The following is a 97,730-nucleotide window of genomic DNA, read 5'->3' on the forward strand; positions in this document are numbered from 1 at the left end:
CGGCCCGTCCGCCACCCCAACCGTGGCCCCCTCCGCCACCCCGACGCCGTCGCCCGGCCCGTCCGCCACCCCAACCGTGGCCCCCTCCGCCACCCCGACGCCGTCGCCCGGCCCGTCCGCCACCCCAACCGAAACGCCCTCTTCACCAGTGATCATCCTCCCCACCGAGGATGTCGTACCGAGCGCAACCCCCTCGGTGACCGCGATCACCTTGCCCACCGAGGATGTCGTACCGAGCGCAACCCCCTCGGTGACTGCGATCACCTTGCCCACCGAGGATCTCCTACCCACCGAAGAGGCTATCCCAACGATCCTCTTACCTATCACCAATGTCCCGGCAACCTCAACGCCACAGGCAACGCCAACCCTTGCCACAGGATGGCAACCAACCGCCGAAGCGGTGCCAACGTCTAGCACCGGCACAGGCGACCCCAACATCTCGGTCATTTTGCCCCATGCCGGTCTTGCGCACACAAACCCTGGCAGCCCAGGCCTCTATGCTCTGGCGTTGAGTCTGATCGTGATCGGAGGAGTGCTACGGTGGCGGCGCTGATCAACAAACAGCGGCATTTCAGTCTACACCGCACCCTGCTTGCATTGCTGGTTGTGCTGCTGGTCAGCCTGAATCGGCTAGGAGCAACCTCGATCCAGACGATCGTTCACGCATCCACCGCGACTGAAGCCCTAGTCATCACCGTGACCAAAGGGGGTATCCAGCACCTGACCGGGGCAACCTTGCTGGCTGCCGGCCTCGATCCTGCTGTTGATCCGAACCGCCTCTGGCTGCACTACGCCGGGCATATCATCCCGCTAGAAGTAGATGACGGTGGCGACCAGCGCCTTGATCCAACCGATAGCCTCCGCTTCTACGCACCACCACCGGGTGATCGCTGGAATCTCACCGCGCACTACTGGCTCACCGTCGAGGCGACCGCCGGGCCACGCTTCACCTCGCGGAACGTCGCTGAAGGCACGGCCCCTTCACGCACCGACGCACGCGAAACAGGCCGGATCTACACCCCACAACGCTACGACTCGCGCCGCGCCGGCCCTGACAACGACCACTGGTTTAGCGGCGACCTGCGCGCTGAACCGGGACGACCCGATACCATTGTGCTCCCCCTGGGGGCAGCCCTCCCACCGGCCACGGGCCCACTGAGCCTGACCGTCACCGGCCAGAGTTACACTACCGGAGCCTTGCACCTCTATGTTGCCCTTGCTAACCAATCTGCAGTCATCACCTGGACGGGCATAGGCCTGTGGGAACATCAGTTGATGGTAGGGGAGGTGGGAACCAACCACCAGATAGTGCTGGTGTCGCCTGCCAAAAACGCTCCGGTGCTACGAGCAAACTCCCCGCCCCTCTCGTGGGGGAGGGGCAGGGGGTGGGGGGCAAGCGTGGCTCCAGACTGTGGCGGTTTCGCCCTGGAACTTCCCGGCTTAGGCATCGTCTGTGAACCAGGGACAGAAAGTCAAACGCATCAGTTCAATGATCTGGCTCAATCCGACGAAATGCTCCAGGTGAGCCTCAGTGCCACAGAACAACCCGTCGGCACCCTGCTAGACACCATCACCTGGGAGCGTGCAGCACGGCTCGAACTGGCCGAACAGGGCGTCCTCTTTGAGGGCATTGCCGGGAACTGGCGCTATCAACTCACTGGTCTCCCCCCAAACTGGAACCTCTACGACCTAAGCGAACCAGATGCACCGGTGCGGCTTCACCCGGCAGCTACCAGTTTTGTTGACGGCCCAGAGGCCCGAGCCTACCTAGTCACCGGCCCTGGCACCCTGCACGAGCCCACCGTGACCGCATGGCACACAACGACCATCAACGAACCACAAAGCCTCGATGCCCTCTACCTTGCCCCAGAAGCATGGCACGCCACGCTGGAGCCACTGCTCGCGCATCGGCAGGCGCAGGGCTACCGCGCAGCCGTGGCCTCACTCGAAGCGATCTATGATGCCTGGAGCTACGGGGCGGTTGATCCCGAAGCGATCCGGCGTTTTCTCCGCCATGTCACGACAACCTGGCCTGATCCGCCCGCAACGATCATCCTCGTAGGCGATGGCAGCGTTGACCCGCACGACTGGACAAAACGCGGGAGCCTCAATCGCAACATCATTCCACCCTACCTGGCCTACGTTGACCCGTGGCTAGGCGAGGCGGCCTGCGATACATGCTATGGACGCCTTGCCACCGACGACCCACGGGATCAACAAACGCCAACCCTCGCCATTGGGCGGCTACCGGTCAAAAGTGAAGCCGAATTGCAGGCGCTGGTGGGTAAGCTGATCGCATACGATACCGCTCCTGTCGGCGACGGTTGGCGTCAGACCGTTGCGCTGATCGCCGACGACACCGATACCGCTGGCGATTTTGCCGCCGAGTCAGAAGCAATTGCCGAAGCTTTACCTGAACAGCTGCAAGTACGCCGCGTCTACTACGATCCCTCTGGCACCAACGGCTACGCCTCAGCGGTTGAGGCGCGTCAACACACGCTTGCCGCGTTCAACAACGGCGCGAGTCTGCTCGTCTACACTGGGCACAGCCACGCCTGGCAATGGGCCATTACCGACCCGAGTGCCGAATACTCGTGGCTCCTTGGTCTCTACGATCCTGATCAACTCACCAATCATGATCATCTGCCCGTGGTGCTAGCCATGACCTGCCTGAGCAGCGCCTTTGCCACCCCGGCCATGAGCGGCACGAGCGTTGACGAGCGCCTCGTCCTGGCCCGCGGTGGAGCGATTGCCGTCTGGGGGCCGGCTGGCTTTGGGGTCTCGTACGGACACAACCAGTTGCACCAGGGCTTCTTCGAAGCACTCTGGGCAACCCCGGCAAACCAGGCGAACCTCGGAACCCTCACCCTGGCGAGTCTGGGCAACCTCGCAAGCAGCAGCGACCTCAACAGCGGCCCGCTCTTCACCTATCTCCTGCTGGGTGATCCTCTCACACAGGTACGTCTTCATAATGACGAGGCCCCGCGCCATCTTCTCTTCTTACCGCTGGTGAACCGTTGACGCCAACACTTTGCTAACACATTGCTAGCACCCCTACAACATGGCCCTGCTATACTGACAAGCAGGCAGACAGACTTCACAGGTCTTGAAGACCTGTGAAGTCGCAAACGAGTAAGAGGGTTTCTCGCCTCCAGCAAGTCGCATATGAAAGGGTCGCGCAATGAATATGTCATACACATCTTCTGTCCGTCAGTGGGGGCAGTTCGCAGGCATCGGCCTGTTGCTCACTGCGGCTTTGATCATAACACTGGCCGTAATTCTTCCGGCAGCGGCGCTTGGGCTCGCTATTGCAGCCGTAGTTGTCGTAACAAGTCTGGTTGTTCGTCAGATGCAGGTACTCGGGCAGGCCGCTCGGCGGGTTGCCAGTGGCGAACCCGCGTTTGAAGAGCCGGTGCAGCCAACCCTGCGCGTCGAATTGCCGGATGGCGACGTGATGGTCGCTCGTCCTGTGTCCATCCCCCAGAACGATGAGCACACGATGTTGCTTACCCGCAATGGCTATCTGATGGTGAACGGGCGGGGCGAGGTCTTTCATCGGTTGTAGGGCCTTCGCCCTACAATCGATGATCACAAACTTTTCAGTTCATCCGACCCCTTGATCATACTTCTTGCCCCACTATGATGCCAAGCCCCCGTCTACACTAGGGGGCCTCTACATCTGCACAGCCACAAACGCCAACTTCGCTGGCGTTTGTGGCGCAACTCCCTAACGCCGCACGCAGGGCAAATAAACCATAGGCGTCAGCGCGTAAGGCTCGATCTCTGCCGGAACCTCTACTAGCGTGGCTGAAACCCGCTGAGGGCGTTCACGCAGCGGATCATCAAGCCCCAAGAGATACACCGACTGGGCCAGCGCTTCGGTCTGCACGAGGCTCGTCGGGGTGGCAACACTGGTCACCGTGACAAGATAGGAGCCTGGCAGCGCATCGGCCACTGTTTTGAGCAATACGCGGAACCGACCGTCGTCACCAACGGTGATCGTCTCACCGAGCAACTCACCGTTGATCTGCAGCCGTATTGTGTGCCCCACAGGGAAAGACGTGCCCGTCAGCAGAAAGTAGCTGTCAGGCGCACCATCAGAATAGTTGAGCGTCAGGGTTACACCAGGCGCAGGGGTGCTAGTCGGCTGCGCGGTCGGCTGCGCGGTCGGCTGCGCGGTCGGCTGCGCGGTCGGCTGCGCGGTCGGCTGCGCGGTCGGCGTTGGTGTGCCGCCCGGCGAAGGTGGGGTGATACGGATCGTGCTCGCACGCGCCGCCGTAAAGGTCTCCATCGGCGCAGCAATGTCTTGCCATGAACCACTGCCATCAACGCCTTCATAGGTCCAACCCATCGCCCCAGCATAGCAGTTGGCGTAGATCGACTCAAGCAATTGCAAAGGCGCCATCCCTGAACCATCGGCATTCGCCGGAAATTCGCCAATCACGACTGGCTTATCGAAGCCACCCTGTTGCCAGCTTAAACGCATCGGCGAGAACGTCCAGGTATCATCACCATTCGCCCAAGGGTAATAGTGGATCTGATAATAATCGAGGTAGCCATCAGCATCATAAGGCGTCAAAGCGGCATCACTGTACCAGTTGCCCTCGGCCCCCGGAATCGTATCGCTGTTCCACTTCATCGCGGCGGCACCAACCGTAATCAACTGGTTCGAGTTGCGCCGGATGGCCCCCGTAACTTCAGCGATAAACCGCTGCATCTCAGCAAGTGACACCGGGTTGTCAATATTCCAGTGAATCGACCCCGACTCTCGAACTCCCCACTCGGGCTCATTGATAATTTCCCATGTGATCACATTGGGATGGTTCCCAATCGTATAGGACGTGCCAGGGATTGGGTAGCGCAGCATCGGGATGACGGCGTTGTCAATGAAGGCCTGGCGTTTGGTCGCATCAACCACCAGGTCACGCTGATTCTCGATAATTCCATTGGGGCGGGCCAGCATATCGAATGACCAGAGGGTAAAGACAATATAGATGTCATGCTTGGCAGCAAGTTTGATGGCATCGGCCATGCTCGGAAGCGTATCGGCATCAAACCCGGTCGTCATGCCATTGGCAATCTCAGGGGCACCACGGCCATCAGCAAAAATCCACCAGCGCACACTGTTTACCCCCCGTGCTTTCAAGGCAGCAAACATCTGATCGGCACTCTCGGTCGTGTACGTGTGTTGCCACCACTCCTCCACCGTGCCAAAATCAGCGCCGAAGCCCCCATCAAGCCAGGGCACATTCATGCCCGCCAAAAACCAGCGCCCGTCACGCCAGGGAACCAGATGGCTCTGATCAGCCGGACAAGCAGCAGCAGCACGGGCGCTCCGTATGACAGGACTCGCGCCTGGGCTCAGGCTCACGATCAAAAGCACAAGCAGCATGCAACACGACAGGCCGAGCATGACGGTACGGGATGTACCAGAAGGGCTACGGCTCAACATATGCGTACCTCCTCGTTTCAAATATCATAAATGACGTTTTTGTCATTGAGAGACAATAGATCAGGCTTGTTCATCCGTCAAATATGACAATCCTGTAATATATGCAGGGTAGCACGCTGCAATTACGAGCGCATTACCAGTCGCACACCCGCAAGAGCCCTAAGCTCAATCCCTTTCAAAGAAGCTCACACCAAGTCGCTAAGTAGTCTGTAACCTAAGTTTCTTGATATGCCTGCAAGCCTTGTCATGCTGAGTACCAAGTGGCCCACGGGCCAGTGATGCCGCGATAACCTTCTCTTTTTTCCATAATACGAAAAACAAAACCACCAGGTGGATTTTGTAACCCTGATGTAACTAAAACGGTATATAATAGATTTCAACGGGGTTGTGAATGACCCTCATTGATGGTGACAGTTTGTGGAGTAGAGTTGGAAAAGTAGTTGCGGACTCATCGTCGAGGAAAGGATCTGAACGTATGAATCGTGAGCAGCAGATCGCTCAAATTGCCGAGGTTTGGAATTCGCCACGTTTTGCCGGAATTGCACGTGGCTACAGCGCTGAGGAAGTCTATCGTTTACGGGGTTCGGTACAACCCGAGTCAACCCTGGCCCGCATGGGGGCCGAACGCCTCTGGGATCTTTTGCATACCGAGCCCTTTGTCAATACCCTTGGTGCGCTCACCGGTAATCAGGCCGTGCAGCAAGTCAAGGCCGGCCTCAAGGCGATCTATCTGTCAGGGTGGCAGGTTGCCGCTGATGCCAACCTCGCCGGCCAGATGTACCCCGACCAGAGCCTCTATCCCGCTAATAGTGTGCCGATGGTCGTCAAGCGGATCAATCAGGCGCTGCAACGCGCTGACCAGATCCAGCACTCCGAGGGCACCGGCGATACCTACTGGTTCGCACCGATTATTGCCGATGGCGAGGCTGGCTTTGGTGGCCCGCTCAATGTCTTTGAGTTGACCAAGGCGATGATCGAGGCCGGGGCCGCTGGGGTTCACTTCGAAGACCAGCTCGCCTCTGAGAAGAAGTGCGGTCACATGGGCGGCAAGGTGCTCTTGCCTACCCAGCAGGCTGTCCGTAATCTCGTGGCTGCCCGGCTCGCCGCTGATGTGATGGGTGTGTCAACCCTCATTATTGCCCGTACCGATGCCAATGCCGCCAATTTGATCACGAGTGATGTGGATGAGCGCGACCATCCCTTCCTCACCGGCCAGCGCTCCCCTGAAGGCTTTTATTATGTCAATCCAGGCCTCGACCAGGCGATCGCCCGCGGTCTGGCCTATGCTGAATATGCCGATATGGTCTGGTGTGAGACCGCTGAACCGAGTATCGAGGAGGCGCAACGCTTTGCCGATGCGATCCACGCGAAATATCCCGGTAAGCTGCTCGCCTATAACTGCTCGCCAAGCTTCAACTGGAAGAAGAAGCTCAGTGATGCCGATATCGCTCGCTTCCAACGTGCGATTGGCGAGATGGGCTATAAGTTCCAGTTTGTGACCCTCGCTGGCTTCCATAGCCTTAATTACAGCATGTTTACCCTCGCTCACGGCTATAAGGATCGCGGCATGGCTGCGTACTCTGAGTTGCAGCAGGCCGAGTTCGCCGCCGAAGATCAGGGCTATACCGCTACCCGCCATCAGCGCGAAGTCGGGACCGGCTACTTCGATGAGGTGAGCATGGTGATTTCTGGAGGTACCTCCTCCACCACTGCCCTCGCTGGCTCAACCGAGGCCGAGCAGTTCCACTAGGCGCGGAAGAAGCCGCAGCCCTCACAAAGATCTCCGCTGACACACGATGCAAGCAATGCTTGCATCGTGCGTTAGCCGAAATCTGAAAACTATTTCCACATAATGAAATAATGAAAGGACGGATCAATGGCCGATCTGAAATTGCCCGCTGGGATGCAGATCACTGGGCATGTGACACCGGAGTACACTGAGATTCTGACTCCCGAGGCGCTTGAATTGGTTGCCCTGCTCCATCGCCGGTTCAATGGTCGCCGCACGGCGTTGCTTGCCCGACGCGCAACCCGGCAGGCTGACCTCGATGCCGGTAAGTTGCCCGATTTTCTGCCCGAAACGGCTGAGATCCGCGCTGATGACTGGAAGATTGCGCCCTTCCCTGCGCATATCAATGATCGCCGCGTCGAAATTACAGGCCCCGTTGAGCGCAAAATGGTGATCAATGCCCTCAATTCCGGCGCCAAGGTCTTTATGGCCGATTTCGAGGACGCCAATACGCCTAACTGGGATAATCAGGTTCAAGGTCAGATCAATCTCCGCGATGCTCTGCGCCGTACCATTACCTTTACCTCGCCCGAGGGCAAGGCCTATGCGCTAAGTGACAATCCGGCGATCCTCTTTGTCCGCCCCCGCGGTTGGCACCTCAACGAGAAGCATGTCCTCGTTGATGGTGAGGTCGTTTCCGGTGGTATCTTCGATTTTGCCCTCTATTTCTTCCACAATGCCCGCCAGGCGATCGAAATCCAGGGCGGTCCCTATTTCTATCTGCCCAAGCTCGAAAGCCACCTCGAAGCGCGCCTCTGGAATGAGATCTTTCTCGCTGCTCAGGAGTATGTCGGCCTCCCCACAGGTACCATCAAGGCAACCGTGCTGATCGAGACCATCCTCGCCGCCTTCGAGATGGACGAGATCCTCTATGAACTGCGTGAACACTCCGCTGGGCTCAATTGTGGTCGCTGGGATTATATCTTCTCGTGCATTAAGAAGTTCCGGACGAACGCTGATTTCTGCCTCGCCGATCGTGCCCTCGTGACGATGACGACCCACTTTATGCGTTCGTATTCGTTGCTAGCCATCAAGACCTGTCACAACCGGGGTGCCCACGCGATGGGCGGGATGGCCGCCCAGATTCCGATCAAAAATGATCCCGAGGCCAATGAGGCAGCCATGTCCAAGGTGCGCACCGACAAAGAGCGCGAGGCGACCGATGGGCACGATGGAACATGGGTTGCCCACCCAGGGTTGGTGCCCATTGCCCTTGATGCGTTCAACACGGTCATGAAGACACCGCATCAGATTAGCCGCACCCGTGATGATATTGAAGTCACTGCCGCCGATCTGCTCACCTTCCAACCCGAAGCCCCCATCACCGAGCAGGGCCTTCGCCTCAATATCAATGTCGGTATTCAGTACCTCGGTTCGTGGCTGGCTGGCAATGGCTGTGTGCCGGTCTTTAATCTGATGGAAGATGCCGCTACCGCCGAAATTTCGCGGGCGCAGATCTGGCAGTGGATCCGCAGCCCCAAGGGCGTTCTTCAGGATGGGCGCAATGTGACCGTTGAGCTCTTCCGGACGATGTTGCCCGAAGAGTTGGCGAAGATTAAGGAGTTGCTTGGCCCGGCGTATGCCGACGGCAAATATGAAGAGGCTGCCGAACTCTTTGATCTGATTACCACTAGCGACGACTTTGTCGAGTTCCTGACGCTGCCAGCCTATGATCATATTGATTGAGGCATCCTCATGAAGACCGAAAACATGCTCTTGCTGGTCTATAGTTTCACCAGCGCCAGTCGGGCCAAAGCCGTCCGCTCTGTCATCGAAAGCCTCGACCGGCAGATTGGGGAACGAACCGGGCACTTTGCCGTGGTGATGAAGCGTGAGGATGGCTCGATCAGCCTCCGCGAACCTCGCGATTTCGGCGAGGAACTGACCGATTTGACCACATCGCTGGTCGGCGGTCTCGCCTGGTTTGCTTATACGTTCGTTGGTCTGATGGGCACCCAGCCTGCGGCATTTGTCGAACGCGTGACCAGTGAGGCGACCCACCGGATGGTGCGCGAGACGGGTTTTCCCGAGCAGTCACTCTATGAGATCGGGGCGGAACTTGATGCCGGCTCAGCCGCAATTGTTGGTCTGATCCCGGCTGATGAACGCGATGTCCTTGTCGCCGAACTCGAACGACTCGGCGGTAAGCTCTGGGAACATCCGATCCCACCCGCCATTGCCGCCGAATTCCACACCGCTACGTAGCCAAGAATCACCCCGGGGGGCCACTGGCCCCCCGGAAGTATCAAGCCCGGTCGTACGCCCGGACTCAGACACGCATCTGGTGCTCACGACGAGCATGCACCAGGGTGCAGATCGCATGCGCCCCACAACGCGGGCATGTCTCACTCATCAGCACCGGTGCGACGCCACCCTCCGACGCCATCGCACCAAAATCAAGGGCGAGTACGCGCTGCACGGTTACCCCCCTGATCTTCGCCAGTGCATGATCAACCTGTTCCATCAACGGCTTATCGAGCGTCCCCGCTACCGTAATGCCGTCAAGCGCAAGCACCAGTTCAATCACCGCTTGATCAAGCGCACCACACCCTACCGTCGATAGATCAAGGGCAACGCGACGAGCAAGCGCAGCAAAACTCCGAATGGCGGCAAGACTCCACGCGCCACTCGCAATCGACTCCCACGCGACGGCGATCGACCGAAAGGCTTCCACCGAGCGGTAGAGGTCATTAAGCTGAGCCTGACTAAAGCCTCGTTCTTGAGTCGTTGCAGAGGTTATTCTGCGAACTGCCATAATTCGCCTCCACGCTGGGCTTCTGCACTCAGTCAAGCTGTTACGACCGATGTATGCGTTGTCAGCAGCTCGCCAAAGGAACAGGAAAGGTCTCGATAGTTCTGGCAGAAGAACTGTCAGCCCCATTGCAGACAGTCCTTCCACTCATAGCCCTTAGCATACCATGCGGCAAATCCGAGCGCACTACGTAGCAATACGGAATGATGCTCTGTAGCAATGCGGAGATGCCCGACGCACGTTAGCTATCGAGGCTCACGATGCCACGACGCACAGCATAGCGAATGAGGTCAAGTGGGGTATGCAAGCCAAGTTTGCGCATCATGCTGGCACGATGGGTGTCAACGGTACGCACGCCAATCATCAGACGCTCGGCAATTTCGGCGCTGGTCATGCCCTGGGCAGCCAGGTAGAGGATTTCGCGTTCACGGGCAGTCAGCGTTTCATAGAGATCCAGCGTCGTCTCAACCGTCTGTGAGGCATAGGCATCCAGGGCTTTCTCTGACAACGGTGGGCTCAGATACCGACGGCCAGCAGCAGCCTGGTGCAAGGCATAGAGAAAATCATTCGAGAGGGCTTCTTTGAGCACATACGCGGTCACGCCGACCCGTAAGGCCTCACGGACATACGATTCATCAGAATGCATCGAGAGAATGATGATCCGTGTGCCTGATGAGATCTGACGCGCCTGACGGGCGACTTCAAGGCCACTCAACCCCGGCATCATCAGATCAACCACCAGGAGGCTCGGTTGCAGGCGTTCAACAAGAGCAAGCGCCTCGAGGCCATTGCCAGCCTCACCGACCACCGAGCAATCCATTTCATTCTCTAACAAGGCTCGCAAGCCAGCCCGTACGACCGCATGGTCATCGGCAAGCACAATGGTCAACACACCCATCAAAAGCGCTCCTCTGGCGGCGTGAGTGGAATCTCAGCCAGTACCCGAACACCCTCGCCAGGGGTCGATTCAACCGTCAGGTAGCCACCCGCGAGGCGCACTCGTTCTTGCATGCCGATCAGTCCACTTGAGCTATACGCGGTCAAGGCAAGCTCTACATCAAAGCCAACCCCTTCATCCATCACTTGCACCGCCAGGATCGCATCGGTCGCCCAGACTTGCACCAGCGCCCGCGTCACCTTGGCGTGACGAGCCACATTCGTCAGCGCCTCTTGCACAACACGGTACGCGGTGGCCCCGACCGAGGGGGTGATGACCTGTTGATCGAGCCCGGCATGCTGCAATTGCACCTGAATGCCCGTCTGATCACCATAACGTCGGGTAAACCAGACCAGCGCCGGCAAGAGCCCCAGATCATCAAGCATCGCGGGCCGCAGATTCAACGAGAGCGTCCGCACCTGGGTGGTGAGTTGATTCACCTGCCGTTGTACCTGGGCGATCCGTTCGCGCAGCATCTCGACGGGCATGCGATCCGATACCGTCAGCGCAAGGCTCAAGCTGGTCAACATCTGGCCGATCTCATCATGGAGTTCGCGGGCCAGATGAGCGCGCTCGGTCTCTTGCACCGCCACGAGGCGCTCAGAAAGGGCGCGCATCCGTGCCCGGCCACTGGTTACCTCGCCAAAGAGTCGCGCATTTTGCAAGGCAATCGCCGCAGGCATCGCCAGCAACTCGGCCATGTCAACGTGTTCCGGGGTAAAGAAATTGGCTTCGGCCTTATCAAGGCAAAAGACCCCGATCACTGTTTCGCCCGCCAGCAATGGCACGCCAAACCAGTTGCGGATATGCCCAAACCCCGGACGAACCTGCCAGCGGGTTGCATTGGCCGTATCCATCACGAGAAAGCTCCGCCGACGCTCAACAATTGGCTTGAGCACGGGATCAGCCCCAACATCCACCGACAAGCCGATGATGCCTTCAGCCGACCCAAAGCGTTCATAGCCGCGGGCAGCGCGAAAGACGAGCCGATCATCGCCTTCCAGCAAGAGTACCGCCGCACTATCGTACGGAACCAGGCTACTCAGATGCTCAAGCAGGGCGACCATCACATGATCGGCATCGAGACTCCGCGTCAGCGCAAGATTCGCCGAGTGCAGCACTTCGGCGACATGCCGCGCATGGCGTTCCGCCTCAAGCGCCTGGATCAACGCCTCTTCGGTACGGCGACGATCCGTGACATCCCGCGCAATGCCCTCGATCGCGACCGGACGCCCAAGTGTATCGCGGATCAGGCGGTTCCGTTGCTCGGTCCAGACCAGGTTGCCATTGCGGTGCTGCCAGCGCAGCATGACTGGGTGGCCGCTATGGGCACCCGACAAGATGGTCTGTAACAAGAGCCGATCACTCGGATGGACGATCTTGCTGCTCAGATGAGGATCTTGATAATGCTCTTCGGGGGTATAGCCGAGCATCGTGGTTGCGGCGGGGCTGACATACTCGAACCCCGGATCAGGCGTGATCCGGTAGCGGTAGATCATATCAACCGCGTTTTCGGCGAGCAGACGAAAACGCTCTTCACTATTGATCAGTACCGAGGGGGCCTCGCTCTCGGCGGTATGTCTGATTTCCGTTGCCAACAGGCCATATCCAGGCCCGGCCTGCCCATCAAACAAGGGGTAAGCATGCAAGATCCAACGGTGCGAGCGCCCCTGAACCAGGATATCGAACTGGACTTCGCGTTTGCTTACCCCAGACGAGGCTGCCTGGGCGAGCAATTCAAGCACGGCAGGGGCGTGATCCCGAAAGACCTCACTCGCATGGTGCCTGACATACTCCAGTGATGTTAACCCGATCAGTTCGGCCATCAGGCTATTGAGCATCAACACTCGCATCTCGGGATCGAGCAATGCAATGCCCACTGGTGCATCCAATAACAGTGTCCAGAGCATCGGCATCGTCTCGGTCGAGCCACCCTGTGGCAGGTGCGAGTTCATGAGGGTCCCTTCCGTGAAGCTTATGGCTGGACTATAGTATACGATACTCTACGAGCGTACGTACAGTGTATAATACATGTATGACACTCTCGCTTGACTATCTCTGGTGGGCCGAATGCCCATCGCACGAAGAAGGGCTGGCGCTGCTCCGTGCGGTGCTTGCCGCCGAAGGGATCGACGCGGTCATCCGTCTCGTTGAGGTACGCGACGAAGCCGACGCCCAACGCTTGCAGTTCATTGGTTCGCCTACGATTCTGGTCAATGGGCAGGATATTGACCCCCATCCTGTTGCAAGCGGTGCTGCCTCGATCTATGCGCTTACCTGTCGGGCCTACCGACGCGACGATGGGCGCATCGCCCCCTTGCCAACTCGTGAATGGTTGCGCAGCCGCCTGTCTGCGCTCAGTACCTCCTGAGACGATCCATGCGATCTGTATCATCGGGAGCATTGCAAAGGAGCAACAACCATATGAGTCGACTACCAATTGGAGCGAGCGCCATCCCCTTTGAATTGCCTGGGATTGATGGACGCCACTACAGTCTCGAAACGTTCGCCGACCATCAGGTGCTTGGCCTGATCTTTAGCTGCAATCACTGCCCCTATGTGCAAGCCTGGGAAGAACGCATGATCCAGGTGCAGCATGAGTATGCTGAGCATGGGGTGGCGCTGGTCTTGATTAATGCCAATGACCCGCAGAAGTATCCGGTGGATAGTTTCGAGGCAATGCAACAACGGGCACACATGTTCAAGTACCCGTTCCCGTATCTGCATGACCAGCCGCAAACCACCGCACGCGCCTATGGGGCCGAACGCACCCCCGAGGTCTTTCTCTTCAATCAGGCCAGAGAACTTGTCTATCACGGGGCGGTCGACGACCACCGCGAACCCGAGCATGTGCAGCAGCACTATCTGCGCAACGCCATTGAGGCCGTGCTGAAACATCAGCCACCGCCAATCAGTGAAACGCCCGCCGTTGGCTGCACGATTAAGTGGTCAGTTTAGGTGTGGAGTGGCGGGGAGAGGGAGATTCGAACTCCCGAGGGCTTTTTACACCCTACTCGTTTTCGAGACGAGCACGTTCAACCGCTCCGTCATCTCCCCGAGTGTCTGCTGTATTATACGCCGATGTGCGAATGCGTCAAGTGAAGGATGAGTACGATGTCACAGCAACAAGAACGAGGACTCTTCTTACAAGGTGAGGATCTTGGCCGTGCGCTGGTCTTTTCGAGTTTCTGGGGTTCGATCTTTTATCTGCTTGCTTTTGTGAGTCAGTTGCTCGCCTTTCGTCGGCCACCAGCCGAGGTGCAGAGCAAGCCGACACTCACGGGGGCGGGCATCTTTGTGGGTGGCTTTGTTGGGTTGGGCACGCTTGGCATCGCTATCGTATCCCTCCTCAAAGGGAAATCGCCCGCCGAACAGGCCCGTGAGCAGCTTGGCACCGCCGGTGAAGGCGGAAGCAATAGTGTGTTTGGGACGGCCCTCGGGGCAGGTCTCGGCTCGGTTGTGCCCTTCAGTTTTGCTGTCGGCAGCATGCGCCTTGCCGAGCGGATCGCCGGTATACCCGCAGTGGGGCCGCAGGAACATGTCGATTTGCCGCGTGCCGCTGCGGTGAATGCGCTGCTAACGGCCCTGATCGCTGCCGCCGTGACCCGGATTACCGGCTGGGTCGCGCGCGATGCCCGCGCCGCCGAACGGACACGGATGTGACCATCCTGGGCTGGCTGTGACCCCGCCTGGCCAGCCCGCTTGCCTTGATGTTGTTGAGGAGTGACCAATGACCTGGGATCAGGGCCTGCACAAAGGTGTAACTACCCTCGCCGCCGAGCACGGCACCCAAACCGTACGCGAATTGACCTATCTCGAAGCGATCCGCGATGGCTTGCGTTTTGCCCTGCAACACGACCCGTCAGTGGTATTGCTCGGTGAAGATATCGGTGCTTATGGCGGTGCGTTCAAAGTGACCCAGGGCTTGCTTGATGAATTTGGCGCCGACCGGGTCATTGATACGCCGATGGCCGAACTGGCGATGATCTATGCCGCCGTTGGGATGAGTTTCCAGGGTTTTCATCCGGTGGTTGAGATGCAGTTCGCTGATTTTATTTCGACTGGCTTTGATGCAATTGTCCAATTTGCGGCGACAAACCATTATCGCTGGGGGCAGTCTGTCCCGATCACGATCCGCGCCCCTGGTGCGGGTGGCCTGCGGGCCGGCCCCTTCCATTCGCAGAGCAACGAGGCCTGGTTCGTCCACACGCCCGGCCTCAAGGTGGTTGCCCCGGCAACTCCGGCCGATGCGCGTGGCCTCCTGCTCAGCGCGATCCGCGATCCCAATCCGGTGATCTACTATGAAACCAAGTATCTCTATCGTTCGCTAAAGGGTGCCGTGCCCGAAGGCGAGGTGACGATTCCCATCGGCGAGGCGGCACTCCGTCATTCCGGTGAAGAGTTGTCGATCATTACCTATGGGGCCATGGTACACGAAGCAATCGCCGCCGCCACGCACCTCGAGCGTGAAGGCCACAGTATCGAGGTGCTCGATCTTCGTACGCTCAAACCCCTCGATGAAGCAGCGATCCTCGCCACGGCTCGCCGTACCGGCAAAGTGCTCATTGTCCACGAGGCCAACCGTACCTGCGGCGTTGGGGCCGAAGTCGCGGCGTTGATTGCCAATGAAGCCTTTGCCTTCCTCGATGGCCCGGTTAGCCGCCTCGCCGGCCCCGATACCCCCGTCCCCTATAGCCCACCGCTCGAAGACGCCCATCGCCCCGGGGCTAGTGCTATCATCACCGCTGCCCGTGAATTATTGGCCTATTAACATGGGGCGAGTCACAGCCTACCCGGTTGCGCTGGGGTACACGGCACGTGTGCCCCAGCGCAACCTAAAGCGAACGTAACCAGACTGTCACACTCAAGCTCTTGACCAGACCCTTCCTCATATGCTAGCATCACCATAACTGCGAAAAGTACCGTGCCTCGGGGGCCACCATTGTGCGTTATCTGCTTGCCATCCTCTGCCTCGTGAGTCTGCTGGTAAGCCTTGTGGCCCCTGGCAAGGTCGCCGCCCAACCCGGAGATGGCGGTGTCCAGCGTTTCCTTGAAACCCAACCCGGGCCACTCAAGCAACTGCGGGAAAATGGACGTACGGCGGCAACCATCATCGAGAGTGCGGCCTTCTACTATGGCCTGAGCCCGCAAATTCACCTCGCCCTGCTCGAAACAACCGCTGGCTTGCTCAGCCAGACTGATCCCGGCGATGAGGCCTTGCAGTCCCCTTTTGGGCACACCGGGCCTCTGGGCTTTGCGGCGCAGATTGACTGGGCCACCCGCGAGTTGCGGGCCGGCCTTGGCCCCTATAGCCGCCCACCCACCCTGCGTTTTACCGATGGCGTCACGCTGACGCTCACGCTTGACCAATCCCCCGAGGGGGTCGCTGTCCAACGCTTTCTCGCCAATGGACGTACCTCTACTGAATGGCGCACAGCCGTGGAGCGGTTCGGTGAGGTCTTTGCTGCCTATTTTGACAACCAACTGGTTCAGATCGACCCGTCGCGTCCCGCTGGACAGAACCTCCCGGCACCGACCGAGAGCGCACGCTATGGGTTCCTTTTGCAACCCTGGCCTGCCGGAACACCGGTCGAGCATCTCGCCTATTTTGACCATGTCTATCCCACGGTTGATACCGGCTTACCCGGCAATGGCTATGTAGTGAATTATCTGGGGCAGGGGGGCGTGCAGTATGATGGGCACGATGGGCACGATTACCATTTCCCTGATCAGCCCATTGGCACACCAATCCTTGCGGCAGCCGCAGGGATCGCCTATGCGCGTACCCATCGCGGCAATGGGGTCGTCATCCTCCATGACCACGGCTACGAGACGGTCTATTGGCATCTCGACGGCTTTGCCCAGATCTTTGCTGGTCTGATTGATCGCAATATCGGCGTTCCCGTCCAGGCCGGTGCTTTCATTGGGACAAGTGGGCGGAGTGGGTTTGTCCGCGGTACGCCGCACCTGCATTTTGAAGTGCGCCGCTATGGTCGCCAGGTTGACCCCTATGGCTGGTATGGCCCTGGCCCCGATCCTTGCAGTGCGTATGCCGGCTGTCTGCCGAGTGACTGGTTGTGGCATGCTTCGCTCATCGGCACCTACCATTTCACGCCGCCCGATCTCCGCGCTGCCGTGCCACAACCGACGCAGGCGAACGACGCGCAGCAAGGCCCACCGGCAACCGTCACGCTCAATCCTCCCGCTGATCTGCTCTTCGCCGCGACGTTTGATGGTCACATTGTGCAGGAAGTTGGCCGAGGGTTTGCCGCCACCACAGGCACAGCCCAGTTCGAGCAAGGACGGGGGAGCGATCAGGCGCTGCTGCTCAATCGGTTCGAGCTCGATTATCCCACCGAAGGCAACCTGAATCTCGCCCAGGGCACCATGAGCCTCTGGGTCAACGTGCCAGACAGGTACCCTCAGGGCACCATCCCACGGCACTATCTGCTGGCAACGAGTGCCAACCCCGGCGCAGCCCCGGTCTACCCAGGCACCCTGGCCATCCGGCGTGATCAGGTTGGGCCAGAAGGCGAGCCTGCCTGGATCTTCTGGACAACGGCGGACGACGAGGCGAGCCGCGATCTCCTGGCCGCCCCAGATACACTTGCCCCAGGCTGGCACCATCTTGCTATCACCTGGGACGCCGCGACGGGCAGCAAGGCACTCTATCTCGATGGAACGCTTGCGGCGGCCACGACCGGCATCACCCTGCCGAGCCAGGTTGGCTCACGGCTCGACATCGGTCGCTTCACGAGCGGTGGTGGCCCAAGCAATATGATCCTCGGCGAACTACAGATCTTTGACCACGCCATGGAAACTGAGGCGATCGAGCGGATAGCAACGGCGCTGCCTGAAGACCGGACGATGCCCGTCGTGCTCACCGAACGCACAATCCGGCTTGACACCAACGCCCTGTCCGCTGATGGCGGCATCGTCGCCGTGCAACTCGGGCTCAATGACCAGTTGGAAGACCCCCAGCCCTACTATGATGCCTATCGCTGGACGCTCGAAGCCGAACCTGGCCTGCACGAACTCTCGGTACGCTATACCGACCGGCTGAATCGCACGACGATAATCACGCGCACGGTGCTGATCGAAGCCGAAAACCAACATCGTATCTTGATCCCGCTGATCGTGTGGTAGGATACGGTAGCTTTGGCATTGAGGGCAAAAGGAACACCGTGAATATCGCATATCTGCAACGCATTCTGACCAGCCGGGTCTATGATGTCGCCATTGAGACACCTTTGCAGGCCGCACCTCGCCTAGCAACTCGCCTCGGCAATGAGGTCTTTTTCAAACGCGAAGATCTGCAGCCGATCTTCTCGTTCAAACTCCGCGGAGCCTATAATCGCATGGCGCATCTCTCGCCCACCGAGCGCGAGCGGGGCGTCATCACAGCGTCGGCGGGCAACCACGCCCAGGGGGTTGCCTTCTCGGGGCAACATCTCGACGTACGAACGGTCATTGTGATGCCAGTGACGACGCCTGAAATCAAGGTTCAGGCATGTCGCACCCGTGGGGCCGAGGTGGTACTGCACGGCGACAGCTACAGCGATGCCGAAGCGCACGCCTATCTGCTGCAGGCCGAGCTTGGCCTCACCTTTATCCATCCCTACGACGACCCGCTGGTCATTGCCGGGCAGGGCACGATTGGCCTGGAGATCTCGCAGCAGATGCGGGCCGAAAACTATTATGTTTTTGTGCCCATCGGTGGCGGGGGCCTAGCCGCCGGCATCGCGGTCTTTCTCAAGAGCATCAACCCGGCCATTCGCGTAATTGGGGTTGAACCAGACGATGCCGATGCGATGTATCAGAGCCTGCAAGCCGGCACACGGGTGACGCTGAGCCAGGTTGGTATTTTTGTTGACGGTGTCGCCGTACGGCGCGTTGGTGAACACACATTTAAAATCGTGCAAGCCTATGTTGACGAAATTGTGCGCGTCACCACCGACGAAGTCTGTGCCGCCATCAAAGATGTCTTTGACGACACACGGGCAATCCAGGAGCCAGCCGGAGCCCTCGCCGTCGCCGGCATGAAGCGTTATGTCAATGAACGAGGCATCCGCAACGAGCATCTGGTCGCCTTGACGTGCGGGGCCAACATCAATTTCGGGCGCTTGCGCCATGTTGCCGAACGGGCCGAGCTTGGCGAGCAGCGCGAAGCCCTGATTGCAATCACTATCCCTGAGCGTCCGGGCTCTTTCAAGCGTTTCTGCCGTGATCTGGGCAACTACAACATCACCGAATTCAACTACCGCTATGCCCCGCGCACGGATGCCCGCATCTTCGTCGGCATTGAACTGGCGCATCCCGAGCAACGCCTTGCGATCATCGCGCACCTCACCGAGGGGGGCTACGAACTCGTTGACCTGACGAATAACGAACTGGCGATCGTTCACCTGCGCCACATGGTCGGAGGGCGCGCCCCAGAAGCCCTCAACGAACGGCTCTTCAGCTTTGAATTCCCCGAACGGCCCGGTGCCCTCCTTCAGTTTCTCGAAGCACTCGATGCGTCGTGGAACATCAGCCTCTTTCACTATCGCAACCACGGCAGTGCGCACGGGCGCGTACTCGCTGGCATCCAGGTGCCCGACAGCGACCTCGCGCGCTTCCGGGCTTCGCTCGCCCAACTCGGCTACCGCCACGCTGACGAGAGTGAGAATCCGGCCTATCGGGCGTTTCTCACATAAGCCTATGCGCTGGCCCAGGCACGCTCTGCTTGCTTAACCACAACGCCAGCTACGCTGGCGTTGTGGTTAAGCAAGCAAAGTTCCTCATCCAAAGGCCGAGTAGTGACGTTGTGAAAAGATCGTATCCACCGACACCCCACTGTGAATGCGCTGAATCACTTCGGCGAGCATCGTACTTACACTCAGCACCGTCAAACTGGGCCAGCGCTGCTCGGGGGTCAGGGGCAGGGTATCGGTGGTCACCAGTTCGCGGAGACCACTCTGGCGGAGGCGCTGGACGGCGTTGGCGGCAAAGACAGGGTGGACACAGCAGGCATAGATCTCGCTCGCCCCTTCGCGGTTGAGCAGATCAACCACTTCGAGGATCGAGCCGCCCGTCGCGATTTCGTCGTCAACAATGATGCATCGTTTGCCAACCACATCACCAATCAGGTTCATAATCTCGGGTGAGGAGTAATTGCCATTGTTGTCACGACTCGCGAGGTGTTGCACCCGGCGCTTCTCGGCAATCGCCAGCGGCGCACCAATCGCCTCGGCAAAGTTGCGCCCGCGCTTGGCAAAGCCCACATCAGGCGAAACGACAATCACATTGTCCCAACCCTTCTCAGACCAATAGCGCACCAGCAGATGCATCGCCGTCAATTCATCCATCGGGATGTTGAAGAAACCCTGGATCTGCCCGGCGTGCAAGTCAATCGTCAAGACCTGTTGCGCACCCGCAGCCTGGATCATATCGGCGAGCAAGCGCGCCGTAATCGGCACGCGTGGCTGATCCTTCTTATCGGTACGCCCATACGCATAGTACGGAATAACTGCGGTCACGCGCCCGGCTGAAGCACGGCGGCAGGCATCAAGCAGGATCAGCAACTCCATGATCCGGTCACTCAGGTTTGGTGTAGAGAGCGACTGGACGACAAAAACGTCCTTCTCACGCACGCTCTCGTTCAGTTTGGCAAAGATATTCTCGTTACTGAACTTGACAATCGTTGCGTCACCAAGCGGGACGTTTAAGCGATCACAGATCAGTTCAGAGAGCGCACGATTGCCATTCCCTGAAAAGATCCGCATTTCGTCGAAGCGACTCCCCACAGCAAACTCCTTTCAATCACGAGGCAAGACTCGTCAGACGTTCAATCAATTCGGCCCGTTCAATCCGAATCCCAAGGGGTAACGCACTGGCACGGAGGGCTTCCTGGTCTTCACTTGCAATCAACAACATGCTGATCCCAGGGCGTTGCATGAGGGCAGCCAGCATCTGGCTTAACGTCAGCGACACTAGGCGTGGTGAACGGCCAAGGCCATGGGTCTGCGCAAAGACCAGCGCCGAATCAGCACTCTGGAAGGCTACCAGAACTCGGGGGCGCGTTGTCTGAGGGGTTGGCGTCTTGTCACGCTCATGAACCGCAGGATCGCCGGTACGATAGAGATAGAAACGCTGTGTCTGATACCGGGCTTCCTGCAAACGTGTACGAACCATCTCAAGGGTATCCTCGGCAGCCTCGCTGCGATACCCCTCCTGTCGAGCTACGTCAATGAAGAGTGTTTCGCGCATCTTGATCGCTCCTTTTCACGGCAAGGGTACCGGGGTAGGCACCGGCTGAAGCGTTGTCGGACGAGCCGCATTACTCAGCAAGGCCGAGCCAAGCAAACCTAGCTGGACTTCATACGGGGAACCAGCATACTGCGGATGGTACTCCATGCGCACGCGCTCGAAGTATTGTACCCGATAGGCCAGACCATCAGGCATGACCTCATCAAACTCTTCGCTAATCGGCAGACCAAAGGCCAGCAGATCGCCATTCTCTTCCCAGAAGCGTAAAAATCGTCCGCCAACTCCATAGCCAGTCTCAGGAAAGTAGCGCAGATCGGGGCGGCTGACAAAAAACTGCTGCCGGGCAAAGGTACGGCCCTGGGTAAATTCAACGCCAAGCAAGCCCAATTGAACCTCAAAGGGGGTCCCGGTATGTTCAGGCCAATGTTCGAGGCGCGCCCGTTCAAACCACTGGATCTCGCGCCCATTGACCCAAACCGGCCCGGTGAGGGGCAACCCGAGGATGCGCAGGCCACCCAAGCGTTCATACGCCTGCGCAAAGGTCGGACCAGGCACCAACGACGGATCACCCGGCACCCCGAGCGGCGGGATATTGCCGCCTGGATCAAGGTTTCCAGACGGCCAACCCGATGTGCCGCTATCACCAAGCGGCGTAGAACTCAGAATCAATTCACGGGTCGGGATTGCCCCAGGCGAACCAGGTAAGTGCCAGAGCCCCAGGGAACTGTTGAGCAGAGCGAGAATGAGCAAGGCCACAAAGCCAAGCAGGATTAACAAGGGAAGATGCCAGCCGCGCACATCCTGGGGTGGATCGTCAGCATCAATGACCGTCTGAGACGGTTCCAGGCGAATCGTCTCCAGCGCGTCATCACCGGCAACCGAGGGGGTTCCAGCCAAAGCTACGTGATCGACCGGTTGAGTGCGCCCATCTGACGTGGGCGCGACGTTCTCGCTTCCAGCTTGCGCTTGAACGGTCACGACCGCAGCCGCCGCTGGTGGTGGTACGCTCTCAAGCTGCGCGTGGACAGTCTCATCCGCCGCCGCCGCCTCTGCGGGTGGTGCCTCAGGCTCTGGCGGCATGCTGGCGGCAGGTTGTGCAGACGATGAAACAACACCGTGATCAGCGTCTGATGATGGCGCAGCAGCTTGTGGTGCGCCCTGCGCGGCAGCCGACGGGTCAACCCCACCTTTGACAGGCAGCCCATCATCTACAATCGCATGGCCTTCAATTTCATCACCAGAGCGACCGTCGCTCATACGTGCTTTCCTTTAGGCGCGAAAACTCGCACCGTGTACGGTTGGGGAGCTTGCTGTCATTCCTTGCCAACCTGAGCCGCAATCAGGGCAGCTATGTCACGGAGATCAGACGGTGACGCCGCACCAGGGCGCCACGGGGTCAAGACCCGATCGCCACTCCAACGCGGGATAATATGGACATGGTAATGAAACACCACCTGACCGGCGGCACTTCCATTATTTTGTAAAATATTGAAGCCATCGGGCTCAAGGGCAGCCATCAGCGCCCTGGCGACCAGTTGGGTGGTGCGGGTTGTTGCGACCAGCAGATCCGGGGGAAGATCGAGCAAGCTCGGCAGCTCTGGCTTGCAAATAACGAGGGTGTGACCACGTGAGGCCGGATTAATATCCAAAAAAGCAAGCGTCAGGTCATCCTCATACACTTTAGCCGACGGTATTTCGCCACTGACGATTTTTGTAAAAATTGATGTCATCCTGAGCCCTTTCAGCTATGCAACACTGCCCACACTTGCTTCGTGGTCGTGAGCGGGATAACGGCGGCCAAACCATGCGAGCGCCAGAATACCGAGCAAGACACCAAACCAGAGCGTCCCAAAACGGATCAGTAGCGTCGCCGTTGTTGCTGTCGCCACACTCACCCCAACAAGCGCAACCAGCAGACCAACACTTGTCACCTCACTCACCCCAAGCCCACCAGGCAAAAACGAGACCAGCCCAAAGAGGGTGCTGGCCGCAAAAATAAACGTGGCCTGAAGCAAGAGTAACCAGGTACCCTCAACCCCCAGACCCACGAGCACATAGTAAAAGGCAAGGCACTCAAACCCCCACGAGACGACACTGATCAGGGTCGCGATCAGCAACACACGCCAATCAAGCAACTGAATCGTGCTCTCATAGATCGTTGCCAGGCGAGGAGCGATCCGTTCGCCCATGGGCAAACGACCAATGAAGGCAATGAGCCCCAAGGACCAGGTGCGTTGCTGCAAAATCAGGATCCCTACGAGCGTGCCGACCACCAGCAAGGCAAAGACCGGGCGGGCAGGCGGATAGAGCGTCAAACCAAGGCCCATCAGCAAAAGCATCGCCAGCCCATCGGTGAGGCGCTCGGCGAGCACAATCGGGGCCGAACGCGAGACGGCCGTGCCATTGACGCGGCGTAGCAGATACGACTTGAAGACCTCACCAAGCTTGCCGGGGGTGACGGCCATCACCATGCCTGAGGTGAAGATCAGCCCGCTATCAAATGAACTAACCCCATCACCACAGCGCAAGAAACGCAGGTAATATTCCCATTTGGCCCAGCGCAGGAGATAATTCAAGAGGGTGAGCCCAAGAATAAGGGGCATCAGCGCCCACTGAAAACTACCCAGATCGCGGGCGACCTCACGCGCATCGCTAACTAGGCCAATCACGATCATCACCGCAAGGCCGATTAGCAACGATGCAAGCAATTTGCCCTGGAGCGTTTTAAGCGACATGGAGAATATAACCTGCGTGAAACAAGATCCTATGGCGATTATACTCTTCTCATCGCATCTCTGCAATTGAGCTTTGTTCACCCACAGCGTAGCATCCCACCAGGGCACCCGCCAGGGGTGCCCCTACACCGGATTCGGCCCCCGCCCCTGTAGGGGCACCACCCTGGCGGGTGCCCACCAGGGTGGTGCCCCTACACCGGGTTCGGCCCTCACGTGATGCACAGACCCAGAAAAGTGGTAAGATAGCCCCAATTTCTCTGCCTAATGGATGGGAGACCGTAATGGGTTTGATGGATGGTAAACGGGGGCTCATTCTCGGCGTGGCGAACGAGCGTTCAATTGCGTGGGGCATTGCGCAAGCACTTCACCGCGAAGGGGCCGAACTCGGGATTACCTATGTTGGTGAGACCCTGGAAAAGCGGGTGCGCCCTCTTGCCGAGAGCCTGGGGGCACCGCTGATCGAGTCATGCGATGTCAATCGTGATGAAGACATTGAGGCCCTGATGGTCAGGGCGGCCGAGGTGTTTGGCAAGCTTGATTTCTTGATCCACGCGATTGCTTTTGCCAATAAAGAGGAGTTGAGTGGCCCTTATCTCAATACGACGCGGGCCGGTTTCCTCCTGGCGATGGAGGTGAGTGCCTATTCGTTGACGGCACTGGTCAAAGCCGCCGATCCGCTGCTCAATCCGGGGGCTTCGATTATCACCTTGAGCTACCACGGCGCGCAAAAGGTGATGTCCAATTACAATGTGATGGGGGTCGCCAAGGCAGCCCTCGAAGCAAGTGTCCGCTATCTGGCTGCCGACCTCGGGCCGCGTGGCATCAAGGTCAACGCGATTAGCGCAGGCCCCATTCGTACCCTTGCCGCAAGTGGCATCACCGGGTTTCGTCAGTTGCACAAAGCCTTCGCCGAAGTGTCACCAATGCGCCGCCACATCACGATCGAAGAGGTCGGCAATACGGCCCTCTGGCTCTGCAGTGATCTGAGCTCTGCCGTGACCGGCGACATTATTTATGTTGATGGCGGCTTCCACGTGATGGGCGCACCCTCGCAAGAGGATTGAACGACCAGTGCGCCAAGCCAGTTCCCTTGTCATGCCCGCGCACGCGGGCATCCAGCAGTGGTGTTGTGCCCTTGGAGTGCCGGCTTTAGTCGGCTAATGGTCTTCTAGAAATGAATCCGCTAGCCGCACTACTTTTCAAATAAAGACGCGAAGAGACCTCACAGGTCTTGATGATGGCGTCCCAATGCCGACGCGTAGACCTGTGAGGTCTGGCCTTGTCTCGCCTTGCCGATCAAGGATTGCAAGGACGAGACCTCACAGGTCTTCCAGCCCCGATGAGGCCTCGACCAGACCTGTGAGGTCTGGCCGAGACCTCGCCTTGCTGATCAAGGATCACTCCATGGAAGACCTCACAGGTCTTCCAGCCCAGTGACGTCTCGTTCAGACCTGTGAGGTCTCTTTGCCATGCCGACGCGCCGAGAGACCTCACAGGTCTTGATGCTGGCTTCCCAAGGCCAACGCGCAGACCTGTGAGGTCTGCTTTGTCGGCTTCCCGCTCAGCCGACTGAAGCCGGCACTCCAAACGGTCAAGCAAGCATACCCCATGCTGAAACATGCCTTAACGAGGCACTTCGACGCGCGCAAGGATGCGCCCGAGCGCGGTGTCAGGGCTCATGCCTTCGATTTCGGCTTCGGGGCGCAGGATGATGCGGTGGCGATAGACGGGCCGCACCAGTCCTTTGATGTCGTCGGGGGTGACGTAATTGCGCCCTTGCGCAGCAGCATAGGCTTTGGCGGTGAGCAAGAGCGCAATGCTCGCCCGCGTCGAACCACCCATGATCAGATCCGGGCTGCGCCGACTCTCCTGCGTGATGGCACCGATATAGCTGATAATGCCGTCTTCAACCGTGACCGCCCCAATCTCTTCGCGGCACGAGGCAAGATCGCCTGGCGCGATCACCGGCTGGAGATGCGCCGCCTCGAGCCGCCGCGCATCAAAGCCACGATGGTACCGCCGGAGGATCTCTAACTCTTGCTCGCCCGGCGGATAGTCAATCACCAGCTTGAAGAGAAAGCGGTCAAGCTGCGCCTCAGGCAGCGGGTAGGTGCCCTCGTATTCGATCGGGTTCTGCGTGGCAATCACAAAGAAGGGATCTGGCAAGGCCAGTCGTTCACCCTCAATCGTCACCTGACGCTCTTCCATCGCCTCAAGCAACGCACTCTGGGTTTTGGCCGGGGCACGGTTGATCTCGTCGCCGAGCAGCACTTGGGTAAAGACCGGGCCACGACGCAGGCGAAATTGACCGGTCGAAGGCTCGAAAATCTGCGTCCCAATCACATCCGAAGGCATCAAGTCGGGGGTAAACTGCACCCGCTTGTACTCGGCCCGGACGAGCAGAGCCAGCGTTTTCGCCATCAGGGTCTTGGCCGTACCCGGCACACCCTCGATCAAGACATGCCCGCCAGCGAGCAAGGCAACAATCAACAGCGTAAAGGGTTCTTCCTGGCCAACCAGCACTTTGCGAGCTTCAGCACGGACAGCTTCGACCACGGACTGCGTTTTCAAAACGGACTCCTCAATTTGCAGGGAGGGGCACCTTAGGCAAGGATTTAGGAGCTAGAAAATAGGAAAGAGCCGAGCGCATCAGGACGCGATGGAGGCCTCCAAACTGTAAAGTAACCTGAAATCTTGCCTTACGGCCCAATCAGGATCGCGAGCGCGGCGGTCAAGGCGAGCGTCTCACGCGTTGGGCGAAGAAGCGAGCCCGCCCCACTCACCACAGCCCCATCGGTATCACCACCAATCGTCTGGCGCCCAGGCAGATCCTCGCCGCGTATGCCGGCGGCCAGGATGACATCGCGGGCAAGCGCTGCAGCAGCGTTCTGATCGCAAGGATCACCCCTGAGCACCTGCAACGCGAGGGCCACAGCGTAACCAGGTTCGCTACGCGCCGCCAACCAGGCGAGCGTACGGGTCAACTGGGGCCGAAAATCTCCGCTACGTGGCGTATGGCCGGCCAGGACAAAGGCCAGCACCGCCAGCGCCGTCACGACCTCGTCGCCGGCCCAGGCCCCATTGACCTCCTGCGTACGGGCAAGGAAACGCAATGCTGCCTCACGACGCATGGCCGGGCTAAGCGATGGTGCGGGTTGGCCCGCCACCCCAGTTCTGCGCACACCGGCCCGTTGCGCGGTACGGCTCTGCGGCGCATACGACGCCTTCATCTGGGGATACGGTGACGCTGCGAAAGCATCAAACTGGATTGCGCCTGTCAAGCCGCCAAAAGAAGCACCCCCACCCAGCATCGCATCAACGGGTTCAAAGGCTTCACGCCGGGTACCCGCAGGCAGGTGGACAGGTACCAAGACACGCGCCGTAGCGCGGCGACCTTCGGCATCAACTGGTGCCTCTTGCTCGGCGAGAAAGGCCGTATGAGCAGAAAGCAAGCCATACTCTACCGCCAACGCACGCGCCTGCGCCTCGAGCGCAGGGGCCCGCCGTGGGTCGAGCCGGGCCTGGCTCGCGAGGCGAGCCAGGTAAGCGCGTGCCCAGAGGCGCGGCAAGGCCCGCCAGACCCCCGTGCGCTCGGGGGTCGCCGCCGAAAGATCAAGCTCAAGACGCTCACGAAAGAGCCCACGGGGCGTACGCCCGCGCACAGTCACGGTCACTTGCTGTGTGCGTGGACCATAGTAGCGGAGCATCAAGATCAACGGTTGTCCGGCATACAGATCGGGTAACGGATCGGGAAGAAGATCGTCAACCTGGGCACCTCCCCAATCAATGCTCAGATCACAGATCAGGGGCAGAGCCGCGCGGCGCTGAAACCGCTGCACGGCTGGCTCAATCGCCTCACCAGGCACAATATACTCAACACTGCCCCGCCCCACGGATGCCAGTTCATCAAGGAGAAAACGATTGACGGCGCTACCCACGCCAAACGCAAAGATCCGCGCCTCATTGAGCCGACTGGTGAGGCTGCGTAACACCTGATCCTCGTTCCCCACCGCACCATCGGTGAGAAAGACAACGATGCGCAGGCGTAACGGATCACGCGGCTGATCGAGCGCCGCAGTGAGTGCGGCCACAATCTCGGTACCGCCACGCGCCTGGATACTCGCAATGAAGGCATCGGCGGCATCAACCGAAGCCTGGGTAAACGGCAGAGGCACAGGGGCAAGCCGTTCGACATGATCATCAAAGGGAAAAATGTTGAACGTATCACCAGCATTGAGGGCGCGCAAACATGCGCGCAACGCATTGCGCGCCTGCACAATGCTATCTCCCCCCATCGAGCCACTTCGATCAAAGACAAAGAGGACTTCACGGGGCAAGACCTCATGTGTGGCCGGAGCAACCTGGGGTGTCAACATGATCAACGCCGCACCAGGATGCCCAGCCTCACGATAGGCAAAAGCTGCCGCACGGTACTGCTCACCTGCGGGCCGATAGCGGATCACCAGATCGCGATCAGGCACCGCTGTAGCGGCCTGCAAGCTCGCCGTCACCCGGCCACCGGGCTCATGCGTCAGATCAAACTTCGCCCCCTGGGTCTCAACCTCAGCCAGTCGGCCAACATCAAGGCTGATGCGCAGATCGAGCGTATGATCGGCCCCACCTTCAGGCAAAAGCGGCAAGACCCCATCCTGTGGCCGGGCCGGGTGACCCGTCGGCACATAGCGGGGCAAGACGACCGTTGGCATCGCCAGGCTAAACCAACCATCATCAAAAGGCACCTGGCTAAAAAAGACAAGGCAAGCCTCGACAAGCTCACCCGGCTGTAGATTTGCCAGTTCAATCGTAAAGAGATTTGGCCGTTCTTGGGTCACGAGCGCTACATCGCCCCCCCGTGCTGCCGCCGCACGATACGCAGCCTCGGCCTCGGCCCGTTCACGCACCATGCTCCGAATAATGCGCTCACCAATGCGCAACTCAAAGCTGCTCACCGCCGCCTCGGTGGGCAGAGGAAAGACATAGAGTGCATCAAGCGGTGACGCGTGACGATTACGGAAGCGTTGCACCACCTTCGTTTCAGCCAGAGGGCCAACCACCTCAATCATGATCGTCGTATGCTCAAGGGGGACAGGCAACATGTTAGGATCGCGGGGTAACAGCATCCCACCACGAACAGGCGCATCAGGAGCAAGCTCAGGGCGAACCATCGCAGACCTCCTTTTCTTTTGCCAGGCACGCTTCACCTGCATTATGGCACGTCAGGGTCATCGTTTCAAGAGCAAGAAATTCACGGTACAATAGGGGCTATGTTGCCAACACCACGCCTACTCACGCTGCTCTTGCTCGCCGCCCTGCCGATTGCGCTGAGCGCATTTGCGCCAGGGTTGCTCTGGATTGCGATGCTCTACCTAGGGGTCGTTGGAACCGTCGCGATCAGTGATCTGGTGCTGATGGCGCGGGCACAGCAGATTGAGGTGGAACGGCTGCACGATCCACAGCTCTCGCTAGGGGCCGAAAACCTGATCACCCTGCTGCTCGCCAATGCCACGCCGCGACCAATTGTCTTTACCTTACGAGATGAAAGCCCGCACGAGTTTCCTGTCGATCAACCGTTTCTCAGCGGAGCGATCCCGCCGTACGATATCTACGAGGCACGCTACCATGTGCGTCCCCTGCGGCGTGGTGACTACCAGTTTGGGGCGGCAGTGATGCGGATCACCGGGCCAATGGGGATGCTCGTGCGCCAGATCCGCTATCCGCTTGCTGCAACCGTGCGCGTCTACCCGAACATCCTCGAACTCAAAAAATACGACTTGCTCGCCCGCAAAGGGCTGTTGCACGAACTCGGGGTACGAGTCTCGCGGGTACGCGGGCAAGGGGGCGAATTCGAGCGGCTGCGTGATTACACGACCGACGACGAATTTCGGCGGATCAACTGGAAAGCGAGCGCACGACGGGGCAAGCTGATCGCCGCCGAATATGAAGTCGAACGCAGTCAACACGTTATCTGTGTGATCGATTGTGGACGTCTGATGGCCCCGCCTGTCGGCGAACTGATGCGCCTCGACTATGCCGTCAACACCGCGCTGATGTTGAGTTATGTCGCAGGCCTCCGCGGGGATCAAGTCGGCCTGCTTGCCTTTGCCGACCAGGTACACCGGTACGTGGCCCCACGACGGGGCAAACCCCACTTTCAGCAGATCCTCGAAGCGCTCTACAATCTCCAGCCTGAACCAGTGGAGGCCGATCACGGGGTTGCCTTGAGCTACCTGGCCCGGCGGCAGCGGCGCCGCGCCCTGATCGTGCTCTTCACCGACCTTGCGACCCCCGAAGCGACCGGGCCACTCGTGACGCACCTGACCCGCCTGGCGCGGCACCACCTGCCCCTCTGTGTCACCATCAGTGACCCCTTCATCACCAGGGCAGCCGGGCGACCAGCCAACGACAGCAGCGCCTTGTACGAGCGCGCCGTTGCCGAGGGCTTGCTCGACGAACGGCGCGCTCTGCTTGATCGCCTCCAGCACAGTGGCGTAATGACCGTTGATGTCCCTGCGGATCGTCTCAGCGCCGGGGTGATCAACACCTACCTGCGCCTGAAAGCCCAGGGACGCCTCTAAGACGGGATATTTGACGCAAAGGCGCAGAGACGCAAAGGTTTGATGGATCTGCAGACGCAGCTTTGCGCCTCTGCGCCTTTGCGTCAACCCTACCGTTTCAGCGCCTCGAGCTGCTGCTTCTGCAGATCACGAATCTCGGTCAAGAGCACCACGTCAGCCGGGGTTGGGGCCGGCGGCGGCGGCGCAGCGGCCAACCGGGCAGCAAGGGACGAGAACGGACGCACAATAACGAAATAGATAACCGCCGCTTTCAAGATAAACGTCACCACCGCCGAGATAAAGACGCCGACGGGAAAGACCCCAACCTGGATCAACGCAAGATCTTCCCCTGCACTCCCCAGAATGATCGCCAGCAAGGGATCAACAAACGCCACAATGAACCCATCCACGACACTGTTAAACGCCGCCCCGATCATTACCGCAACCGCCAAATCAACGACATTGCCCCGCAACAGAAAGTTCCGAAACCCTTGCCACATAGCGAATCCTCCTCCCAAACAGCTTCGCTTCGCTGGCTTGTGCGCCCAGCGAGGCCCCGGGTGCCCTAACGTCCACCAATGCCATAATGTGGTCTGTATTCCTGGGAGCGCGGGCCGCCCGCCCACTGGTGCGCCCAAAGCGGGCCGCCCGCCCGCGCTCCCAGGCTCGCAGTCTTGTCATGCTGAGTATCAAATGGCCCCCGGACCAGTGGCGCCGAGATAACATCCGGGGATGTTATCAGGAGCGCAGCGGAGCATCTCTGCCATCTGAACGCCTGAGATCCTTCGCTGTGCTCAGGGTGACAAGACCCTAGAAAACGTACGTTACAGACTATATCATACGTATGGGCCGCAGGCCCAATATCATAGGCCCCATCTCGCAAGCAAGCAAACGCAGAGCGAACAAATCTTAACGCATGGTTGTGGGCAGTTTTCACCGGAAGAGGCCTGCTTCTGGTATTATGAGCATAGTTTCACAATCTCAGAGTGTGAGAGCAACCCTGGACGGAAAGGCAGTTTCATGGCCCGCCCGAAACGACCGCCACACCCAATGCTCAAAGTGGCACGTGACCATCTCGACAAGCTCGACGGCGAGCTACGTGATGCACCTATCCACTTGCGGATGCTTGACGGCCCCCCTGGTGCGCCACGCTATGCTGTCTACGTTGGTGCTTGCGAGCGCGAAGGCCCTTGTCCCTTCGGTGTTGAACATCAACATCCCTGCCCGGTACTTGATTGTAGTTTGCGTCATTCGCTGCGGATGCTCCTTGATCGCGAAGGTAATCTGGTGGAAGTCTTACGCAGCGGTGTGCAGTGGACCGCGTGATCGGAGAAGGTACATATGGACAGCGTTCGCGTCTGGATGAGTGCGCCCCCGGTGCTTGCCCGTGATACCATGACCCTGCCGGAAGCACGGCAGTTGTTAGCTGAACTCAATATTCGGCGACTTCCCGTCGTTGATAGCGAGGGTGATCTGCTGGGGATTGTGACAGAAGGGGATATTAACCGTATTTCCGACTCGGCCGAGGGCGATCTCGCCGAGTACAGTATCTACTACCGGGTCAAAGATCTACCGGTACGTGAGTTTATGCGCCGCCCGGTGTTGACCGTGACGCCCGATACCTGTTTACGTGATGCTGCGCAATTGATGATTACGCACCATATCCATGGCGTTCCTGTGGTACTTGGCAAACGGGTGATTGGGGTCATTACAGTGTCAGATCTGCTGCGGTGGATGGTCAACTCCGAAGAAGACTGCGATACGCCACCGCTGACTCCGAAGTCGCATGGACGTGACTAGATCGTCTGTGCTGCGCCAACCTCACTGATAACAATGAGGTTGGTGTAAAGAGGTCTATGATGTATAACCACATTCTCGTTCCACTTGATGGCTCACCTCTGGCTGAACAGGTGCTTCCGCATGTTCACGAACTGGCCGCGAATACGGGGGCAACCAGGATCACCCTGCTGCGGGCTGTTCCACCAATCTTTACCACCAGCGTTGATTATAGCGGGATGCTCGCCACGACCACCACCGACACCCTTGAAACAATGGAGAACGAGGCCCGCGATTATCTCGAGCGCATTGCTGCTCAGTTTCGCGCCGAGGGCTATGCGGTACAGATCGAGCTTAGCTCACTGCCCGCCGCCGAAGCGATCCTTGACTATGTCGAGAATCAACACGTCGATCTGATTACCATTGCGACCCATGGCCGCAGTGGGATTAGCCGCTGGGTCTTTGGCAGCGTGACCCAGAAGGTTGTGCAGGTCTGTCCGGCACCGGTCTTTGTCTTCCGTCCCCAACACGACGATTAGATCTGGCTTGCTGTGATGAGCCACGCAAAGCGGCCCCGGGCGTACGCCCGGGGCCGCTTTGCGGTGAGCCGAATGCTTACCGACGTAGTTTGGGCGCCTGCGACAAAACCTCGCATCCTCCATCGGTGATGAGGACCAGATCCTCGATCCGCACACCACCCCAACCTTCCAGATAGATACCTGGTTCAATGCTCGTGACCATCCCCGAGCGCAGCGGTTGGCTGGGCACCAGCGGATTCTCGCGGCGCAACCCCGGACCTTCGTGAATATCCAGGCCAACCCCATGGCCAAGGCCATGCCCGAAATGATCGCCATAGCCAGCTTCCACAATAAGATCCCGCGCAAGGGCATCGGCCTCGTGGGTCAAGAGCCCTGGACGAAGGCCCAGAAGGGCCGCTTCCTGTGCTTTCAGTACCGTCTCGTAGATCGCCCAGAAGCGCGCATCAGGCTCACCAAGCACAATCGTCCGGGTCAGATCAGCGTGGTAGCCATCGATTCGTGCCCCCATATCAATCACAATTGGCTGCCCAGTGCCCAACGGGGCGTCACCAGGGGTTGCATGGGGCAGGGCGGCGTTGGGGCCAGCCGCGACAATGATCGGGAACGAGACCGCCTCGGCCCCGCCAACACGCATCGCCATCTCGAGCATCCAGGCTGCCTGACGCTCGGTGGTGTCAGGCGTTAGCCGCTCGATCACAGCCGTAATGGCCGCATCAGTCAACGCAATCGCCCGCTTCAGTGTGTTGAGCTCGGCGCTATCTTTGATTTCGCGCAGCGTCTCAACCATCCCTTCAACAGGCACCAGTTCACACGCTGCCCCGACTTCTTTCTGCAGACTCCGGTATTCAGCCACATGCATGTGCGCCGCCTCGATGCCGAGTTGCGTCAAGCCAAGCTCAACGACAGCGTCACGCAACAGCGTCGGAAACGGGCTGCCAGGATTGACGACTTGACGCACCGCAAAGGCCGGGGCTTGCTGCCCAGCTTGCAAAAGATACCGGCTATCGGTAAACAAGAGAGCTGTAGTCGGTGTGACCAGCAACCACCCGTACGTCCCCGTGAAGCCACTGAGATAGCGCCGATTCGTTGGCGCACTGATGAGCAACGCTGGCAGCTTCCGTTCCACAACCATCACCCGCACACGTTCGAGGCGGTGCTGCATACAACCTCCGTTGCTAGCGTGCTTGTGGTGCGCAAACGACCAGCGTTGCTGGTCGTTTGCGCACCACAAGCACGGGTTTTTCGTCGTCCATTGCGGGCCAAATGCCTCTCGCCGTTGTGCTTAAGGGGTGAAGGGATTGGGCTCAGGGATCTGATCAGTGAGCAGATCGCCACTCGCCGGATCAACCCCCGTATTCAAGCTGCCATCGGCCAGGGCCGCAAAGATCTCGTCGAGCTTGGCCTGCATCGCCGGGGTCACCGAGTCAGCTGCCATGTGGAAATCGGCCAGGCCCACACCATCGCCAGCGGCATCGAAGAGCGCGATACCGTTACCCTCGAAGGTGCCGTCCACCACCGCCTTGACTTCATCGTAAACCGCCACGTCGACGCGCTTGATCGCGCTCGAGAGAATGCGGTCAGCCCCGGGTGAGGTGCCATTGGCAAACGTGGTCACAAACTCGTCCTGGTCAACGCCAATCACATACGCGCCACGCTCAGCCGCAGCCTTGATGGCACCCGTTCCTGTCGGGCCACCGGCACCAAAGATGACGTCGGCGCCGTCACTGATCATCTGCTCGGCCGTCGAAGCACCAAGCGCCGGATCAATGAAGGTGGGCAGGTAGACACCTAGCAAGTTGATGTCGGGGCGAACATAGCGGGCACCATTGTCAAACCCGTTGCGGAACTTCTTGACCGGAGGAATCTCCTGACCAGCCACGATACCAATCGTGCCACTCGCGCTCACCATCGCCGCCAGGGCACCTGCCATGAAGCCGGCCTGGTCTTCACGGAACTGCAGACCAACCAGGTTGTCGGTCACGCCCCCAGGGACATAGAACTGGTCAACCCCGATGAAGACAATCTCGGGATGGGCAGCCGCCGCCGCCTGCGTTGCATCGGCAATCAAGAAGCCAACGGTGATGATGACATCAAAGCCCTCATCAACAAACGTCTGAATGTTGGCTTCGTAATCAGCCTGCGCCTGAGTCTCAATAAAGCGATACTCTAGCCCAAACTCCTGAGCAGCCCGCTCAGCGCCCTTGTGGGCAAACTCGTTGAAGGTACCGTCGTTGACTTTGCCCAGATCGGTGACCAGAGCAATCCGCGGTAGAGAATCTGCTGGTGGCTCAGGAGCAGTCGCTTCGGTCGCAGTCGGGGGAACAGCCGTGGGTTGCGTGGCAGTCTGACCACCACATGCAGCGAGCAAGGGAATGATCAAGAACAGCACTGCCAGCATCGAAACAAACGATTTACGCATTGTCTTTTGTGCCTCCTCCATTATCAACGATGGCAAGAACGTTGCCTTGCCTGCCCGATTATAGCATACCCTCACGACCCGCACATCATGCGGCCTGTGGCTCTTCTTCCCCGTGGAACTGGCTCATATAGAGTGCATAATAGTCGCCGCGCAGGGCAAGCAGTTGCTCGTGGGTGCCTCGTTCGACAATCTGGCCATCTTTGACCATCAAGACCAGGTCGGCGTTGCGGATCGTGCTGAGGCGGTGCGCGATGACAAAGCTGGTGCGGCCTTCCAACAATTGGTCAAAGGCCTGCTGGATCATCCGCTCGGTGCGGGTATCAACACTGCTCGTCGCTTCGTCCAAAATGAGGATGCGCGGATTGGCAAGCGCCGCACGGGCAATCGCGATCAACTGGCGCTGCCCCTGACTCAAACCCCCACCTCGCTCGCCAAGCACGGTCTGATAGCCCTCAGACAGACGTTCGATAAAGGTGTGCGCCGAGGCAAGTTGGGCCGCCGCGATCACTTCTTCATCAGTTGCCTCAAGCCGCCCGTAACGAATATTATTCATCACCGTGTCCGAGAAGAGAAAGGCATCCTGCAACACAATGCCAATCTGCGCACGCAGACTCGCCGCTGTCACCTTGCGCACATCGTATCCATCAATGCTCACCCGCCCGTTGAGCACATCATAGAAGCGCGGGATCAGATTAATGATCGTCGTTTTGCCGGCGCCCGTTGGGCCAACAATCGCGACCATCTGCCCCGGTTTGGTCACAAAACTGACCCCTTTGAGCACCAGCGTATCTGCTTGATAGACAACCTGCACATCTTCAAAGACGACCCGTCCCTCAATCGGCGGCAACACAACGGCATCAGGGGCATCAACAATCTCGGGTTGTTCATCAAGCAGGCCAAAGATGCGCTCACCGCCGGCAATCGCACTCTGGATATTCGTCCAGAGCACAGCAATCTGTTGGATGGGCTGGTTGAAGCGTTGCACATACTGGATAAAAGCAAAGATCAGGCCTACCGAGATGATCGTCGTGCCAAAAAGGGGCTGGTTGCGGAGCAAACTGAGGCTGCCGACAACGACAACAATGGCAATCGCGACATAGCCGAGGGCTTCGAGTACCGGATTGAGGGCACTAGTGAAACTCGCGGCGCGCACATTGGCATCGCGGTTGGCCGCGTTGGCCCGCCGAAACGCCTCGATGCTCTCGGCTTCACGACTAAACGCCTGTACCTCGCGCACCCCCGAAATGCTCTCTTGCAGCCCGGCATTGACACTGCCCATCTCGCGGCGGCTCTTCCGAAAAGCCTTGCGCGCCTCACCCGAGAAGTAGAAGGTTGCCCAGGCCATCAACGGCACGATGCTCAGGCTTACCAGCGCATACGGCACATTTGCGACCAGCATTGCGCTCATCGTAAAGACGATGCCCATAATGCCGCTCACCACGCTCAAGAGAGCAAAGCCGAGCACTTGCTGGATCGTGTCGGTATCGCTCGTGATCCGGCTCATGATATTGCCCGCTTCGTTGCGCGTGTAGAAGCCAAGCGAAAGCCGGTGGATCTGAGCAAAGGTGTCCTCGCGCAGGCGGCGCAGGGCGCGCTGACCCGCCCAGTTCATCGAGTAGAAGGCAAGCCCTTGCAGCAACGAACCACCCACAAAGAGCCCGGTCAGTAACAGCACGATCACGCCGAGCCCTGCCGCACGATCTTCGAGCGTCGCCGCCGGATCGACGGTGCCATACCAGCACGCGGTCGCATTGGGCAGCAAATAGCAATCAACCGCCTGACCAATTAGGCCGGGCGTCAGCACCTGCATCACCGTGCTGAGTACCAGCAGGATCAGGGTCAGAACCACCGCATACCACCAGGGCCGAAAATAGACCCAGAAACGTGCCAGGGTGACGCCAACTCGTTTTGGTTTCTCGGTTTCGGTATTGAGCATCCGTCCAGGGCCACCTGGTCCACCCATCATCATAGGTTTGTTTCCTTGACCAGCTGCGAATGATAAATCTCAGCATAGATCGGGCTTTGTTCCATTAATTCGGCATGTGTGCCAGCCGCAGCAATGCGCCCCTGGTCAAGTACCAGGATCTGATCGGCACGCAAGACCGTGCTGATGCGCTGGGCGATCACAACGCTCGTGCGACCTTCCATCAACGTATCCAGCGCATGCTGGATTGTCGCCTCGGTTTGCAGATCAACACTGCTCGTCGAGTCATCCAGAATCAAGAGGCGCGGATTGAGCAAGAGCGCACGCGCAATCGCAATGCGTTGTTTCTGACCACCCGAAAGCGTCACGCCCCGCTCGCCAACCTTGGTTTGATACCCTTCAGGCATCGCCGCAATAAAGCTATGCGCCGCCGCCGCACGCGCTGCCGCTTCGACTTCGGCATCAGTCGCCTCAGGCCGCCCAAAGGCGATATTATCGCGCACCGTGCCACTGAAAAGGTTCGTCTCTTGCAGCACAATGCCAATCTGCGAACGTAGACTGTCAAGCGTTACGTCACGCACATCGTAGCCGTCAATGAGGACAGCCCCCTCAGAGGCATCGTAAAAACGCGGCAACAGGTTGATAATCGTCGTCTTGCCGCTGCCCGTTGCCCCAAGCAGCGCAATCGTCTGCCCAGGTTCCGCCACAAAACTGACCTCCTTGAGCACCGGATCACCCGTCCCAAGATAACGAAAGGTCACGTTGCGAAACTCCACCCGCCCACTGAGCAGCGGCAACGGCAGGGCACCTGGCTTATCCTCAATCTCGCTCTGCGCATCAAGCACCTCGAAAATGCGCCTCGCCGAGGCACTCGCCTGCGCAACAAGCGTAATAATGAACCCAAGCTGACCAAGCGGGACAAAGACGTAGGTCAGGTAGAGGCTGAACTTCTGATACCCCCCCAGTTCAAGCGTCCCGCCCAAAATCTGACGCCCTCCAAAGTAGAGAATTGCCACCTGACCAAGTTGCGCCACTAGAAAAATAACCGGGAAGAGGAAAGAAAAGACCTGGTTAATCCGCAACTGCTGTGCCATCAAATTCGTGGCGGCAACATCAAAGCGCTGCTCTTCATACGGCTCACGGGCAAAGGCCCTGACCACCTTCAAGCCCGCGAGATTCTCTTGCAGGATCGTATTGAGCGCCGACAACCGCTCTTGCACGACCGCAAAGAGCGGTTGGCTCACCCGCCCAAAAAAGATAAAGAGGGCCAGGGCAATCGGCAGCAGGGGCATCACTACAAAGGTCAAGCGCAGATTGGTAAAGGCCAGGATAAGTAAGGCCCCGGTGAGCAACAGAAACGACGAGGCGGCCAGCACAAGCCCCTGGGCAATAAAGGTACGGAGGCGTTCAACATCATCAGTCGCCCGGATCATCAACTGACCGGTCTGATTGCGATCGTAGTAGCTAAATGAAAGGCGCTGGATCTTGGCAAAGATCGCGTTGCGCAGATCAAAAGCCAGCCCCTGCGACGTTGTCTCAGCCATAAACGCCTGCACAAACGAAAAAGCCCCGCGCAAGAGGGCAAAGAGCAAGATCAAGCCCGCTGCATTAAAGACGAGACCCTCAGCCGTACGAATATCGCCTCCCGTCTGGCTTGCCAGCGTCACCGTATCGATCATGTTTTGGACAAGCACAGGCACCACGAGTTGGGCCAGCGTTGCCACAATCAAAGCACTATAGGCAATCGCGGTAGTCCGTTTATGTCCGCCAAGAAAGCGGATGGCACGCATCAATGCCCCCGGTGCTCGTGGACGAGCAGCGGAACCCTGTTTCATCATCTGGCCTTGCACACAAAATCTTTCTTGACCGTGGTGATGCGATCAACCACCACCGTCATCAGCGAAGGTACGGCCCGGAGTCCCTTGCTCCGAGAACTATCTAATATGCCATTGTAGCACAACAACGCATGTAGAAATAGTGGTATGCTGAATAAGGCAGGGCTGAGGCAACGTCCACCTGACCGGAGCACCGTCGGGCTGAAGCCTTCGGCGACGGATCGCGAAGGCCGCCTGCGCGGCCTCATCCAGCCCGCGCAGGCGGGCTTTGCCATCCGTAGCCGAGCCATTGACGGCGACGGCCACCCCGGAGAGCTGACGTTGCCTCAGCCCTGCTGAATAAGGAGCCTCCAACGTGGCTGTGGGCTATGCACATCTATGCTGATGCTGGTGCAAACGGCCAATGAAGTTGGCCGTTTGCACCAGCACGGAGAGACCCTACTCTATGTCTCCTCTCTTGTGGCGTACATCGCTGCGCTATTTGCTCCGCCATCCGTGGCAGTTTGGGCTCTGCCTGCTCGGGGTGGCCCTTGGTGTCGCGGTGGTGGTCGCCATCGATCTGGCCAATGCCAGTGCTTCACGCGCTTTTGCGTTGAGCACCGAGAGTGTCACCGGGCGAGCTAGCCATCAGATTATCGGTGGCCCCTCGGGGCTTGACGATGACCTTTATCGGCAGATCAGGGTTGACCTTGGCATCCGCACCTCGGCACCGGTCGTCGAGGGCTATGCCCAATTACCGGCGCTGGAGAATCAGACGGTGCAATTGCTCGGGGTCGATCCGCTGGCCGAGGCACCCTTTCGGTCGTATCTGGCCCCTGACGGGGGCACTGCTGGCGATGGCACGTCACTGGTGGGCTTGCTTGCAACGCCTAACGGTGTCCTACTCGCGACAGAAACAGCCCAACGCGCTGGCGTTTCCCCCGGCGACACGCTGGTGATGCGCATTGGGTCGCGGACGGTTGATCTTCAACTGGTCGGTGTCCTTGAACCTTCCGATGATCTGAGCCGCCGGGCGCTCGAGGGTCTTGTCGTAGCTGATCTTGCGACGGCTCAGGAGTTGCTCGCTCTGGTGGGGCAACTCAGTCGGATTGATCTGATTCTGGGTGAAGAAGATCCGGCTTTCGCACGCATCGAAGCGATCCTGCCACCAGGGGCCGATCTGGTGCCCGCAGCCTCCCGAACCAACGCCCTCGAACAGATGACCCGCGCTTTTGAACTCAACCTGACGGCGTTGAGTCTGCTGGCTCTGATTGTTGGGATGTTCCTGATCTACAATACAATCACCTTTAGCGTTGTCCAGCGCCGGATGCTGTTGGGGACGCTACGGTGCGTTGGCGTCACACGGGGTCAGATCGCGACCCTGGTGCTCGGCGAGGCATTTGCGATCAGCCTCATCGGCTCGCTCGCCGGCCTGGTGCTGGGCACCATCCTGGGGCGTGGTCTGGTCGGCCTGGTGACCCAGACGATCAATGATCTCTATTTTGTGGTCACGGTACGCAACCTCAGCCTTGACCCGCTGGTGCTGCTCAAGGGATTTGTGCTCGGCGTCGTTGCGACGCTTGTGTCGGCGGCTGTGCCGGCCTTCGAGGCGATGCTGACGCCGCCGCGCACCGTCTTGCGACGCTCGAGCGTCGAAGAGCGCGCCCGTCGCATGGTGCCCCTGCTCGCCATGGTTGGCCTAGTGATGCTTGCCCTTGGCACGGCCTTGCTCTTCTGGCCTGCCGGGATCAATCAGCAACTCGGCGGGCTCTATCTCGCCTTTGCCGCCCTCTTTACGATCATCATTGGCACAGCCCTGTTGACCCCCTTGCTGACGGTAGCAATGATGCGGCTCGTGCGTCCTGCGCTCGGCAGGGTCTTTGGCTTGCTCGGGCGGATGGCCGCCCGCGATGTGGAAGCAACGCTCTCGCGTACCGCAGTGGCCGTGGCAGCGTTGATGATTGCCGTCAGCGTAACCATCGGGGTTGGCCTGATGGTCGGCAGTTTTCGCCAAACCGTCATCGTCTGGCTCGAGCAGAGCCTTGGGGCGGATATCTACGTGGCCGCCCCAGGGGCAACAGCCAATCGGGTGGATACGGCACTCGAGCCAGCTCAGATTGATGTGCTCACTCGCGTCGAAGGGGTCGGCGCAGCGACGCGGATGCGCAGTGTGCAAATTGACACCCCAACCGGGCCGACGACGGTCATCGCGATTGATGCTGAAGGTGAGCGCGGACGCGACTACCTGCGCTTCAAAGTCGGGGGCGATGCCGCGACCTGGACCGCCTGGGAAAACGGGGCCATCCTGATCTCTGAACCCCTCGCCTTTCGGACGGGCCTCGGTATCGGCGATCAACTGAGCCTCCGCACCGATCGTGGGTTGCGCGACTTTCCGATTGCCGGTGTCTACTATGACTACGCTTCGGATCGTGGTGTCATTCGGATGCACTACACAACCTATCAAGCCAACTGGGACGATACGACCATCTCGTCGCTGGCGCTCTACGCCGCACCAGGCGTGCCGGTTGACGAACTGGTCACGCGGCTCCGCGCTGCCGTCGCCACACCCAATGCCGATGGTACGGCACCGCCCTTACTCAACATTGGCTCAAACGTGAGCCTGCGCGAAGGCACGCTCGCCATTTTCGACCGCACCTTCGCGATCACCGCCGTGCTGCAAGTCCTCGCCACCATTGTCGCCTTTATTGGCATTTTGAGTTCACTGATGGCCTTGCAACTCGAACGCGCCCGTGAACTAGCCGTCTTGCGCGCCAACGGCCTGACCCCGGGGCAACTCTGGGGGGTCGTGCTTGGCCAGACGAGTCTGATGGGCCTCACCGCCGGCCTCTTTGCCGCGCCGCTCGGCTTTGTCCTGGCGTTGATCCTCGTCTATGTCATCAACCAGCGTTCTTTTGGTTGGACGCTCGATCTCGCCGTCGACCCGGCCTTATTTCTCCAGGCCCTCTTCGTCGCCCTGATCGCCGCCATCCTGGCCGGGATCTACCCCGCACATAAAATGAGTCGTACCAACCCGGCGCTCGCCCTCCGTGAAGAATAACAAGTCTGGCCCACCCTGCTATAATGCAGGGTGGGCCTACGGCCCCCAAGCATTGCTTGTGCGCTAGTGCTGTTTGCCAACTTCGCTGGCAAACAGCACCAACGTGACAACCCGGTTGAAGGGCTGCCGCCCTAAAAATGCCGGTCTTAGTTGGAGCAGAACGTATGACCACATCCACCACCATCCGTATGTTCGTGCTGACGTTGCTTGTGCTAAGTTTGCTCACAGGCTGTGGGCAAACGCCAACGAGCAACCCAACAACCCCTTCGCGAGGTCAGGGGGCGATGGTGCCCGTCCTGGCGCTGTCAGAACTGGCCCCCGGGCCAAACCGTATCGCGGTGGGCGTGTTGCAAGATGGCAGCCCAATCAACGATCCCGAACTGAGCCTCCCGATGCGCTTTTTCTACCTCGATGGCGGCAACGCGGCTGAGGTGCGCAGCGAGTCAACCGCCGTCTATCGCGGCGAGGGCCTCCCCTTTGGTCTCTATGTCGGCTACGCGACCTTTGATCAGCCCGGGGCATGGGGCGTCGAGATCACGCTACCTCAGGCTGAAGGTGAGCCGGTTGTCTCACGGTTGCGGCTCGATGTGCTCGCCCAACCACAGGTTCCTGCGGTCGGGATGGCGGCCATCCCGACGAATAACCTGACGATCCGCGATCAACCCGATCTGACCCGCTTGACGTCAGATGCGCGACCTGATGCCGATCTCTACCAGATGACGATCAGTGAGGCCATTGCCGCCGAAAAACCCTTTGTCGTCGCCTTTTCGACCCCTGGTTATTGCCAGACTGCCGTCTGTGCGCCCAATCAGATGGTGCTCAAACAACTGAAAGACCAGTACCAGGCAAGCACCAATTTCATTCACGTCGAAGTGTACGCCTACCCGTTTGGCGAAAACTTCCAGGCCCAACGGTTTGTCCCATCGATGCGCGACTGGAATCTACGTACCGAGCCGTGGACGTTCCTGGTTGATGCGAATGGCATTATTCAGGCCCGGTATGAAGGTGGCCTCACGTTTGCCGAACTGGAACCCGCCCTGGCTCAGCTTGCGGCTGGAGAACCGATTACCCCTCCTGGTGAATAGTCGCCCTGTGAAGAACGCAGGCCGAGGGGCTGCGTTCTTCAGGTAGCCCAAGAAAGAAGAGAAGAGAACCCCTATGATCGACCTGCGGAGTGATACCGTCACCTTGCCCAGTCCTGCGATGCGTGCCGCGATGAATGATGCCGAGCTTGGTGATGATGTCTATGGTGAAGACCCGACCGTGAACCGGCTTGAGACGCTGGCTGCCGAGATGGTCGGCAAAGAAGCGGCCATGCTGGTACCCAGCGGAACCATGGGCAACCTGGCTGCGCTGCTTGCCCATGCGCAGCGCGGCCAGCGGGTGATTTGTGGCGATGAGAGCCATATTTACTACTACGAAGCTGGCGGGGCCTCGGCACTCGGCGGGCTTATCTATCATACCCTGCCAACGGCACACGACGGCAGTCTGCCGCTCGACGCTGTTCAGAAGGCCCTGGTCACGCTCAACGATCCCCACCGTGCCCCGCCCGGTGTCTTTTGCCTCGAGAATACGCACAATCGCTGTGGGGGCACCGTCCTACCGGTACGCTATATGGAAGCCGCCTATCAGGCCGCACACGCCGCAGAGGTTCCTTTGCATCTTGATGGTGCCCGTATCTTTAATGCCGCTATTGCGCTAGATGTTGAAGTTCGTACACTTACCCGCTATACTGATAGCGTGCAATTCTGCCTTTCAAAGGGTCTTGCGGCACCGGTTGGCTCAGTCCTTGCGGGAACAACCTCCTTCATCAGCAAGGCCCGCCGGGTACGCAAAATGCTGGGAGGCGGGATGCGCCAGGCAGGGGTCATTGCCGCCGCCGGTCTGGTTGCGTTGACCGAGATGGTCGATCGCCTTGCCGAAGATCATGCCAATGCTCGCATGCTAGCCGAAGGTCTTGCCGATCTCCCCGGGCTGACCCTTGATCGCGGTCTGGTACAGACCGCCATTGTGCGCTTTGAAGTGACGGCGATGGATGCGAGTACGTTCCTAAACAAACTTCGTAGCCATGGTGTATTGATGATCAGTATGGGTGGCACCACCATTCGTGCCGTCACCCATTATGGTATTGGCGAGCAAGATATCCACACCGCGATCAATGCCGTTCGCGCCGTGCTCAAGCCGTAACCCAGGGTGTAGATCGATGACCATGACAGGTTCCGCCCAGATCTGGGCTCCCATTGTCGCGCAACTCTCCGAGGCTGCGCTGCTGCTTGATGCTGACGATTGCCTGGTCACGGCAAGTAGCGTGATCCAGACAGCCCTCGAACCAGACAGCTTGGTGCCTGGTACCCCCGTACGGCAGATCCTCGGGTTGCCCGCCCAAGCATCCCTGAGCGGAACCATCACCTTTTCATTTGGTGATTGCGACTGTGAATTAACGCTCCAACCAGTACCACTCTATGATGCGCAGGGGAATTTTAGTGGAACCCTGCTGATCCTCAAGGGATGGCTCATCGAGCAAGCCGTCTATGCCCGTGAGCATAACCTCCGTGAAGTCTCGCTCATTATCAGTAGCGCCCTCGATATCGACCAGATCCTCGAACAGGTTGTCTGCCTCTCGATTGATCTGCTCAAGGCTGATGCAGGCTCGATGCCAATCTATGATCGCCAGCGCGATCGCCTGCTGCCAAGCTATGTCTTTGGCATCACGGCACCCATTCTCAAGCAACCGGTGCATCGTGGCACCGGGATCATCTGGCAGATGATTGATAGTGGACAGCCCTTCCTCAATAATACGTATGCCGCCGAGCCACGAGCTATTCCTGAATTGCTCGCCCAGGGTGTCTGGAGCGTTCTGGCTGTGCCGATTATGGCCAGCAATCAGATCATGGGCACGCTGAACCTCTATCGAATCAGCAATAAAACACCGTTCAACGAGCGTGATATCGAACTGCTCGAAATTATTAGTCGGCAGGCAGGGGTTGCCCTCCAGAATGCACGCCGCTACCATGCCGTCGTTCGGGAGTCCGAGCGGCGTGCGCTGCTCTACAAAGCAAGTCTCAGTTTCGGGGCGGCCCCCGATCTCGAACATCTCTATGAGGCGATCCACGAGGCGATCACGGAACTCGTTGCCTGTGATATTTGTACGATCGTCCGCTTTGATCGGGTGACACGCGAACTAGAGTATGTCTATCTTGTCCATCAAGAGCAACGGGAACCGGTCTTTCGCCAAGCCCTTGACCAGAGTCTACTCAGCTCTATCGTGCAAACCGGCATGGCCCTGCGCATTACCAGTAATGCCGCAATGACCGAGCCAGTACCGCTCATCGAGCCAATGACGGTCGTTGAACATTCTTCGGGTTCATTGCTTGCGGTGGCCTTGCAAGTTGGGGAAACAACCATTGGGGCGCTGAGTATTCGTTCACGCGAACCTAATATGTATGATGCGAGTGACTTGACCACCATCGAGACCCTGGCCGCCACTGCCGCCATCGCGATGCAAAAGGCCTATCTCTTCAACCAGGTGGAAGCACTCGCCACCATTGATGAACTGACCGGGATCGCGAATCGACGTTACTTTTTTGAAGAGGCTCGCTACGAGCTTGAACGAGCGCTGCGCTACAAACGCCCGGTGAGCCTGCTGATGCTTGACGCCGATTATTTCAAGCAGATCAACGACACCTATGGCCATAGCATCGGCGATCAGGTGTTGCAACAGATTGCGACGCGCTGCAAAGCAGTCCTACGCGAGGTTGATATCTTTGGGCGCTATGGCGGCGAAGAGTTTCTGGTGCTGATGCCCGAAACAGATCTCGCCGAGGCTGGCATCGCTGGTGACCGCCTACGTCAGATTGTCGCCAGCCAGCCCATTCTGACCGAAGCCGGGCCAGTAACAACCAGTATCAGCGTCGGCGTCGCCGCATTTGACGTTGGTAGCACCGGAACGATTGAACTCTTGCTTGACCGGGCCGATAAAGCCCTCTATGAAGCCAAAAACGCCGGGCGCAACCAGACCTACTATTACCGTGAAGCATGATCGCCCCTCAAGACCTGCGCCAGCATGCCCGGTCTTCTGTTTATGTGCGCCGCCAGGCTGGACAAACGAGACTCCTTGCGCTCAGCCCGTCGGCGCCATAGTCTTCCAGGGCATCATCTGCTTTGCTCCTGGTGTCGTGGGGCTGATGGCTTTTCAGCATGAAATGTCGTATAATCGCTGCCAACATGTCGCCTACCGAACGTGTACGACATCGTATTTTTCTGTGCCGTAATGTGCGGCATAGCAGATGATCAGGAGTCGCAACGATGCACAGTTTCCTTCGCAAAGCTGGTTATGTCCTGGCAAATATGGTCGTCATGGTCATCTTGCATGGCAATAGCAAGCAGTTCTGGCCAAAAATCCCCTACCTCAGCCTGCGCAACGAGGGTACCCCCGAGCATATGCGTCTCCTGTTGCATACTACCACTATCGTTACCGCAGGCCAAGCTCTGATCGGGCAGATGCCACGTGAGCGGTGGCTGCCACGCGCCATTGTCCTCGGGCTGATCCCCGCTTCACTGCCCCTCTTGCTCTTCTTTGGGCAAAAGGTTCTGCGCCTGCAAGGCCAGGCCGCCGAGGTCTACAATCTGGCGCTGGTGCCGATCCTGCCCATTGCCTCAACCCTCCTCGAAGATGCGATCACTGGCTCGCTCGCCGCGATTGACCACGCCCCCGAGGATCAGGCTGATTATTCGCACCTCGTCTAATTAGTCTGAGAACTACATGTCCCGGTAGCGCCGCCGACCACGAATACTGAGCACGAAGAAACGAATATGGGCTACCCCATGCGCTCTTCGTTCATTCGTGGTCGGCTGACGACGCCAGCAAACTTAGGGGTGTGTAACGTAAGTTTGCTGACATGACTGGGCTCGCAAGCAGGTCATGCTGAACGGAGCCGCTGCCGTTGGGACGCCTAAGACCTCACAGGTCTGCGATAACCCTGCTCACGGCGAGACCGCCGCCTGGACGGCGGCAATGATCTTGCGATACCCCGTGCACCGACACAGATTGCCACTCAACGCGGCCTGGATCTGCGCCAGATCCGGGGCAGGGTGCTCTTCGAGGAGTTTCGCCCCGGCCATCAGCATCCCCGGGATGCAGTAACCACATTGCACCGCACCTTCGGCAATAAAGCTCGCTTGCAAGGGGTGTAAAAACTGGCCGTCAGGGGCCGTCGCCGCCAAGCCTTCGATCGTCGTGACGTGACGCCCATGCGCCTGCCCAGCGGGCACCAGGCAACTCATCACCGCTTGCCCGTCAAGCCAAACGGTACACGCACCACACTCGCCTTCGGCACACCCCTCTTTGGTGCCTGTTTGCTGCACATCTTCCCGCAAGGCGTCAAGCAGGGTCTTGTGGGGCGAGAAGCGCACCGCGCTTCCGTTCACGATCGCCTCGACCTGCGCAAGCGGAACCAGCGGTTCCCCTCTGGTCGCCACCGCTTCCGGGGCCACGGTGCTCAACAAGACCGGCGAGGCAGGCCAGTCAGCCGCATGCGTACCCGTCGCTAGCCGCTCGAGCACACGCTCCACGAGACCAACCACCACGGTGCGGCGATACTCAGCCGAACCACGTACATCGTCAATCGGGGCCATGGCCTGCAAGGTCAAGCGGGCCGCCTCTGCCATCTGTTCACGCTGCAACGGTTGACCCGCGAGCGCTGCTTCGGCGGCAGTGGCCCGAACAATCGTCGGGGCGACACAGCCGAGCGCGATCTTCGCACGCGCAACAACTGGCGTTTCCTGATCAAGTGGGGCCGCCAGGTCAAGGACAACAGCGACATTGACCACAGCGATCGCTTGCGCACGCCGCAACCCAAGCTTGAGAAACATGCCCCGCTGATGCGGCTGGAGCATCGGCACGCGCACTTCGCGCACCAGTTCACCAGGGCGCAACACGGTGCGTCGGACACCAGTATAAAAGGCCTCGCTTGACACCAGACGCTCACCGTCAGGCCCACATACCACCAGTTCAGCCCCAAGGGCCATCAGCGCCGTAATCGTATCATTTGCCGGTGAAGCCGTGACCAGATTGCCGACAACCGTCCCGCGCGCCCGGATCTGCGGCGCACCAACCTCAAGACACGCCTGGGCCAGCGGCAACGCCGTGTGGGCACAAAGCGCCGAGGCCACGATATCGTTGTGCGTCGCCAGGGCCCCGATCCGCACCTGCCCCGCCTCTTCACGCACGTAACGCAGCGCCTCGATCCGAGTCAGATCAATCAAGGTTGCCGTCGGGCGCACCCCGTGATCCAGTTCAACCAAAACATCGGTGCCACCGGCAATCACCCGGGCCTCGGGCAGCGAGGCGACCAGGGCCAGCGCCTCGTCAAACGTGTGCGGCTGATAATAGGTCTTCCACATAGGCTTCGTCTCTACGCCTGGCTAAGGGCAGCCAGGCTATGGGCAAGCACCGCCACGCCCTGGCCGATTTGCTCAAGATCGCTATACTCGTCAGCACGATGGCTAATACCGCCACGACTCGGAATAAAGATCATCGCCGTCGGGCAGATGCGGGCCATAAAGAGGCTATCATGATAGGCACGACTGATCATGATCAGCCGGGGGAGACCGATGCGATCACAGACCTTGATGATCGTCTCGACCACCGCCGGATCACAGGTAGCAGGTGGATCAGCATTGAGTTCAATCAGATCATACGTGACGTGACGACGAGCACAGATTGCTTCGGTCGAAGCCTTGATCGCCTGCAAGACATGATCGCGGCGTTCCAGGTCAATATCGCGCACATCAATCTCAAGGGTCGCCACATTCGGGATCGCATTGACCGCGCCGGGGCCAATCGTAAAAATGCCGGTGGTTGCAACCGTATCGCGGCTTCCCGTGCCAAGGGCCGCCGCTTCAACCGCCAGCGCCAGTTCAGCCCCGGCCAGCAGCGCATCGCGCCGCTCGAGCATCAGGACAGATCCAGCATGACCACTCTGCCCTCTCATCGCGACGCGCAGCGCGGCTGGTGCCGCGATCGCCCGTACCACGCCGATCGGCAGGCCCTCAACTTCCAGTAATGGCCCCTGCTCAATATGCAATTCAACAAACGCGGCATAGGCCCCAGGTGCCAGGGCAACTTCTTCGAGCGGGGCCGTAAAGCCAGCGCTTGTGCGCCATTCATCGAGGCTCCGCCCTTGCCCATCGCGCAACTGGCGCAACTGGTCAGGCGTGAGCGACCCGATCATCGCCCGACTGCCCAGGCATCCCAGGCCAAACCGGGTCGGTTCTTCACTCGTAAAGAGGATCAGTTCCAGCGAGCGCTGCGGCTGAAAGCCGGCCCGCCGCAGCGCCCGCAAAGCTTCAAGCGCCCCGACGACCCCAACGGTACCATCAAAACGACCAGCATGAGGAAGCGCATCAAGATGCGAACCACTCGCGACCGCAGGCAAATCGGGTTCACGCCCAGGCCAGCGGGCAAAGAGAGTGCCCAGGCCATCTTCGCGCACAACCAGACCCGCCTCGTCACACTGCTGACGCAGATAGGCCCGCGCACGCAGATCTGCCGGGCCATAGACCAGGCGAGTCACACCCGGAGGTTCATCATCTGAACAGGCCGCCAGCGCGTCGAGATCAACTCCTAGTGCCTCTACATCAATAATCAGTTCCATAAGGCTACTCAAAAAAAGGCGACGCTGAAGCTATTGTAACACAGGCAGCTGCTTTGGCTTAGCGTACCGCATCCGTCCCTAGCACCACCACCACCGGCGCAGAGCTCGCCACACCTTCGGGCAGTGGCCCATTCACCAGACGCGCCTTGAGCGTCTGAGCCACGCGACGGCTTGTTGTCGGCGCACCACCGGTATGGTACACGCTGGTCTGTTCACCAACAAGGGGGGCATTCGCTGCGGGAAGCATACGGAAGCCGGCTTGCTCGAGATCGAGGCTGACCAGGCGAGCCAGGCCAGGCACATCAGTGCCATTGAAGACCTGCACCTCAACTTCTTCGACCACTTCAACCGGGCGTTGCTGCCATGCATCAAGCAAAGCTTGAACCGCCGCCTGATCCCAGATCAGGTTCGTCCCATTGGTGGCGGCAAGTTGCACGGGGCCAAGCCCAAACTGGCCAAGCGCACCAGGCTCAACCGTAGCCGCCAGACGCGCCAGCGCAAACAACACATCGAGACGCGCCACCGGCAACGTTGTCACCACAGGCGAAATTCCATCACCACTGCCACCAACCGCACGCACCAGGGCCGGCAACGTCACGACCTGCCCAAGCAAGCCGCGCTCACGCACTTCCTGCAGGATCGCCTGCACAACTTGCTGTTGACGCTGCGCCCGGCCAAAGTCACTATCCTGATGGCGCGTACGTGCATAGATCAGCGCCGTGGCCCCATCCATCCTTTGCGGACCCGGGGCAAACTCGACGCGCATCACCCCAAAATCATCAGTTGGGTACGCTTCATCAATCAGGCGCGACGGCACATCAATTGTCACCCCACCGAGCGCATCAATGATCTGGGCAAAGCCGGCAAAGTTGACTGTCGCCACAAAATCAACCCGCATGTTGCGCTCACGCAGCTGCAACAACGCCTCGACTGTCTCTGCGGCCAGCGCCATCCCGCCCTGCTGCGGCGTGGTAGTGTCACCATAGAGACTCGTCGCCCCGGCGTAGCCCTGACCATACGCGGCATTGATCTTGGTGACATCGAGGCCCACCGCCGGAATGGCAACCTGGCTATCACGTGGAATCGAGAGCAACGATACCCAGCGCCCCGCCGGATCAAGCCGAGCCAGCATCAAGGTATCGCCACGGACACCCTCTTGCGGGAAGCCAGGGCGCTCGTCGGTACCAATAATCAGCAGGTTCGCCCCGATCAGCGGTGAGGCAAGCGGCGCATTGGGACGGGCATCGGCCAGCGTGATCGCCCGTGACAGGCTGAAAATCTGCCAGTAGATCAGCCCGATCACCAGCAGCACCAACCCGAACCCCAGACCAAGCCACAGCCGCACACGCGACCAGAAGGTACGACGAGGTGGACGTGACTGGGCCGGCTGAGCGGCACGTTGCTGGCGTTCAGGCATCACTGTTGTTTGCTTGCTCATGGGTGCTATTGTAGCAGATCCATGCTGAAGGCAGGCCAACAATCAGGTGATAGTGCCCTGCAGCGCCTGCCCAACGTCAATCGTTTCACCCCAGACACGCCAGAGGGCCGGGCGGATCAAGGCGGGGTCACCAGTGGTAAAGGCCTGCACCCGCCCCGAACCAGGCGCAAGCTCGAGCTTTGCCACCACACGGGCAGTCTGGGATGCCACGGCCGGGCCAGTATCAATCAGCGTAGCCTCGGGGGCCACCGTCGCGATAACCGGGGCCAGCGGCGGAAAGTGGGTACATCCGAGCACAAACGTATCAACCCCATCAGCGAGCAAGGGGTTCACATAGCCGCGTACAACGGCCTCAGCCTCAGCGCCGTGCAACAACCCTGCCTCGACCAGTTCAACCATCGCCGGACACGCGACGGTACGCACCGTTACCCCATGCGCAAACTGCTCGACGAGACGACCAAAACGGTCGCCCTGCAGCGTCCCGCTCGTTGCCAGCACCGCCACCTTGCCCGTCTGGGTAGCCGCAACCGCCGGTTTGATCCCCGGTTCCATGCCCACCACCGGCACCTCAAGGGTCGCACGCAACACATCGAGGGCCGCCGAACTCGCCGTATTGCAGGCCACAACAACAACTGCCGCCCCGTGGGCGACAAGCCAGCGGGCACAAAACAAGGCCCGTTCACGCACCTGTGCGGTGGCAAGCGGGCCATACGGGCAATAGGCACTATCGGCGAGATAGATGAGATCGTGCCTCGGCAGCACCGCACGCACCGCACGGGCCACCGACAGGCCACCCAGACCTGAGTCAAAGAGACCAATCATTGCCATCAGTTCTGACAGGCAGCCACAAAACCCTCAAAGAGACGCAACCAACGTGGCTCGGCCTGCTGCCAAAGATGCTCGGGATGGCACTGCACCCCCACCACAAAAGGCTCGCCGACCCCTTCGACCGCTTCGATCACCCCATCAGGCGCATGGCCAACAACCCGCAGGTCAGATGGCACGACCTTCAGCGCCTGATGATGCATCGTATTGGCAAGCACCTCGGTCGTTTGCAATTGCCGGGCCAACCAGCTATCGGCAGCCAAGTGCAACGGATGGCCAGCGACATCATAGGTGCGCAGGTGCGTATTGTAGCGATGATCAAGCGTATCGGGCAACTGACTCGGGATATCCTGGTAGAGCGAGCCACCAAAGGCCACGTTCAAGACCTGAATGCCCCGGCAGATCCCCAACAGCGGTTTGCCATCTTCGCGGCACCACCCGGCGAGCGCGAGTTCCACCGCATCGCGCTGCGCATCGACCAAGCCAAGCTCGGGCAGCGGCGTCTCACCGTAGCGCCTGGGGGCGACATCCTCCCCACCCGGCAACAGAATGCCGATGCACTGCTCGTAGAGTATTCGCACCAGATCAAGCTTATCGGTCAAATGGATCAGCAACGGCACAGCCCCGGCAGCCTCCAGCGAGCGGAGATACTGCGGGCGCACGGCCATCAGCGCCCCCCCACTAGCAGCCGTATCATTCATACATGTGACGCCAATAATTGGCCGTCTCATACGCTACAATCCTTTGTTCAAGCAGCAAGCGCCGGCACCTGGCGCGTCGCACGACAACGAGCGACAAACGCCGCAAAAACCGCCTGCCAGCGTGGATCAGCGTGCGCCTGCAGCGCCTCGGGGTGGCACTGCACGCCAACAACAAAGGCCTCACCCGTACCCTCCAACGCCTCGACGACCCCATCGGGTGCCCAACCAACTGGGCGCAAGCCCGCACCAATCGTGCGCACCGCCTGATGATGCAACGAATTGATCGCCAGTTGCTCGGTGCCAAGCAGGTAGGCCAATTGCGAATCAGGGGCCAGGCGCAACTCGTGGGCCATGTGGGTCCAATCTTCACGCGCATACGAGATATCGTGCTGCAAATCCGTGGTCAACTCCGAAGGAATATCCTGGTAGAGCGTCCCGCCGCGGGCGACATTGAGCACCTGAATACCCCGGCAGATCCCAAGCACCGGCTTGCCCTCGGCGAGCGCCCAGCGAGCCAGGGGCATCTCGGCCCCATCACGGAGCGGATCAAGCAAGCCCAATTTTTCATGTGGCTCGGCACCATACAAGGCAGGGGAAAGATCGCCCCCACCAGCCAGAAGCAACCCATCTAACTGATCGTACAGGGTGCGCAAGACGTGCTCGTCTTGCACGGGCGGAATCAGCAGCGGAGCGCCGCCCGCCTTAAGCACCGCATCAACATAGGTCTGACGATGGCCGAATGACGGCGGGCACCAGGCCCGGTCGTGAAACGTGCCACACGAGATGCCAATGAGAGGCTGCATACTGCTTGTTCCTCCTCCATCTGCCACAGCAGATCACGCTGCCCCACAGGGCACAATAGATCAATATCTGCTTATTATACCATTTTATGCACGGCAGCAACGGCAGGCAGAATAAAGCTAAACGTTGAGCCAACCCCGACCTCACTCGTCACCCAGATCTGCCCCCCGAGCAATTCAACCAGTGGGCGCGTCAGCGCGAGGCCAAGACCCGCGCCCCCTCCCTCGACCTTCAGCGGATTGTCGGCACGGTAAAACCGGTCAAAGATCCGGGGCAGATCGGTGGGGGCTATGCCCACTCCGGTATCGGTAATGCGCAAGAGATTATACGGTTGCGCCTGGGGCACGCGATCACGCACCTCGACAGGAAGCTCGACAAGCGTGGCTTCCAGGGCTTCGACATGGATCTGCCCACCAGTGGGCGTGTACTTGATCGCATTGTTCAAGAGATGGTACAACACCTGGTGCAGGCAATGCGCATCAGCACGCACCAGCGGCAAGTGCGGGGCAAGCGTAATTGTCAAGCTATGCCCGCGTTCACGGAGCGGCAGCTTCAATTCAGCCATCACCCCACTCAAAACCTGGGCCAGATGCAACAGACGCCACTCGAGTTCGACGCTGCCCGCTTCAATCCGGGTCAGATCGAGCACATCGTTGATCAGGTTGATCATATGCTGTGTGTGCTTATCAATCGTCGTGACAAACTCGCGCTGGGTCACATTGAGGGCTCCGATTTCATCCATGGCGAGCAACTGCGTAAACCCCTTGATCGCCGTCATTGGGGTACGCAACTCGTGTGACATCGTGCCAATGAACTCATTCTTCATCTGATCGGCTTCGACCTCACGCGTGACATCACGCAGCACCAGCAACGCCCCGATCAACGTATTCATCTCGGTCAACACAGGCCCGAGCAACAGGTGCAGCGTACGCACCCCGAGTTTGATACTCGCCATAAACCGTCGCGGCTGCTCATCCTCCAGCAGGGGATGTTCGAGCAACTCAACCAGCGGCAATTCGCGGGTTCGTTCGCCCATATAGCGCATCAAGATCTCGTGCAGATTCCAGAGCAGCAGTTCTTCAAGACTCCGGTGCATCATCGCCGCCGCCGCCGGATTCGCGACCAGAATCCGGCCAGACAGGTCACAGACAATCACGCCATCACTGAGACTCTGCAGGATCGCCTGAATCTGGGTCGCTTCTTTCTCTTGGCGATCAAGCAATTCAAAGCGACGAGCGGCTTCCTCACTAATCAGCGCAAAGAGATTGGCATTCTTGACGGCAACCGCAATCGAACCAGCGGTTGCATTGAGCATCCGCAAATGATCTTCCTGGAAAAAGCCCACCTGGCGGTGCGACAGACTCAGCACACCCAACACCTCGTCCTGAACCACCAGCGGAACCGCGATCATCGCACCTTCACGTCGCCGTGTAAACAGCCCCGGAACCGAAATCCAGCGTGCATCCTGGCTAATATCATCAATCACCACACCGACACAATGTTCGGCGACCCAACCGGCAATGCCAACCCCAATCGGGAAGCGCAAATAGTTTTTTGGGTCAGCAATCACCCCGAGCACGGCCCGCGTCACCATCAAACTACTATCATCCGGTTCTACCAGCATAATCGACCCATGCTCGGCATGCGTCAACTCGGCCAGCAGTTGCAACGACGTTGCCAGCAACGCATCGAGATCGAGGGTACGACTCACTTCGGTCGAGATTTGATAGATCGTCGCGAGGCGATTCTTCTCGTCTTCCAACTCACGGGTACGGTCAGCCACCCGTCGCTCGAGATCCTTATTCAGGATGCGTAGTTCGCTATAGAGCATCGCGTTTTGCAAGGCAATCGCCGTCTGGCTGACAATGCTCTGGATCAGATCCTGTTGCATACGGATCTGGTTGAATGGATCGGGATCTTGCAGCACCACTAGTGCCACAACCTGTTCACTGGCGATCATGGGCAACACCAAGACACCACAAGTCGGGTATAACCAGCGGCTTGGGCAACTCACCTCGGGCACGGGCAGAAACTGATTCTGCCGTGTCTGCCAGGCCCGGACGATCAGATCATCTGCTTGCGTCACGGCAACCTGGTGCTCCTCCCCAGCCTCGGCCAGCGGGTCAGAACGCTGCCGCAACACAAGCATCGTCCCATATGCCTCAGTCACAGGCTGCCACAGGGCAATATGGGCAATCGCCGTCAAGTGCTGAAGATTTTGAATCAACAGATCAATCAACTGATGCTCTTCAAGCGTCAGTGAGAGTTGACGTGAAATAACATTCAGCGCCTGGAGTTGCAGCGTCTGTCGATCCGCAGATGCTGCGGCAGCATCGAGGCGTTCAGCAATAAATTCGTGCTCACGGATCAACTCGCGCTTGGTCGCTGACCAGTGCTCAGTCGCACAGAGCAGCACATCGTCAAAGAGCGCATCGAGCGCCGCAAAGAGCGCAAAGGCAGTCTGTAGTTCTGCCGCGGTGGCCTGCACCCGCTCAGACGTGATCCGGCGCACCTGCTGGACAAACCGAAGCACCGTCGTCAATGCAAACGACGTCTCGTTCTGCGTAAAGAAGGCCCTCAGCTGTGCCGCAAAGGGCTCACGGTCACCAGTTGCGGCAAGCACAGCGGTTGTGTAGAACGTCGCCAGATCAAGCTGTTGAGGAGAAAAAGCAGCCCCGGCAACCGGGTTCTGATCAACTGCCCCGGTGTCTTCAGGTGACACCAGATGCGCCAACACCTCATACCAGCGTGGTAACAGGGTAGCACGCTCTTGCTCAAGCCAGGTTGCGAGGTTACCATCCATGTCAACTTACTCGGTGATACGAATGACAACCACCGTCACATCGTCATTCGCTTTGCCATACTTCGCGAGAATCAGCTCAGCCAGTTGCTGCGACGGGCGATGGCGCTCAACGCAGGCATCAAGCTGAAAACTGTTCTCGACCCCATCACTGTACAGAACGAAGGTGTCGCCGAAATTGTAGGTATAATCGAGCCTGAGTAACGGAGGGAGGCGATGACCAACAATGCCATTTTTAGAGATCGGCTTGATAGGGGTCTGACTATCCACCTGCACACCAATGTTGCCAACCCCCACAAAGCTGAAATGACGCGCCAGCAAATCAAAGGTCAACAGGGCCATCACGGCCCCACGCGTCCCGTGAATAGCGGTATGCGCCTGTTTGAAGAGCGCGAGCGGATCACTTCCAGGCTTAGCGCGGAGCACTGCGGCAGCGCCAAGCGACGCATCAGAAGCATGCACACCACCGCCCAGACCATCAATCACCGCAACCTGCAAACCGTGAGGCTCAAAGGTCTCAAGCACATATGTATCACCACTCACGCTCTGACCAAGCTTTGGGCGCAGCGCGGCACCCCAATCCACTTGCATGCACATCTTCCTTGCAAACGCATCTCAGCGCACCACCCAATGCTCTCTATACCATTATAACACCCGCTAGGACGAGCGCCAGCGTACGAGGGAGACCTGGCAGGTGGTGCCGGGCAACCCTTCCGCTACCCCCAGGATCCCTGCGGCGCCCACCTGCCAGGTCTCTTAGCTTCAGGATGGCGCAACAGGCGCTTCAAGCATAATCGTCACGGGGCCATCGTTCACCAGGGCCACCTGCATCATCGCACCAAAACGGCCCATCGCGACCGTCAGGCCAAGCGCACGCAGCGCTTCGGCATAGGCCTCAACGAGTGGTTGCGCCACCTCAGGGGCAGCAGCCCGCACAAAACTAGGACGACGCCCCTTGCGCGTATCAGCATAGAGGGTAAACTGCGAAACGACGAGCACACTCCCACCGCTCTCCTGCACCGAATGGTTGAACTTGCCAGCGGCATCACTGAAGATACGCAGACCTGCCGTCTTAGCGGCAAGGAATTGCGCCTCGGCAGGGCCATCGCCCTGCCCAACCCCAAGCAAAACCAGCAAACCGGGGCCAATCGCCCCGACCACGCTTCCTTGCACCGTGACCGAAGCCTCTGAAACGCGTTGAATCAGCGCACGCATAGCCTCTTCTCATCTAGCTTGTGGTTGTCTCCTCAACCACCGTCGCAAAGACCAACCGTCCCGACTGGGTTTGATGCAAGCGGGTCACGAGCACCTCCGTCGTCTGGCCGATCAAATGGCGCGCATCTTCAACAATCACCGGAGTTCCATCATCAAGATAGCCCACCCCTTGTTGCCGAGCATTGCCTTCATTGCGGATCAGCAGGCGCAGGCGCTGATCCTGGATCACCAGCGAACGAACCGCTTCGCTCAACACATTGAGGCTGAGCACCTTAACCCCCTGGAGGGCAGCGACCTTATTCAGATTGAAATCATTGGTAATAATCGGACAATTATACTGACGAGCGAGGGCGACCAGTTTATCATCGACTCGTTGCAAATCTTCGACATCGACATTGACAACCTCGATCGGCAAGGGCGCGTGGTGTTGCATCTCATTGAGCAACTCAAGCCCACGACGACCCTTGCTGCGCCGCAGATCATCGGCCGAGTCGGCCAGTTGCTGCAATTCGGCGAGCACAAAGATCGGCACCAGCAGCGTCCCATCAAGAAAACCGGTGCGCGTCACCGCATCAATCCGGCCATCAATAATCGCACTCGTATCAAGGAGGAGCCGTCGCTGGGGAGGCGTTTCAGGGGTTGTTGGCAATGCGGTTGACGCAATCGAACGACGCCACCCCTCTTTGAGCAACTCGCCCAGATCGTGACGACGGGCCGCAAAGACAGCCCCCCCAAGATAGGCCAAGAGCGCCGCCGCAATCACGGGCAAGATCTGATTAAAAGGTGATGGCAAATTCGCCAGAGGAAAGGTCAGCAGAGCCGCAATAAAAAGGCCGAGCATCACGCCAGTACCGACAGCAAGGAGATCTGGTAACGGAACATAGCGCAACCGACGCAAGAGATTTTGCAAGGGATCGATCGTCAGGCGTGGCGTCACCAGCAGGCCCAGCCCTGCCCCGGCAAGGGTGAGCAACTGGGTGGCAAAGATCTCAGACTCATTGGGCACGGGAGTAGAGAGCGAAATACCCACATACCATCCAAGATAGCCGAGCCCCAGCATGCCAACAATGCGTACCAGAAAATTCAAACTGACTTTCATCTGGAGCGATTCTACACCCGTATCAGGCGTGTGCAAGCAAATCAACCACCTCGGTCAGCGAGCGTGCAGGCGTCACGGTCAGGCCACTTACCTGACCAAGCTGGGCCGTAGCGGGAACAATTGCCCTCGTAAACCCGAGTTTGGCCGCCTCGGCGAGACGTCGTTCGAGTTGACTAGAGGTGCGCAATTCGCCAGACAAGCCTATTTCACCCACCAGCACCAGATCGGGGTCAATCCGCTGATTACGATACGACGAAGCAATTGCCAGCGCAACGGCAAGATCGGCGGCAGGCTCGGTAATCCGCAGCCCACCGACCACATTCACATAGAGATCCTGATTGAAAAGGGGCAAACCCACCCGTTTGGTCAAAACGGCGGCAAGCATCAAGAGACGATTCAGGTCAAAGCCATTCGTCGTCCGACGCGGCTGTGCACTCCCCGTCGTTGACGTCAACGCCTGGATCTCGACGAGCAGCGGGCGCGTCCCTTCCATCATCACGGCCACGGTCGAGCCAGGGCTATTGAGGCTACGCTCGGCAAGAAAGATCAGCGACGGATTCGGCACCTCTTGCATGCCCTGGCCGCCCATTTCAAAGACCCCGACTTCATTTGTCGAGCCGAAGCGATTTTTGACCCCACGGAGGAGGCGGTACTGATGAAAGCGATCACCCTCAAGATAGAGCACAACATCAACAATATGTTCGAGCACCCGAGGCCCGGCAATCGCGCCCTCTTTGGTCACATGGCCGACGAGAAAGATGGGCACCCCCAACTCTTTTGCCAATTGCATCAAGCGCAGCGCCCCCTCGCGAACCTGGCTCACACTCCCGGCGGCACTGGTCAACGCCTCGAGATAGACCGTCTGAATCGAGTCAACAATCACCAGACCGGGGCGCAGATTGCGGATCTGGTCAAGAATGACATCGAGCGACGTCTCCGAATAGACAAAAAGTTCATCACCCTGCAACGCGAGGCGTTCGGCGCGTAATTTAATCTGCTGGGCCGACTCTTCGGCACTAACATAGAGCGCCGAGCCGGAGGTAGCCGCAAAATGGGCCGCCACCTGGGTCAACAGCGTACTCTTGCCGACCCCCGGATCGCCGCCAATCAAGACGACCGAACCAGGCACCAGGCCGCCACCGAGCACCCGTGAGAACTCTTCGGCGTAGACCGGCAAACGCTGGAACCCTCCCGAAGGCACCTCAGACAAGCGCACAGGGCGCACCCCGGCACTGCCACTCTCGCGCCCACCGCTACGATTTGTCGATCTAATTTCAGTCTGCTCAACAAGACTATCCCAGGTGTCACAATCAGGACATTTTCCCATCCACCTTGACTGCTGCGCACCACACTGTTGACAGACAAAAATGGTTCGTGGTTTTGCCATAGGTCGATTATACCACGCACTATCGTGTGTTGAATAAAATTCAAAGCTTGTTGGAAACGACCTGAGATGAGACAAAACCTGCCAGCAACGCTAGCAGGTTTTGCCTCATCCCAGGTCGTTTGCCGAGCTACCGTTACTCAACCAGGGCCGGGCTCTCTTCGGGATGGACTTCAGTGGCACCATTTTCCCCGTCGATCTGGCGCTGCGAGCGAAGGCGCAACTCCTCGTCGTAGACATCGGCAATGATCGTATCACCCTCGGTAAAGCGTGCATCAAGCACACCCTCGGCAAGGGGATCTTCGATCAGGTTGGTAATAATGCGGCGGAGTGGGCGTGCGCCAAACGCGGGATCGTAGCCACGGCGGGCGAGCAAGTCAAGCGCATCCTCACGCACCTCGAGCACCATCTGATGCTCATCAAGCTGGTTCTGCACCCGACGAAGCATCAGCGTCGTAATCTGATGGATCTCTTCGGTAGTCAGCGGATGGAAGATGATCGTCGCATCAATCCGGTTCAGGAACTCGGGGCGGAAGAGCACCTTGAGGGCATCATCAACCTTGCGGCGCATATCCGTCTGATCAATCTCATCGGCATTGCCCCCGAAGCCAATCCGGCTTGCCCGACGGATATGCTCGGTGCCAACATTCGAAGTCATGATGATAATCGTATTGCGGAAGTCAACCTTGCGGCCCTTGCCATCAGTCAGATTGCCATCTTCGAGCACCTGGAGGAGCAGGTTAAAAGCATCGGGATGGGCCTTCTCGATCTCATCAAAGAGCACCACGCTATAGGGTTTGCGGCGCACCGCATCGGTCAACTGACCACCCTCGCCATACCCGACATAGCCTGGAGGCGAGCCGACCAGACGCGAGGTCGTATGGCGTTCCTGGAACTCAGACATATCAATCTTGATCAGACTCTCTTCCGAGCCAAACATAAACTCGGCGAGCGTCTTAGCAAGTTCGGTCTTGCCCACCCCAGTCGGCCCGAGGAAAATAAAGCTCCCGATGGGGCGCTTGGGATCCTTGAGGCCAGCGCGGGCACGGCGCACCGCCTTGGAGATCGTCACGATCGCCTCTTGCTGCCCAACGACCCGATTATGGAGGAAGTTCTCCATCTGCATCAGGCGCATCGTCTCATCGCCCTTGAGGCGGGTAACGGGAATGCCCGTCCACATCCCAACCACCTCAGCAATATCTTCATCGGTGACATAGGGGCGTTCAGCGACCCGCTCATCACCGCCCGCGGCCGCGATATCAGCCTCAATCTGAACAATGCGGTTCTGCATACGCTCTTCGCGCTCGCGGAGATCGGCGGCCAGATCGAACTGCTTATCTTCGAGGGCGGCCTCTTTCTCCTTACGGAGTGCCTCAAGGCCACGGAGAGCATCGCGAAGCTGAGGAGGCGTCGCCGAGCGATACATGCGCACCCGACTAGCGGCCTCGTCAATCAAATCGATGGCCTTATCGGGCAACTGGCGATCGGGCACATAGCGCGCCGAGAGCGCCGCGGCGGCCTTAATCGCCTCATCGCTAATCTGGAGTTGATGGAAATCCTCATAGCGCGACTTGATCCCACGGAGGATCTGCACCGTATCTTCGAGGGACGGCTCATCAACCATCACGGGCTGAAAGCGGCGTTCGAGGGCGGCATCACGCTCGATATACTTACGGTACTCATCGAGCGTCGTGGCCCCAATGGTCTGGAGCTCGCCGCGGGAAAGAGCGGGCTTGAGAATATTGGCCGCATCGAGCGTACCCTCAGCCCCACCGGCACCGATAATCGTATGAAATTCATCAATAAAGAGAATGCAGCGGGTCTCTTTAATTTCATCAATCACCCGTTTGAGGCGTTCTTCAAACTGACCACGATATTTCGTCCCAGCGACAAGTGCCCCCATATCGAGGGTCACCACCCGTTTGCCTTTGATACTATCGGGGACATCGCCTTGAATAATGCGCTGCGCGAGGCCCTCAACAATCGCCGTCTTGCCGACACCGGGTTCACCAATCAACGCCGGATTATTCTTGGTACGGCGCGAAAGAATCTGGATCACGCGCTCAATCTCGTGTTGACGGCCAATAATCGGATCAAGGCGGCCGGCCTCGGCCATCTCGGTCAAATCGGTTCCGAGGGCATCGAGGTACGGCGTCTTGGACTGGCGCTGGGCCGCGGACTGACTCCCGCCGGCTCCGCGCTGTTCAGGCGCAGTGCCAGTGGTACCGTGGCGCAGGACGCGCATCACCTGATTGCGCACCTGTTCAAGGCTCACGCCCATAATATCGAGCACACCCGTCGCCACACCTTCGCCATTGCGCACGAGGCCAAGGAGCAAATGTTCGGTGCCAATATAGTGATGATAGAGGCGGCCTGCCTCTTCAATGGCATACTTAATCACTTTCTGGGCGCGGGCGGTCAACTCCTGATCGGTGACGGGGGTACCCTCACCTGTCCCAACAATAAACTCAACCGCGCTACGGGCCTGGGCGAGTTTGACCCCCAGATCATCAAGAACGCGTGCGGCGATGCCCTCACTCTCGCGAATCAAACCGAGGAGGATATGCTCGGTCCCGATATACGGGTGGTTAAACGAGCGGGCCTCTTCGTGCGCAAGCTGGAGAACCTGCTTGGCGCGCTTGGTAAACTTACTATAGAGGTCAGACATGGTATTCTCCACTAGCTATCGCTGGCAAGTCACGAGCTTGCCGAGACTCACTCGCCTTGCTCACCGCTCTCAGCATCATCTTCACCAGACTCACGGTTCACACGCAGGCTCAGGCCCATTCGCTTGCGGGTTGGATCGATGCGAATAATGCGTGCCTGCACCACAGCCCCTTCTGCGAGCAACTCGCGCGGAGATTGCATCGGCTCATCGCCCATTTCTGAAATATGGATCAAACCCTCGACCCCATCTTCAATGCGGGCAAACGCGCCAAATGACGTAAGCTGTGTAATAACCCCTTCAACCACCTGACCCAGTTGATAACGTTCACCGACACGGGACCAGGGTTCGTGCTGTGTCCGTTTGATCGACAGCGCAATACGTTTACGCTCGTGATCAATGCTCAAGACCATCACTGGCAAGTGATCGCCAACATTGAGCACCTCACCAGGATGTTTCACCCGGCTCCACGAAATTTCGGACATATGGACAAGGCCATCAGCACCACCGATATCAACAAATGCCCCGAAATCACAGACCGAGCTAATCGTACCCTCACGCACATCACCTTCGCGCAGCGACGCAAGCAATTCATCTTTCTTGCTCTCACGCGATTCTTGCATAGCCTGGCGCTCTGAGAGGATCAGGCGATTGCGATTACGGTTCAGTTCAATTACTTTCAGCCTCAGGTCAGTATTGACCATCCGCGCCATATCAGACTGCTTCTGGGTCTCGGGGCCGCGACTAATGCCCGAAACCTGCGAAGCCGGAACAAAACCACGGACGCCCTCTAAATTGACGAGCAACCCACCCTTATTGTAGTTCACCACCCGGGCCGAGATGACCTCGCCCTTCTCATAGGCAGCCTGAAGCAAGCGCCAACTCCGTTCTTGACGCGCCTTATCAATCGAGAGGATTGCCCGCCCCTCTTTGTCTTCAGACTGGACAACAAAGACCAGCAAAGGAGCGCCGACGTGCAAAGCAGCGCGATCTTCTGCCGCCAACGATTGCATCTCGCGTGACGGAACGATTCCTTCAGCCTTGGAACCGATATCAACGAGGATTTCATCACGTTCGACACGCATGATCAGCCCATCGACCGTGTCACCATATTTGAGGTTACGGTAGTCGTGGGCCGGATCATTGAGGAACTGCTCCATCAGAGCAAGATCCTCAGCCTCGAAGGCGTTGCCATTCTCAACGTGTGCGGGTGTGGGTTGTGCCTCAGACTCGGCAGTGTTCCCCTTCAATTCTTCCATGCGCCGTCCTTGAGTACACAGTGAAAGACTCTACCGAAGATGGGACAGGAAGCAGAAACAGTCGTTTGAATTATACGCCCGTCCTGCACAAAGCGCAAGGGTATGCTTGCTGATCACGTACGGGCTTGTTATACTACAAGAGCAATGTGTACCCCACCTAATCCAGCCCGAGGATGAGATGACAACGCAGGATTTGCCATCCGAAGAGACCGTTGAGCTATTCACGCATCCTAATTCGCGCTATTTCAACCGCGAGTTGAGCTGGATCGAGTTTAACCGCCGCGTGATCGGAGAGGCGTTCGATGTTCGGAATCCCTTGCTTGAACGGGTAAAATTCTTGTCGATCTGGGCCTCGAATCTTGATGAGTTTTTCATGATTCGCGTGAGTGGCATCAAGCAGCAAATCAGTGCGGGTGTCCAAAAATTATCACGCGATGGGGCAACCCCGACCGAACAACTCCATCATATTCGCCAGGCCTTGCTCCCCCTTCTCGTTCAAGAGCGGGATCTGCTGCTCAATGATTTGCTGCCGAGTCTCCGTGAACAGCATATCCATTTATATAATTACGACAACTTAAATCATCAACAAAAAGACTGGTTGCGCACGTATTATCAGCAGCAGATCTTTCCGGTTCTGACCCCTCTGGCTTTTGATAGTAGCCGCCCCTTTCCTTTTATCTCTAACCTGAGTCTCAATCTCGCGGTGGTCATACGTGATCGTGACAAGGGCGAACTCTTTGCCCGCGTGAAGGTACCCGAGGTGCTGCCACGTCTTATCGCTTTGCCGCAGGAGCTCTGCGACGTGGTGCAAGACCAACCGTCAGGCCGTCAGGCCTGTTTTGTGTGGATCGAGCAGGCGATTGCCGCCTATCTTGATCTGCTCTTTCCCGGGGTCGAGATCGTTGAGCATTACCCGTTTCGCGTGGTGCGCAATGCCGATATGGAGATCGAGGAGGACGAAGCCAACGATCTGCTCGAAACGATCGAGCAGGGAGTGCGTCAGCGGCGGTTTGGCGAGGTGGTACGCCTGACCATTGACTCATCGATGCCTGAACGCATTGCGACGATCCTATCGACCAATCTGAAGATCGAGCCCAATGATATTTATACCGTGCGCGGCCCCCTCGGGCTCGCCGATCTCTTTAGTCTCTATCGTCTCGACCGACCGGATCTCAAGGATCCGCCCTATATGCCGGTTGTGCCCCCTGTTTTGCAAAACAATTCTGATATCTTTGAGACGATTCGTGGCGGCGATATTCTGCTCCATCATCCGTACCACTCGTTTTCACCCGTGATTGATTTCATCCACGCCGCCGCTGAAGATCCCCATGTGCTCGCGATCAAGCAGACCCTGTATCGCGTGGGGAGTAACTCGCCGATTGTGCGTGCCTTGATGCACGCTCGCGAGTTGGGCAAGCAGGTGACGGCGGTGGTCGAACTCAAGGCACGTTTTGATGAAGAGAATAATATTGTCTGGGCGAGAGCCCTTGAGCGGGCCGGCGTCCATGTGGTCTATGGTCTGGTTGGCTTGAAAGTTCATGCCAAGCTCGCGCTGGTGGTGCGGCAAGAAGCCGACATGTTGCGTTGTTATGCCCATCTTGGCACCGGTAATTACAATGCGACAACAGCGCGCATCTATACCGACCTGGGGCTCTTTACATGCCGCGAGGATATTACCGCTGATGTTGTCGAGCTTTTCAATTCACTGACCGCCTATGGGCGGCGTGACCACTATCGCAAGTTGCTGGTTGCCCCGGTCACAATGCGCCGTCGCCTGCTGGCGATGATTGAACGTGAAATGCAGCGCCAGGAGACGACGGGCAACGGGCGGATCATTATTAAAGTCAATGCGCTCGTTGATCGCCAGATGATCGATGTCCTCTACCGTGCCTCGCAGTCTGGTGTCCAGATTGATCTGATTATCCGCGGCATGTGTGCCTTACGCCCTGGCGTGCCCGGTGTGAGCGAGAACATCCGCGTACGCAGCATTATCGGCCCGTTTCTTGAGCATCACCGGATCTACTATTTCGGCAACGGCGGTGAACCCGAGATCTACCTAGGCAGTGCTGATCTGATGGAACGCAACCTTGATCGACGGGTTGAGGAACTCTTTCCCGTGGAAGATCCGACGCTCGCCCGCTATGTGCGCAAGACGATGCTCGACACCTATCTCAATGATAATACGCGCGCCCACGTGCTCCACGCCAATGGAACCTATGAACGGCGCACGCCTGGTGAGGCTGACCCAGTTGATAGTCAGGTGCCAGCATGGATGCTGGGTGAGTAGCATATCGGTGAAAGGACAGGGATGAGTCTCAAGGTACGAGCCGGATTGCTCAGCCTCGTGGTGCTTCTATCCATGCTGTTGATGGCAACGCCAACGCAAGCGCAGCAGAGCCTTGACTGGCGCGAGCTACAAACCGACTATTTTCGGATTCTGTACCATGCTGACGGGGAAGAGGAAGCGCGCCGTTATGAGGCATGGGTCGATGTGATCTATGACGATCTGGCTACGGCCTTCAATTATCGTACCACCCCCCCCCTTACATTGCGACTCTATCCGGGGAGTACCGACTACTTTGCGGTCAACCCGAGCGCACGCAATGTGCCAGGCGTGATCGCCCACGCTGACTTTCGCTTGCGCGAACTGGTCGTGATTGTCGAACGCACTGCCGCGCAGAGTGAAGAGGGGGTCAAGAACAACGTTCGCCATGAACTCACGCATCTTATTGCCGCCGATCTGAGCAATAATCAGCTCAATACGGGTTTCCACGAGGGCATTGCCCAATATATGGAACGACCTGCTGATGAGCTTGAACAGCGCATCCGAGCGCTCAGGCAGACGTATGAACGTGGCCTATTGATGCCGTGGAGTGCGTTTGACGACCGTGAGCGCATCTATGGGCAACCTGAAATTGGCTACCCCCAGAGTCTCTCGGTCGTGGCGTTTCTCATCGAGCAGTACGGCTTCACGCGCATGCGTGAGTTTCTGATTGCGAATGGACGGTCATCGAGCTACCGCGAGGCGCTGGCGCAAACCTATCAGCGTTCGGCAGCTGAACTGGAACTAGCCTGGCGCGACTGGTTACCAGGGTATCTCGAGGGGGGCTACCAGCGCAACGCACTGGTTGTGTATGACCTGAGCTTTGTGCGCACGCTGGTCAACCAGGGCAGTTACGCCGCCGCCGAGCAAGAGTTGCGAACAACGGTCGAGTGGCTCAAGAACCATGCCGACACCCAGCCAGCCGCGGTGCTGGCGGAAGCCGAGGCCTTGCTTGCACGCAGTGCGCAAGGCCTGCGGGCCGAACAACTGGCCGAGAGTGCGCGGCAAGCGCTGCAACAAGGTGACTACGAGCGTGCCATCCGGCTTGTGGCTGATGCCCAACACCTCTACGCCGAGTTGAACGATGCACGGCAGGCAGAAGTGCTCGCGATTTACGCTGAACGTGCAACCCGTGGCCTGCAGGCCACCAGTGTGCTAGCCCAGGCCATCGAATTGACCCGCAGCTTCAACTACCCACAGGCGCATCGGCAAGCGGATCAGGCCGCCGCCGAATTTGCGGCCCTCGGTGATACGCTACGGCGGAGTAACGCCGAACGGCTCCGTGATAGCCTAGCAACGCAACAGCGTCTGGTCGGGTTCGGCTTGCTGATCCTCGGAAGTTTCGGGGTGGTGCTGAGTCTGCTTGGCTGGGCCTTTCGGCGACCTGCCGAGATCTGGTGAAGTTCCGCCTCTTCGCCCAGCATAACTGGGCGAAGAGGCGAAACTGATCCGTTTTTAGACTGGCACGCTATCGGAAGGCACGGGGAAGCCCGTGCAGAGGCTTTCGACCTCGCTGGCAATGCGCGTAATCAGGGCTTCATCGGTGGAATGATGGAGTACCTGCGCAATCCAGTCGGCGATCTGCGTCATTTCGGCCTCACACATCCCGCGCGTCGTAACGGCAGGCGTCCCGATGCGAATCCCGCTTGTCCGCACAGGGGGCTGCGGATCATCGGGGATAGCATTCTTATTGACCGTCATATGGGCACGGTCAAGGGCCTTTTGCGCCTGGGCCCCAGTGATGCCAAGGGACGTAAGATCGAGCAGCATCAAGTGATTATCGGTACCACCGCTGATCAGGGTCAGGCCACGATCCATCAAGCCCGAGGCGAGGGCATGCGCATTGCGGCGGATCTGGGCGGCATAGGCTTTGAACTCGGGGCGCAGCGCCTCGCCAAAGGCAACTGCTTTGCCAGCGATGACATGCATCAGCGGGCCACCCTGGGTACCGGGGAAGACACTTGAATTGATCACCTTCGCCAGATCTTCTTCCATCAAGATCAACCCACCCCGCGGGCCACGCAGCGTCTTGTGGGTCGTGGTTGTCACCACCTGCGCGTGACCAACCGGCGAAGGATGCTCGCCTGCGGCGACGAGGCCAGCGATATGGGCAATATCGGCCATCAACAAGGCCCCGACCTCATCGGCGATCTGGCGCATCCGGGCAAAATCAATCTGGCGAGGATACGCACTTGCCCCCGAGGTAATCAACTTGGGCCGCACCGTGCGGGCTTTCTGCATCAGATCATCGTAATCAATCTGGCCGCTGGCCAGATCAACGCCATAGAAATGGACATCATACCAGCGCCCCGAGAAATTGACGGGGCTACCGTGGGTCAGATGGCCGCCGTGATCAAGGCGCATCCCGAGGATCGTATCACCGGGCTTCAAGAGCGCATTGAAGACCGCGATATTGGCCTGAGCGCCGCTATGGGGTTGCACATTGGCGGCCTTGGCCCCAAAGAGTTCAAGGGCCCGATCAATCGCCAATTGCTCGATCTGATCAACAAACTCACAGCCACCATAGTAACGTTTGCCGGGCAGACCCTCGGCATACTTATTGGTCAAAATCGAACCCTGGGCCTCCATCACGGCCAGACTCGTATAGTTTTCACTGGCGATCAGCTCAAGCCCTTCACGCTGACGGCGAGCCTCGTGCTCAATCGCAGCAGCGACGGCCGGATCGGCCTGGCGAAGATGTTCCAGCATTTGCACTTAACTCCTTTTCTTAGGGTACAGGATACGGCCCGGGCGTACCCGCAAAGACATTCACCTGCGCCCGCGCCAAGACATCGCCACGGGCATTGATATCAACGATCTCGACCGTCACCAGGCGGCCACGCTGATCAGGGATCGTCACATCAACAAAGAAACTGGCAGGCTGATCGGGTGTGCCGCCAACCGCAAAAGCAAAATTGGCGATCAAACGACCACTGCCATCAATCACATTCAAGAAGAGATCGCCTTCTGACGGGAAGATCGAAGTACGACCGGCGACCTGCAACCGCGTACCAATGGTGGAGCCACTGGAAGGGCGATCAATCGTGATCTGCTGCGCACCAGTTGGGGCATAGCGGACGGAACGCTCGGTACGGGCAATAACCGCACCGGTGGTGGGATCAATTTCGGCCAGTTCGAGCAAAACGCGCTCGCCATTCGGAGCACGATAAGCGAGGCGGGTGCTAAAGTTACCGGTACCGTTGGGTTGCGCAATGACGGGAATAGTCCCTCGCGCCAATTCAAAGCCATTCGGCTCATAGAAGCGATAGCGCAACGTATTGCCGGCGGGCATCCGCGTGGTGGAACCACTCACCCGAATCGGGCTACTGATGACGGCATTATCAGCCGGCTCACTGATCGCAATCTGCTGGCTGACTGGTGGTGGAGTTGGCGTCGGGGTTGGGACCGGCACAACCATTGCGCTATCACGCACCTCGCGGCCAAGCAGGCCGAGCAAAATATCAAAGGGCGGGCGATTATCGGGATGGTATTCCATGCGACGGCGCTCGAAATACTGCACCGTATAATCGCGGCCATTCAGATTCTCGACGATAAGATCAGTCACGGGATAGCCAAAGCGCTCGAGGCCGCCATTGCGCTGCCAATAGGTGAGGAAGCCCCCACACATATAGTAACCCGTCTCGGCAAACCCGCGACAACCCGGCTGCGGAGGCGGCCCAAGGGGGCGGAACTGCCAGGGGCGGCCCTGTTGAGCAAGGCGCTCAACCCCGAGGCGCCCAGCGAGCACACCCTGGCCCTCACGAGAATGATCCTCGAGGCGATCGCGCTCGAACCACTGCACAGGCCCGGTCCAATTCTCAACCGTCTCGGTCTGCACGGGCGTAATCGGAAAACCAAAGACCATCAGGCCACCGTTACGTTCCCAATACTGACGGATCGGCCCAGAGATACAGAAGCCAGTTTCGGGGAAACAGCGAGCATCGCTCTGGGCCTGGGTATTGCCAACGGGCAACAGCGCAAGCAGAGCAGCCACGAGGACGAGCATCATCAATCCACGACGCATCATACACCTCTCTTAATATCCAGCCGCCTTATCCACCAGATTCAGCAAGGGTTGTCCGCGTTGAAACCGCTGCAGATTATCGAGGAAGAGGGCCACCTGGCGTTCGTGCATCCGCAGTGAATTGGCCGTGGCGTGGGGTGTAATCATCACATTGGGCAAGTGCCAGAGTGGGCTTGCGGGGGGCAGAGGCTCCTGGGCAAAGGTATCAAGGGCAGCGCCTGCAATGCGCCCCTGCTGCAGTGCCTCGATCAACGCCTGCTCATCAACAAGCGGGCCACGCGCCACATTGACGAGAAACGCTGACGGGCGCATCATCGCCAGCGTCTCGGCATTGATCATCCCTCGGGTCTCGGGCGTCAACGGAGCAGCCACGACCACATAATCAGCTTCGGGCAAGAGGGCGTGCCAAGCATTGCCCGTCACCACCCGCTCGGCATAGGGTGACGGGCGGTTCGTTCGTCGGCTCCCCCAGACGCGCATACCAAAAGCGACGGCACGTTGGGCAATAGCGTCGCCGATGCCACCGATCCCAAGGATGAGCATCGTTGCGCCATACAACTCGTGCAGATCGATCCCACGCGCCCAACGGCACTCAGCCTGGGCGGCTTGATAGGTAGGCAACTGCTTGACGCGATTGAGCAGCATCGCAAACACAAACTCGGCCATCGGGATCGCATGGACACCAGCGCTATTCGTAAGGATGAGATCTCGTTCAAAAATCTCTGGAACGAGCAGGTGATCAACCCCTGCGCTGGGCGTATGCACCCAACGCAGGTCGTGCGCCACCCGGATCACCTTCAGAAAAGCTTCTTGCTCGCCCCACCAGCGAAAATACGCGACCGCCCCGGCGGGATCACCATCAAATTCACCATCGCCATTGACCCAGACAGCGGTAAGATCATCCGTGAGCAGAGGAACGAGCAGATCCCGAATCTGGGCAGGAAGAATAAGTTTCATCAGCACAAAACCTCAACGGTCAGGAAACAGCCTCGCCGGGCTTCAGGGCAATGACACGCGTGGACACACCGAACTCTTCACAGGCCGCCTCGAGGGCCTCGGGGGTACCGGTAAGGATCGGGAAGGTACCAAAATGGCACGGGATGGCGTAAGGTGAGCGGATCAACTTGAGGGCATAACCTGCCTGGCGGGGATCCATCGTAAAGTGATCACCAATCGGCAAGATCGTCAGATCAGGCTTATAGAGATCGCCGATAATCTGCATATCCATCGTTGCACTCGTATCACCGGTATGATAGACCGTAAAGCCATTGCTAAAGCGCAGCACAAAGCCAGCCGGGGTACCAAGGTTAATCAACTGACCATTCTCGAAGGCACTGCTCGAATGGTGAGCATTGGTCATCGTCACATGCACATTGGCGACATGGATCGTGCCACCCTTATTAAAACCAATCAGCTGTTCACCGGTAATGCCCTGACCCTCAAAATAATCAAGCAGATCATACTGACAGGCAATCGGCGCGCCCGTACGTTGCGCAATCTCGACCAGATCGCCAATATGATCAAAATGGCCGTGGGTGACCAGAATTGCGCCCAGATTCTCGGTGACACGAGCCTTGGTCACCTCTGGGCAGACGGGATTGGCGGCGACCCAGGGGTCAATCAAAATACCTTTGCCTTCCGGCGTCGTCAGGTGAAACGTACCGTGGCCGACCCAGGTAATCGTTACATCTTTCCCGAGGATGGTCACTTGTTACCTCCTTATTCCATTGCTTCCCGATCGCGTATGTGGCGATCGTAGATGCTGTACGAGCATACAAGGCTACTCACGCTGCCCGCATGCAGTATAACATAAGGCGCAGAGGGCGGACACGAGGGAGGGGAGACGTAATAGGGCTGATGCAAAGTCCACCTGACCGGAGCACCGTCGGGCTAATGGTGTTCCAGTACATAATCCGGTATGAACCCGATACCGTGGGGCTGAAGCCCTCGGCTAGGGGAAGCGAAGCCCGCCTGCGCGGGCTAGACCGGATTCATTTCTGGAAGACCATAAGCCCTCGGCTCGGGGAAGCGAAGCCCGCCTGCGCGGGCTAGACCGGATTCATTTCTGGAAGACCCTGACGCCGACGGTGGGGGCGGATGCGCGTGATCCGCGCGCAGAGCGGCCCCACGAACGCAAGATGCAAGCGCCCTAGACCTGACGCAACGTCCTCTTGATCATCCGCAGATGACGCAGATTTAGCGATCGCGCCCTTTGCCTGGGCTCAGGGTCTGCCGCTACCGATGCGGCCAGGCTGTTAGCAGCACATTCAGCGAGCCGACGCGGAGGGGCCCTCCGTTGCAGTATGCGCGGAGGATGGCGCGGAAGTGGGTGCGGGGTATCGGTGTGGTGTGCGCTGCCTGGTTGCGGACTCTGACGAGTAGATCGATTTCGTCGACGAATTGCTCGATGCTGACCGTGAATGAGCTGTCGTCGGGGTCGACGGTGCTTGCCCAGATTGAGCCAAGGTGCGTGGTGATGCGCCCCCAGAGCAGCGGGTTTTTGCGGCGTACCCCTCCGAGCGCGCCGAGCGTCGGTCGTCCGTGGGGGAAGTCGGCCCCGCTGATGCCAGGTACGGCGAGGATGCGCCGCTGGAGTTCGCGCTCAAGAACCCGTGCGACATGGATGATCGGGGCCGAGTAGTCGTTTGCCTGCACCTCGTCGAGTTGATCACGGAGGTAGACCGCGAGCGCGAGCGATTCGCGCTCGGGTGCCCCGAGTAGATGGAGGGTGCGATCAAGCCCGATGTCGCCGAGTTTGGCTTCGTAACGCGCTAGATCGTGTAGTGCTCCCGTGATTTCGGCGAAGCGGCGCGTCAGTCCTTCGATCCGCTTGCTGACATGCTCGACGGCGCTCTCATCCAGTGTGTCGAGATCGCCAGACGCGAAGAGACGATCGAGCTCTTTGAGCAGATCTCTGGACGTCCGTGGTGGTCGCACGGGTGGTGCGGCGCCTGGCTGGCCGATGATGTGGCACAGGCGCCCATCGCGGCAGCAGTGGTGCTCACGGCTTACCAGGTCAAGCCGCCAATTGCCAATGTGCGGTTTTGGGCAGACTAAGAGATCATCCGGGGCTAGGGTGTCCCCCTGGCGGCCCACGAGCGCCCCGCGCTCAGCCAGGCTCAGGGCGTCGAGAAAGACCCCCTGGCAGCGGGGCAGGCGCGGCTCGCGGAGGCGCCGGTGGGCGTCATCGAGCAGTGCGCTCAGCAGGGCGCGCAGACCATGCAGATCCGCGGCGGGGCAGAGGGGCTGGATGCGCACCTGTTGGTCGGGTACGATGGTCTGGTCGCGGTCGGCGGGGCTGAGGTGGTAGCCGCCGCTGCCCGGTGTGGCCGCCCCTTCGCCCGTAAGAAACGCGAAGAGTAGCGTCCCGTGGTGCTCGCCGAGCAGGGCGAGGTCGGCGATCATGCGCTTGATGGGCGACGACGGCGCTGCCGCACGCTCCTCCCGCTCGCGGTAGTATTTCGCGTCCCATACCACGCCGGGCTCGCGCCAATAGAGGATCCCGTTCTGCTCAACGCGGGCCGGGGCCGGCGCGACCCGCCAGAGGTAGAAGTCGGGGCGGACGCCCGGTACGGCGTATTTGCGCAGCGGTGTTGACCCCCAGCGGGCAGGCGGTATCGGTACGGCCTGGTCGTGGCGGAGTTCGTAGCTGCACACGTCGTCGCCGTCGCCCCAGCGAAAGCGTAGCGCCATCTGCCCCTGCCGGGGGTTTAGGACCTCAAGGCGGCCGTGCTCTTGGAGCAGGTCGGCCAGTTCGTAGAAGATCCAGACCTGGTAGAGGTAGTTGTCGCGCTCGGGGTTGGCCCCCAAAACATCGTCGGTGGATGGTTGGCTGCGCCGCAGCAGGCGTAGGTCGCGTAGGCGCGCCCGCCACGCCAGCAGATCTTCGTAGGCGCTGTTGCCGCCAGGGATGAGCCGCTCGTGGACCTGCTGCTCCAGGCTCGCAGCGCCGCCCCACGCTCCATCAAGCCTCTGCTGCGCCGCGCCTCTGAGGCCTGCGAACTGCGGGAAGGCTAGTTCGCGTTCGCAGCGCTCGGCCAGTTCGTTGAGCGGGTGGCGCAGGGCCATGCTCCCGGCGGTCATCTGTTCGTCCCAGAGCAGACGCTGTACCTCGGTGTGATACTCGAGCAACGTGACGACGGTGAGCAGGTTTTCTGGGGTGGCGAAGTCGCGCCGGCGCTGACGGGTGTGCAGCAAGAGCGGGGCTTCGCCGGGGCGCTCGGCCCAGGCCGCGTCGACACTACGCCCCCAGTCGATCCGCCCGCGCGCAGGTGGCTCCTCGACGATCAGGGTGCGTGGTGACGCAAAGCTGAGCCGCCGCACGATGCGCGGCAGGATGTCTTCAAACAACGCGTCGCGCAGCACAAAGACGGCACCCAGGTCGCGGTAGCGTTGCAGCGTCGCATCTGTCTGTTCCGCCGCGTGGTTGGCGCTCGTGCCAATCAGGCGACCAAAGCCGCCCTCGTCGTAACGCAGCAGTAAGGCAACCAGGCGCGCCTGCATCGCGCCATAGGCGGTCACCTCGGTGGGGGTTGGCACCGGTGTCATCGCCTACAGTCCGCGCTCGCCGACGAAGGCGCGGAGGCGCTGCGCGAAGAGGCCGCGCCCATCCACCGTCAACGGAGCTTCAAGGGCGAAGATGCGCCCAAGTTGGGCCGGGGTGAGCTTGGCGCTGTCCACTTCGTCGATCGCGTCGCCCTCGGGTTGATGATCGGCCCTGCGGAGTTGGGCCAGGTGCCCCACCTGCCGAGCCACCGGCACGCTCCCGAGGATCTGGCGCACGCGCTCGGCAAAGCGCACCGGGTCGCTGGCATGGTCAAGGTAGGCCAGCAGCACCCGCTGCTCGTCGCGGGTGAGCACCTGGAGCTGATCGGCCAGGGTGTCGGCCAGACCCGCATCGAGGGCCTCTTCCCAGCCCATGCCGATCAGATGACCGCTGAAGAGGGCGCTACAGACCGCCTCGGCCTGGGCGGTGCCGAGTTGTCGGTAGACGCGGATGGTGCGGAAGATGCGCCAAAAGGTGCTGAGGGTGCGCGCACCGTCTTCGTCATCCCACGTCAACGTATAGCTTGGGGCGTCGCTCGCGTCGTGCGTGGTGCGGGTGATGGTCAGCACGTCCTCCCAGTTCAGGTCGCCTGCCGCCGCATCGCCCCCGAGCTCGAGCAACCCCTGCTCTTCGAGGCGCATGAGGGCGCGTGAGGCTGCGGCTCCGCGTTCTGCGTCGGCGAGGGGTGGCCCTGGGGGCAGCACGTCAATGAAGGTGAAGCGGCGCTTCATCGCCTCGCTGATCTGGTTGAGGAAGTGCCGGTCGAAGCTGTTCAGCGTGCCAATGATGCGGAAGTCCCGCGGCAGGGGCACGTTCACCTCGCCATCGTCGGTGGGCACCGCCAGCGGGCTGCGCTGCCCACCGAGGGTCGTGAGCAGGCTGCCGAAGGCGGCGTCGATCGGCGCTCGCGTGAACTCGTCGATCACGAGCCAGCGCCCGCGACAGCGCTGGTCGCCATCGAGCACCTCCGTCCGCTGGAAGGTTGGCGGCGGCGCACTGCCGTCATAACCAGCATAGTTGCTCAGCACGGCCTTGGTGAGGCAGCCGTGGCGCACCTGGTAGACGAGGGCTGAACGTCCATCTTCGCGCAGCACCTGCGGCGTGATGCCGCCGATCACGTTCCGCACGCCCCAGTCCTCGGTTGCGGTGACCACCTCGGCCACGTAGCCGTCCCGATAGACCGGTTGCGCATCTGGCGGCTCCATCGGTGCGCGCCGGGGATCCGTGCCCATCGCGGGGAGCATCATCGGCTCTGCGTCACGCCAGAGCACCCGTGGGAGCAGCGTGGCGAGGTGGGTCTTGCCAGTGCCGGGCGGGCCGCTGAGGATGACGTGATGCCCGGCGACCAGGGCACGGTAGATGCGGAGGATGGTGCTCCGGTCGATGAGCAATACGCGCTGGATTTCGGCGATCCGCTCCTCAAGCACGCTGGGGTCAAGGAGTGGGAGTGCGTCGTCCGTCATGGGTGGGAGTCCCGCCTGTCCGGCGCGGGCCTGCATCAGGTAGCTGAGGAAAGTATTGAGCGCCCGAGCGCAGTCGTTATCGTCTGGCAGCGGGCTCAGCGCCGCAGGGAGGGCCTGCCAGGAACCGTCGCCCGTTGCACGCACCAGCCCCGCCTCCTCATACCATGCGACCAGGGCTTCCTGGTACGGCCAGGCCGCCGTGGGATGGGCCTCACCGTCGAGCGGGGCGCGCAGGGCCGGCAACTCGTGGCGTCCGTCACCGCGTGGCACAAGCAGCGTCAAGGCGGCATAGCGGAGCACCTGGTTTTCAATGGCGCCGTCGAGGTACGGCCAGCGGCGATAGGTGCCGCCGGCCTCGTTTGGCTTGAGCAGGCGCAGCCGCAGAAGATCGCCGACGAGCGCATCGGGATCAGGGAGCGCAGTAAGGCTCGCCACGGGCGGGCTAATCCGGGCGAGGCGTTCCACAATCTGGGCTGGCGTATAGCTCGGCCCGTCCAGCAGCGCAGCAAGGCGCACATAGGGCTTCAGCGCAGTACCGAGCGTGCGCGGCAGTGGCCGTGCGTTCGTGGTCGAGACGAGCGGCAAAAACGCATCATTATAACTCATAGAAGCATTTGTTTCTCTTGATCCAGTTCCGCGTTGCGATCAGCGATGGACGCAAATAGCAGATGTACACGCGAGCGTATCTATTGGCGCGTTGTTGCGGTACAGTATACAAGCCATGTCTATGTAGGAGCAACCCAATGCCAGAACTCGTCCAGGATGCAACCGGTAACGATCTGACCTACCGGATTATCGGGGCGGCTATAGCGGTGCATAATCGGCTAGGCTACGGCTACAAGGAGGAAATCTACGAGCGGGCCCTCGCTGCTGAGCTCGCCAGCCAGGGGATCGAGGCCGTGCGCCAGTATCGGGTTGAGGTATACGACGAGCAGGCGCTGGTTGGTCTATTCTACCTTGATCTGTTTGTAGAAGGAACGGTCGTCGTCGAGTTGAAAGCCTTTCGCCATCAGTTGACGCCTGACGAGCTCGGTCAGGTAATCAATTATTTGAAGGCGACGGCGGCCCCGGTTGGGCTGCTCTTCAACTTTGGGCGGCGTAAATTGCAGTTTCGGCGCGTCTTCCCTGCTCAGCCAGGCCCGGTGCAGCGCGTAGGGCGCGATAATGTGCGGCGAGGGCGGGCCGGCCACGAATAACTGACCACGAATATACGAATGCCGGGGTGCGCGCCGCCCCTCTTCGTGGTTGGGCCGGGCGGGCCGGCCACGAATGCTGACCACGAATATACGAATGCCGGGGTGCGCGCCGCCGCTCTTCGTGGTTGGGCCGGGCGGGCCGACCACGAATGCTGATCACGAATATACGAATGCCGGGCTGCGCGCCGCCCCTCTTCGTGGTTGGGCCGGGCGGGCCGACCACGAATGCTGATCACGAATATACGAATGCCGGGCTGCGCGCCGCCCCTCTTCGTGGTTGGGCCGGGCGGGCCGACCACGAATGCTGATCACGAATATACGAATGCCGGGCTGCGCCGCCGCCCCTCTTCGTGTATTCGTGATCACTTCGTGGTCGGCCCGGGCCCTATTCGTGGTCATCCCACGCTTCCAACACCAGCCGCCTCGTCCGGTACTCGCCGTACATTCGCTGCTCTTTCTCCTTCAACACCCTGAAGGTCTCCCCCGGGAAGTCTGGGCCATACACGTCGTGCGGGTCGAGGATGTAGCGCAACTCGTCCCGCGTTAGCCCGTAGAGCTTCGCGATGCGCGCGTCGAGCTCGGCGCGGATCTGGGCGCGGCGCTCGTCGTGCCAGATGAACGGTGGAACCACGAATGAGTCACGAATATACGAATGGGCTATCCCGAGGTGCGCGGCGATGGCCGGGTTCGTGGCCGCCAATGGCTCCGCCGCCGCCATATTGGCCCGCCAACATTCGCTTATTCGTTCCCGTAATTCGTGGTCAGCTGCTTCCCACACGTCCTCTGCGAACGCTTTGATGTCCCACGCGGTGTAGACTAGTTCGACGACCCGTGGCACGATGTAGGCGATGTCGGCGGGCGTGAAGGCCGAGGGCGGGAGGACGGGGAGTTGGTTGACGATGAAGAAACTAAAGTTTACACCACCAACCTTTTGTCTTACGACAAAATCGAAAGGGATGCTATTTAGTATTGCCAAGAAACAAGCAATAAGCAAGCTATTTCCATGTTTTGGCAGTATCAAAAAGACACTGTCACCTGCACCTATCTTTGGTAGTATGGTGAAAATCGCTGTTCTTTCATCTGTCGTTCGAGCAACTCGGCGGAAAGCCAAAACCCAATGGTATTGCCAATCGGCGAGGCGCTCGGCGACGGCGTTGGTGGGCACCCAGTAGCGCGGCGTGATACTGACCGCAGGATCGGCGAGCTCGGCGGCGCTCAAATCGTGCGCGCCCTCCTCTGTGCCTCCGTGCCTCTGTGGTACACTGGCATACGTCGCCCAGCGGTGGGTGAATTGGTGCAGCAGCTTCGCTTCATACAATGGCACAAGCCCGTCACCAGGGGCGCTCTGGAAGAGGTGGCTGTCGTTGGACATATCGAGCATCCGCAGAAAGGACACCCCCCATGGGTTGCCACTATCCTTTTGCCCTTTGCCTTTTTCCTTTTGCCTTTCATCAATCAGCACCGGTGCCTTCCGGTAGATCTTTTTGGTCAGCTCTGCATCTTGGTTGGTGCGAAAGACCGGGGCGGTGTGCGTGTTGGGGTTGATCAGCGCAATCTCGTCGGGGGTCAGCATGAAGGCCCGCTGTGGATCGGCCAGTTGGTTGACGTTGGTGGCAAAGAAGAGAAAGCGGGTTGGCTCGCTGGTTGTGCCTATTGTCAGCAGGGCAAATTTGAAGCGGCTGTCAACTTCGGCAAAAATCTTCTCGCGATTCTCGAAGTCGTAAAAACTGGCAAGTTGTTTTTGTGCATTAAGATCCCCAAAAAACGCCTTGGTACTGTCATCCGTCGCAATGCCCGTCGGCACAATAATGCCTGCCCGTCCCGTCGGCGCGAGCAAGTTGCGAAAATGCTCAGCGAAGAGCGCGTAGGTATTCACATCACCCACTGCCGTCAGCGGAAAGCGCTCACTCGCCCGGACAAAGCGGCTCTCGGCTTCGGCGCGCTGCTTGGCGGCGTCGAACTGGGCGATGCGGGCGCGCTGGTGGGCGTCGCCATTGCGCCAGGCCGCGATCGCCTTGTCGCGGGCCGCCTTATTCGCAGCCTCACGGATCGCCGGCACATCCACAAAATGCTCCTGCTCTTGGAGCTTGATCCGCTCCCACGGCGGATTGCCCAGCACCACATCGAATTGGGCCCGAATGAACGAATGGCCCTCATTAGTTAATTCGCTCCCATTCGTTGTCGGGAACTCAAGCTCCCAGTGGAAGAAGCCAACCGCTTCGGCCAGCGGCGCGGCCATCAGGGTCTTTGCGCTGCCGGGGTCGAAGTCAAGCAGATCCTTCGAGGTGGGCACATAGCGCGCATTCTCGGGCGTAAGCGGCTGGAAGAAGGCCGCCGTCCAGAGGTCAAACTTGGCGCGTTCGGCGTGGGCCTGGCGACGCAGGGCGGCGTAGCGGGCGGCGCGGGCGCGCACTGCACTGACGCTGTCGTCGGCGGCTTCGTCGAGGGCGCGCAGGGCCGCTGCGAACGGGGCATCGTCGGCGGCAGCGGTGGCAAAGAGATCTTGCTGCACCAGGCCCTGCTTGCGATGCAGCTCGCGCTCTTGCTTGTTGCGCTTCTTGAGACTACTTGCCGTCGCTTTATCATCGCCACTGACCGGCTTGTAGGCGTCGTCGGGAATGCCCGCCTCCACCAGTTCGCGGGTCGCACCGACAAGGCTATTGCCATGGCGGATGTGATGATCGAGAAAGCTCAGCGGCAAGCCAGCCGCGTGCCCCTCGATCCAGAGGCTCAGCTTGCAGAGATCGACCGCGAGCGGGTTGAGATCGACGCCAAAGATGCAACGACGGATCACATCACGCACCGCGTGGCGGAACTGCGCCGGCGACGGCTGATCCTCACCAGCGCGCACACGGGCCAACTCGCGCCCCAGGCGACGCGCAGCCGCCAGCAAAAACGCCCCCGAGCCACAGGCGGGGTCCACCACGCGGATGCTGAGCAAAGCGGCTTCTTTTTGATGTACCACCGAGGCACTGAGGCCCTGAGATTCTTTTTGATCCTCTGTGTCTCTGTGTCTCTGTGGTGTATCCCCAACCGCCTTGAGCCGCGCCTCGATCACAGGCACCAGCGCACTCTTGATCAACTCCTGCACCAACTCAGGGCGGGTATAGTAGCTACCGGTCGTCTTGCGCTCGCTACCGCTTGCTAAGTCAAAAGTAAAAAGTGAAAAGGTAAAAGGATCAATGCTCTCGTCGCCATTCCTTTTTCCTTTTGCCTTTTCACTTTTGCCTTGAATCGTCACAACGGGACGATAATCCAGCAGCGACTCATACACACTCCCCAACTCCTCGACATCGAGCGCACCATAATTGACGCGACGGAGCAGCTTGCTCTCTTCATCGCGGTAGAGCGAGAGGGCGCGCACGGCGGCCAGCAACGCGGCGTTCGCGAGGCGGGTATTGGTGGTGAGGGCAGCGCAGGCGGTGTCGCCAAAGAGATCGCCATCAAGCGGAGCGAGACCGAGGCGGCGCGGGGCGATCTCGTCGCTGCCTTCGAGCAGGCGGAACGTGGTCAGCAACCCCTCCCAGAGATCGGTGTACGGCCCGCGCCCGACCCCCGAAGTCTCGGCCAAGCGGCGCAAGCGACTGACGCTATAGTGCTCGTAGTAAATACGCAGAGCGTTTGAAGGCAAAAGGTCAAAGGAAAAAGGCAAAAACTCATCTTCCTCACTTTTACCTTTTACCTTTTCACTTTTGCCTTCTACTTTGCCTTCTACTGCGATCAACCCACGCTCCTCGGCGACCATCAGGAAGAGCAGCCGATAGACCAGGCGCAGCAACTGGCGATAGTAGTCGAGCGGGGTCAGTTGGCCTGAGGCCACTTGCGCCCGCAGCTCGGCATTAGTCGGATGCGCCAAGAGACCATTGCCAAGGGTCTTCAGCGCCACCTCGACCCCAACCCGCAAGCCGTTGCGCACACGGCCACCAGCCTCGACAGCATACTGGTGATACTTCTCCAGCAGACAATCTTCCGGCCTCGCCACCGAGGCACTGAGGGACGTTGCTTCTTTGCGATCCTCAGTGTCTCGGTGCCTCGGTGGTGAACTATCCGGCAAACGCGAGCGATGGAGCAACCGGTAGAGGATCGCGAACTCGCTGAACTTCTCACCTTCCAGAATCGCACGCAAGTCGAACTCGACGTAAGCCGGACGAGTAAAGCGCGCCGAGTCGCGGAGGAGGCGCAAACGCTCGCCATTGGTAACGATACCCCAGAGGTGCTCGGTACTGTTGAGGTATTCCTGCACCAGGGCATGGGGCGAAAGGCGCGGGCGACCCGAGGGCGGACGTGCATCAAGGCTATTGCGAATGCTCTCGATATGCACCGGCGGGGCATCGTCGAACTCATCGGCGCGGTGCGAAATCGCATACGTGCGGCCCTGAAGCACATAAGCGCTACGGTTACGACTGAGCTGATAGCCCAGCACCCGCAGCAGCGGGAGCACCCACTGCTCGCGGGTCTCGGTAGTACCCGTCGCGCCGGGTGCAAGGTCAGCGAGGTAGGACTGGAACAGCGCCCACTGGCTACGTGCAACCTGCCATGCCGCCGAAATGCGGTCAGAGAGATTCCGGGTACGGTCCAGGCCAAAATCCTCAGGGCGCTGACCCTCCATCGCACCAGCAGCGATAGCATCGAGAATATCGGAGGGAAGCAACCCGCCTTCAGTAACAATCGTTGTGTAGGGCATATGATTTCACCACCGAGGCACTGAGTAGTCTGGAACAAAAGTTTCCCGGTAGCACCGCCGACCACGAATACTGATCACGAATAAACGAATATGGGCTTGCTCCATGCGGTATTCGTTTATTCGTGATCGTAATTCGTGGACGGCAGACCACACCGTGCTTACATCAAAACAGGTAACAACACATACAGCCCAAGGACATCAGGCAACCCAGCGGGGCGCACCCGGACGGATCCGCCGCCCGTCTGGGCGCGCACCCGCATATGCGCCTCGCGCAGGTGGGCGGCCCGCTCGTCCGCGATGCGCTCCAATTCACTCCCAAGCGGCGCAAGCTCGCCCAGGCCTGTGCGAAGCGCGATCAGACGCTCGTCACGCGTGAGGTTCGCGGCAGCCTGCGCGTGCTCCAAGAGGGCCAGCGCATCGGGTTGGCTCAGCCAGGCCGGCGCCGACGGCGGCCCGCTGAAGCCGACGACGACCAGTTCCTCGGCGAGAACCGGCACCCGCTGACGGCTACTCTCGATCAACATCCGCACCCGCAGCAGCAAGAGGCGGGTGCGCTTCGGGACGGCGCGTGTCCGCATGACGCCCGAGCGGGCGGCCACCGGCGTGGTTCCGTCGGGGGCCAGCGCCGTCTCCATGAGGTAGTCAGCCAGGGCGAGGATCAGCGGGTGGTTGCGCCCAAGGTGTTCGACGCCTTCGGGGGCAGGGTCGGCGAAACTCACGAGCAACTCGCCGCCCTTGTCGGCGAGGTGGGCCACGCGCTCACGCACCGGCTCAGGCAACGGGTTCAGGCTCAGGCCCAGCACCCCGGCTTTGCGTTGCTGCAACGAGGCCCCGAGGCGCTCGCACGCGGCGGTCGCAAAGCGCTCAATCGAGGATGGGTCACCAAGCACCGCATCCGTCTCCTCAAGTTCGCGGGCCACTTCTTCGGGTTTGATGCGGCGCTGCGCAAAGCGGGTGCGGCTCGCTTGCTCCCGCTCCACAGCCCGGTTCCAGGCGGTCTCAACCTCCTGCACGCTCGGCACCGCATCGAGGAGCGTCAACTGACGGGCGGTGTCGAAGAGGGCCAGTTGCTCGACGCCCGGCTGGAAGAGCGAGGCGATCAGCGTTTCGACCACGGTGCCACTCTCGACCGGCAGCGGCACGCTGATGCCGAGGGTCTTGTGGATCCGGACAGCCTTGCGCAGCAGCACCTTCATCACCGCCTCGTCCATGGGGTTGTCCTGCCCGTAGAGCAGGACGGTGCGGACGGTGGGCCGCCGCTGCCCGTAGCGATCAACGCGCCCCTCGCGCTGCTCCAGGCGGTTCGGGTTCCAGGGCAGATCGTAGTGGATCACGGCATCGAAGCCACCCTGGAGGTTGATGCCCTCGCTGAGGCAGTCGGTGGCAACGAGCAAGCGTCGCGGGCTGGTCTCCAACTCGGCGATCAGGGCCTCACGCTCCTCCTCAGAGCCTTCGCCCGTGACCGCGAGCACCCGCAGGCCAGCCTGTCGGCTGAAGAACTTCACCAATTCGTCGGCCACATAATCGGCGGTCGCCACATAGCGACAGTAGACGATCGGATTGTAGTTGTCGCGGAGCAGATCGCTGAGCACCTGGATGAGCCGCTGCAACTTCGGATCCTCCTTGCCACGCAGCGCAGCAGCACGAGCAGCGAAGCGGGCAAGGCGGGCGCGCTCGCCGGAAGTTTCACCACCGAGGCGCAGAGGCACCGAGGCTTCAACCTCATCCGCATCCAGACCACCGAGCGCGGGTTCGAAGTCAAACGCCTCTTCACGGTCGTCTTGAACAGCGTCACGAAGCGCATCCCCCTCTCCTCCTCGGTGCCTCGGTGCCTCGGTGGTCAACCCGGAAGTTTCACCACCGAGGCGCAGAGACACCGAGGACTCAACCTTTTTCCCCGCATCTCCCGCATCCCCCTCTCCTCCTCGGTGCCTCTGTGCCTCTGTGGTAAATCCTGTGGTAAATCCTCCCCCACGGAGGCGCAGCGCCTTCTCGGCGGCGGCGGGGCTGCTCATCACACAGCGAAGCAGAGCCAGGGCGGCCCAGTAGCGCGCCCGCTGCCGCCACACCTGCCCGTCCGTCCCGAGGCCGCTCTCCTGCACCAGTTCCTTGGTGAAGGTGAAGACCTCATCAAAGAGCGTGCGATAGGCCGAGGCGCGCGGCATCGTGTAGGTTATCTCGGCGGACTCTCTGATGGGGAAAGGCGTAACATCGTCGGTGCCGATCCAGCGCTGCACATCGCCACGGCGGCGCTGCACAAAATGGCGGGCGAGGATGTCGCGGTCGGGATCGGCCAGACGACCGAGGTCGAGCGTGGCAAAGCGCGGGTCGAGCAGACCGAGCAGGCTGGTGAAGGCGTCCTCTACCCCAGAGTGCGGCGTGGCCGTGAGCAGGATGAGCTTGCGGTCGGTGTGCGCCGCCAGTTCGCGCACCAGTTCATAGCGCTGCTGCTGAGACGCACTGCCGCTGGAGCCAACGGCGGCGTGGGCCTCATCGACGATCACGAGTTCAGGGGCCGCGCGCAAGAAGCTGTCACGCCGTCGTTCGCTCTTGACGTAGTCAATGCTCGCCACCGTGATCGGGAAGTGCTCCCAGACGCTCGTGTCACCACGGGGCAGGCTCCGCTCAAGGGCGGCGGCCGTACTGGAACGCACGACCGTCGCCTCGAGGGCGAACTTCTGGCTAAGTTCGCGCTGCCACTGATCGCAGAGGTGGGGCGGGCAGAGCACGGTGAGCCGGGCGATCTCGCCGCGGTCGAGCAACTCGCGGGCAATCAGGCCAGCCTCGATGGTCTTCCCGATGCCGACGTCATCGGCGATCAGCAAGCGCACCGGGTCAAGGCGCAGCGCCATGATCAACGGCACCAGTTGGTACGGGCGCGGCCTTACCCCGAGGCGTCCCAGGGAGCGAAAGGGCCCGGCCCCACTCCGCAGGCTGAGGCGGGCCGCGTTCCGCAGCAGCGCCCCGGCCTCCACATCGCCCATCGCCGCCGGATCAGGCGGCGCAAAGCTCGCCTCGACCACCCGATCGCCCTCAACGGGCAGAAAGATGCCGCAGACCTCGGCGGCGGCTCCCCCCAAGGGGCGGAGCAGCAGCAGATCATCGTCGGCTGAGGGCAACACCACCCATTCGCGTTCACGGCAACGCACCAGCGAACCAACAGTGAAACGCGCCATCCACTACCTCCAGAACGAGTACGGCGCAAGCACGGTGGCTACATCGTCCTCGGGGCTGATCACAATGACAGCGCACCCGGCATCCTCAAGGTCGGCGCGCATCGCCGCGACCGACTCGCCCGCTGCTGGGCAGAGGATGAAGTAGGTCGGGTGGTAAGCAAGGTGGGGCCGGTGGCCGATCACCTCGGGGAAGACCCCCGCTGGGTCACGCCCGCCGAGCGCCCGGATCGCCATCAGCACGCGGGCGGTCGCCGGGGGCAGGTCGGCGCTCAGCGCGGGCCGCACCTCCGCTGGCCTTGTCACCCCAGAAGATTCGGGCGGAGACACCGGCGCTCCCGGTGCGGGGGCAACGGCGGCTGGCGTGGCGAGCGGCACCAGCGGCGCAGGGGGAGCCTCGGCGATGACCTCGGCCTGCGCCAGCTCGACGAGCAGGTCAGACACAATCCGCCGGTCGAGCAGGGCGTGGTCGGGCTGGTTGCTATACGAGAGCAGGCAGCGATAACAGGCCCGCACGCATGCTCCAACGTCGGAGCGTTCCGTGCCTTCGAGGTCGAAGTGGCAGATCTCAAGGGCGGCCTGGGCAACACGCGCCAAAGCGGTTGGCTCCTCGACCAGCCGCCGCAGGGCGCCGGCCCCGCCCTCGGCGGACTCCCAGAAGATCAGGCGCGTGGTTGTCCCGGCACCGAGCCGCTCGGAGCTCAGTTCCTGCTCTTCGAGTTGGAAGGCGGCGGCGATCCCACGCTCGAGGGCGTACTGAAGGGTCGCGGCGCTTTCCGGCTGAGCAGCGATGGCGGGGGGGAGACCGATGATGAGCAGATTGCGGGTATCGCGCACGACTAGGCGCACCCCGCGGCGCACGGCGTCCCCAGAGAGATCCTCGCTATCCTCCAACAACTCCTCACCGCCGGGCTGGCGCCCCCAAAGGCCACGGCGGAGGTCGAGGGCAAAGCCGGCCTCGCGGGCGCGCTTCCAGCCGTGGTTCACGCGCCAGATCGTCGCGGTGGGGGCGTAGGTGAGTTGGATTGCACCACCGAGGCACGGAGACACCGAGTCAGAGTCATCTTTATGTATCTGTCCGACCTCAGTGCCTCGGTGCCTCGGTGGTAAACAAACCACCGTCGCATCCTGACGCCTCGGGCCGTGGATACTCCGGGCGAACTGGTAGAACGTCTCGAGACGGAAGCCCTCGCGGGCGCGCTCCTCCTCCTCGCAGGTGATGCGGTCAGCCGGTTGGGTGGTGACGGTGCTCATCTCAAAGAGATACGGGAGGTACGTGACGCCCTGCCCAGCGAGGATGGCCTGGCACTGCTCACAGACCTCAGCCTCAGCCCCCTCGTGGAAATAGCCACAGTTTTTACAGATCTTAGCGCGGAGGAAGCGACGTTGCGCGTCACCCGAGGGCACGGCGGTGCGCGTCACCCGGTACTTGCGGCCCTCGTGGTAGATGATATTGTACGGGCCAAACTCACTGATCGCCAGGAAGCGCGGCCGCACAAGAAAGCTCCCCTCACCCCGGCTTAGGGGCAGGAAAGCGCGCACGGGAAGCCGCGGGAAGTTGTAGCCGGGGAGAAACCCCTCGCTAGCAAAGTAGCGGTAGGGATAGAAATCGGCCTCGCTGCTGCCCCGGCCCTCACGGCCACCGAGCAGGGCGAGTTGACGCTTGGCCTCAGCCTCACGGCGCTCGGCCTCCTCGTGCGTCTTGCGGTCGCCGCTGCCGCGCCGGTAGGCGTCGGCCACCTCGCGCGCCTCGCTGAGTTGAGCCTCGGCGGCAACGTACAACTGGCGCCAGCGCGCACAGGCGGCGTCAAAGCGCTGGGGGGCCTCGCTGAGCACCGTGCGCAGCCATCCCTCGTCGAACCAGGTGCTGGTGGCGAGCGCCGGGCCGAGACCCGCGAGCACACGCTGAGCCTGGGCAAGACAGCCCGCCTGCGCACGCTCGTCAAGGGTAATGTGCGCCTGAATCTCGGGCTTGAGCGGCAGACCCGGCAGCGTCGGGGCGATCAGCCCGAGCATGTCGCGACCGAGGTCGAGGCCCGTCGCCCCCAACCAGATGGCGTGGACATGGGCCCGCAGCAGATCTTCATTGGCGAGGTCAATCTGGGGTGCGGCGACGGCCCCGGCAACCATGGCCTTGGGGCGCTGGAAGAAATACTGGTCGTGGCCGCTGCCGGTCGAGCAGTAGGTTATCACCAGGGCGGGCTGTCCGCTGCGACCGGCCCGCCCTGAGCGCTGCGCATAGTTCGCCGGAGTCGGAGGCACATTGCGCATATGCACGACGTTGAGATCCGCGATGTCAATGCCGAGCTCCATCGTCGGCGAACAGAAGAGCACCGGGAGGACGCCGTCACGGAATAATTCCTCACGACTCTCGCGGTTGCCCTGATCGACCTGGCCGGTGTGTTCGCGGCCCTCGATACCACGCAGGATCGTCGGCGGGCGGCGGTAGAACTCACGAAAAAAGACGTTCGCCTGGCGAGTAGGTTCACCACTGAGGCCCAGCGCCACCGAGGCTTGCGCTTCTCCGTGCCTCGGTGCCTCGGTGGTCAGATCCATTGACCCCAAGGCTTGCGCTTCTCCGTGCCTCGGTGCCTCGGTGGTCAGATTCATTCTGCGGGATCGGATCAGATCGGGCGGGGGCGCAGTCTGATCGCCGGGCAGCCAGAGCATCGCATCGCGGCGGATCTGGACGGCGCGGGTTCCACGCTCTGCAATATCAACGAGGATGTTCGTCCCAACGAGGATGTCGAGCAGGGCGGTGAGCAACGCTTCGTAGGCGTCGTCGTCCAGGCGCCCATCGAGGCTCGGCCAGGCGCGGGGCGAGCGCAGGAAGCGGCCGAGTTGGCCGCGCCCCGAGAAGCTGCGCGCCCCCGGCGGGACAGGTTCATCGCTTGGCACCAGGAAGCGCGTTGCCATGCGAAGGTCGCGGGTCTCCTCCTCGGCAAAGGTCCAAGGCTCCTTGAGCGCAGCCGTGACCCGTTTAACCAACTCGGGCTGCCGCTGGGGATCGAGGCAGGGCGCATCGATCGCAAGCTCGCGGCGCATATACTCCAGCATGGCGCGGATAACCACCTCGCGTTGCGCAGGGGCGGTCGCGGCGAGCACAGAGTGCTGCGCCCAGGGCTGCTCATCAGCACAGAGCTCGTGCAAGTCGAGATAGTCAATGCGGAGCAGGCCGCACTGCTCGAGATTGGGCTGCGTGATCCGCCAGCCACGGCGCAGATCCTCGAAGACCCGGTATTCAAGGTAGGCCGTCAGCGTCTCCTCATTACGCCGCTTGGCCCCCCCGTAGGTCGCCACCTTGCCGGTGAGGGTGTAGGCCTCTTGGGGCAGGGCGAGGGCCGCACAGACCGCCGGGGCGATAGTGAGGTGGTTGAGTGGCCGGTCGGGCGTGGAGGACTCCAGGGCCGCTGCGATCGCGGCACGCAGCAGACTCACGCCAGCGAAGTCGTTGAAATGACCGGCCTGGAGCGAGGCGTCCTGACGGTTATCCGTGAAGCTGAGCAGCTTCTGCGCACTCGGCTTCAGGTCAGAACGGCGCATCTCGTCAACCGCCGTGACCGCGATCAAGGTCGTGGCGGTGCTCCGGCCCTCGCTGCTGAGGCGGGCGAGCTTGCGAAAGTCGTCTTTATCACGGCGCGTATAGACCGTGCCACAGCGCAGGCACGTCAGGAACGGCGTGCGCAGGAACCAGGCGGTGATGGCCCCATCATCGGGCAAACTGGTGAGCGATCCATCTGGGCGCACGCTCAAGCGGCGGGGGCGGAAGGGACGGTAATCCTTCTTCATCGTTCGCCCCCTGCGCGTCAGGTTGAACCAACTGTCAGGCAGAAGATCTTCGGACTCCTCGCTCCAGGCGTCCGCGCCAATCAGCAGGTAACCAGCCTCGGCAGGCTCAGCGACATCCTCACCACGCGACATCGGCTGACGCGGCGTGACCGCCTCGGCCTCGGGGTCATAGGCACAGAGCGCATAGTGCTGACCGCACTCGCGGCAGAAGACCAGTGGGAAGAGCAACCGCTCGCCATCGTCACCGGCGATGTAGCGCTGCCCTTCGAGCGTCAGGTGGCGGTGCGGGGGCTCGTCGAGCGTGCTGTAAACCGCACTGCCCTGCGAGATGAACTGGTGGAGCTTGAAGGCAAAACCAGGATTATTGTCCGGGTCACACACACTGCTCCCCAGGTCAAAGAAGCGCCGCAGCTGCTCCTCGCAGCGGGCGACGGCAACGCCCGTATGGGCGGCGAGCGCCTCAGCCCCCTGGCGGAGCGTCCGCGGCTCGGCCCGGCGGAGCGTGCCTTCCTGGTCGGCACGCAGGCTAAACGTCTGCTCGATCCAGTGGGCGAGGGGGTGACACTGAAAGCTCAGCCAATCGAGGGACGCAGGCAGGTCACGCTCGAGGGCCGCCCGCAGCGCCTCGCGCGACGGGACGGGCAACTGCGGAACGGCGTAGGTCAACGTCTCCTCGATCACCTGATCGGCGGGGAGTTCCACGCCAAAGATGCTACCGGCCACACGGGCGACGGCGGCGCGGCGCTCGTCCGCCGAGTCGCCGCTCACCATCGTCGCGCTGGTGCCAATCCAGGTGAGGCCCGGGTTGCCCGAGCGCTCGCGGAGGCGGCGGAGCAGCATCGCCACGTCAGCCCCCTGGCGACCGCGGTAGGTGTGCAACTCATCAAGCACGACAAACTGCAGATTAGCGGCCCCCGCATCGACGAAAGTGAACTCATCCGGGCGGGTCAACATCAACTCCAGCATCACATAGTTCGTCAGCAGGATATGGGGCGGGTTCTGCTGAATCGCCCGCTTATCAGCATCGCGCTCCTGACCGGTGTAGCGCGCAAAACGCACCGGACAATCACCGGACACATTGCCAAAGAAACGCTCAAGCGCCTTCGCCTGCGAATTGATCAGCGCATTCATCGGATAGACAATAATCGCCCGGACACGCCCATCCTGAGGCCGATTGCGCAGCACATGATTCACAATCGGGATCATGTAGGTCAGGCTCTTGCCGGAGCCAGTGCCAGTCGTAACCACATAATTGCGGCCAGCCGCCGCCAGGTCGATCGCCCGCTTCTGGTGGCGAAACAGGTGGAGCGAACGCAGCCCACCGGTTCCATCGGGGACGCGGAAAATCTCGCCGCAGGTCGAATGAAGCGTCCCGTGCTCCACAAGGTCAGCGACCGTACTGGCCTTATCATAGGCCGGCGAAAGCTGCACAAGCGAGTCAGGCCAGAGGCGGCCTTCCGCAAGCGAAGTATCAACAAAGTCACGGATAGCGGGGTCGAAGATCGTAAGAAAGCTGCGGGTATAAGCCGCGTATTGGTGAATAATCTGCTGACGAAGTTGGAAAATATCCACGCGCATCCTCGCGAGGTTCGTTATCGGTCTCGACCACATCGAGCAAAAAAGGAAGATCGGGAAAATAAACGGGCGAGAGCAGCGCACCCGAGCGCATTATCGTAGATCAGCCGCCATTTTACAAGACGTATTGAGGGGGAAACGCTTCTTCCATCGCCGCGCTGCCCCTACCATGCCGCATATGGGAACCCACACGAGATGGCATGCACACTCCCCGTCTCTGCGTCTCTGCGTTAAAGCGACCGAGCGCCAGCCCAACTCAGAACCGCCCCACCACCCACACCACCCCAGCCAGCCCGAGCAGGTGCAGGCCCACCAGCAGCCAGAAGGTGAGTTGGTAGGCCACCTTCCGGGTTTTATGGTGCAGCGCCCACTGCGCAATCAGCGCCCCCGGCCAGCCGCCGAGAGCGTCGAGCAGGTGCAACGTCGCTTCAGGGATGCGCCGCTGGCCCTGGGTCGCCTGGCGCTTGTCGAAGCGGTAGACCAGGGCGGTGAACCCGCTGAGCAGCAGATAGGCCAGCACGATCCAGGCGGGCAGGAAGCCGAGCCAGCTTACGACGCCGACGGCGCTGAGAAAGAGGCTGCTGGCGAGGATGGCGAGGCGCAGCGGCGTGCCGAGGCCGGGGCCGACACGGACGTTCAGGGCACGGAGGCGCTGCTGAGCATCGCGGCCCAGGTCATAGACCACCACGCTGCCGGGGCCGAGGCGGGAGCGGCCGGCGACGACCGCCGTGATGTGGACAAAGACCTCCTCGCCGCCCTCCTCGGGGGCAAGGAAGCCATAGCCCTGCGCAGCCTTCCAGGTACGGATGACCCCGCGCTGACGGCGGGCCAGGGGCTGCTCGGTGTTAGGGGCGACGCTCGCTCTGCGCGACATAGGGGACACGCTTCCTTTCAGGGCACTGCGTCGCGTGCGCATGCACCGCGTGTGCGTTGGCGAAAACGGCACCGCATGTGGTGCAGGCATAGATCAGGCCAGTCGGCGCACCCACCGCAGCGGGGGCAGGTTGCGCAGCGCACCCATTGGCATGGGCCTGCGCGGTGGCGGCGCTCGGAAAGCTCGCGCCACAATAGCCGCAGTTGAATTCAGCCATCCCGTTGTTTCTTTTTTCTGCCTCAACGCATCATTGAAGCCACTCCTTAGTATAGCACCACATGGACACCAGCGCATCCCTCACCGCTGGGCGGGGCGTGCGGCATTGCCTGCTCGGTTTGACGCCAAGACGCCGAGGCGCAACGGGTCGTGAGGAACGCGCTCCGTGACCGTGCGGCGGTGTGCAGCGCGTCCTCATTCGTCTGTAACGTACGTATTCTGACCGCACCGCCGACCACGAATACTGAGAACGAATAAACGAAGATGGGCGGCTCGGTGCGGTATTCGTTTCTTCGTGATCCCATTCGTGGTCGGCGAACGACCCCAGAAAACGTACGTTACCCACTACGCAGGCGCTCGCCTCTTTCCTCTTTCCTCTTTCCTCTTTCCTCTTTCCTCTTTCCTCTTTCCCCCAGCCGGTTGCTGCTGGAGGCGCAGGCGCAGGTGACGGCACTGGTGGCGCAGGGGCAGGGGTCGTGAGGGCCGCTTTTGCGCCGGTGGGGGGATGCTCGCCCGGAAATGTGAACGCAGAGGCGCAGAGGGGTGGTGCGCCAACCTCCGCGCCTCCCCGCCTCTGCGGCTCTGCGTTCAAACAATCAAGCCAAGGGGCTTAGATTCGTGCCTGCAATCGGGTATACTGAGGGCAAGCAACGCACACCGAGGTCTCCGGAACAATCTCGATGCCACAAGAGATCCGTTGACCAAACCAGACGCAACGACGATGGCACAGCGTGGATCAAGCGCGTGCTGGCCCTGATGGTGGACGCAGCAGGGGAACCTTTGCCCGCTCCTGGAGCGCAAAGAGAGGAAGTGACGTGATGACCCTCACCGAACTCTTCCCCGCGATTCATGCCTTACCACGGGTGGAGAAATTGCGGTTGATGCAGTTTCTTGCGGCCGAGATCGCCCGTGACGAAGCGCATGCCTTGCCTCCGGCTGAGGCAGAACGCGCGATCTGGTCGCCCTATGATGCGCATGAGGCTGCGGCCACGTTGCTCCAACTTCTCAACGACACCCGACCAAACGGAGCCTGAGATGATGACCGCAGCTCGCTTTCCGTACATCGCCAGTGATCCCACTCGCCCCGACAGCAGCCTGATGCCTTCTGTCCCTCTGCTCCTGGCCCATGACCAACGCACCATGACGTTCATGGGTCTGTTGGATAGCGGAGCAACGGTGAATGTTTTGCCGTTGTGGCGAAGCCTACGTGAATGAAGCGGCGGCACGGACGTTGCTTACCACTGCCGAGCACCTCGCTGCCGTGGGTACCCAGGTGGATGTGCGCGACTATGCCGCGTGATGCTGGCCGCGTGAGCCTCACAGCCAGATTTGACGCCAAGGCGCAGAGGATCGCGAGAGCATGGTTGACGCCAAGGCGCAGAGGGACTGAGGGGGTAGTGGGCCAACCTCTGCGGCTTCTAGCGGCGTCGGGTTGCACCGCCTGGTGAGGCTGCATCGTGAGAAGGCTTCTCAATGTGCTTATATGTAGCGGAGTTGATCGATAAACTCATCTGCGGTCATTTGGTCAAGCACAAGCAAGAGGCGTCGGACGATTTCCTGGGGCGGATGGCGCAGGGCGATGATGATCCCATAGTGCTGGTGACCGCGCTGAAAATATGTCTCGGCAAGCATCTCGAAATCAGTACGGTTATGGGTCAGAAACGCGCGCTGTTGTGCTACTGCGTAGGCAAGTTGATCATCATCATTCCGCCCTAATTGTCCGGCCTCGCGTGTCGTGGCCACATCAAAACCCCGGCCCCGAAGCATCTCTGCAACCAGCACATCGACATCTTCATCAGTATACAGGTCAATAAAGAGCTTCATACCGAACCGGTAACCTTGGGATCAATCAGGTGATCTGGGATACGGTTCTGCGCGATATATGAGTGAATCTCGTCCTGATGGTCACTATAATAACTGAGCGCGTCGAACACTTGGGCTAAGGTGAGGTGCGGCAAGCGCTGTGGGATGGCTTCGGGAGCAATCCCCTGACGCCAGAGTTCGACAATGGCCCGGATCGGTGTACGTGTGCCGATAATAATGGGCTCACCGCGCAAGATGGCGTGATCGCGGACGATATACCGATGTGCGGTTGCAGTCATCGCAGGTTCTCCACCGTATGTACTCTCTCGCCGTAGCAACTGATCGGGTGAATATCTGAAGTATACCACCAATGAGTCGTCGGCAGCCGATCTGGCCGAGCGGCTGCGCAGCCACATCGAGGGCGCGTCCTTCGTCGCCGCAGAGACGGTGACCTTCTCGGTGACGATCAGCATCGGGGTGGCCGAGCTCGACGCCCAGCGCGATACGCCCGAGCTCCTGATCGCCCACGCCGACAACGCGCTCTACCGGGCTAAGGCCGATGGTCGGAACCGCCTGGTCTGCTGGAGCAGCTGAGGGCTGTTGCAATGTCGCCGCCAGGCGGGGGTTTGGGGGTGGCGAAGCCGCAGGGCGTTGAACAGCCCTGGGAGCGCCTGCAGGGCGGCTGCAACGTCGCCGCCAGGCGGGGGTTTGGGGGTGGCGAAGCCGCCCATTATCATACACTTAAGCGATGATACCCCTCAAAGAGGAGGCTGCCGCATGCCATGGCGATGGCGACCATCGGCAGCGCGCAGCGCATCCCGTGTCGGTTGGTCGTGGTGCCGGTGGCGGCGCGCGTCGCGGAACAACGGCGGTCGTGCGGATCGTCGCTCATCGGGCGATCCACAAACTCGACCGTGCAGCCGAGTTGGGACAACTCGTCGATCAGCAACACCTGATGCACGTCGTTGCGCGCCAGTCGATCCGGTGCGGTCATCACCACCCGGCTGAATTGGGCCGCACGGGCATGGTCGCGCAACCGATCCAAGCCTGGGCGGTTGAGCTTGGCGCCACGCTGCCCATCGTCACGATAGATATGAGCAGCCTCCAAGTGCCAGTCCGGCTGCGCCGCCACATAGGTCTGCAGGCGCATCAACTGCTGCTCAATCGTCTGGGTCTGCTGCTGGCGGGTGGTCGAAACCCACACATACACTGCCACCTCGATCATGGTGATCCTCCGGTAATTGGGCGGCGGGGGCTGCCTGCCGCACGAGGTCGTGATCCCGCGTCCAGTGGAGGATGAGTTGAGAGGCCGTATCCCAGCGCCGTTGACCGTCGTCTCGTCCAACCAGGGTGCGCTGCACCTGCCACGAAGGGTGTCGCCGCATCGTTACCTCCTGAGGTCGCAGAAATCCGTTCCTCAGCAGGATAGATCGGCGGCGATTGGCGGATTCAGCGGCGCCGCGGCCCACGTCGCCACGAGAGGGTCAATCTTCCGTGACGGGTGCAGCAGAATTTGTCATTTGTGATCATACCATTGAACTGTTGTTCAAGGTCTGGAAGGGTGACCGCGGGATCACCTTGACGGCGGCCCAGGATGTGACGGCGGTGCAGGTCGAGCGGTACGCGACGTGGTGTGGGTTGATCCTGGCGCATTGGGTCGCCATCGTTGGGGCGTGGCACATGCTGGGCTGGAGCATGATGACCGCGCTGACGATCATGCGCCGGAGCATCCGCGACCTACCCTACGCTCTCTCGGTTCACTTGCGTTGGGTGACATTCTTCGTGAGGCAACGATCCTGTCAAGGTTACATCGAACGTGAGGCAATGCGCCTCGATGCGCTCTTTGCGCCTTTGCGTCAAATCATCGGGAAACCTTGTTAACAGACTATTCACGGTGCAAAAATGGTCGCAACGCACTGGTCTGCCGTGCACATTTGCGCCGGGTGGGGTAGCTATACTGAGCGTAGTGGTTCGTCATTGTACGCACAGGGAGACCCCGCCATGCGATGTACCAATTGTGACTATCTCAACCCAGACGATGCCCGCCGCTGTGCCAACTGTGGAAGTGACTTCACAGACGTCAGCCAACATGCACCCGTTCAGGCCGCTAGCGCTGCCCCGGCAACGATTCGGCTCACATCTGCCCCAGTCATCCCGCAGACCACGGCGGCGGTCGCCGCACCAGTCGCCGGCCCAGTCCAGACGGTCAATGTGATCGTGCAAGCCCCGGCGGCGGCACCCGCGCCCGGACCAACGATCATCCTTGCCCAAAACGCAGCAGGCCCCGGCTGTCTCGTGCGTGCGCTCTACTTTTGCTTCATCGGCCTCTGGCTAGGCTTCTTCTGGACGGGGATCGCCTGGCTCTTGCTGGTGAGTATCATTGGCCTGCCCCTGGGCCTGTTGATGCTCAACCGCATTCCGCAGGTGATGACCCTGAAGCCGGTGCGCACCGTGATGCAGGTCGTGAGTGACGGTGGCGTCACGGTCGTGAGCCAGGGTCGCGTAGCGCAGCATCCCTTCTGGCTGCGTGCCATCTACTTTATCGCGGTTGGTTGGTGGTTCAGCGCCTTCTGGCTCAGCGTGGCCTGGGGGTTGATCGGCATTACCTTGGGGCTCGGCCTCCCGATAGCTTTCTGGATGTTCGACCGCACCCCCGCCATCGTGACCCTGGATCGGTCGTAGCGGTGCGACGGTAGCGGCTGCTTGTCGCTACCGCCAACATCCACATCATGATGAGGAGGAGATGCACGCGATGTTCACTGACCCTAACTCGCGCCTCCGTTTCCTTGAGAGTTGGCTGCCACTGGCTCAGGCCGAGAGCGAGCGCAACGGCTGGGGCTACGACAGCGCCACCTTGGAACGGCTCGTCCTACGGGCGGCACCCAGTCTCCACGCCGTCACGAACCTGCTCGCCGCCCGGGCCCTCTTCTGGTATTACCAGCAAGGCATCGAACGAGAGCCGCCATGAGCAACGACATGCCCCCCGTACGGGCACGGCGCCGCCGCGCTCCGCCGCCGTAGGGTCACGGCGGCGGAGCGCCCCACCGCCGCGCCCCGCCGCCGCGCCCCGCCGCCGCGCCCCGCCGCCGTGCCCCGCCGCCGTAGGGTCACGGCGCCGCCGTGCCCCGCCGTGCCACCCCTTGCCGCCTTCATCGCCCCAGAAGGAAACAGCAACGCAGCAAACAAGCTTCAGAACTATCGTACTACGCCCCACGTCATTGCCATCGTGCAATATAACCCCGATCATCAAGGCTACCCGTGCGCCAGAACAGGCCAAACAGATATGGTAATCGAAACGGTAAAATAGGCGGATAGCCACGCCAACGGCGCACGATTTCTGCCAAGACGAGCAACTCGCGCGCATATCCATACGAAAGACCGAGGGCAGTCCAGTCGCCTGCGGTCATTTGGGTTGCGCTCAATCCAGATAGCGATTTCTGACGCAAAAGTGGTATAATTGCAACGCTGTGTTGCCCAAAGTATTGGGTCGCTAGCGAAAGGAGGCTTTCGTTCACTATCTGATCCATCATGCATGGTTTGGCCCGATGGAGAGGTTCAGTTCATTGTTCGTAGTTTTCGTTACGTAAGAAGATGTTGCTGTCTAGGAGGACATGCACCCATGCGAAACAAAGGCGTCTTCGCTGTTTTCGCGCTACTCGCGAGCCTGTTGCTCGCTGCCTGTGGCGCTCAGACTTCTACTCCGACGGCTCCCCCTGCCGCCGAAGCAACCACTGCCCCGCCCGCTGCCGAACTTGCGGTCGGGATTATTTTGCCCACCCGCGACGAGCCACGCTGGATTCAGGACGAGGCCCGCTTTAAGGAAGCCCTCGAAGCCGCTGGCTATCAGGTCGAGATTCTGTTTAGCCAGGGTGATTCGGCCCGCGAACAGGCCAATGTCGAGTCGCTGATCACCAAGGGCATCAAGGTGCTGATCATTACCCCGCACGACGGGACAGCCGCCGCCGCGTCGGCCAATGCGGCCCGTGACGCTGGGGTCAAGGTCATTTCCTACGACCGGCTCATCCGCGAGACCGACGCGGTTGATTACTACGTGACCTTTGATAGCATCGCCGTGGGTGCCCAGCAGGCCCAGTTCCTGGTGGATAACGCCACGGGCACTGGCAATCCGCTCTATCTCTACGCTGGTGCCGCGACCGACAACAACGCCTTCATCTTCTTCGAGGGCGCGTGGGGCGTCTTGCAGCCCAAGATTGCCGATGGCACT

At 60.1% G+C, this 97,730-nt stretch carries 75 protein-coding genes, 1 tRNA gene and 1 pseudogene; 33 read left to right on the forward strand and 44 right to left on the reverse strand.

Annotated features, from left to right (window positions below; genetic code table 11):
• The 3 genes and pseudogenes from EKD05_RS25725 to EKD05_RS10970 form a co-directional block, all read left to right on the forward strand.
• Positions 1 to 553, forward strand: a pseudogene (locus EKD05_RS25725) (hypothetical protein); the annotation flags it as partial.
• Positions 541 to 3,021 (forward strand): C25 family cysteine peptidase, encoded by a 2,481-nt coding sequence (locus EKD05_RS10965; protein ID WP_129672585.1) that lies wholly within the window; start codon positions 541 to 543, stop codon positions 3,019 to 3,021. The pseudogene EKD05_RS25725 and the gene EKD05_RS10965, both read left to right, overlap by 13 nt.
• A 160-nt stretch (positions 3,022 to 3,181) precedes the next feature.
• On the forward strand, positions 3,182 to 3,565 hold the full coding sequence (locus tag EKD05_RS10970; protein ID WP_129672587.1) for a hypothetical protein: 384 nt from the start codon (positions 3,182 to 3,184) through the stop codon (positions 3,563 to 3,565).
• Between the two features lie 162 nt (positions 3,566 to 3,727).
• Here the strand turns inward: EKD05_RS10970 and EKD05_RS26325 are convergent, their stop codons facing one another.
• The gene (locus tag EKD05_RS26325) at positions 3,728 to 5,452 is read right to left on the reverse strand and encodes a PT domain-containing protein (protein ID WP_205703919.1); all 1,725 of its coding nucleotides are present in this window, start codon (positions 5,450 to 5,452) and stop codon (positions 3,728 to 3,730) included.
• Positions 5,453 to 5,927: 475 nt separating this feature from the next.
• On the opposite strand from EKD05_RS26325, the gene aceA reads away from it, so the two are divergent.
• The 3 genes from aceA (at position 5,928) to EKD05_RS10990 (ending at position 9,446) form a co-directional block, all read left to right on the forward strand.
• The gene (gene aceA, locus EKD05_RS10980; RefSeq protein WP_129672589.1) at positions 5,928 to 7,202 is read left to right on the forward strand and encodes an isocitrate lyase; all 1,275 of its coding nucleotides are present in this window, start codon (positions 5,928 to 5,930) and stop codon (positions 7,200 to 7,202) included.
• A 126-nt stretch (positions 7,203 to 7,328) separates the two neighbouring features.
• Positions 7,329 to 8,927, forward strand: coding sequence for a malate synthase A (gene aceB / locus EKD05_RS10985; RefSeq protein ID WP_129672591.1), 1,599 nt, complete (start codon positions 7,329 to 7,331; stop codon positions 8,925 to 8,927).
• Between the two features lie 9 nt (positions 8,928 to 8,936).
• Positions 8,937 to 9,446 (forward strand): hypothetical protein, encoded by a 510-nt coding sequence (locus EKD05_RS10990; protein WP_129672593.1) that lies wholly within the window; start codon positions 8,937 to 8,939, stop codon positions 9,444 to 9,446.
• 64 nt (positions 9,447 to 9,510) lie between these two features.
• Here EKD05_RS10990 and EKD05_RS10995 read toward each other — a convergent pair whose 3' ends face one another.
• The 3 genes from EKD05_RS10995 to EKD05_RS11005 all read right to left on the reverse strand — a co-directional run bounded on the left by EKD05_RS10995 (position 9,511) and on the right by EKD05_RS11005 (position 12,885).
• On the reverse strand, positions 9,511 to 9,996 hold the full coding sequence (locus EKD05_RS10995) for a hypothetical protein (protein ID WP_129672595.1): 486 nt from the start codon (positions 9,994 to 9,996) through the stop codon (positions 9,511 to 9,513).
• 238 nt (positions 9,997 to 10,234) lie between these two features.
• Positions 10,235 to 10,891, reverse strand: a complete 657-nt coding sequence (locus EKD05_RS11000) for a response regulator transcription factor (RefSeq protein ID WP_205703920.1) — start codon at positions 10,889 to 10,891, stop codon at positions 10,235 to 10,237.
• A complete protein-coding gene (locus EKD05_RS11005) occupies positions 10,891 to 12,885 on the reverse strand; it encodes a PAS domain S-box protein (RefSeq protein WP_129672597.1) in 1,995 nt (664 codons plus the stop codon). Before EKD05_RS11005 ends, EKD05_RS11000 begins: the two co-directional genes overlap by 1 nt.
• Before the next feature lie 80 nt (positions 12,886 to 12,965).
• Between EKD05_RS11005 and EKD05_RS11010 the strand changes: the two genes are divergently transcribed.
• Entirely contained in the window at positions 12,966 to 13,301 is a 336-nt protein-coding gene (locus tag EKD05_RS11010) for a hypothetical protein (protein WP_129672599.1), read from the forward strand.
• 53 nt (positions 13,302 to 13,354) lie between these two features.
• A complete protein-coding gene (locus EKD05_RS11015; RefSeq protein WP_129672601.1) occupies positions 13,355 to 13,888 on the forward strand; it encodes a thioredoxin family protein in 534 nt (177 codons plus the stop codon).
• A gap of 8 nt (positions 13,889 to 13,896) precedes the next feature.
• Here EKD05_RS11015 and EKD05_RS11020 read toward each other — a convergent pair.
• Positions 13,897 to 13,987 (reverse strand) — tRNA-Ser (locus tag EKD05_RS11020).
• A 57-nt stretch (positions 13,988 to 14,044) separates the two neighbouring features.
• Between EKD05_RS11020 and EKD05_RS11025 the strand changes: the two genes are divergently transcribed.
• The 4 genes from EKD05_RS11025 to ilvA all read left to right on the forward strand — a co-directional run bounded on the left by EKD05_RS11025 (position 14,045) and on the right by ilvA (position 19,626).
• Positions 14,045 to 14,593, forward strand: coding sequence for a hypothetical protein (locus tag EKD05_RS11025; RefSeq protein ID WP_129672603.1), 549 nt, complete (start codon positions 14,045 to 14,047; stop codon positions 14,591 to 14,593).
• Between the two features lie 67 nt (positions 14,594 to 14,660).
• The gene (locus EKD05_RS11030; protein WP_129672606.1) at positions 14,661 to 15,701 is read left to right on the forward strand and encodes an alpha-ketoacid dehydrogenase subunit beta; all 1,041 of its coding nucleotides are present in this window, start codon (positions 14,661 to 14,663) and stop codon (positions 15,699 to 15,701) included.
• Between the two features lie 173 nt (positions 15,702 to 15,874).
• A complete protein-coding gene (locus EKD05_RS11035; protein WP_129672608.1) occupies positions 15,875 to 18,076 on the forward strand; it encodes a peptidoglycan DD-metalloendopeptidase family protein in 2,202 nt (733 codons plus the stop codon).
• Between the two features lie 38 nt (positions 18,077 to 18,114).
• The gene (gene ilvA / locus EKD05_RS11040; protein WP_129672610.1) at positions 18,115 to 19,626 is read left to right on the forward strand and encodes a threonine ammonia-lyase, biosynthetic; all 1,512 of its coding nucleotides are present in this window, start codon (positions 18,115 to 18,117) and stop codon (positions 19,624 to 19,626) included.
• 84 nt (positions 19,627 to 19,710) lie between these two features.
• Here the strand turns inward: ilvA and EKD05_RS11045 are convergent, their stop codons facing one another.
• Genes EKD05_RS11045 through EKD05_RS11065 form a run of 5 tightly spaced genes read right to left on the reverse strand, consistent with a single transcriptional unit; the run spans position 19,711 to position 23,913 of the window.
• Positions 19,711 to 20,715: a ribose-phosphate pyrophosphokinase gene (locus EKD05_RS11045; protein WP_129672612.1), complete on the reverse strand. Its 1,005-nt coding sequence runs from the start codon at positions 20,713 to 20,715 to the stop codon at positions 19,711 to 19,713.
• A gap of 16 nt (positions 20,716 to 20,731) precedes the next feature.
• On the reverse strand, positions 20,732 to 21,178 hold the full coding sequence (locus EKD05_RS11050; protein WP_129672614.1) for a hypothetical protein: 447 nt from the start codon (positions 21,176 to 21,178) through the stop codon (positions 20,732 to 20,734).
• A 15-nt stretch (positions 21,179 to 21,193) separates the two neighbouring features.
• Positions 21,194 to 22,435: a hypothetical protein gene (locus EKD05_RS11055; protein WP_129672616.1), complete on the reverse strand. Its 1,242-nt coding sequence runs from the start codon at positions 22,433 to 22,435 to the stop codon at positions 21,194 to 21,196.
• Between the two features lie 56 nt (positions 22,436 to 22,491).
• The gene (locus EKD05_RS11060) at positions 22,492 to 22,908 is read right to left on the reverse strand and encodes an HIT family protein (RefSeq protein WP_129672618.1); all 417 of its coding nucleotides are present in this window, start codon (positions 22,906 to 22,908) and stop codon (positions 22,492 to 22,494) included.
• 15 nt (positions 22,909 to 22,923) lie between these two features.
• Positions 22,924 to 23,913, reverse strand: coding sequence for a lysylphosphatidylglycerol synthase transmembrane domain-containing protein (locus EKD05_RS11065; RefSeq protein ID WP_129672620.1), 990 nt, complete (start codon positions 23,911 to 23,913; stop codon positions 22,924 to 22,926).
• A gap of 281 nt (positions 23,914 to 24,194) precedes the next feature.
• On the opposite strand from EKD05_RS11065, the gene EKD05_RS11070 reads away from it, so the two are divergent.
• On the forward strand, positions 24,195 to 24,977 hold the full coding sequence (locus EKD05_RS11070; RefSeq protein WP_129672622.1) for an enoyl-ACP reductase: 783 nt from the start codon (positions 24,195 to 24,197) through the stop codon (positions 24,975 to 24,977).
• Positions 24,978 to 25,536: 559 nt separating this feature from the next.
• Here the strand turns inward: EKD05_RS11070 and EKD05_RS11075 are convergent.
• Both EKD05_RS11075 and EKD05_RS11080 read right to left on the reverse strand, forming a co-directional pair.
• Positions 25,537 to 26,484 carry a MoxR family ATPase gene (locus tag EKD05_RS11075; RefSeq protein ID WP_129672624.1) on the reverse strand — a complete coding sequence of 316 codons (948 nt, stop codon included), beginning with the start codon at positions 26,482 to 26,484 and terminating at the stop codon, positions 25,537 to 25,539.
• A gap of 128 nt (positions 26,485 to 26,612) precedes the next feature.
• Entirely contained in the window at positions 26,613 to 29,078 is a 2,466-nt protein-coding gene (locus EKD05_RS11080) for a VIT domain-containing protein (RefSeq protein ID WP_165360690.1), read from the reverse strand.
• A 99-nt stretch (positions 29,079 to 29,177) separates the two neighbouring features.
• On the opposite strand from EKD05_RS11080, the gene EKD05_RS11085 reads away from it, so the two are divergent.
• Complete coding sequence (locus EKD05_RS11085) at positions 29,178 to 30,488, forward strand: DUF58 domain-containing protein (RefSeq protein ID WP_129672628.1); 1,311 nt, start codon at positions 29,178 to 29,180, stop codon at positions 30,486 to 30,488.
• A gap of 89 nt (positions 30,489 to 30,577) precedes the next feature.
• Here EKD05_RS11085 and mscL read toward each other — a convergent pair whose 3' ends face one another.
• Positions 30,578 to 30,967 carry a large conductance mechanosensitive channel protein MscL gene (gene mscL / locus EKD05_RS11090; RefSeq protein WP_129672630.1) on the reverse strand — a complete coding sequence of 130 codons (390 nt, stop codon included), beginning with the start codon at positions 30,965 to 30,967 and terminating at the stop codon, positions 30,578 to 30,580.
• A 520-nt stretch (positions 30,968 to 31,487) separates the two neighbouring features.
• Here mscL and EKD05_RS11095 point away from each other — a divergent pair.
• Genes EKD05_RS11095 through EKD05_RS11105 form a run of 3 tightly spaced genes read left to right on the forward strand, consistent with a single transcriptional unit; the run spans position 31,488 to position 32,782 of the window.
• Entirely contained in the window at positions 31,488 to 31,793 is a 306-nt protein-coding gene (locus EKD05_RS11095; protein WP_129672632.1) for a hypothetical protein, read from the forward strand.
• 15 nt (positions 31,794 to 31,808) lie between these two features.
• Positions 31,809 to 32,267 carry a CBS domain-containing protein gene (locus EKD05_RS11100; RefSeq protein ID WP_240695733.1) on the forward strand — a complete coding sequence of 153 codons (459 nt, stop codon included), beginning with the start codon at positions 31,809 to 31,811 and terminating at the stop codon, positions 32,265 to 32,267.
• A gap of 56 nt (positions 32,268 to 32,323) precedes the next feature.
• Positions 32,324 to 32,782, forward strand: coding sequence for a universal stress protein (locus EKD05_RS11105; RefSeq protein ID WP_240695734.1), 459 nt, complete (start codon positions 32,324 to 32,326; stop codon positions 32,780 to 32,782).
• Positions 32,783 to 32,858: 76 nt separating this feature from the next.
• Here EKD05_RS11105 and EKD05_RS11110 read toward each other — a convergent pair whose 3' ends face one another.
• The 4 genes from EKD05_RS11110 to EKD05_RS11125 all read right to left on the reverse strand — a co-directional run bounded on the left by EKD05_RS11110 (position 32,859) and on the right by EKD05_RS11125 (position 38,963).
• The gene (locus EKD05_RS11110) at positions 32,859 to 33,944 is read right to left on the reverse strand and encodes a Xaa-Pro peptidase family protein (RefSeq protein WP_129672634.1); all 1,086 of its coding nucleotides are present in this window, start codon (positions 33,942 to 33,944) and stop codon (positions 32,859 to 32,861) included.
• A gap of 120 nt (positions 33,945 to 34,064) precedes the next feature.
• Positions 34,065 to 35,201, reverse strand: coding sequence for a BMP family protein (locus EKD05_RS11115; protein ID WP_129672636.1), 1,137 nt, complete (start codon positions 35,199 to 35,201; stop codon positions 34,065 to 34,067).
• Between the two features lie 85 nt (positions 35,202 to 35,286).
• The gene (locus EKD05_RS11120) at positions 35,287 to 37,167 is read right to left on the reverse strand and encodes an ABC transporter ATP-binding protein (protein WP_129672746.1); all 1,881 of its coding nucleotides are present in this window, start codon (positions 37,165 to 37,167) and stop codon (positions 35,287 to 35,289) included.
• On the reverse strand, positions 37,167 to 38,963 hold the full coding sequence (locus tag EKD05_RS11125) for an ABC transporter ATP-binding protein (protein WP_129672748.1): 1,797 nt from the start codon (positions 38,961 to 38,963) through the stop codon (positions 37,167 to 37,169). Before EKD05_RS11125 ends, EKD05_RS11120 begins: the two co-directional genes overlap by 1 nt.
• A 144-nt stretch (positions 38,964 to 39,107) precedes the next feature.
• Between EKD05_RS11125 and EKD05_RS11130 the strand changes: the two genes are divergently transcribed.
• From EKD05_RS11130 to EKD05_RS11155, 6 genes are all read left to right on the forward strand, one after another.
• Positions 39,108 to 39,299 carry a hypothetical protein gene (locus EKD05_RS11130; RefSeq protein ID WP_129672638.1) on the forward strand — a complete coding sequence of 64 codons (192 nt, stop codon included), beginning with the start codon at positions 39,108 to 39,110 and terminating at the stop codon, positions 39,297 to 39,299.
• Between the two features lie 106 nt (positions 39,300 to 39,405).
• Positions 39,406 to 41,997 (forward strand): ABC transporter permease, encoded by a 2,592-nt coding sequence (locus tag EKD05_RS11135; protein ID WP_129672640.1) that lies wholly within the window; start codon positions 39,406 to 39,408, stop codon positions 41,995 to 41,997.
• 164 nt (positions 41,998 to 42,161) lie between these two features.
• On the forward strand, positions 42,162 to 43,082 hold the full coding sequence (locus EKD05_RS11140; protein WP_129672643.1) for a thioredoxin fold domain-containing protein: 921 nt from the start codon (positions 42,162 to 42,164) through the stop codon (positions 43,080 to 43,082).
• Positions 43,083 to 43,155: 73 nt separating this feature from the next.
• On the forward strand, positions 43,156 to 44,184 hold the full coding sequence (gene ltaE, locus EKD05_RS11145; protein WP_129672645.1) for a low-specificity L-threonine aldolase: 1,029 nt from the start codon (positions 43,156 to 43,158) through the stop codon (positions 44,182 to 44,184).
• A 16-nt stretch (positions 44,185 to 44,200) separates the two neighbouring features.
• Positions 44,201 to 46,036: a diguanylate cyclase gene (locus EKD05_RS11150; RefSeq protein ID WP_165360691.1), complete on the forward strand. Its 1,836-nt coding sequence runs from the start codon at positions 44,201 to 44,203 to the stop codon at positions 46,034 to 46,036.
• A gap of 266 nt (positions 46,037 to 46,302) precedes the next feature.
• Positions 46,303 to 46,743 carry a hypothetical protein gene (locus EKD05_RS11155; RefSeq protein WP_129672649.1) on the forward strand — a complete coding sequence of 147 codons (441 nt, stop codon included), beginning with the start codon at positions 46,303 to 46,305 and terminating at the stop codon, positions 46,741 to 46,743.
• Positions 46,744 to 46,980: 237 nt separating this feature from the next.
• Here the strand turns inward: EKD05_RS11155 and EKD05_RS11160 are convergent, their stop codons facing one another.
• The 13 genes from EKD05_RS11160 to rpsA form a co-directional block, all read right to left on the reverse strand.
• Complete coding sequence (locus EKD05_RS11160; RefSeq protein ID WP_129672651.1) at positions 46,981 to 48,399, reverse strand: FAD binding domain-containing protein; 1,419 nt, start codon at positions 48,397 to 48,399, stop codon at positions 46,981 to 46,983.
• Positions 48,400 to 48,410: 11 nt separating this feature from the next.
• Entirely contained in the window at positions 48,411 to 49,652 is a 1,242-nt protein-coding gene (locus EKD05_RS11165) for a M20 family metallo-hydrolase (RefSeq protein ID WP_129672653.1), read from the reverse strand.
• Between the two features lie 58 nt (positions 49,653 to 49,710).
• Positions 49,711 to 51,090 (reverse strand): LCP family protein, encoded by a 1,380-nt coding sequence (locus tag EKD05_RS11170; protein ID WP_129672655.1) that lies wholly within the window; start codon positions 51,088 to 51,090, stop codon positions 49,711 to 49,713.
• Positions 51,091 to 51,132: 42 nt separating this feature from the next.
• The gene (gene murI, locus EKD05_RS11175; protein WP_240695737.1) at positions 51,133 to 51,918 is read right to left on the reverse strand and encodes a glutamate racemase; all 786 of its coding nucleotides are present in this window, start codon (positions 51,916 to 51,918) and stop codon (positions 51,133 to 51,135) included.
• Positions 51,918 to 52,646: a gamma-glutamyl-gamma-aminobutyrate hydrolase family protein gene (locus tag EKD05_RS11180; protein WP_129672657.1), complete on the reverse strand. Its 729-nt coding sequence runs from the start codon at positions 52,644 to 52,646 to the stop codon at positions 51,918 to 51,920. Before EKD05_RS11180 ends, murI begins: the two co-directional genes overlap by 1 nt.
• A gap of 17 nt (positions 52,647 to 52,663) precedes the next feature.
• Positions 52,664 to 53,419 (reverse strand): gamma-glutamyl-gamma-aminobutyrate hydrolase family protein, encoded by a 756-nt coding sequence (locus tag EKD05_RS11185; protein WP_129672659.1) that lies wholly within the window; start codon positions 53,417 to 53,419, stop codon positions 52,664 to 52,666.
• A 74-nt stretch (positions 53,420 to 53,493) separates the two neighbouring features.
• Positions 53,494 to 56,220 carry an ATP-binding protein gene (locus EKD05_RS11190; RefSeq protein WP_129672661.1) on the reverse strand — a complete coding sequence of 909 codons (2,727 nt, stop codon included), beginning with the start codon at positions 56,218 to 56,220 and terminating at the stop codon, positions 53,494 to 53,496.
• Positions 56,221 to 56,226: 6 nt separating this feature from the next.
• Positions 56,227 to 56,808: a SpoIIE family protein phosphatase gene (locus EKD05_RS11195; protein ID WP_129672663.1), complete on the reverse strand. Its 582-nt coding sequence runs from the start codon at positions 56,806 to 56,808 to the stop codon at positions 56,227 to 56,229.
• 171 nt (positions 56,809 to 56,979) lie between these two features.
• The gene (dtd, locus tag EKD05_RS11200; protein ID WP_129672665.1) at positions 56,980 to 57,432 is read right to left on the reverse strand and encodes a D-aminoacyl-tRNA deacylase; all 453 of its coding nucleotides are present in this window, start codon (positions 57,430 to 57,432) and stop codon (positions 56,980 to 56,982) included.
• A gap of 13 nt (positions 57,433 to 57,445) precedes the next feature.
• Positions 57,446 to 58,531: a PIN/TRAM domain-containing protein gene (locus EKD05_RS11205; protein ID WP_129672667.1), complete on the reverse strand. Its 1,086-nt coding sequence runs from the start codon at positions 58,529 to 58,531 to the stop codon at positions 57,446 to 57,448.
• A 22-nt stretch (positions 58,532 to 58,553) separates the two neighbouring features.
• Positions 58,554 to 59,918, reverse strand: a complete 1,365-nt coding sequence (gene radA, locus EKD05_RS11210) for a DNA repair protein RadA (protein WP_129672669.1) — start codon at positions 59,916 to 59,918, stop codon at positions 58,554 to 58,556.
• A gap of 133 nt (positions 59,919 to 60,051) precedes the next feature.
• Complete coding sequence (locus EKD05_RS11215) at positions 60,052 to 62,583, reverse strand: ATP-dependent Clp protease ATP-binding subunit (protein WP_129672671.1); 2,532 nt, start codon at positions 62,581 to 62,583, stop codon at positions 60,052 to 60,054.
• Between the two features lie 47 nt (positions 62,584 to 62,630).
• Positions 62,631 to 63,839, reverse strand: a complete 1,209-nt coding sequence (gene rpsA, locus EKD05_RS11220) for a 30S ribosomal protein S1 (protein ID WP_129672673.1) — start codon at positions 63,837 to 63,839, stop codon at positions 62,631 to 62,633.
• Positions 63,840 to 64,017: 178 nt separating this feature from the next.
• Here rpsA and ppk1 point away from each other — a divergent pair, with 178 nt between their 5' ends.
• Positions 64,018 to 66,126: a polyphosphate kinase 1 gene (ppk1, locus tag EKD05_RS11225; protein WP_129672675.1), complete on the forward strand. Its 2,109-nt coding sequence runs from the start codon at positions 64,018 to 64,020 to the stop codon at positions 66,124 to 66,126.
• A 21-nt stretch (positions 66,127 to 66,147) separates the two neighbouring features.
• Entirely contained in the window at positions 66,148 to 67,563 is a 1,416-nt protein-coding gene (locus EKD05_RS11230; RefSeq protein ID WP_129672677.1) for a hypothetical protein, read from the forward strand.
• A gap of 54 nt (positions 67,564 to 67,617) precedes the next feature.
• On the opposite strand, the gene glyA is transcribed toward EKD05_RS11230, so the two are convergent.
• The 6 genes from glyA to EKD05_RS11260 form a co-directional block, all read right to left on the reverse strand.
• Positions 67,618 to 68,871: a serine hydroxymethyltransferase gene (gene glyA / locus EKD05_RS11235; RefSeq protein WP_129672679.1), complete on the reverse strand. Its 1,254-nt coding sequence runs from the start codon at positions 68,869 to 68,871 to the stop codon at positions 67,618 to 67,620.
• A 19-nt stretch (positions 68,872 to 68,890) separates the two neighbouring features.
• Positions 68,891 to 70,189 (reverse strand): Gmad2 immunoglobulin-like domain-containing protein, encoded by a 1,299-nt coding sequence (locus EKD05_RS11240; protein ID WP_129672681.1) that lies wholly within the window; start codon positions 70,187 to 70,189, stop codon positions 68,891 to 68,893.
• Between the two features lie 9 nt (positions 70,190 to 70,198).
• Entirely contained in the window at positions 70,199 to 71,143 is a 945-nt protein-coding gene (locus EKD05_RS11245) for a D-2-hydroxyacid dehydrogenase (RefSeq protein WP_129672683.1), read from the reverse strand.
• Between the two features lie 19 nt (positions 71,144 to 71,162).
• Positions 71,163 to 71,894: a metal-dependent hydrolase gene (locus tag EKD05_RS11250; protein ID WP_129672685.1), complete on the reverse strand. Its 732-nt coding sequence runs from the start codon at positions 71,892 to 71,894 to the stop codon at positions 71,163 to 71,165.
• Between the two features lie 527 nt (positions 71,895 to 72,421).
• The gene (locus EKD05_RS11255) at positions 72,422 to 74,734 is read right to left on the reverse strand and encodes a hypothetical protein (protein WP_129672687.1); all 2,313 of its coding nucleotides are present in this window, start codon (positions 74,732 to 74,734) and stop codon (positions 72,422 to 72,424) included.
• Positions 74,735 to 74,737: 3 nt separating this feature from the next.
• Positions 74,738 to 76,801: an AAA family ATPase gene (locus tag EKD05_RS11260; RefSeq protein WP_129672689.1), complete on the reverse strand. Its 2,064-nt coding sequence runs from the start codon at positions 76,799 to 76,801 to the stop codon at positions 74,738 to 74,740.
• 137 nt (positions 76,802 to 76,938) lie between these two features.
• Here EKD05_RS11260 and EKD05_RS11265 point away from each other — a divergent pair, with 137 nt between their 5' ends.
• The gene (locus EKD05_RS11265; RefSeq protein ID WP_165360692.1) at positions 76,939 to 77,391 is read left to right on the forward strand and encodes a GxxExxY protein; all 453 of its coding nucleotides are present in this window, start codon (positions 76,939 to 76,941) and stop codon (positions 77,389 to 77,391) included.
• Between the two features lie 385 nt (positions 77,392 to 77,776).
• On the opposite strand, the gene EKD05_RS11270 is transcribed toward EKD05_RS11265, so the two are convergent.
• The 5 genes from EKD05_RS11270 to EKD05_RS25730 all read right to left on the reverse strand — a co-directional run bounded on the left by EKD05_RS11270 (position 77,777) and on the right by EKD05_RS25730 (position 91,703).
• A complete protein-coding gene (locus EKD05_RS11270; protein WP_129672693.1) occupies positions 77,777 to 82,075 on the reverse strand; it encodes an N-6 DNA methylase in 4,299 nt (1,432 codons plus the stop codon).
• A 158-nt stretch (positions 82,076 to 82,233) separates the two neighbouring features.
• Positions 82,234 to 85,251 carry a helicase-related protein gene (locus tag EKD05_RS26690; RefSeq protein WP_240695738.1) on the reverse strand — a complete coding sequence of 1,006 codons (3,018 nt, stop codon included), beginning with the start codon at positions 85,249 to 85,251 and terminating at the stop codon, positions 82,234 to 82,236.
• A 3-nt stretch (positions 85,252 to 85,254) separates the two neighbouring features.
• Positions 85,255 to 90,609 carry a DEAD/DEAH box helicase gene (locus EKD05_RS11280; RefSeq protein ID WP_165360693.1) on the reverse strand — a complete coding sequence of 1,785 codons (5,355 nt, stop codon included), beginning with the start codon at positions 90,607 to 90,609 and terminating at the stop codon, positions 85,255 to 85,257.
• Positions 90,610 to 90,868: 259 nt separating this feature from the next.
• Positions 90,869 to 91,486, reverse strand: coding sequence for a cold shock and DUF1294 domain-containing protein (locus tag EKD05_RS11285; RefSeq protein WP_165360694.1), 618 nt, complete (start codon positions 91,484 to 91,486; stop codon positions 90,869 to 90,871).
• A complete protein-coding gene (locus tag EKD05_RS25730; RefSeq protein WP_165360695.1) occupies positions 91,458 to 91,703 on the reverse strand; it encodes a hypothetical protein in 246 nt (81 codons plus the stop codon). The genes EKD05_RS11285 and EKD05_RS25730 overlap by 29 nt, the downstream gene beginning before the upstream one ends.
• An 817-nt stretch (positions 91,704 to 92,520) precedes the next feature.
• Between EKD05_RS25730 and EKD05_RS11295 the strand changes: the two genes are divergently transcribed.
• Positions 92,521 to 92,736 carry a hypothetical protein gene (locus EKD05_RS11295; protein WP_129672701.1) on the forward strand — a complete coding sequence of 72 codons (216 nt, stop codon included), beginning with the start codon at positions 92,521 to 92,523 and terminating at the stop codon, positions 92,734 to 92,736.
• Between the two features lies 1 nt (position 92,737).
• Positions 92,738 to 92,917: a hypothetical protein gene (locus tag EKD05_RS26330; RefSeq protein ID WP_205703921.1), complete on the forward strand. Its 180-nt coding sequence runs from the start codon at positions 92,738 to 92,740 to the stop codon at positions 92,915 to 92,917.
• 264 nt (positions 92,918 to 93,181) lie between these two features.
• On the opposite strand, the gene EKD05_RS11300 is transcribed toward EKD05_RS26330, so the two are convergent.
• Positions 93,182 to 93,526, reverse strand: coding sequence for a DUF5615 family PIN-like protein (locus EKD05_RS11300; protein ID WP_129672704.1), 345 nt, complete (start codon positions 93,524 to 93,526; stop codon positions 93,182 to 93,184).
• Positions 93,523 to 93,804: a DUF433 domain-containing protein gene (locus EKD05_RS11305; protein ID WP_129672706.1), complete on the reverse strand. Its 282-nt coding sequence runs from the start codon at positions 93,802 to 93,804 to the stop codon at positions 93,523 to 93,525. The genes EKD05_RS11300 and EKD05_RS11305 overlap by 4 nt, the downstream gene beginning before the upstream one ends.
• A 55-nt stretch (positions 93,805 to 93,859) precedes the next feature.
• Here EKD05_RS11305 and EKD05_RS11310 point away from each other — a divergent pair, with 55 nt between their 5' ends.
• Positions 93,860 to 94,099, forward strand: coding sequence for a diguanylate cyclase (locus tag EKD05_RS11310; RefSeq protein ID WP_129672708.1), 240 nt, complete (start codon positions 93,860 to 93,862; stop codon positions 94,097 to 94,099).
• A 139-nt stretch (positions 94,100 to 94,238) separates the two neighbouring features.
• On the opposite strand, the gene EKD05_RS11315 is transcribed toward EKD05_RS11310, so the two are convergent.
• The gene (locus EKD05_RS11315) at positions 94,239 to 94,730 is read right to left on the reverse strand and encodes a recombinase family protein (RefSeq protein WP_205703922.1); all 492 of its coding nucleotides are present in this window, start codon (positions 94,728 to 94,730) and stop codon (positions 94,239 to 94,241) included.
• A gap of 269 nt (positions 94,731 to 94,999) precedes the next feature.
• On the opposite strand from EKD05_RS11315, the gene EKD05_RS11320 reads away from it, so the two are divergent.
• From EKD05_RS11320 to EKD05_RS11335, 4 genes are all read left to right on the forward strand, one after another.
• The gene (locus EKD05_RS11320) at positions 95,000 to 95,386 is read left to right on the forward strand and encodes a hypothetical protein (protein WP_129672710.1); all 387 of its coding nucleotides are present in this window, start codon (positions 95,000 to 95,002) and stop codon (positions 95,384 to 95,386) included.
• A gap of 120 nt (positions 95,387 to 95,506) precedes the next feature.
• The gene (locus tag EKD05_RS26695; protein ID WP_240695739.1) at positions 95,507 to 96,187 is read left to right on the forward strand and encodes a hypothetical protein; all 681 of its coding nucleotides are present in this window, start codon (positions 95,507 to 95,509) and stop codon (positions 96,185 to 96,187) included.
• Positions 96,188 to 96,257: 70 nt separating this feature from the next.
• The gene (locus tag EKD05_RS11330; protein ID WP_129672712.1) at positions 96,258 to 96,473 is read left to right on the forward strand and encodes a hypothetical protein; all 216 of its coding nucleotides are present in this window, start codon (positions 96,258 to 96,260) and stop codon (positions 96,471 to 96,473) included.
• A gap of 651 nt (positions 96,474 to 97,124) precedes the next feature.
• Positions 97,125 to 97,730, forward strand: a 606-nt coding sequence (locus tag EKD05_RS11335) for a substrate-binding domain-containing protein (protein ID WP_165360696.1), incomplete at its 3' end; no start/stop codon positions are given.

Origin of the sequence: Candidatus Chloroploca sp. Khr17 (genome assembly GCF_004138165.1) — a bacterium.
Classification (GTDB): domain Bacteria; phylum Chloroflexota; class Chloroflexia; order Chloroflexales; family Chloroflexaceae; genus Chloroploca.

Excerpts from the sequence above, each read along its gene's own strand:
- EKD05_RS11115 (WP_129672636.1), bottom strand. The coding sequence starts at position 35,201 with ATGCGTAAATCGTTTGTTTCGATGCTGGCAGTGCTGTTCTTGATCATT.
- EKD05_RS11195 (WP_129672663.1), bottom strand. The coding sequence starts at position 56,808 with ATGCAAGTGGATTGGGGTGCCGCGCTGCGCCCAAAGCTTGGTCAGAGC.
- EKD05_RS11105 (WP_240695734.1), top strand. The coding sequence starts at position 32,324 with ATGATGTATAACCACATTCTCGTTCCACTTGATGGCTCACCTCTGGCT.
- EKD05_RS10990 (WP_129672593.1), top strand. The coding sequence starts at position 8,937 with ATGAAGACCGAAAACATGCTCTTGCTGGTCTATAGTTTCACCAGCGCC.
- EKD05_RS11255 (WP_129672687.1), bottom strand. The coding sequence starts at position 74,734 with ATGACACCGGTGCCAACCCCCACCGAGGTGACCGCCTATGGCGCGATG.
- EKD05_RS11260 (WP_129672689.1), bottom strand. The coding sequence starts at position 76,801 with ATGAGTTATAATGATGCGTTTTTGCCGCTCGTCTCGACCACGAACGCA.
- mscL (WP_129672630.1), bottom strand. The coding sequence starts at position 30,967 with ATGTGGCAAGGGTTTCGGAACTTTCTGTTGCGGGGCAATGTCGTTGAT.
- EKD05_RS11055 (WP_129672616.1), bottom strand. The coding sequence starts at position 22,435 with ATGAGCGACGGTCGCTCTGGTGATGAAATTGAAGGCCATGCGATTGTA.
- EKD05_RS11010 (WP_129672599.1), top strand. The coding sequence starts at position 12,966 with ATGACACTCTCGCTTGACTATCTCTGGTGGGCCGAATGCCCATCGCAC.
- EKD05_RS11240 (WP_129672681.1), bottom strand. The coding sequence starts at position 70,189 with ATGATGCGTCGTGGATTGATGATGCTCGTCCTCGTGGCTGCTCTGCTT.
- ltaE (WP_129672645.1), top strand. The coding sequence starts at position 43,156 with ATGATCGACCTGCGGAGTGATACCGTCACCTTGCCCAGTCCTGCGATG.
- EKD05_RS26695 (WP_240695739.1), top strand. The coding sequence starts at position 95,507 with ATGCGATGTACCAATTGTGACTATCTCAACCCAGACGATGCCCGCCGC.
- glyA (WP_129672679.1), bottom strand. The coding sequence starts at position 68,871 with ATGCTGGAACATCTTCGCCAGGCCGATCCGGCCGTCGCTGCTGCGATT.
- EKD05_RS11305 (WP_129672706.1), bottom strand. The coding sequence starts at position 93,804 with ATGACTGCAACCGCACATCGGTATATCGTCCGCGATCACGCCATCTTG.
- EKD05_RS11140 (WP_129672643.1), top strand. The coding sequence starts at position 42,162 with ATGACCACATCCACCACCATCCGTATGTTCGTGCTGACGTTGCTTGTG.
- EKD05_RS11030 (WP_129672606.1), top strand. The coding sequence starts at position 14,661 with ATGACCTGGGATCAGGGCCTGCACAAAGGTGTAACTACCCTCGCCGCC.
- EKD05_RS11205 (WP_129672667.1), bottom strand. The coding sequence starts at position 58,531 with ATGAAAGTCAGTTTGAATTTTCTGGTACGCATTGTTGGCATGCTGGGG.
- EKD05_RS11070 (WP_129672622.1), top strand. The coding sequence starts at position 24,195 with ATGGGTTTGATGGATGGTAAACGGGGGCTCATTCTCGGCGTGGCGAAC.
- EKD05_RS25730 (WP_165360695.1), bottom strand. The coding sequence starts at position 91,703 with ATGGCTGAATTCAACTGCGGCTATTGTGGCGCGAGCTTTCCGAGCGCC.
- EKD05_RS11245 (WP_129672683.1), bottom strand. The coding sequence starts at position 71,143 with ATGAAACTTATTCTTCCTGCCCAGATTCGGGATCTGCTCGTTCCTCTG.
- EKD05_RS11155 (WP_129672649.1), top strand. The coding sequence starts at position 46,303 with ATGCACAGTTTCCTTCGCAAAGCTGGTTATGTCCTGGCAAATATGGTC.
- EKD05_RS11285 (WP_165360694.1), bottom strand. The coding sequence starts at position 91,486 with ATGTCGCGCAGAGCGAGCGTCGCCCCTAACACCGAGCAGCCCCTGGCC.
- EKD05_RS11315 (WP_205703922.1), bottom strand. The coding sequence starts at position 94,730 with ATGATCGAGGTGGCAGTGTATGTGTGGGTTTCGACCACCCGCCAGCAG.
- EKD05_RS11025 (WP_129672603.1), top strand. The coding sequence starts at position 14,045 with ATGTCACAGCAACAAGAACGAGGACTCTTCTTACAAGGTGAGGATCTT.
- EKD05_RS11095 (WP_129672632.1), top strand. The coding sequence starts at position 31,488 with ATGGCCCGCCCGAAACGACCGCCACACCCAATGCTCAAAGTGGCACGT.
- EKD05_RS11135 (WP_129672640.1), top strand. The coding sequence starts at position 39,406 with ATGTCTCCTCTCTTGTGGCGTACATCGCTGCGCTATTTGCTCCGCCAT.
- EKD05_RS11170 (WP_129672655.1), bottom strand. The coding sequence starts at position 51,090 with ATGAGCAAGCAAACAACAGTGATGCCTGAACGCCAGCAACGTGCCGCT.
- EKD05_RS11180 (WP_129672657.1), bottom strand. The coding sequence starts at position 52,646 with ATGAGACGGCCAATTATTGGCGTCACATGTATGAATGATACGGCTGCT.
- EKD05_RS11165 (WP_129672653.1), bottom strand. The coding sequence starts at position 49,652 with ATGGAACTGATTATTGATGTAGAGGCACTAGGAGTTGATCTCGACGCG.
- EKD05_RS11005 (WP_129672597.1), bottom strand. The coding sequence starts at position 12,885 with ATGAACTCGCACCTGCCACAGGGTGGCTCGACCGAGACGATGCCGATG.
- EKD05_RS11160 (WP_129672651.1), bottom strand. The coding sequence starts at position 48,399 with ATGTGGAAGACCTATTATCAGCCGCACACGTTTGACGAGGCGCTGGCC.
- ppk1 (WP_129672675.1), top strand. The coding sequence starts at position 64,018 with ATGACAACGCAGGATTTGCCATCCGAAGAGACCGTTGAGCTATTCACG.
- EKD05_RS10995 (WP_129672595.1), bottom strand. The coding sequence starts at position 9,996 with ATGGCAGTTCGCAGAATAACCTCTGCAACGACTCAAGAACGAGGCTTT.
- EKD05_RS11125 (WP_129672748.1), bottom strand. The coding sequence starts at position 38,963 with ATGATGAAACAGGGTTCCGCTGCTCGTCCACGAGCACCGGGGGCATTG.
- EKD05_RS11330 (WP_129672712.1), top strand. The coding sequence starts at position 96,258 with ATGTTCACTGACCCTAACTCGCGCCTCCGTTTCCTTGAGAGTTGGCTG.
- dtd (WP_129672665.1), bottom strand. The coding sequence starts at position 57,432 with ATGCGTGCGCTGATTCAACGCGTTTCAGAGGCTTCGGTCACGGTGCAA.
- EKD05_RS11215 (WP_129672671.1), bottom strand. The coding sequence starts at position 62,583 with ATGTCTGACCTCTATAGTAAGTTTACCAAGCGCGCCAAGCAGGTTCTC.
- EKD05_RS11050 (WP_129672614.1), bottom strand. The coding sequence starts at position 21,178 with ATGCGCGAAACACTCTTCATTGACGTAGCTCGACAGGAGGGGTATCGC.
- EKD05_RS26690 (WP_240695738.1), bottom strand. The coding sequence starts at position 85,251 with ATGGCGCGTTTCACTGTTGGTTCGCTGGTGCGTTGCCGTGAACGCGAA.
- radA (WP_129672669.1), bottom strand. The coding sequence starts at position 59,918 with ATGGCAAAACCACGAACCATTTTTGTCTGTCAACAGTGTGGTGCGCAG.
- murI (WP_240695737.1), bottom strand. The coding sequence starts at position 51,918 with ATGGCAATGATTGGTCTCTTTGACTCAGGTCTGGGTGGCCTGTCGGTG.
- aceB (WP_129672591.1), top strand. The coding sequence starts at position 7,329 with ATGGCCGATCTGAAATTGCCCGCTGGGATGCAGATCACTGGGCATGTG.
- EKD05_RS11130 (WP_129672638.1), top strand. The coding sequence starts at position 39,108 with ATGCTGAATAAGGCAGGGCTGAGGCAACGTCCACCTGACCGGAGCACC.
- EKD05_RS11100 (WP_240695733.1), top strand. The coding sequence starts at position 31,809 with ATGGACAGCGTTCGCGTCTGGATGAGTGCGCCCCCGGTGCTTGCCCGT.
- EKD05_RS11085 (WP_129672628.1), top strand. The coding sequence starts at position 29,178 with ATGTTGCCAACACCACGCCTACTCACGCTGCTCTTGCTCGCCGCCCTG.
- EKD05_RS11015 (WP_129672601.1), top strand. The coding sequence starts at position 13,355 with ATGAGTCGACTACCAATTGGAGCGAGCGCCATCCCCTTTGAATTGCCT.
- EKD05_RS11270 (WP_129672693.1), bottom strand. The coding sequence starts at position 82,075 with ATGCCCTACACAACGATTGTTACTGAAGGCGGGTTGCTTCCCTCCGAT.
- EKD05_RS11150 (WP_165360691.1), top strand. The coding sequence starts at position 44,201 with ATGACCATGACAGGTTCCGCCCAGATCTGGGCTCCCATTGTCGCGCAA.
- EKD05_RS10970 (WP_129672587.1), top strand. The coding sequence starts at position 3,182 with ATGAATATGTCATACACATCTTCTGTCCGTCAGTGGGGGCAGTTCGCA.
- EKD05_RS11185 (WP_129672659.1), bottom strand. The coding sequence starts at position 53,419 with ATGCAGCCTCTCATTGGCATCTCGTGTGGCACGTTTCACGACCGGGCC.
- EKD05_RS11080 (WP_165360690.1), bottom strand. The coding sequence starts at position 29,078 with ATGGTTCGCCCTGAGCTTGCTCCTGATGCGCCTGTTCGTGGTGGGATG.
- EKD05_RS11295 (WP_129672701.1), top strand. The coding sequence starts at position 92,521 with ATGACCCTCACCGAACTCTTCCCCGCGATTCATGCCTTACCACGGGTG.
- EKD05_RS11110 (WP_129672634.1), bottom strand. The coding sequence starts at position 33,944 with ATGCAGCACCGCCTCGAACGTGTGCGGGTGATGGTTGTGGAACGGAAG.
- EKD05_RS26330 (WP_205703921.1), top strand. The coding sequence starts at position 92,738 with ATGATGACCGCAGCTCGCTTTCCGTACATCGCCAGTGATCCCACTCGC.
- EKD05_RS11000 (WP_205703920.1), bottom strand. The coding sequence starts at position 10,891 with ATGGGTGTGTTGACCATTGTGCTTGCCGATGACCATGCGGTCGTACGG.
- EKD05_RS11300 (WP_129672704.1), bottom strand. The coding sequence starts at position 93,526 with ATGAAGCTCTTTATTGACCTGTATACTGATGAAGATGTCGATGTGCTG.
- EKD05_RS11060 (WP_129672618.1), bottom strand. The coding sequence starts at position 22,908 with ATGACATCAATTTTTACAAAAATCGTCAGTGGCGAAATACCGTCGGCT.
- EKD05_RS11120 (WP_129672746.1), bottom strand. The coding sequence starts at position 37,167 with ATGATGGGTGGACCAGGTGGCCCTGGACGGATGCTCAATACCGAAACC.
- EKD05_RS11065 (WP_129672620.1), bottom strand. The coding sequence starts at position 23,913 with ATGTCGCTTAAAACGCTCCAGGGCAAATTGCTTGCATCGTTGCTAATC.
- EKD05_RS11230 (WP_129672677.1), top strand. The coding sequence starts at position 66,148 with ATGAGTCTCAAGGTACGAGCCGGATTGCTCAGCCTCGTGGTGCTTCTA.
- EKD05_RS11265 (WP_165360692.1), top strand. The coding sequence starts at position 76,939 with ATGCCAGAACTCGTCCAGGATGCAACCGGTAACGATCTGACCTACCGG.
- EKD05_RS26325 (WP_205703919.1), bottom strand. The coding sequence starts at position 5,452 with ATGTTGAGCCGTAGCCCTTCTGGTACATCCCGTACCGTCATGCTCGGC.
- EKD05_RS11190 (WP_129672661.1), bottom strand. The coding sequence starts at position 56,220 with ATGGATGGTAACCTCGCAACCTGGCTTGAGCAAGAGCGTGCTACCCTG.
- aceA (WP_129672589.1), top strand. The coding sequence starts at position 5,928 with ATGAATCGTGAGCAGCAGATCGCTCAAATTGCCGAGGTTTGGAATTCG.
- rpsA (WP_129672673.1), bottom strand. The coding sequence starts at position 63,839 with ATGGAAGAATTGAAGGGGAACACTGCCGAGTCTGAGGCACAACCCACA.